The organism is Planococcus sp. BI3 (assembly GCF_056680115.1).
The window spans coordinates 3769610-3884952 of record NZ_CM155266.1 but is presented as its reverse complement, the minus strand read 5'-3'; the positions used below and the strand labels follow the sequence as shown (position 1 = coordinate 3884952).

Genomic DNA, 115343 nt, shown 5'->3' with positions numbered 1-115343 from the left:
CACCATGATGAAAAACTGATGGATATTTTCCGGTTCGGCGACCCTACCATCACGACAGGCGATTTGCGCAATTACCTGAAAACAGACCCCACGTCTATTTTAATCCATGCGCCTTATGAGCGGGTACAAGAAATCCATGACCATCTCTCCTCTGTGCACGCCGAAGTGATTGACCACCGCCGTTGGGGAGCTCCCTGGCATGTTATCGAAATCGTTAAAAGTGGCATGAGCAAAGCTGTCGGGTTGGACCGCGTCTCCAAATCACTCGGAATCTCACGGGAAAACATCATTGCGTTCGGAGATGAAGACAATGATCTTGAGATGATTGATTTTGCGGGAGTCGGCGTAGCGATGGGCAACGCCATCAGCCCTTTGAAATCCATTGCCAATGAAATCACCTTAACTAATAATGACGACGGCATTGCTGAACTGCTGATTGACCGATTGAAACTGTAAATTAAGAAAGGGGATCACTATGAGATTATTCGCTGACAGCGCATCTGACCTGCCAAAAGATTTTTTTGAAAATGAAAACGTCATTTTATTTCCACTTCGTGTTCATATTGGAGATCAGGATTACGAAGACATACGAGGTATTCAATCCATTAAAGTATTTGATGCGATTCGTGCAGGCAACCACCCAAAAACATCCCAGGTTTCACCAGAGGAAATGCTGAGTGCTTTTGAGCAATTGGCTAAAGATGGCGACGAAGGTTACTATATCGCCTTCTCTTCCGAACTTTCCGGCACCTATAGTACAGCGGTGATGGTAGCGGATCAGGTGCGTGAGGAATACCCTGACCTGAAATTGACGATACTGGACTCGAAAGCCGCCTCACTCGGTTATGGCCTGTTGGTGAAAGAAGCGGCTTCATTGCGCACCGCCGGACAGCCACTGGACAAAATCATCGAAAAAACCCGTTTTATGGCCGATCATCTAGAAAGCCTGTTTACCGTTGAAGATTTGGATTATATGGCAAAAGGCGGACGCATCTCCAAAGGCAGCGCCTTTGTAGGTGGATTATTGAACATCAAACCACTTCTTCATGTAGAAGACGGTAAATTGGTGCCGATTGAAAAACTGCGTGGACGCAAGAAAGTCATCAAACGGATGATTGAATTGATGAAAGAACGCGGCACACAATTGGATCAGCAGACAATTGCCATCAGCCATGGCGATGACGAAGAATTTGCTAACGTCCTGAAACAGGAAATCGAGGAGAATTTCCATCCTCAAAAGATTGAAATCCATATGATCGGTTCTGTCATTGCAGCACATACTGGACCAGGAACTTTGGCTTTATTCTTCTTCAATAAGATTAACTAGGAGCTGATGGAACTGTGAGAAAAGTTGTTATTGTAGGTGCCGTAGGCGGCGGCGCAACAGCCGCAGGCCAAATCCGATTCTATGATCCGGATGCACGCATCACTGTATTCGATCGCGATTCAACGATGTCCTATGCGGCATGCGGAACACCATACGTTATTGGCGAGGTGATTGAAGATGAACGTTCAATCATCATGACCGATCCTGAGAGTTTCAAGAAAAAGCGCGATATTGATGTGAAATTACGCCATGAAGTTCTGGAAATCGATAGAGAAGCTAAAACAGTACTGGTTCGGAATCTGGAAAATGGGGAACAATTCAGCGAGCCTTACGATGCCTTGATCCTCGCTCCAGGCGGTTCTGCCATCATCCCGGAAGTCGAAGGCTTGGATACTTCAAAGGTTTTCACTTTGCGTAATTATGAAGATATGCAGCGGATCGATCAATTCATCAAAACCCAGCATCCTAAAAATTGCGTAGTATCAGGAGGTGGGTTTATCGGCCTGGAAATGGCTGAAAACCTAAAAAATATTGGCTTGGACGTTACCTTGGTACATAAATCTGCGGCCATCATGTCTATTTTGGATCTCGACATTTCACTGATCATCGAAAAAGAACTGGCAGTCCAGGGCGTCAAGCTCCTAACGGGAACGGCGATTGAAAAGACCGAAGGCAAAACCATCAATCTGACGAATGGCATCCAATTGGAGGCCGATTTCATTATCATGAGTATCGGATTGAAACCCAATACCGATCTTGCCGTCAAAGCCGGCCTGAGGATTGGGGAAACTGGAGGCATCCGAACCAATGACTTTATGCAGACAAACGACCCGTCGATTTATGCAATCGGGGATGCTTCAGAAAATTTCGATATGGTGACAGGGGATCCAAAAAGAGTCCCTCTTGCCTCTCCAGCCCATCGTCAGGCATTTATCGTTGCACGCCATCTAACCGGCGACAAAATAGCGAAAAAGGGGTTGCTCGGTACTTCTGTATTGAAGATTTTCTCCTTGACTGCCGCGATGACCGGGCTGAATGAACAAGCCATTAAAGACAAAAATCTGCAGTCAGCTACGGTCACCCATACGGGCAACTCGAATGCCGGCTATTATCCGGAGCATTCCAAACTCACCTTAAAGGTCCATTACGATCCCGAGACCCGAAAGATCCTGGGAGCGCAATGCATCGGCGGCAAAGGGGTCGATAAGCGGATCGATGTCATCGTTACTGCCATCTACGGCGGATTGACAGTCGATGATTTGCAGGCACTGGAGCTTTGCTATGCGCCTCCCTATTCTTCACCAAAAGATCCAATCAATTTGATCGGCTACAAGACCATCAGTAAAGGATGACAAATTAAAAACAGGAAGAGAAAAGCGATGTGCTTTTCTCTTCCTGTTTTATTGTCCAAACCATTATACAGTTTTTTCATTTGCTCTTTGTTTTGCTGCGTCGGCTTTGCGCTGCTTGCCTTTGCGCCAAACAACCACTAAGAACAACATGAATACCACATACATAATGGCGAGCGTTGCAAGATAGGCGGAATTGAGTTTCGTTTCTTCGGTCACATGGAAAACTTCTGCAATTTCACGGTCCTGGGTGACACGATACTCTCCATTGTCTTCCTGGCGGATAATATCACTTTCAAAAAGACCACGCAATTCCTGGCCATCTCCAATAATGTCAGCAGACAAATTAATGCTCTTTGTCGAAGAAGAGTTATTGATAGCGATGATCCATGTTTCTTCATCGTTTGAACGCTTATAGACCAACCAGCCGTCTTCATCATGCAATACTTCAAGTTCCCCTGTCCGTAATGCTTCAGATGAATTACGCAAGGACGTCAAGTCTGTAATATGGTCAACCAATTCTTTGTCTACTGCCATATCCAAAATTTGATGCGACTCAGGCAATTCTGTTCCATTCATCGCTGATTCTGACCCATACTGAACGACTGGAATACCAGGCATTGTCAATAACTGTGTCAGCAACAATGTCCAACGGGTTGGGGGAAATCCGTTTACATCCACAATATCTGCTGTAAACCGTGAACCCCATAAAGAGTCTACCTGAATCAGTTTATCTTCACTTTCCTGCATTACAGAAGAGATTTCCGTCAAGTCCTGATCAAAGTTCTTGTAGCCAGCACGAAGGGTTTCCTCTACGCCCGGCAAAACCACAGCATCAAATCCAGGCGTCTCTTCCATTTCCCGGTCGCTTAAGATATAGCTGTCCCCTACCGCTTTCATCGCTTCAGAAAAACCACTGATAAATGAAGGGTCCAACTGATCGGAATTCTGCAGACGGAACCCATCAACCTGATAGGCCTCACTGAATTCTGCAAATGTCGAAATCAATGCTTCCTGAACTTCAGGATTTGCTGTATCCAGTGCGAGGCTGCCGTCTTCATTTTCTGTAAACCATTCCGGATTTTCGGCTGCCCAGACATGGTCTTCACTAACCTGCTGCGTTGGGACATCCACGATCACTTTCATATCCTGATCATGAATTTCAGCTACCAATGCTTGAAACTCTTCTTCGGTTCCAAAATGGCGCTCAAACTCGGTATAATCCACTACCCTTTTCCCATCATATGTAGCCGTTGAAAATACGGGTCCTATTGAAAGAGCCGTAAAGCCCATTTCCTTCACAAATAATAGTTCACTGGCCATGCCATCAAAATCTCCGCCGCTAAAGGCTGCAGGATCCAATGCATTCACTTCGTAGTCATTGTCGATCTTTTTGTTGAAATAGCGGTCAACCAGCACATCATAGATGAGCTCGTCTTTAAGTTCACGCTCGTCTGCAGCAGATGCTGGGGTAACCAGTGTCAGCAACAGTAAACTTGCCATGATGCTTGAAATCCATTTTGCCTTCAATCTAAAATCCTCCTTCAATGAGGTCGTTATTGCGTTCCACCCGGTTAATTTTATCAAACTCAGGCTATCGCCGCCATGTTAAGTTGACGTTTCAGCCTCAACTTGCCGGAGTTTCGTCTAAACTGTGAAAAGCTACAGAAAAGCGGAAGCGCCCGTGTAGCTTTGACAGGCATAAGACAGACCGGCGAAGCGGCGGACTTTGCCGCACAGCCAGAGTGGCTTACATCCCGAAGAGCTGTGAATCAGACTTTCTCAAACCACAAAAAAAGCAGATGCTGGATGCACCTGCCCTGCTTTCATTAAAAGAAATCTAAACCGATCGGCAACATGAATCCAACGAACATCGTTGCAAATAAGAACAATACGAAAAACGCCCAGACCATCGTTACCGGCTTTTGTTTTTTCGAACGGATCAAAACCATTTCCATCATTCCGATTGTCAACACGCCTAGAAGGAATTTAATGCCGTATAACATTGCATCCGCCGAAGAATGTGCGACAAATAACGTTAATCCGGTAATGATGATCAAAATATAGAACAATCTCAGTACCATGTGTAGAATCTTACGGCCTTTGCTGTCACGTTGCATGAATGCTGCAATCAGGAATAGAATAACTGCAATGACCCATGTCGTGATGTGTAAATGGGTAGTATCTGTAAAAATGCTCAAAAGCTCACCTCTTCTAATAAAGTCCTTTCCAGTTTATCACAAGTCGGACGTTGAAAAGAGCTTGGATCTTATGACAAATGTGTGACGAGGGTTCCGATAGACTCAATCGACACTTTGACAGTGTCTCCTGCTTTCAGGAATTTCGGTGGATTGAAGCCTTTGCCGACTCCAGCGGGCGTACCTGTAAGCAGAACATCTCCTGGCTCCAGTGCCACATACTTCGATACTTCCGCTACAAGGTCATCCACACGGCGGATCATATTTTCTGTGTTGCCATTCTGGCGTACTTCATCATTCACTTTTGTCACAATCGATAGATTCTGGGATTGTGGGATTTCATCTTTTGTTACGATATACGGCCCGAGTGGACATGAACCCTCCAGGCTTTTCCCAAGAAAATACTGCTGATGCTTGTCCTGCAGGTCCCGTGCAGTCAGATCGTTGGCGATGGTATAGCCAAAAACATAGTCATAGGCCATCTGCTTTGGTATCTTATGGCCTGCCTTTCCAATGATTACTGCCAGTTCCCCTTCGTAATCATAAGAATCGGTCACATCATTGTGAACAGAAACGGTTTCTCCGTCCGCTGATATACAAGTCGGTGACTTGGTGAAAACCACCAAATCTACTGGGGCTTCTCCACCCATCTCTTTTGCATGATCTGCATAATTCTTTCCGATACAGATAATGTTTTTGGGTGTTCTTGAAATTGGGGCTAACCATTCAATTTCTGAAAAAGAGTGTTTGAATTCTTCAGGGTGATCAGATTGGACTGCGGCTTCCGTCAATTTACGAATTTGTTCAACAAACTCCATGCCTTGTGGAATTCCTTCAATCAATTTTTCAGGAAACGCAGGTAAGACCTCTAATTGCTGTTGAATGGCAATCAGATCCCAAACAGCTTCTTCCTTTTTAACTTTCGGTCCAAATCCTTCTTTTCCTTCATAGCGAAATGATAACAGCTTCATTCGTCAAACACTCCTTTTCTTTGATTGAATTCATTATACACATTCAAGGTTTTGAATTGTTAGTTTTTTCGAAATTATTTCCATATGTCCATTTTCTCCAGACCATTTCAAGTGGTCCCCGAGAGAATTTTTCAAACCACAATTCCGCAAAAATCAGCTGAACCACAAAAATCCCGATGGCGATCAATGTTCCCGTAAGAAGATCCACTTGTCCATAAAGCCCCAAGCCGTAGGAATAAAAGATCAATGTCGCTAAAACGGATTGAGTGATATAGGTTGTCAGCGACATCCGCCCGACTTTGGCTACCGGAGAAAATAGCTTTTGCACAACTGCTTTTTGTGCCAGCAAAGCGATAATCGCTGCATAGCCAATTGCCACAAGCGGCCCTCCAAAAATGTCCTGCAAATAGACAAAAGCATAATTCGGTTCAAACAGCATTGGTCCGGATTTCAGCAGCAGACCGAGCACTAATGGCACAATCGCTAAAAACAGCCACAGTTTACGTTTTTCCTGCGTCCGTTCAATCAGCCTCCACTTTGCTGCAGCCGCTCCAACCATCAGAAACGGCAGGATTGTGGCAATCAAAATAATGTAGTTGAGTAAATTATTGCTATAGGTCCAATCAGACAACCGTTGGCTGAAGATTTCTGCAAAGCTGCCCGATTGGTAAGATTGAATCGAACTTTCAATTTGCATATACCCTACATAAATACTCGGATCAGCTGCAGCCGCTATAAACATGATGCCCAGCAGCATTAGATGCGGAACCGTATAGATGATGGCCGCAAACCCCAGCAACCAACTGGATGGCAGCCTGATCATGCCGATCAGCAGGAAGCCCATGATGGCATAGGTGATCAAAATATCCCCATACCAGATCAAGAAGGCATGAAGGATGCCGAACACCAGCAAAACCACCAGGCGTTTGACGGCTAACGGCATGAAGGGGCGATTTTTTGCTTCTGCACGCATAAATTGCATCGCCAGCCCATAGCCGAACAACATGGCAAATAAGGGGTAGAAGCTGGCCTGGATGAAAAGATCGATAAACCAGTATATCCCTTCATTCAAATTTCCATCGAACCATTTATATGGATCGATGTATGACAGCGGGGAATGGAAAGCCAGCATGTTGATGATTAATATTCCAAAAAGCGAAAATCCTCTCATTAGATCTATCGCTGTTACTCGTTCATTTATAGAGACCGGCTGTAAGTTCAAAATAATCCTCCTAAATAGTCACTTCTTGGCTTGCCGCAAACAAATAAAGCAGCCGTTCCTTGATCGGGATCCTTAAGATCGATTCAACCGCTTCCTGATAGACGGCCAGCTGGACACCATAACGCTCAGCCATTTCTGTATTGACGTCGCTGATATGCGAGAGCCGATCGGTCTTGTAATCCAGCAGAACCCAGCCGTCCTGTTCTTCAAACAGGCAATCGACAATCCCTTGGATAATCTGATGGTCTCCATCGGTATCCGCTTTTGCGTATGTGAAAGGGACTTCCCGTTTTATGTTCTTTGCTGACCGAAGGCGCCTAGCTGTCTCACTGGCGTAAAAACGTTCAATTTCTTCAACTTTCACCGCTGTTCCTTCATCAGGCGAGAGGATTTCCATTCCGACAAGTGTTTCGATAAACTCTTTTATTTCGGTGGAATCCATTGTGCGCTCCAAGGGTATATGCTGCATGACTGCATGAACTGCTGTGCCGATGTCGGCCGCTGACAAGCGTTTGTCCATCATGAAATCCGGACGGTGCAGCAGCATCGTTCTTTCAGGCTTTGCCGCTTGGATGAAGGATTCAGGCTCATCCAAGCGCTGCAGCATCTGCAGCCTTTTCATTTCTGTCACCGATTGCTTGGAGCGCTTGTCAACCGCTTTCTGATGCGGATACTGATAATTGAAGCGCTCATTGACAAGCTCCTGGTAATTTTCATCCACATTCCCCTCTTTCAACAGCTCATCCAAATTCACGACTCCCGGAAGCAATGACTGGGATTCGATGATTTCAATGTGGAAGCGGGAAGAATGATCGAGAAAATTGCCATTGGCATTCAATAGTTCCGCGGCATCCGGATGTCTGGCTATGGCTGGTCCAATCCAATCCAAATAGCCTTTTGCACGGGAACGTATGAAATCCGGCAACCGGACATCATGCGTGCTGACTTTCCATTTTTCAAAGAGCTTATCGATGTCTTTAACAGAAGCCGTCAAATACAGACGCTCTTTTGCGCGTGTCATCGCAACATATAAAACCCGCATCTCTTCCGCTTTCATCTGCAGCTGCTTCATTTCCCTGACAGCCAGGAAAGGCAACGAGGTATATTCGATCCGCGTATCCGGATTGACCGCCTTGACGGCTAATCCATAGTCCTGATCGAACAGATAGGATTTCCGGAAATCCATTTCATTGAAAGAACGGCCTGTTCCAGCAAAAAAGACAACTGGAAACTCAAGCCCTTTGGATTTGTGGACCGTCATGAGGCGAACGACATTTTCCTTTTCGCTAAGGGATTTGGCGGTTCCCAGATCATCGCCGCGCTCGCGCATGCGGTCAATAAAGCGCAAGAAACGGAACAACCCGCGGAAAGAAGTTTTTTCATATTCCAGCGCACGGTCATGCAATGCGCGCAAATTAGCCTGGCGCTGCTTGCCATTGGTCATGGCACCGGCCATCTCATAATAATTGGTGTTCAGATAGACCTGCCAGATCAACTCTGCCAGAGAGCCTCTGCGAGCCTGGTTGCGCCATCCCTCCAACTGCAGAATAAAGCGCTGAAGCTTTTCAGCAGTGGCCGGATCGATTCCTGTACCACCGCGCATAAAGGTTTTGACCGCTTCATAAAAGGATGCCTGGGGTGCCGCTAAGCGGATCTCAGCCAATTCATTTTCTTTCAGCCCGATAAACGGTGCGCGCAAAACAGAAGCCAGTGGAATATCTTGGTACGGATTATCGATGACACGCAATGTATTGAGCATAATCATCACTTCAAGGGCATCAAAATAGCCGCCGGTCAATTCAGCATACAATGGAATCCCAGCCATCTTAAATTCGTCCACAAAGTCTCCTGACCAGGTCATGGAGCGCATCAGGACAACGATATCCCGGTATTCCAACTTTCGCTGCTGCTGAGTCCAGGGATCATTCACCACTATTTCCTGATCCATCATTTCTTTGATTTTCTTTGCGATAAAGCGCGCTTCCCACTGGGATTTCACCAGGTCCTCATCCACCGCTTCCTCTTCCATTTCCGGCTCGTGGATCAACGCCAACTCAATGGGAATCTGTTGTTCGGGATAAGGCGCCTTGGCTTTTAATGCTGCAGCTTCATCGTAGTCGATTTCCCCAACCCGTTCGCCCATAATTTGCGAGAAAATATAATTGGTGCCATCCAATATTTCCTTTCGGCTTCTGAAATTCGCGTTCAGATCAATGCGCAGCCCGGCATCTTCCGCATCATGGCGAAAGCGGGAATATTTCCCTAAGAAAAGCATCGGTTCAGCAAGCCGGAATCGGTAGATCGATTGTTTGACATCGCCCACCATAAACAAATTTCCGTCCTGTTCGTCTCCAGACTTCACCAGTTTCAAAATAGTTTCCTGCAGCAGATTGGTATCCTGATATTCATCCACCAGCACTTCCTTGAACCGATCCTGGTATTCTTTTGCAATGGCGGATGGTTTGCCGTCATCCGATAAAATTTCCAGCGCATAATGCTCCAAATCAGAGAAATCAACCAATGCACGGTCGATTTTAAGGGCTTTGTATTGATCCGCAAAAAGCTGTGTCAGCTCTACTAAGGTCCTCATCAAGGGCGCCATCTCACGCATTTCGTCGAGAAGCCGTTTAGGCGATCGTGTGAAATAAGCATCGAATAGGCCGTTGACGATTTTCTTCACTTCATTGCGCATTGCCTTTGCTTCCTCTGCAACTGCGGGGTCACAGGAATCCTTCTTGATACTGGCCGCTTTTTCGAATTTGAAGGACTTTGAAAAAGCATAAAGGCTGTCCCAGGAAGTTTCCAAAGCGGCAATCACCGCTTGGATCACTTCTGCATCTGTCTTGAAGGTAACTTCCAGCACAGCCGGACCATCCGGCTGTAAAGCCAGTTGCACCCCTTCCTGCGTCAGCTGCAGCGCTTCCTCTAAAGCATGACGTATCGTCAGTTTCAGGTCGCCGATAAACGGAAGTTCATCAATGGTGGCCGATTCCGGTACATCGTATAATGCCGGTACTTGCTGCAGCCAGTGCTCCGGATCAGGGTGCACACGTGAATAATCATAAAGCTTGCTCAGCAGCACCTCCATCGCCTGGTCGCTGCGATCGGAAGTAAAGCTGTCCGCCAACCGGTATACGGCTTCAGCCCCTTCTCCCTCATAAGCTGTTTCAAGAACCGCTTCCAGGACATCATCCCGCAGCAAAGCTGCTTCAGTCTCTCCTGCAATCCGGAATCCCGGATCGATTTCAAGAAGGTAAGCATATTGTTTTACTACCTGCAGACAAAAAGAGTGCAAAGTAGAGATTTGAGCTTTATTGATCAAACGCAATTGCTTTTTCAGGTGGTTGGAATCTGGATTGTCCGCCACGGCTTTTTCCAATGCGTTCGACATGCGGTGCCGCATTTCAGCAGCTGATGCATTGGTGAAAGTAACGACTAAAAGCTCATCTACTGAAATAGGATCTTCTTCAGCCAGCACCTTTTCAATCATCCGATTGATCAGAACGGCTGTTTTTCCTGAACCGGCTGCGGCTGACACGAGCATGTCCTGGCCTTTTGCCCAAATTGCCAGCCATTGTTCATCGGTCCATGTGGCATCAATCGGTTTTTTCGGTATCATCGTCAGCGGTCTCCTTTCTGATCAATTCTACTGCTCTATCCGGCGGCAAAGCCGGCAGTTTGCGGTAAGTCTGTGCCGGGTCCGCCGGGTCGAACTGGCAGACCGAGCGATAGGAACAAAATTGGCAAGGCGTATCTTCTTTTACTTTATAAGGGGTGATGCTCGTATTGCCGTCCAATATGCCATTGCCAGCCTGTTGATGTTTGCTGCGGACAAATTGGCGGATGGCCTGCATATCCTCTTTGACTACTGTTTTGGATTGGGAGGCTGACACCGCACCACTTTTATTGAGCCTCACCGGTATGACGTTGGAATAGCCATCAATCCCATCATCCATGGCTTGAATCACTTCCGGGTCTTCAACAACCAAACCATTCATTTTAAAGGATTTGGCCATCTCTTCTTCCAGCTCTTCTGCTGTCATCAATTTCGTCAGCTTCAGCATAGGATTGTGCATATGGAAATACAGCACGCCTGCCGGTTCCGCTCTTTCTCCGAGCCACCGGTCAGAATGGGTCAACGCCACATCCAGATACGTGAAAGTCTGAAGGGATAGGCCATGGTAGACATTGCTGAGGTCGAGCCCCTGTTTGGACGATTTGTAATCGACGACACGCAAATACGGTTTGCCATGGATTTCAGTCGAATCAATCCGGTCGATGCGTCCACGAACATTCATTTTGCGACCATGCTTCAATGCAATTTCAAGCGGCGGGATCGTTTCTTGGGGACCGAAACCAACTTCCAGGGCAACAGGCACAAAACCTGAAACTTTGGCGTGTTTGCTGAGCATGAATGCTGTCTGTCGGATGATTCCCTCCAATTTATGCTGAATATAGCGATAGCGGTGGGAACTGATCAGGATATGGTTGACGAAATAAGGCGACAATTGCTCAATCGCTTCTTTCGCTAAATTCTGGCATTGTGTCCGTGTCAATGACGACCAAGACACACCAAGCCTCAGGACTTCGTCTGAAATCCATTTGATGGCCGCATGGAAAAGATCCCCCATCGCTGGCGCTGCCAGTTTGTATTGGCTGCGTTCTTCAAGGCGCAGTCCATACGCCACATAATGGGCAAACGGACAGCCATAATAGGTTTCAACCCGCGACACGCTGGAGGAAATTGGCGTGCCGTACAAAGATTCTGCAACGCCTTCCCGCAACGGATCCGCTATATTCGGTTTGATCGGCGCTAAAATCCTTTTGATGACCGAAGACCAGAACGGATCTTCCTCATAATAGTTCAAGACAGCACGCCATTCGGCTGTCAATTTGCCGCCGCGGATCTGTGACGTCAAATAAGCCAGACTTGCCCGCGGATGCGAAATATAAGCCATCGGTGAAACATCCAAAAGCTCTTCAGGATCGATGACCGCCGGAACGGTATCGATTGACAGCATGTCCTTCAACTTCTGGACATAGAGTGAAGGCAGCAATGCTTTCCCTTCTTCATCTGCAATCGGGTATGAAACCGTCAACAGATCCGATGCCGAAGTAAAGGCACGGTAAACCATATATGTCTCATCCATCAGACGCATTTTCGAAGTGGGCGCCAGTTCAAAGCCGATCTGCGCAAACCACTCACGGTCTGTATCCGTCAAAAGCCCTTCTTGCTCGATGCGCTTCGGCAAGACACCGTCATTGGCGCCGATGACAAATACTGACTTGATGTCCATCAAACGCGCCAAATCGATTTTAGATACCGTCACCTGGTCCAGAGAAGGCGGAATCCGAGAAAATTCAAGCGTTTCAAACCCTTCATCGAGAATTTTGACAGCTGTCGCCAGATCGATTTCCTTGTCTCCGAACATCAAGACAAATTGATCCAGAACACCAACCCATTGATTCCAGGCCTGTTCGTGTTCAGTAGCCGCAAGCAACCGGTGCTCGTTTTCTTCCCGTTCTTTCAAATCCTGAATTTTTGTATAAACATCCATCTTCTCTATAAACAGGAACAGCGCCTCCGCCATATCTCTTCCCGTCTTGCTGAGCTTTAGTTGTTCTTTTAACTGCGCTAAAGGTTCTCTGATTAAATCACGGACCGCATGAAGCTCCATTTGGGCCGCAAGTTCTTCATCCGTTTGGATGGTGGTATGGAATTCCAGCCCCCGGTATTTTTTATAGAACCAGCGTTTTTCTTCAAACCAGCGTTCTCCGTAAATGCCATTGGCAATGACAAAGTTCTCCAACACATCACTTCGTTCCCGCCATTTGGTAACGGGTCCTTGCGGAAAAAACAAATCCGTCTTGACCGCACGGAAAACTGATTCATAAGAATAATTGGAGACGGTCGCTTCAAGGACCGAACGGCTGAATTCGATCAACGGGTGATGCAGCATCGATTTTTTCTGGCTGATGAAATAAGGAATTTCGTATTGTGGAAAAATGGTGTTGATCAGTTCATCGTAAATTTCGGGCTGTCTGTACAAAATCGCGATTTCATTATAACGAAGACCGTTTCTGGCCTCGTCTCTGATGCTCCGCGCCACTGCATGCATTTCCGCTCTTCTGTTCGACGCCTCGATCAAAGATACATGGCCTTGGCCCTGTATTTTCGGGGCCGGGGTATCATCAAAATGCTGTTCAATATGTTCCAGTTCCGGATGTGTAAACCTGCGTGGCACTGCAAGATGGACCGGACTGTCAATGTCGACTCCATCTTTTGTAGCCTGTTCACTTAATCGGCGGGCTGTATTGGCAGATTGATAGAATAGCGCCTGCTCATCATTCGGATCTGTCCGGTCGTCCATCGGCAAGGCAATGGTCACTGATTTGGCATGCTTCATTAATTCAAACAGAATTTCATACTCTCGTGCTGTGAACGTCACAAATCCATCGATATAGATGGTCGCTGATTTGACCAGGTCGGAGTAAGGGATTTTCTCGCTTAGCAATGCCAGATGCCCTTCGGAATCCACAAACACTTTGCCCAGCCGGTTTTCAATCTCCGTCAGGATCAACTCCAGATCTTCCGCTTTGTCCAGCAGCGTTTGGGGCGCGCCAAGCTCAGTTAATGAAGAACGGATGGAACTCAATTCTCCACAATCCACACAATAGCGGGCGAATTCCTTCACCAATTGTTCTATTTGGTCGGTGAATCCGCGCTTGCCAGCCGCTCTGCGGAACAATTGGAAGTCATCACGATGTTCTTCCAGCAGGCTGCGGATCAGCATACGGTAACCAAAAGTATCCACTTCTTTCCTGCTGATGCCCCCTACTTCCTGCAGCACGCGCCAGGCAAGCCGTTTAAACGTCACTGCCTGTGCACGGATCATGCCATTCATCCCGTATGCAGCAGAAAGCCGATACTCGGTAGAAAACGACATCTGGTCCGGCACGATAAGGAAAATAGGCTCTCCATCCGCCTGCCGCTTTAATTCATCCACTATTTCTTCTTGGACAAAACGGGTTTTCCCCGCTCCTGCTCTGCCGTATACAATGCGTAAAGACACATGACCACTCCTTCCAATAAGAACATTTGTTCTTATTATACGATATTCCCAAGTTGATAGCCAACTTCAGAGAATCACTTATAGTTTTTGCTTTTTTCGTTCTTCATTTGCCAGACGAAAGTCCGCTTCCACTTTTTTATTTAATCGTTTTTCAAGAATTTTGCCGATCACATACAATAGGACGATCACCAGTATTACGATGGCAGTCCGTATCGGCTGTGTAAAAAGAGCACGCAGGTCATAGCCGACAAACGAAATGGTGAAGACCATGACAAATTTCCCTGCCATCACCGTCAGTAAATAATAATGTCTGCGAATATTCGATAGGCCGGCTACAAGGTTGACCAGGGCAGATGGCGTAAAAGGCAGACACAATAACAGGAACAAGGGACCAAATCCGTTTCGCTCCACCCAATGAATCAGTTTCTGCACTTTTTCATGCCTTGTCATAAAGTTCATGAAACGTGCCCGTCCATATTTGCGGATCAATAGGAACACCGCGTAGGCACCTAAGACTGAACCGCCCCAGGATAAAAGGAACCCAATCCATAATCCGTAAGCTGTTGCATTGGCAAAGACGAAAACAAATAATGGCAAAAACGGTAAAAATGCTTCAATGAATGGCAAAAGAAAGCCGATTAACGGACCAAATGCCCGGTAGGATTGTGTCAATTCAACAATATTCTCCATGGAAAAAAAATCCGACATAAGCTCAGTCCTTTAACGTACAAAATTTTTAAAATGCGGATAAAAAATTAAAAGCTTGTATGATATGCTATTATAATTACTTTACACTCTTTCACTGAGTTTGGAAAAGGAATACCTATACATAAGGAGCGAGAAAAATGGACAGACGCGAATTTTCTGCGGGAATAAAGGCTGGAACCAGTATTGCGATTGGCTATTTCCCGATAGCATTGACCTTTGGCTTATTGGCAAAGACCACTGGACTTTCCCTGCTGGAAGCCACTGCGATGAGCATCTTCGTCTATGCAGGTGCAGCACAGTACATTTCCCTGTCTCTCATCACAGCCGGGGTAGCGCCTGCTGTGATCGTTTTGAATACTTTTATCGTCAACATCCGGCATTTTCTAATGACGGCGGCACTCAACGAAAAGATGCAGCCGGATGACCGTTGGAAAAAAGCGTTGTATGCTTTTGGGATCACGGATGAATCTTTTTCCGTGTTGGCTACGCAAAAAGGCAATAAATTAACAACTGCATTTGCAGTCGGCGTTATTGTCATTGCTTATGGCAGTTGGATCGTTTTCACAGCAATCGGCCATTTGATCGGCGCCAACCTGCCGCATTTCCTCCAAGCCTCTATGTCGATTGCACTTTATGCCATGTTTGTTGGATTGTTGGTGCCTTCGATGCGCGGCAATCGAAAAGTGGTCAGCCTGGCTATCATTGCCGGCTTGGTCAATTCCTTCTTTTATTTTACAGAATGGCTGTCCACAGGGTGGGCTATCATGGTGGCAACCTTAGCTTCCGCCATTTTTATTGAATGGGTTTCACGGAAAGGTGTGAAAACGTAATGGGTTCATGGTATTGGTGGATGATACTCGGCATGGCGGTAGTGACTTATATTCCCCGCGCCATCCCGCTGACTTTTCTGGAGGGCCGGGAACTGCCTGAACCGGTCCAGAATATTTTACGGAATATTCCATATGCTGTTTTGGGGGCTTTGATTTTTCCGGCTATCTTTTTTATTCAGGATAATATCTGGTTCGGAATTATCGGTGCTATTGCAGCATTCGGCATCGCCTTTACAGGTGCGAATGTTATGATAGTCGTCCTTGGATCTATCGCAGTGCTGGCAGTATTCAGTGTGTTCATTTAAAATTATGCAGAAAAAAAAAAGCCGTTACTCATTTTCATGAGCTTCGGCTTTTTTTCTGCGATTGAACATCCTTGTGGAATACCAGAACCCGGCAGTTAGAGAAGCCGCATTAACGACGAACAGCAGCCAAGTTTGAGTGTATCCCGCATAGACGGCTGCTGCAATAAGTGCCACAGTCAGAATCAATGCAACAATGTGGTTGAACGTGACTCTCGTAAACAAAACGACGAGCAATCCCGGTACCAGCAGAGACAAGAAGAATTTCGTTACTATAGATTCCATTTAGTTTGCTCCTTAATTGACCACTAATAATCCCAATCGATGATGATCATGGCGGAAAATAACATGTTGGCGCAAGCGCACTTCCAAGTTATGGTCCAGCACTTCCAGGCGGCAATGGGCGGCATTGACCTGAATCGCTTCATACAGCTCCGATTCGTTTGCAATCGCGATGCCGTTTACTTTGCGGATGACTTCTCCGCGCAATAAGCCCATTTTGTCAGCAGGAGAACCCGGCAAAACATCGACAATCATAACCCCTTGGGACTGCGGTGTTACGGCATAATTGCCGCTGCGTTCCTTCAATGAGAAGTGGATCGTGATGGCTATGCGTCCGATTACTCCGACTGCCAGCGCCGCTGCGGCCAGGGGCTGCCACAATAATGCAGCCAAAGCGACAACGACGATGCTGATTCCTAAAGTGGAAACGGCTTTACCAACCAGAGGATAAAGATAAACCGGCAATGTCCGCTGCGAGCGCCCTAAGAAACCAAAGACGAACGGGAAGAGAATCAGTGAAAAGCTGGTTTCACCAATCGGCAATTGAGGCCAAAAAGGTGCATACGAATCAATCAAAGTGCCTGGCACCACCAATAGAATCGGCAATAGCCATAAGCGCTTCGAGATATAAGCTGCAGCTTTAAGGCCGCGGCCTGATTTATGCAACCGGGGTGAAGCAGCTTCTGCAGCAGCTTTATCGATCATCTTACCTTCTGCAAAGACCAGTGCTCCTGCAATCAGGGCTACTGGAATCAGCCATTGGAAAGCAAACTCCGTTCCTTCAAACCTGAATAACCCGAAATTCAATGACCAATCTTTGGCATCAAATAGCCAACTCAGCAATACAGCTGCTGAAGCCAAATAAACGAATGACCCGGCCCGGTAAAAAGTAGTCGCCATCAGCAGAATGGAAACGATCCCCAAGGCAATCAGCCAACCCATCGGCACAACCAATCCGATTCCTGCAAACAGCACAGAGTAGACGAGGGCATACAGCCAGCCATCTTTTAACAGCCGTTTAAATTCGGTCAATCCATAGACAATCCGAATCCTGAACATTTTCCGTTCTTTTTTTACTCGATAATATCCCAACAGCACTGCGGCAAGCAATGCTATATATAAAACCGGATTTACAAAAAATCTTCCAATCGCTAATATTAAATCCATTATCACTATACTTACACCTTCCTATCACCGGCAATTGACGCTATCTCTCATTGTAACAAAGAAAACCGGCTTTCTGCACTTCTTTTTCAGTTAAACGAATGCGGAACCCAATTGCTCTAAAATATCTTCAATGCCTTCAATTCCTGCAGACAGCCGGACCACTTGGCGTGTAACGCCAATTTTTTCTTTTTCTGCTGCTGAAAGAGCTCGATGCGAAGTCCCATACGGATAAGAGACAGTCGTCTCCACACCTGCCAGCGTCGGCACAATCTTTATCCAGCCGAGTGATGAAAAGAATTTTGAGATATCCATCGTTTCCGGCAGTTCAAAGGATACGATCGCCCCTATTCCTGGATACCAGACACGGGCTTTGCCTTCCAAAAATGCAGCAATCGCTTGCGCATTTTCTGTTTGGGCCTTCATTCGAAGAGCCAAGGTCTTGATGCCGCGAATCGTCAGCCATGCTTCAAAAGGGCTCAGATTCAGGCCTAAATTCACCACGCGTTTTTCTGCAATGCTGATCAATTCTGCATCTCCCACTAAAACGCCTGCTGTGACGTCGCTGTGGCCTCCAAGATACTTTGTTGCACTGTGAGCAACCAAATCTGCACCAAGGGAATAAGGTGTCATTGTGTATGGCGTAGCAAAGGTATTGTCGATCATGACCCGGACACCATAATGTCGTTTCAGCTGGCAAAGAACTTCAATATCTTCCAACCGCAAAAATGGATTGGTGATGGATTCACTGAAAATCAACTTGACTTCAGGAAAATCAATTAAAATTTGCTCGATATCGCCAATATTTGAAAAATCGGCGAAATGAACCTGAATTCCCATCAGGACCAGTTCTTCCTTCAATAAGTGAAATGTTCCGCCATAAACATCTTGAGCGGCCAAAATATGGTCACCAGTTTTTACAACCGCCAGAATTCCGGCTAGAATCGCTGAGGTTCCTGAAGATGCGGAAACCCCTTTCGGAGCCAACTCCAAATCAGCAACAGTTTGGCCGAGGGCATCAGTGTTGGGATTTGCTGTGCGTGAATACAGATACGTGCCATTGCCTTCATAATAGCCTTCAAGCTCTTCCAAAGAAGCAAAAGAAAATGCGGAAGTTTGGTAAAGCGGCATAACTTTCGATTGGATTGTCCGTTCTTTCATTGTTGCTGTGTGGACTGATTTCGTTTCAATTGACGCCATTATTCCATCTCCTATTCCAATTCTGCGATTAGTTGTTCCATCATCGATTCATCCATCGGACCCACCACTTTATTTTGAATGCGCCCTTCTGTATCAATCATGTACGAGGTCGGGATGGAAACTGTCTGATAGGCAGAACCTACATCGCCAGTTTCATCCATCGGAATCAGAAATTCCAATCCGAACTCTTCTACAAACTCTTCAATTTTCTCAAGACCTTTATCCTCAGTCGTTAAATTGACTGCCAAGATCACAACATTTTCATCTTCAGCCTGCTCTTCATAATAGGTTTGCATGTGCGGCATTTCTGCTCTGCAAGGAGGGCACCAGGTAGCCCAGAAATTCAGCAGCACTTTCTTCCCTTTATAATCCGACAGCTTGACCTCTTCACCATCCAGGGTAGTCAACTGAAAATCAGGAGCCTTTTCTCCTTTAGCCAACCCTTCATCTGTTGGCAAAAAATCCACATCACTGCCAAGAGCCATTGTATCGAGCGCTTCAGATTCCGCCATATTGTTCTTAACGGCCCCTATAACGACAAGCGCTATCATAACAGCAAGCACCAATAAGCCGATTATCTTTTTAGGCATCTGTTATTCACTCCATTCAAGTTTCATCATACGATAAATCGGGCAGTTTGTTCCACTAAGTTTATTTGGAAATGTGACAGAATGAAAGGAATGTAAAAAAACAGCCGACATTAGATGCCGGCTGTCCTGAACTTATAATGAAATGTAGCTCGCAGGGTTCACTGCGTTAGTCCGTCCGCCGTTCCAAGGTCCAACATGGATTTCGAAATGCAGGTGATCCCCGAATGATCGTCCGGTATTCCCCATTCCACCTATGTTTTGTCCCTGTGATACCTGTTGTCCAACTGACACGCCAATTGAATTCAGATGTGCATATACAGTTGCATGCGTCTGGCCATTAATCGAATGGGTGATGATGATTACGTTGCCGTAACCCCCCATTGAGCCGGCATAGGATACAAATCCGTTTGCGGCTGCCACAATTGTGGTGCCTTTGCTGTTGGCAATATCTACGCCCTGGTGAAACTCTTGACCAGAACCAATATCGCGCCAGCCGAATTTAGAAGTAAAACGGCCGGCTGTCGGTCGGATAAACCCAGCACTTGCATTAACGGCAACTGCTGGTTCCGGTGCGCTGTACGCTGGAGCCGGGGCTGGGGTGCTTGTTGCAACAGGAGCACTTGGAGCTTCAGACTTGCTGGCTGCTTTTTTTGAAGCTGCTTGGTCTGCTGCCACTTTCTCCGATGCTGCTTGCTCTGCCGCTGCCCGTTCTGAGGCTACACGCTCAGCTGCTGCTTTTTCTGCTGCTGCTTTTTCTGCTGCCGCACGTTCTGCAGCCAGCTTGCGCAAGCGCTCTTCTTCAGCTTTTCTTGCCAATTCTGCAAGCCGCGCTTGTTCATCGGCAATTTTTGTTTGCAATTCCGCACTTACGTCAATCGTTTCTTCGCGCTGCTGGACAAGCGTGGTCTTTTCTTTCGCTAAACGTTCCTGCTCAGCTGTCAGGTCATTTACAAGGCCTGCCTGCTCAGCTTTCTGTCCATCCAATGATTTCTTAAGATTGACAAGTTCTGCACGGCGTTGTTCCTGCTCAGCAAGTTTTGTTTCAACTTGCGCTTTTTGTTCACCCAACAGCTTTTTGTCTTCTGCTTGTTCGTTCATGATTTCACGATCTGCATCAATCAGGGTATTTACTGCCGAAAAACGGTCAATAAAGTCAACAAAACTATTGGCACCCAACAATACGTCTATGTAATCCACAGAGCCGCCGCTCAATTGGATGGCACGTGCACGTTCTTGAAGCAACTCTGTACGTTCAGCGATTTTTCTTTCCAACTCTTCGATGGATTCCTTCAGTTCATCAATTTCAACGATCGTCTGATCGATTTCACCTTGAACTCCATTAATTTTCGACTGGTTTTCCTGCATTTTGTTCTCCAGCTCCTGGATCTTAGCCATGATGCTTTCCAGTGTGGATTGGTTCTGGTTCATCTCAGTGGATTTTTCACTGATTCCAGAGTTTAATTCATTTTCTTTTTGTTCTATTTTCTGCTGCTCTTGCTGCAATTCACTTAATGTATCAGCGTTTGCTGTTGGAATCAACAACGTTAGTGCTAATACAGATGAAACACCAGTCAACAACCATTTCGACTTCGAGTTCAAGTTCAAGTTCGTGATCCCCTTTCGGCTTTACGCTCTTTTTCTATCTCTGTCTTCTCTATTGCATTTTAAACGGCCTGAAGCTATTATAGGACAGCTGCAGGCCGGTTCTTACTCTATATTATACTCGTAAAAATTTCCGGATTGACATGAAACTTCCCCAGATGCCGATAAATACACCCATTAATAGGATCAAGGCACTTACCTGATAGATGAACGGAGTAAACTCCAATAGCTGGAACAGTTCTCCACTCAAGCGGGGCTCTGCAAATTCGGTTACCTTACTGTAAAGCAATGCTACTAGGCCAATCGGAATGAGAGAGCCCAATATTCCAAGCCACATGCCTTCCAAAATAAATGGAATGCGGACGAACCAGTTTGTAGCACCCACTAATTTCATGATTTCGATTTCACGGCGCCTTGCGACAATGGTGATTCGAATGGTATTCGAAATCAGGAACATGGCGGTGAACAACAAGGCCAGGATTAAGATCAGCCCTACGTTTCTTCCGGCGTTCAGGAAGTTAAAGAGCTTCTCAATTTTGCCTTCACCGTATTTGACGTCCTCTATATTCTCGAAAGCCGCAATATCTGTGGCTACTTTCTCGGTTTGCTGTGGCTCAACTGCTTTTACATAAAAAACATCGAACAATGGATTGCTTTGTTCGAATAAGCTTAACTCATCCCCGAAATCAAGGACTAAGTCAGTCAGTTCTTCTTCTTTTGTCGAGAAGTCAGTAGATTCTACACCTGGCATTTCAATAATCCGTGATTCCAGGTTCTGTACCGTCTCTTCTGTAGCATCCAATGAAACAAACACTTTGATTTCAACATCATTTTCGAGATCATCTGCCACTTTATTGAGGTTCATCATGATGAGAACAAATACTCCGACCAACAATAACGTTACTGTTACAGCACTTACAGATGCAAATGTCATCCAGCTGTTGCGGCCGATGCTTTTAAAGCTTTCCTTAAAATGGCGCATCATAGTTCTAGCCTTCATAGCCGTAGTCACCTCCAGCTACATCGCGGACAATTAAGCCGCCTTCTATTGCGATTACACGATGTCTCCGCGTGTTAACGATCTGTTGATTGTGGGTTGCCATAATAACGGTGGTTCCTGCTTTGTTGATGCGCTCAAACAAGTTCATAATGTCCCATGCTGTTTCAGGATCAAGATTTCCTGTTGGCTCATCTGCAATCATCACTTTTGGCATGTTGACGATAGACCGGGCGATGGATACACGTTGCTGTTCTCCACCGGATAATTCTGTCGGAAACATTTTAGCTTTATGTTTCAATCCGACCAAATCCAATACTTCCATGACACGTTTTTTGATGTCAGCGGGCTTTTCTTCAATTACCTCCAGCGCAAATGCTACATTCTCATAGACATTCAACTTTGTCAGCAATTTGAAATCCTGAAACACAACGCCAATCTGTCGGCGCAGCATTGGGACTTTTCGGTTCTTCAATGTCGCTATGTCAATATCATCAACGAACATTTGACCAGAGGATGGCCGTTCTTCACGATACATCATTTTGATGAATGTGGATTTCCCTGCACCACTCGGGCCTACGATATATACGAATTCCCCTTGTTCGATTTCAACGTTGAGACCGTTCAAGGCGACAATTCCATTCGGATACTTTTTGTAGACGTTCTTCATTTGAATCATTTTATTACCCACCTATTAGTAATTGGCTTACGCCAAAATTATTTCCTTGGATTTTTGCAGCAAACTTATTATAACACCTTAAACATATATTTTTATTACATTTCTGTATCATTTGGAATTCAAATTGAATAATCTGAACTATAAGAAAAATTAATTTTGTAGATAGTAATCTATTAATTTAATTCCATATTATTCCGTCCTAATAATAAAAAAGTATTAATTCGCTCTATATTTTATCAAAAAAATAAACCTGCTGTTTAGCAGGTTTATTTCATAGCGGCTAAGTATTCTGCGACTGCAACTGCTTCTTCGCCTTCGATGATGTTAGCTGGCATTGCACCTTGTCCGTTTTCAATGACCGAAAGGATCTCATCTTGTGACAAACGGGATCCTACATCATTTAAAGCCGGGAAGTTGCCCGCACCTTCCAGGTTTTCACCATGGCAGGAAATGCAATTCTGTTGAACGACTTGCTCGGCATCAATTGTTGCCGTTTCTCCGCCACTTTCAGCAGGTGTTTCTTCTGGAGTTTCTTCTGGAGTTTCTTCTGGAGTTTCTGCCGGTTCCGTTGTTTCTTCTCCGCCACATGCACCTAGTATAAGCGTTGCACCGAATAACATCGCCATCAATTGCTTTTTCATTTCGCGACCTCCTCTTATCAAATGTTTCTTCCTATTACAGTATACCAAAGTTATGGGCGTTTAAAACCCTCGCCCAAAACTTCGGAGGCATCTGACACGATAACAAAGGCAGCAGGGTCTATTAATTTCACCAATTGTTTCAATCTGGTAAATTCCGTTTGAGGAATGACCACCATCAACAACGGCTTTTCTGTTCCTGAATAGCCGCCGGTCGCAGTCAATTCCGTTACACCGCGGTCGACTTCCTCATAGATGGCGTCCCGGATTTCCATCTGCTTGTTAGTGATGATATAAACCAGTTTTGATTGGCCGAATCCCACTTGGACCAAGTCGATGGTTTTCGTCGTAACGTACAGGCCGATCAATGCGTAAAGACCTTTTTCAATATCGAAGACCAGTGCTGCAGCCAATACGATAAAGCCATCAATCATTGCGACACTTGTGCCAAGGGTGAAGCCCGTGTACTTGGTAATAATCTGTGCAGCCAGGTCTGTTCCACCGGTGGATGCTTTACCGCGGAAGACAATCCCCAGTCCAAGCCCCACCATGATCCCTCCGAACAAAGCACCAAGTAACGGATCCTCTGTCCAAGGCTCCCATGACTCTGTCAAAAATACGACAAAGGGCAAAAAGACTGTACCGATAGCTGTTTTAATCCCGAAATTCTTTCCTAATAAAATCAATCCTGCAATAAACAACGGAATATTGAAAGCCCATTGAACAAATGCCGGCTTCCATTCAAATAAACCTTTCAGAATGGTGCTGATGCCGCTTACGCCTCCAGAAGCCACTTCGTTCGGCAATAAAAATACGTTGAAGGAAATAGCCACAATCGCCGATCCGATAATAACGCTGGCGTAGTCCAGGAACAAGGTCAGCAATGGATGTGGAGCTTTGCGGATACGTCGATTTTTTTTAGTCATCTGTTTTTCTTCCTCTTCTCTCTACTGTTCAGTTAAACCCTGTCAGAGTATACCAAAGGCGTAGGGCTTTGTGAACTTCATCCGGCTAAAGCAAGCCTGCACCGGGCAGATTAGAAACGGTCCGTTAGCAATATGCTAACGGACCGTTTCTGAAAAGCTGCAGAATAGAAGTCTTATCATTCTCCAACTTTTTCTATTCCATTTTCGAGCGCAATAAGGAATTGATGAATCCATCAATATCGCCATCCATGACAGCGCCTAAATTACCGGTTTCATAGTTGGTCCGGTGGTCTTTGACCATTGAATAGGGATGGAATACATACGAACGGATTTGGCTTCCCCATCCGATTTCTTTTTGTTCTCCGCGAATTTCAAGAAGGCGTGCTTCTTCTTCTTCGATTTTAAGTGCATACAATTTTGCTTTCAGCATTTGCATCGCTTTTTCGCGGTTCTTGATTTGTGAACGTTCCTGTTGGCATGTCACGACAGCACCGGTTGGAAGGTGCGTGATGCGGACAGCGGAATCCGTGGTATTGATATGCTGTCCACCCGCGCCACTTGCCCGGTACGTATCAACTTTCAAATCTTCCGTACGGATATCGATTTCAATTTCACCTGTGAATTCCGGCATCACTTCGCACGAAACAAACGAAGTATGGCGGCGCCCAGAAGAATCGAAAGGCGAAATCCGGACTAAGCGGTGAACGCCTTTTTCAGCTTTCAAATACCCGTAGGCATTATGTCCACGAATCCCAAGCGTGACGGATTTGACTCCGGCTTCGTCGCCTGCCAGGTAATCAAGCGTCTCTACTTTAAAACCACGCTTTTCTGCCCATCGCGTATACATGCGCAACAGCATTGAACACCAATCCTGAGACTCTGTTCCGCCGGCGCCGGGATGCAATTCCAGAATGGCATTGTTTTTATCGTAAGGCCCGCTCAGCAGCATGGTCAGTTCGTAATCTGCCAGCTTCGAGATGAATTGCTTCATTTCCTTGTCGACGTCTTCATGTAAATCATGATCATCTTCTTCTCTAAGAAGTTCCAATGACATCTCCATGCTTTCCTGTGTTTCCATGAAATCGTAATAGGTATTGACGATTTCCTTCAATCCGTTCAGTTCTGAAATGACAATCTGTGCCGATTCCTGGTCATTCCAAAAATCCGGGTCCATCATCATTTCATCTAATTCCTGTATGCGGGATTCTTTGTTCTCTAAGTCAAAGAGACCCCCTAAAGTCCGCCAACTTGCTGGCTGATTTGTCGAGATTGTTACGGATGTCTGCTAATTCCATCATCATATGTTCCTCCTCAAAATAACACCGAAGAGCATGTGCTCTTCGGTATTTTCACACTCTCTTATGAAGCTGTCCCGTGGCAATTCTTGTATTTCTTGCCGCTGCCGCACGGGCAAAGATCGTTACGGCCAACTTCCATATCCTTGCGGACAGGCACCTTTTTCTTTTTCGGAGCCGGTCCGTCTTCTTTCGGATTGACCGCCTGGCCTTTCGCCACTTCTTCGCGCTCAAGATTATTGCGGATTTCAGCTTTCATCGAATACTTCGCGACATCTTCCTCGATTGCTTCAACCATTGCCTCGAACATCGCAAACCCTTCGCTTTGGTACTCACGAAGTGGATCGTTTTGTCCATAAGCACGCAAATGGATTCCTTGGCGCAGCTGATCCATTGCATCAATGTGGTCAATCCATTTTGTATCAATAGAGCGAAGAAGAACCACTTTTTCGAACTCCCGCATGCGATCTGGCGTCATTTCGATTTCTTTTTCATCGTAATGCTTCGTTACAGCTTCTTTAATGAAAGCAATAAGCTCTTCTTGGGATTTCCCTTGAAGATCCGCTTCAGTCACTGTATTCTCTGGAAGAAGATTTGCTGAAATCAATTCAGAAAGTGATTTCAGGTGCCAGTTTTCCGGCTTTTCTTCTATAGTATGCGTAGAGACCATCCGTTCAATTGAACTGTTGATCATGTTTTCAACCAATGTACGCATATTTTCGGTTTCCAGAACTTCCATACGTTCTTTATAGATGATTTCGCGTTGTTGGCGAAGAACATCATCGTATTGAAGCAGGCGTTTCCGAGCATCGAAGTTGTTGCCTTCCACCCGTTTTTGCGCTGATTCTACAGAACGTGTCACCATTTTTGATTGCAATGGCTGTGAATCGTCCATTCCCAATTTGCCCATCATAGCACGCATGGCATCTGATCCGAATCGGCGCATCAAGTCATCTTCAAGAGACAGATAGAATTGTGTGACGCCTGGGTCACCTTGTCGGCCTGAACGTCCACGCAGCTGATTATCAATTCGGCGGGATTCGTGGCGTTCTGTACCGATGACCGCAAGACCCCCTGCTTCAATGACGCCTTCACCAAGTTTAATGTCTGTTCCTCGACCAGCCATGTTGGTGGCAATCGTCACAGAACCTTTTTGGCCGGCATTTAAAATAATTTCCGCTTCATGCGCGTGATTCTTCGCATTTAATACAGAATGTTTGATGCCTTTTTTCGACAAATACTCCGAAATGATTTCTGATGTCTCAATGGCTACAGTACCGACCAGCACCGGCTGGCCTTTGGCATTGCGCTCTGCAATATCGTCTCCTACTGCTTTGTACTTGCCGGCAGTAGTCGAATAAATCAAATCCACATGGTCTTCACGGATGATCGGTTTATTGGTTGGAATCACAATGACATACATATTGTAGATATTGCGGAATTCTTCTTCTTCCGTCTTAGCTGTACCGGTCATACCAGACAATTTATCATACATCCGGAAATAGTTCTGGAAAGTGATGGTCGCCATCGTCATCGATTCATTTTGGATTTCCAGGCCTTCTTTGGCTTCAATTGCCTGATGCAGCCCATCCGAATACCGGCGTCCTTTCATTAAACGGCCCGTAAACTGATCGACAATGACAACTTCCTCATCCTGTACAACATAATCCACATCTTTGTGCATGGTAACATATGCTTTCAATGATTGATTGATCGTGTGGTTCAGACGAACATGGCTGATATCAAAAAGGTTATCGATGCCGAAAGCTTTCTCGACTTTTTCGATCCCTTCTTCTGTCAGAACAACCCCTTTGGTCGTTTCATCGTAGGTATAATCGGTATCTTTTCTCAACAGGCGCGCGAAGGCATTCGACTGCTGATACAATTGAGCTGCTTTGGCTGCCTGTCCTGAAATAATCAAAGGTGTCCGTGCTTCATCGATCAAGATGGAATCGACTTCATCGATTACTGCGTAATTCAATGGACGCTGAACCATATCTTCTTTGTAAAGCACCATATTATCCCGCAGGTAATCAAAGCCCAATTCGTTATTCGTACTATACGTGACGTCAGCCTGATAAGCTGTACGCTTTTCGTCTTTGGTCAAACTGTTTAAATTCAAGCCGACAGACAATCCTAGCCATTCATACAACTGGCCCATTTCCAAGGCATCACGGCTAGCCAAGTATTCGTTGACCGTTACCACATGAACCCCTTTTTTGCTGATGGCATTCAGGTAAACAGACAAGGTCGAAGTCAAAGTCTTACCTTCACCTGTTTTCATTTCTGAAATATTCCCTTCATGAAGGGATACAGCGCCCATAATCTGCACACGGAATGGGTACAGTCCGAGCACTCGTTTCGCTGCCTCCCGAATAGTTGCAAATGCTTCGGGCAGCAAGTCGTTCAGCGACTCACCTTTAGCATGGCGCTCTTTAAATTCTTCTGTCTTCGCCTGTAATGCTTCATCAGACAGTGCTGTAAAATCTGAAGCCAACGCCTCTACACGATCCGCCACTTTTTCCAATCGTTTCAAATCCCGTTTATTCGGATCAAATACCTTATTCAATACTCCTAGCATAATTATACCGCTCCCTGCGTAAGTGTCCGCCGGCATCTGACATACCGGATGATCGCTTTAGCTTTTATAGTGTCCAATTAAACGTTTTGGCTTAATGAACATATCTATCCAAATCTTCATCAGTCAATTCAAAAAAAATCTCACTATTCATTTTAACACTGCGCCCAAAAGCGTGCAAATAATGGCCTCAGCTATTCTATCGGCGCAAGCCTTAAATATGGTCTCTTCTATATTAAAACCATCCGATGCCAATGATGCCTTTAATTTTCGGTAAACGAAAAGCCTCTCGCTTGGAGAGGCTTTTCAGTCTGGCTATGTGATTTTAAAAATCGCATCATTTTTTATTGTGCGGACGTTTCGATTAAGCCGTAGCTTCCATCTTTTCGTTTGTAGACGATGTTTGTTTCATTGGATTCTGCATCTGTAAAGACGAAGAAATTATGTCCAAGCATGTTCATCTGCAATACTGCTTCTTCTTCATCCATCGGTTTCAAATCAAACTGCTTGGTACGGACGATTGTGAAATCCTCGTCGTCTTCTTCGGCTTCGTTTTGGTTGCGTGTATCATTTTCAGCAGTCGCAAATGAAACTCCCATGCCATCACGTTCGCGGAATTTGCGGTTTACTTTTGTTTTATACTTGCGGATTTGACGCTCCAGCTTGCTTACGATCAAATCTATTGCTGCATACATATCGTCATGCCGTTCTTCAGCACGTAATGTTAGGTTTTTCATCGGTATTGTAACTTCCACTTTTGTTTGGCTATGATTATATGATTTTAAGTTGACCATCGCGGTAGCATTCGCACCGTCTGTGAAATAGCGTTCAATCTTCTCGACTTTCTTTTCAATGTGGTCACGTATTGCGGGAGTTACCTCAATATTTTCGCCTCTGATGTTGAATTGCAACATGTTAACTCCTCCTTCTATATGTGCTACTTGTACACTTCTACATCTTCCCTTGTCTTTCCTCCTTAAAACCAAAAAAGTTTTAAGAAGATGAATTACAGGTAAACATTATGACAAGGAGATGAAGATTATGTTTACTGATAAAACCATCGTTATAACTGGTGCCTCCCAAGGCATCGGCAACAGTATCGCAACGCATTTTGCTGCTGAAAACGCACGTGTCATCGGATTGGATATCCAACCCATCGAACTGGAAGGCGTAGAATACCGAAAATGTGATGTCGGCAATTTTGATGAAGTCATGGCAGTATTCAAAAAAATCAATGAAGATTACGGTGCCATTCATGCTTTGATCAACAATGCTGGCATTTCTACCTTCAAGTCCATCTGGGACGTAGATGAACAGGAATGGGATCATGTGCTGGATACCAACCTGAAAAGTGTTTTCATCTGCAGCCGGGAAGCTGCACGCTATATGACAGAGGATATCCGCTCTATCATCAACATGACCTCAACCCGCGCATTCATGTCTGAACCCAATACCGAAACCTATTCGGCATCAAAAGGCGGCATCTACGCTTTGACCCATTCACTCGCAGCCACTTTCAGCGAAAAAGGAATTCGCGTCAACTCGATTGCGCCAGGTTGGATCCATACGGGAGACAAGGGAGAATTGCGCGATGTCGACCACCAACAGCATTGGAGCGGCCGTGTCGGAGAACCAGCCGACATCGCACGGGCCTGCCTGTTCCTAAGCAACCCGCAAAATTCGTTCATCACAGGAGAATGCCTGAACATCGACGGCGGCATGACACGGAAAATGATTTATGAACATTAGAATAGAAAAGCGGAAACGGCCGTTCAGCTCTGACAGGCATAAGACGCTCTGACGAAGCGGCGTCCTTTGCCGCATAGTCAGAGTGGCTTATGACCCGAGGAGCTGGCCGTTGGAGCTGGACACCAAGAAAAGCGGAAGCGCCCGTGTAGATTCGACCGGCATAAGACGCTCCGGCGAAGCGGCATTTCTTCAGCCGCACAGCTGGAGTGGCTTATGACCCTAGAATCTGGGCGCTGCAGCTGGACATCAAGAAAAGCGGAAGCAGCCATGCAGCTCTGCCAAACAATATCTCATGACGAAAAACCGGCCTAGGCCGGTTTTTTTAATTCAATTCTACTTCTTTCAACTCTCTGATTTCACTTAAAATCAGCATTTCCTTAATCGAATTGCGTTCAAAATCAGCACCGTAAATCCAGCCTTCCTCATACTGCTGTTTCCAGACGATCGTCGCATCTGCGGCGATCGTTTCATGATTCAGGACAAATTTCATGTTTACGTTTTTCCCTCCCGGTTTCAACTCTTTTTCGGAAAAGAGTTTTGCTCCTTTGGGGGAAATATCAAGCAATAAACAATATATTTCTGGAGACAACATTTGATCGTTAAGCGGATCCATCAATTGCAGGCATATTTCTGGCGGCGTACCAAAAGTATAGCGAAAACTTTCTGACCGTTTATAAAACATGGCTGTCCCTCCTAATTGTCCTTCTAGTATAAACCAACTGGCTATGCACGGATAAGCGTAAGGATTTTAATTTCTTTTGCGCCCTTCTCTTTCAGGACTTTAGCAGCCAAACGCACTGTACTCCCTGTCGTATATAAATCATCAAACAGCAATATTTTTTCAGGTACAGGCTGTCCATTCCACCAAAAAACGTTTTGCAACGCCATCCTCTCAGCCTTCGATTTTCCGCCCAGACCTACTTCATTTTTCCCAAGGCAATGTGCATAGGGTACTGAAGCTGCGTCAAGCAATAAATCAACTTGAGGGAAAGTACGTTCTTTCAATTTAATGTCATTCATCGGAATGGGAACAATCACCGACTTTTGCTTGCCGATTTCTTCTTTTAGAACAGCTGCAAAAACTTCAGACAATACCACGTCTTTTAAAAATTTATATTGATGCAGGTATTCTTTCATTGCGTGATTGTATCGATAGAGGCTTTTTCCCGAAGCAATCAATCCAGCATACTCAGTGGTTTCCCATTCGCTGCAATTAGCGCATTTCCCCTCTCCGGGCGCACTGCAGATTGGGCATCCTGCTGTAGTCCTTTCAAAGCTGTCACGGCAGCGCAGACAAATCACTTGTTCCAATTCATTAAAGAAAATACTTCGCCAACTTACCTGGGACGGCATGACCCGATCACATAAATAACAATTCATATTCCAGCCCCCTCGTTATAGGAAACTATCAACTTTTTTGCTTTATCCATCTGCCGGACAATGCCGTTGTGAAAAAATACGATTTCTCCATCAGGATAATCTTTTGATCTGCCTGTTCTTCCTGATATTTGAATCAATGCCGCAGCATCGAAGATAGGCTGATCTGCACCGACTACTGCAACTTGTACATCCGGAATCGTGATTCCACGCTCCAGAATCGTCGAAGTCAATACGCCAGGAATTTGCCTTTGACGCAGTTTCAGGACTTTTTCTTTTCTGTCCGGATCTTTGGAATGGACTGCCTCCATCGTTGGATGCTTTTTTTGAAATAAAACAATTGCCTGTTCAATGAGTTCAATCGTTGGCAAAAACACCAAAAAAGGCTCTTTCTTCTCTATTTTTTCATCTACCCAGTCAGCCAACTTTGACGGAATTTTCCCGTTTGCAAAATCCTTTTCATAATTCCATAAGGATCGAAACTTCGGAACAGGCAATGGATAGCCATGAAATCGCTGAAATATTTTTGATACATTGGGAACTTGTTTTAGTAATTTTTCTGAAGGAGTCGCGGATACATAAATGACAGGCGCTTCCTCCTTCTTGGCTTTTATGACAGCTCTTTTTAATGCCGGATCGTATGAATACGGAAACGCATCCGCCTCATCGACAATCATGACATCGAAGGCATCTTTGAATCGGTACAGCTGATGGGTGGTCGCGATGACCAACTGTGCAAAACCGGATTCTTCTGGAGAATTTCCATATAGGCTATGGATGATGGTGTTGGGAAAAACGGTTCGCAATCGTGGAGAAAGCTCCAACACCACATCTGTTCTGGGGGCTGCGATACAAACCCGCTGCCCCTTTTTTAACGCATCAAATATAGGAGGAAACAGCAATTCGGTTTTTCCGGCACCGCAAACAGCATATACAAGATGATCATTTTTTTGTAAGAGGCTTTTTTGAACTTCCAGTGAAGCTTGTTCCTGTAGTGGGGTTAGATTGCCATTCCATTGAAATGAATGGTTTTGAGGAAGATTCGTTGAGGGGAGCGCCCAGGTAATTAATTCCGTACAGGAACTAATGCGACCCATTTTAATGCAATGACGGCAATAATAACAGATTTTGTTGCACGCGGCGCAGAAAAAGGAAATAATTTTTTGCGGGGATTTTTCAAGACATCTGGCGCATTGCCTTCCGTCCAGCATTCCTTGACTGACACTGATGGAGCCTGTGGATATGGCTGTGTCCACGAGTTCTTTCGGAAATGGGGTAAAGTTTCTAAGCCAGATTCTGCCAGTCAAAAATTCTTCTAATTGATCCATTTGCATCCACCTTTCGATAGAGAAAAAGCCCCAGCAGGTTATTTCTTTACCCAACCAAGACCCATCGCTCCTTCTCCTAAATGTGTTCCAATAACCGGTCCAAAATAGGAAATTTCAAAATCCACTTCCGGGCACGCAACTTCCAGTTCCTCTTTCCATTGCTTTGCTTCTTCAGGACGGTTTGCATGAATAATTGTCGCTTGCCACTCTTGGCCATCTTTACTGTCTTCTTTTAACAAATCAACAATTCGATTCATCGCTTTTTTTCGTGTCCGAATTTTTTCAAAAGGGATGATGACTTTTTCCTGAAAATGCAAAATCGGTTTGATTTGTAGCATCCCGCCAACCAAGGCTTGTGCACTGGACAATCTTCCGCCGCGCTGCAGATGCTTCAGATCTTCCACCATGAAATAGGCGCGCAGAGAAGTTTTCATTTTGTTCAATTCAGCCAAAATCATTTGAGCATCAGCTCCATCTTCAGCCATTTCCGCAGCTTTAACCGCGTAAAACCCTTGCAAAGCACAGGTAAGCTCCGTATCAAAAGAATAGACTTTCACGCCATCTACCATTTCTGCCGCCTGCTTCGAACCTGCATAAGTCCCACTGATGCCACTGGACAAATGGATCGAGACAATTTCCTTGTGATCGGCTGAAAGTTTGTCATAAAGAGTAGTGAATTCCCCTAGTGGGGGCTGCGAAGTTTTCGGGAATTCTTCTTTCGCCTTATAGTAAAACTCTTTTTCGGTCAGTTCTGCTTCTTTAAAAGACTGGTTTCCGAATGTCACTTCCAGCGAGATCATATGAATATTCAACGTTTTGTGTGTTTCTTCAGGTAAATAAGATGTACTATCTGTTACAATTGCCGTTTTCAAGTTTAATCAGCCTCCTCTGCTAGTTTACCAAAAAAAGACTTAGAAAAGACATGAATGGAAAGGACATAATAAAAAAAATTTCCCGCATAAAGCGGGAAACCCCTTATTGATTACCGATAAAGTGAACACTTGTGACTTTCCATCCGTCATTCTCTTTTACAAATACGACGACCTGCCGGCCAGATTGTTCAATCGCATCATCCGAGTTCGCGTCCTTCATCTTTACATTGAGTGTCGCAAAAACCTCCGCGCGGTCTTCTTCGTATTTTACAATCGTTTTATCACTTGCTTCATATTGACTGTCGTAAGCTTCAAAAGCTTGTGCTAATGCCGCTTTATCTTCCTCACGATCAAAACCATCCGGATCCTGTGCAATGGTGTTCATATAACGATCAATATCTTCAGAATTGAATGCCGCGATATACTCATCGTAGGCTCCCAATAATTCACTCGCCTGTTCTTCAGGCACTTCCGCTTCTATGACATTTCCTTCATCATCTACTGTAAAGCCTACTTTTTCTTCCTTGTCTTCGTCAATGCCATGGTCGACTGCATTATTTTCATTAGCTGCATTGCCATCTTCTACTGTGTTTTCATTGACTGAAGGTTCTTCGGAATCCGAACAGGCAGCGAGCGCTAAAACAAGTCCTGCCGCAATAATCATTTTTTTCATCATGCATTCCTCCTGCGCTTCATTTTGCCATAGGCGGATAGCGAATACAATGAAGAAACTGTGTCATCTGCCAAAACGGAATTTTTTTCAGTTTTACGGTACACTAGGAGGTACAAATAAAGAGAAACTTCAATCAGTGGAGAGCTTCTTGATCCTCCACTGATTGTTAGTTGATCCAATCGGACTTTTACGGTCAATGGACCTCCCACCTGTATATGTGGGAGGCATACTGCCCGTTAAAGCGGGACAAAGGAGCGATCGCATGGAAAAAAGAGATGCACGACAGATACTGGAACAGAAAATGAAGGAAACGCGCCCTCAGTGGAGCCGTAAACAGCCTGCTCGCCCCAAGAAATACAAGTCGAGTATGCAAAAAGTCGAGAATTACGTAGTCCTGGACTTTGAAACTACCGGCCTGCGTCCAGGAAGCGATAAAATCATCCAAATCGGCGCTGTCAAATACATCAATCATGAACGCGAAGAAACCATGTACCTGATGGTCAATCCGGAATGTTTCATCTCCAGCACCATTACGCGGATTACCGGCATCACTAATCAGGACGTGGAAAATGCACCGGTTATAGAAGAAGTCGCGCATGAACTGATTGCGTTTATCGGCGGATTTCCGATTATTGCGCACAATGCCCCTTTTGATATGGGCTTCTTGTATGCGCTGGAGGAAATTACCCCCATTCCCGAATACACGGTCATCGATACAGTCAAACTGGCGAGAAAAGCTATTACCCAAACACCCAACCACAAATTGACTACATTGACTGCCTTTTTAAAACTGGAGCACGACGCCCACGACGCACTAGGCGATTGCCTGGCAACCGCAGCCATCTACCAATATTGTTACGATCGATTATAAAAAAAGACGGCGGATCTGCTTGTATGCAGATCCGCCGCTTTTTTTACTATCTTACTTCAACCCAGCCGTTTTTAATAGCAGTCACAACTGCCTGTGTCCGGTCATTTACCTGCATTTTTTGCAAGATGCTTGATACGTGGTTCTTAACTGTTTTTTCAGAGATGAACAAAGTCTCTCCGATGACGCGATTGCTTTGGCCATCTGTCAATAATTGAAGAACTTCACTTTCACGTTTTGTCAAAAGATGGTATGGACGGCGAATTTCCGTTTGATGGAAAGAGCCTTTGTTTTCGCGTTCGCTCAAACGACGGAATTCCATCACCAAATTACGGGTGACTTTCGGGTGTAGATAAGACCCGCCTTTTGCTACTACTTTAATCGCTTGAATAATTGCATCGGCATCCATTTCTTTAAGCATATAACCTAAAGCACCGGTTTTCAACGCGTGCGTCACATACGATTCATCATCGTGAATGGACAGCATAATGACTTTTGCATCAGGGAATTTCTCAATCAATTCGCCTGTAGCTTCGACACCATTTTTTTGTGGCATATTGATATCCATCAATACCACATCTGGCTGATTTTCTTCATATAATTTAAGGACTTCGTTGCCGTCTCCGCCTTCAGCAACGACTTCAAACGAACTTTCAAAATCCAGAATTCTTTTTACACCTTCACGAAATAATTGGTGATCATCAATAATAATAATTTTTGTCATTATGTCGTCCTCCTCGAATACCCTATCTTACATACCCTTTTTGAAAGGTATATGAAACATTAAGATTGTGCCGTTCCCAGGTGAGGAATTAATGAAAAAGTCACCTTCGACCAATTCGATTCTTTCTCTCATACCTGCTAATCCAAATGATTGGCTTTTTACAATCCCTTGATCAAAACCAGTTCCATTGTCAGTTACCATGATTTTCACTTGTTCTTGTTGCCATTTCATCTCAACTGTGATTTCAGTCGACTTGCCATGGCGGATTGCATTTGAAATTCCTTCTTGGACAAGACGGAAAATGGCGGTTTCGTACTTGTTAGGCAACCGCACTTCTTTCCCATTTGACTGAAACTCCATTTTGATTCCTTTGTTATACTCTTCAATAGTATCAATGTATTTCTTTAAAGTCGGGACCAGACCAAGATCATCAAGTGCCATTGGCCGTAAATCGTAAATGATTCTTCGTACTTCGGTAAGTGCCTGTCTCACCATATCCTTTAATGAAGTAATTTCCTGGAAAGCCAATTCAGGGCCTTTTTCACGATAGGTTCTCTCAATTAAATCTGAACGAAGCAGGACATTAGCCATCATTTGAGCAGGGCCATCATGAATTTCCCTTGAAAGGCGTTTTCTTTCCTCTTCTTGCGCTTCTATGATGCGAAGGCTATACTCCTGGCTTGACTTATTCTTGCCGATGGCTTCATCTACATTGTCAAAATCTGAAGTCAAATAACTTCTGGCGACATTGATTTGATTGACCAGACTTTCAGCCCGTTCTATCGTCTGAAGTAAAACCTGAAGCTTGCGCTGCAGTTTATCCCGCTTTTGCCGGTACTTTTTTTCTTCGTTGCGATTAAGGGATAATTGTACTTGAAGGTCATTTGCCTGCTCATACACTTGGCGAACCTGACTTTCAGTAAAAGAATTGAAAAATTGAGATACTTCAGCTAAACGCCTCCGAGCCGCACGCGTCTTCTCTTCCAAAATATCTCCGGCATCAATAACACGTGCAATATTCACTCGGACATCTTCCAGCTCATCTTTCATTTTTTCATAACTTTGGCGACTTTCTTCGCTAATGACGAAAATATCTTGTTTTGCCTGTTCCATTTCAGCTAACATTGCATCAAAAATAGAATCAGGGGCTTTTCCACCGATTTTCTTTGCCATTCTAAAACCGCCTTAGCTATACTGACTGTATCCAGGTATATTTCTTGCTTCTTTATACCTTGTCGGTTGTATTAAGTATATCACTATATACGCAAGACCATATTAAATATACGTTACAAATTATCTGATTTCATTTTACAACAGGAGGAGTCAAATTGCGAGAAAATTACACAACTGTAGGCGATTCTGCCAGTGCAGAAATACTTATCCAAAAATCCAGGTTCATCGGACATGCTGCTCGCGCAGAAACCGAACAGCAGGCGATTGAATTTATCAATTCAATCAAACTCCTTCACCGCTCAGCTACACATAATTGTTCCGCATACCTTATCGGAGAACACGACTCTGTTCAGAAAGCGAATGACGATGGAGAACCAAGCGGAACTGCCGGGTTTCCGATGCTGGAAGTTTTAAAGAAACAAGGCTTGAAAGACACGGTAATCGTGGTCACACGCTATTATGGCGGAATTAAGTTAGGCAGCGGCGGATTGATACGAGCTTACGGAAAAGCTGCATCAGCCGCGCTGGCAGCTGCTGGCATTGTCGAAAGAAAGCTCCATCACCTGATGAAAACTTCAATAGATTATACTTGGCTTGGCAAGCTGGAGAATGAAATCCGCCAATCTCCATACCCACTGGATCATCTTGAATATACCGAAGGCGTGGACCTCTACATTCATGTTCCAATTGAAAAAGAAGAAGAGTTTATCGAATGGATAAATGAAATGACAAATGGCCAAGCCGACATCAGCATAGCAGACAGTCAATTCCTTGAATTTAAAGCACCTTAATTCTTTTCATTTACGCATGGTAGAAATCACTGTATAATATCAACATCACAAGGAAAATGAATTTATTGGAATTAAGTTTTTATTCATAAGTGCAGCAATCATTGGGCGCTAATTAAGAAATTGGATGAATTCGAATTAATTACTCAGTAGGCCCATTCTCTATAGAGGAGCAATTAAATATGAACCGGAAAATTTATCGGAAAACCAAGTCAGACCGTAAACGAACCATTATTAAAGTTATCGCCACTTTAGCCGTTTCGGTGCTGATATGCCTCTCTGCCTATGGGATTTACTTGGTCAAAAAAGCGGAATCATCAGTGGATAATGCCTTTGAGCCCGTTGAAAACGACAATGGGCCGGTTGAACCGCTGACTGATAATATCTCCATTCTATTCATCGGGGTGGATGACAGCGAAGAACGGAATCAAAGTGACGACAATGTACGCTCTGATGCACTCGTTCTGGCGACATTGAACAATAAAGACAAATCCATTAAATTGGTGAGCATCCCGCGTGACACGTATACCTACATCCCGGACAGCGGAAAAGAAGATAAAATCACGCACGCCTATGCCTTTAACGGTCCAAGCTCGACTATCGAAAGTGTGGAAGAACTGTTGGATGTACCGGTCAATTATTACCTGCGCATGAATTTTGATGCCTTTATTGACGTCGTCGATGCGCTTGGTGGAATAAAAGTGGAAGTGCCCTATGATATTTCCGAACAAGATGAAAACGATTTACAAGATGCCATCGAATTAAAAGAAGGCATACAGTTTCTTGACGGCAGTGAAGCTCTTGCCCTTGCCAGAACACGCCATTACGATAACGACATCGAACGCGGCAAGCGCCAGCAGATGATTCTGGAATCCATCATGAACCGCGCATTATCGGTTGGATCAATCACCAAATACGGAGACGTCTTCGAAGCCGTGGGAGATAATATGAAAACCAATATGAAATTCCAGGACATGAGGGCATTGTTCGAATACGCCCAAAATGGCAAACCGGATATAGAGACCATTACGCTCGACGGTTATGACGACATGTCCACAGGAATTTATTACTGGAAACTGGAGGAAGAATCCCTGCTGGAAATCCAGGATGTCCTGCAAAGCCATCTGGGATTGAAACCCGATACATCCAATTTAACAATCAACGGAATCGACCAAGATATGGCAGGCGATTCCCTTGAAGACGAAACACCATAGTGAAAACTATGGTGTTTTTTTATATCCGGTCTTTTCTGCTCATAAAAAATTTTCGGCAAATAAAAAAGATTGAACCAAAAGCATTGTGCTCCGAGTTCAATCTTTTCATTTGCCGATCAATCGTACCAGATTTAACAAGGGGCGGTAATTCTTCCCTGCCAATCCCACTACTTCCACGAAAAGTTCTATTGCGACCAGCATGACGCTGATCAGCAAAATTCCTCCCCATAAGGTTGCTTGAGAAAACAAGAGTGCAGCCAGCCCAAACAAAGCTGCGATTCCATAAATGATTAAAACAGTTTGTTTATGGGAAAAGCCTATATTCAATAAACAGTGATGCAAATGGGATTTATCCGCTTCTGATATTGATTTCTTCTCACGCACTCGACGAACAATCGCAAAAAAGGTATCCGAAATCGGCACACCCAGCATAATGATTGGAATAATTAACGCTACGACCGTTACGTTCTTGAAGCCCATCAAGGCCAAAACGGAAATCATAAATCCTAGAAACAAAGCACCCGTGTCACCCATAAAGATTTTTGCGGGGTGAAAATTATAAACCAAAAATCCTGAGGTACTGGCTGCCAATAGAGCTGCCGTTGACATAACAAAGACATCGCCCATGATGAAAGCCATAACTGCTAAGGTCAATAAAGCAACCGTAGAAACACCGGCGGCCAATCCATCAAGACCATCAATCAGATTAATAGCATTCGTTATACCGACTATCCAGAGGATTGTTAATGGAATACTTAAGTAACCAAAATCCAGTACTCCGCCAAACGGAAGATTGATGAAGGAAATTTCGAGTCCGCCACCGACTACCACAATCCCTGCGGCGACCAACTGGCCAAGTAATTTAGCTTTCGCACTAATTTCGTAGATATCATCAAATACACCGGTGATGATGATCAATAAGGCACCTATAATAATAGCCGCTTCAATAGAAATAAATGAAGCTTCAATAGCATTAGATATCGGATCTTGGGGTTTCAATATAAAATATGCGATTAAAAATGAACCAAAAATGGCCAAACCACCTAATCGCGGCATAATCCTCGCATGAACTTTTCGATAGTTCGGACGGTCAACTGCACCTACACGAAAGGCAATGCGTTTGACAATCGGAGTCAGCACAATCGAAGCGATAAATGCCAAAACCATTGTAAGGTATAGCATATCTTTCCTCCTTAAAAACAATGATACATACATATCCATTTGTATTATAGCATGACTAAACAAGAAATAAAGAAAAATCCACCTATACTTAAAAGGCTCTTATGAATTGGACGACGCCCTTGAGATAAAGTTTCAACCAGCGTCTTTTTGTTGAGAAGAGCCTAAATTTTTCCGTTTTTTAAAAAGAAATTAAAACTAGACTTATGCTCTAAGTTTCTTTAATAAGCTCTGTTCTTTTTCCCCAGTTATTCCTGCCTTTAATTGAAAGTCTCCTTGGCCGCTGACCCATTCGAGCGTTTCTTTTGCAGACTGTTTAAGAGGCCGAAAGTTCAACCCCGCACTTTTCGCTTTTTCATTATCCGCCAGAATGAAACCAGCCGGAAAATCTTTTGAATAGGGAATCCAAAACGGCAATTCAAAAGCTTCCAACCCTTCTTCTATTAAATACTGATCATCTGCCCATACGGTTTCACATTCTTTGCCGGATACTCGCTGAGCAAACTCTTCCATAGAAACTGGATCGGCTGCGACATTGAATACTCCTGTCATCTTTTTCTCCAATTGCATGACTGTGAACCGGGCTAAATCTCTGGCATCAATCCACTGGACCTTTCTTTCCTTACTTCCTGGCAGTAAAACAGCGCCTTTATCATTTAATTTCAGTGCCCAGTAAGTAAACCGGTCTGTCGGGTCAAAAGGTCCGATCACGATGCCCGGCCGGATGACCAATGCCCTGTCTCCAATCTTTTCTTCAATCAGCTGTTCACACATTACTTTGAAAGGGCCATAGGTATCACCTGTAACCCGGTCGCCTTCGATGTTCTGTTGAAATACAGAAGAATTTTCTTTGACAGGCCCCGATGTGAAATCATTATATACAGAAATCGTAGAGATGAATGTGTAATGATCAGTTGTGATATTTTCAAGGATTGGCCGTAAATCTGCTGGTGTGTAAGCAGATGTATCCAATACAGCATCCCATTTTTCATCCCTCAGTTTTGCAGCGTCTTTTCTTCTGTCTCCTATAATTCTCTCCTGTTTTGGAAAGAGTGCGGGATTGCTTTTTCCCCGATTGAACAACACCACTTCATGCCCTTTAGCCAAAAGTTCCTCTGCCATATGTCTCCCTACAAAAGATGTGCCGCCGAGTACTAAAACTTTCATTTAACTGCTCCTTTATAAGTAGTTTTAATTACTTTAATAATTTATATATGATATATTGAATAAAATAGATTGAATTTTAACTTTTTAGGAGTGTTACTTAATATGGATAACTCTCTTCAACGCTATTCATTGAAGACGGACTGGACGCCTTGGGATGAAGCTGCTGTATTGAAGATGGATTATCAATCTCGTGCAGAGCTCGCGAAAACTATCAACTGCGAAGGATTGCTTGTTGATTTGTCGATGGACCAACATACTGAAGTAAGATTAAATGTTGCCCAAAACCTTCATACGCCTCTTCAGACATTGAAAAGGTTAAGCGAAGAAGATTTATGTATTACTATTAAAGATACCGCTAAAAAAACCTTGTTAAACCTTCCAGCCGCAAGGAATTGATCTCTTGATGTTTAGCTTCTGCCGCAAAAGGCTATTATAGTAGTAAGCAAAATATGAAGGAGGAATTATTCATGAGCGACAACAAAGGCTTTTCTGATAAATTAAAAGGTGCTGTCAACAAAGGAAAAGGCGAGCTGAAAGATCAAATCGGCAATGCCACCAACGATCCAAACAAACAAAGTGAAGGCAAAATGGATAAAGCCAAAGGGAATATCCAAGACAAGATCGGCGACTTCAAAAACAAAGGAAATAAATAATCCAAAACCCGGTTTCTCTGAACCGGGTTTTTTTCTTGCATTTATAATGTTTTCAAAAGTTAAAGAATTCGTTTATACTGTAGACTCGCGTGTAAATGTTATTTATGAAGGAGCTTGTCATGGAAAAGAAGGCGCTTACAAAAATGGATATTCTCACTTTAGGGCTGATGCTTTTCGCATTGTTCTTGGGCGCAGGAAATCTCATCTTCCCCCCTTATTTAGGGCAACTTGCCGGCGATCAAATAGCTATCGCCATAACTGGATTTTTGTTGACCGGAGTTGGCCTCCCGTTATTGGGCATTCTGGCAATCGCAAAAGCAGGCGGCGACCTTCAGTCCATTGCTGGGCGTGTCCACCCCGTATTCGGCATCGTATTTACATTGATTGTTTATTTGGCTATTGGCCCTTTCTTTGGAATTCCGCGTACCGCCACCGTCGCTTTCGAAATTGGGACAGCGCCTTTTTTGCCAGCAAACTTTGCTGAATCTTTTTGGTCTTTATCCATTTTCACAGTAATTTTCTTCACCATTACGGTTTTGTTTGCGATGAATCCAACAAAATTAGTTGATAGAATCGGTAAATTATTAACGCCATTGCTAATAGGGGTTATTGGATTGCTGGCTATCAAAAGTTTTCTGACGCCAATGGGCCCTATAAATTCGCCTGTTGGAAATTATGATACTGAAGCATTTTTTGAAAGTTTTCTGCAAGGCTACCTTACAATGGATGCCATTGCCGCTTTGGTCTTCGGGATTGTCATTATTCAATCCGTCCGAAGCAAAGGTATTACTGATACAAGAACCATTTTAAAAGTGACCGCTTATGCCGGTTTTATTGCTGCCATTGGTTTGTCTGCCGTTTACTTATCGTTAAGCTACATCGGAGCTACCAGCGTGGAGGCTATCGGCCTTCAAGATAACGGGGGCATCATTATTGCAATGGCTTCTCGTCTCCTGTATGGAGAGCTTGGGGGGGTTATCCTGTCTGTGGCAATTACTTTCGCCTGCTTGACAACCTCCATCGGGCTGGTATCCGCCACTGCCCAATTCTTTTTCAAAATTTTCCCGAAGGTTTCTTACATCACGTATGTTCTGTTTTTGGCGCTCTTTTCCGCAGTAATTGCGAATGTAGGCTTAACCCAATTGATCGCCATCTCTCTCCCTGTATTGTTGGCTATTTATCCTGTGGCGATAGTTCTAGTCATATTGTCATTTTTTGATCGAGTGTTCTACCGAAAACCGTTCGTCTATATGATGGCCCTCTCAGTAACTGCTGTCGTCAGTATTTTTGACGCCCTCCGCTCAGCTGGTATAGCCTTTGAACAGGTCGATGCGATTTTAAGCAACTTGCTGTTTTTTGAACAAGGAATCGGCTGGGTCGTTCCGGCTGTTGCCGGGACTGTCATAGGAATCGCAATTGCGCGATTGGCACACAAAAACAATTAAAGGAGCCTTCCCGCTTATGGGAATGGCTCCTTTGAGTTTAAAATAGTCTCTGCGTTGGCGGAGGTGTATTGTCTCGATTCTTTTTTTCTCTTTCATCATAAGAATCCCGGGATTCCCTGCCCTTATCAGAGTCATCTCTTTGCTCATCATTCAATAGATGCTCTTCTTCTGAATCGCGTCCAAACGGTGCAGGGCCCAAATTCGGATCTACGCCAGGCGAAGATTCATCCTGCCGGCGATTAACTCCAGCTTCACGCAATAGATTATCTTTACCTTCTTTTGTTTGAAGGCCCGGTTCATGATCTAATTCCTTTTCACGAACAGCTCCTTCATCTTTGTTCAATCCAGCTGTCGGATGAATTTCGTCTCCTTTGAGACGGGAGTCTTGAAGACGATCGCTTTTACCGGCGCGGGCATGTTGATCTTCTCTGGAAACTTCTCGTACATATATCTCATCAGAGTTCTCGTGCCTTTCATCGTTGCGGCGAACAGCCTTGTCTCCGGATGTTTGTCCGGAACTTCCCTCCAAATCCATCGGAGCATTCGAATCATCTAAAGAAGAAAAGTGTTCATCTTCCGGTGACGCCGATTCTCCGTCCGTATATAGAAGAACGGCACCTTTTTCGATTTCACGTTCATAATCATCTGCTCTTTCTTTATTCAAATTAAACCGATCCAACTCTTTTCTAACAATGTCTTTTCCGCTTATAAAAGATTTAAAACGATTCGAGAAAGAATTGGCCTGCTCTGCATGAACACCTTCACTTTCAGCAGTTTCCACCATTTTTCTATCATTGGCCAATAAATGAATATCTCCTTGATGATAGCCTTTTGCTTTTAGTGACTGTATCGCTGTTTCCATTTCTGATCTGCTGTAGACAATTTCAAATTCACGATTTCCTGATCTCATTTCGTAAAACCTCCTGTGTACTGTATTACTTTTGTTTACCCTTTCATAGGGACTGCTAAAACCTGCAGAACAGACAATATACTTCCGGAAATTGGCAGCATTGACTTAAACAAAAAAACCTTGCTGAGCGTTCAGCAAGGTTTTACTTATACTTTTTGTTGCTTTGGCTGTGCTTTTCCGCTTCACTGGAACCGCCTCTTGCCTTTTCAACTTCAGGGTCCTTCTGAGTAGTAAATGAATTATGTTTTTCATCCTGAATTATCGTTGGATCCTGCATAAATGTTTCTCCGCGGGCAAAGCGATCTTCCTGCTCATCAAAATTATTATCAACCGAATTGATGAATTGCTTTCTTTCGAAATCGTTCGGATTTTCCTGCGCTATACCTGCTTCATTACTCGAAATTTCATCAAGTATGGTTTTATCATCGTCATCCTTATAAAGTAGAATTCCACCTTTTGCAAGATCAGCTGTGTAGCGTTCTGTTTCTGCCTCTGAAAGATCCAGTGATTTAACCCCTTCCCGGACACCACTATCCCCAGAAATGAATCCTTTGAATTTGTCTGCAAATGTGTCGACTTCTTTTTTATCAACTGCATAGCCATCAAATTGCGTAATGTCTTTTGCCATAATATGAAGATCCTGCTCCTTATAGCCCGCAAGTTTCAACTTTTCAATTTTCTTTAACAAGTCGGTCTCTGAAAAGACCACTGCCAGTATTGTTTTGTCTGAACCCATATGAAAACCTCCGTAAATTTTATGGAATAGTATATCCTTTCTTTACCCATCATTGCAGCATCAATAACCTGTATTACTAATTGGTTAATAAAAAACAGAATTTATAAATATTTGGATCCATTATGTGAACCGCTGCTAATAAAGAACCAGGTTTTATTACAGAACAATTCAATCATTATGAAAAAGCCATTTTTCCTCTAATTAAACAGAAATCAAGATAATATACCTACAAAAATGGCTATATGGCAAATTTTTTAATTCAACATTTACCGTAGTAGGCATATTTTACCTTTTTTATCTTTTTTATAAAATCTAAAATAAAAAAGCAGTTTATTTCGAAAATTGATGCTATCATGAATTAAAAGGCGTTGGCACAAAGTAAAATATGAGATGTGGAGGCGGCAATTATCGTACTTGGCGATCTATTTTCTTCTTACTTTTCGGAAGATCCGACAAAGGCAGAAAACAACTCTCCTACATGGATGACAGAGGTACTGCCCTTGCAAAAGGAAAGGAGAGCAGTAATGGACACGGGAATGCGTTTAAAATACCATCGTTTAAAAAAGAAAATCAGCGTGGAAGATATAGCCGCTGGCATACTGTCTCCCAGAGAACTGAAAAAAATCGAAAACGGCACTAAAGATCCGGCATTGAAAGATCTGGAAGCAGTATGCAAGAAATTGGCTATACCTTTAGCTCCTAAAGATAATCCAATCGGGAAAGTACTCGTAAAGAATTTTAAGAATTCGTTATTGCATCCGCAGAACAAAGCGAAAATAATGGAGCAGTATGCAGACATACAAGATCATCCATTATTACACGCTGATGAAGATGTAGAGCTGGAATACTCTATTCAACAGATTAGATACTTTATCATTACTGGGGATTTGGACAGCGCTGAAGAAAAGATCAAGGAAGTGGAGCGGTTCAGGGAATTTATGAATCAGGAACAGTTTTATCTGTTTCATAAATACAAAGGTAACTACAATTACATCCTGAATGATTTCGAGACAGCCTTGAAAACCTATCTTGTCGCTGAAAAAATAGCACCCCATACCATTTCGGCGTCAGAGCTTGGTGATCTTTATTACTCAATTGGAATTTCCAGCACTAAATGCAGAGAAACAGAAATGGCGTACAAGTATTCTGAGATGGCGCTGAAAATCTATCAACAGGAATTTATCCCCAAGCGCATCGTAGAGTGTCATTTAAACATCGCAATATCCCATCAACAATTCGGCAACTTCAGAATGTCTATGGAGCATTATAAAAATGCTTTGACAATCGGGAATAAATTGGAAATAGATATCCTGCGTTTTACTACGGAGTACAATATAGGGTATGCTTACTTTTTATTTCAGAATTATGAATTTGCAATTACTCATACTGAAAATTCACTAAATTATATTCACCCTGAATACCCTGCCGATATTTTAATAAGTTATTGTGTTTTGATAAAATGCAATTATGAACTTGGAAATCATGAAATAGCCAAGGATTGGTTAAAAAAGGGAATGAATATAGTAGAAAATAAAAAAATAAGTATTCATTCACCAACAAATAAAGCTTTTAAAGAAGCATATATTGAATTCATTTGTTTAGATCACTTAGTTAACGATAATTATGCTGAATTTGAAAACTTTGTTCTTAATAAGTTAACCCCAAGCTTGGAAGCTACAGAGAACTTTTTTGAAATGGGTTATTTTTTAGGACACTTAGGTGATATCTACTATAAACAAGGAAAATACAAAGAATCTGCGGAAATCATGAATAAAGCAAGAAAAGCATACAAAAATATTACTATATTATTCTAGGGAGTGAAATTAATGAAAAAAGGTATGACTATATTATTTTTTTCAGTTCTTGTATTTAGTACTCTAACATTCGGCAACTCTACAGAAACTGAAATTGCTGCACAAGCCCGTGTTCCTGAACCTTGGTCGGTCGGCACCGAAGTTGCTGCACAAGCCCGCGTTCCTGAGCCTTGGTCGGTCCGCACTGAAGTTGCTGCACAAGCCCGCGTTCCTGAGCCTTGGTCGGTCCGCACCGAAGTTGCTGCACAAGCCCGCGTTCCTGAACCTTGGTCGGTCCGCACTGAAGTTGCTGCACAAGCCCGCGTTCCTGAACCTTGGTCGGTCCGCACTGAAGTTGCTGCACAAGCCCGCGTTCCTGAACCTTGGTCTGTAAAAAGCCAACAAGCTTAATACATTAACTCATGATGGGTTGCCGCTTATGTCATAAAGCGGTAGCTTTTTTACTTTCCTGACCTTATGAATGGAGGGGTTTCTATGAATAGGCAAATCACTGGCACCTTACCTGCCGGCTACCAAGTTACACGTTCGTTTGACATGGCTAAGGACAAGCAATTAAACATGGTGATTCAATTCTCTTTCCTATTCATAACCGGTGTTTTGATCGGTTTTGCATTGTGGGTTGGCTTGCCATTGTCAACGGACTTGAACCCTTTTTCGTCATTTTTAGTGACTGTTTTATTGGTTTTGATTTACATGGCCTTGCACGAACTTACTCACGCCCTCTTCATAAAGATCTTTTCGGGCAGTCTTCCTTCCTTTCGGATTCGCTTCCCGTTTCTTTCCGTCGGCAGTGAAGCAGTCTTTAAACGAAGCAATTTTATAGTAATCGCATTAGCTCCTGTATTGTTATGGGGGGCATTGCTCATTATCCTGTTGTTTATCATTCCTGAACGCTCTTTTCTCAGCATTTTTATAGTAGTGATTGTAAACTTTGCTGGGTCAGGAGGCGACTATGTGCAAGCCTATATTGCCTTCAATTCGCCAGCCTATACTTTGTTTCAGGACAATGGCAAAGAAACTACGCTGTTTGTACCAGCAGAAAACGAAAAAGATCCAGGGAGCAACTAATCCCTGGATCTTTTTCTGTATTTAATTGTGTTTTCAACTTTATTGGTTTTGTTTTTTATCCACTAAGCATTCCTCAACAAAACGTTTAAAGAGATTCATGGAAGCGTCGTCCCCTTGAAGGGCGAATTCTTCCGGATGCCATTGAATACCCATCGCAAATTGGTGATTCTTACTTTCCAACGCTTCAACCAGTCCGTCTGCCGCATAAGCTGCTATGGTCAATTGGTCTGAGACGTCTTTAACCCCCTGATGGTGGAAAGAGTTTACATTGAATTTTTTCTCTTTCATGATATCGTACAACAGGCTTTCATCTTCTAAAGTCACAGAATGGGTACGGTGAGTACGCATTGCCATTTGCTTATGCTGATGCAGATCCCCTTCAAACTGAGATTCTAAATCCTGATAGTTGGTGCCGCCTAACGAGATATTGAACATCTGCAATCCGCGGCACATTCCGATGAATGGTTTATCAAGCTCAAGAAACTTTAAAATCAATTCCTTTTCGTATTCATCACTCCCTGGATATACAGCTCCCAGGCGTAAATGTGGCTCTTCACCGTAAAGCGTAGGATTGATATCCCCTCCACCTGTTACAATCAGTCCATCTAAACGCTCACACAACAATGGAATATCCTCTTTATCTACAATCGGGACAATTAATGGTAATCCACCCGCCTGAAGAATTGCTCTGCCATATACAGGATCCAGCGAGTATGTCTGATCTTCTTCTACACGTGCTGTTATGCCGATAACCGGCTTATCTTTAACTGTCATTTAATTTCCTCTTTTCCATTTCATTATAATTGGCCATTATCTTATATACCCGCTGCCGATAAACTAATAAACATTTTGGTTGTATAGCATTATCCTGCAGTTCTATGGCTTATAGTGTTTTCGCTTTGTGTATTCCTCTTGCTGTTATTCAGTCCATATCTTAATATCAATTAAAAAACCCCTTTTGCAAGGGGGGGTTGAATCAGCATCCACCAGTTTTTTCTCCTGGGGAATCAAAGCGGAAACGGCTTAAATCAATTCGGTCTTCCTGGTCCACTTCCACACCTTCAGCCAGCAGCAATCTTCTCTGGTAAGATCGGGATTCTTCATCCAAAAGGGCAATTTTCCCCTGAACGTTGACAACTCGATGCCAGGGCAAGCCATACTTTGCACTCATGCTGTGAAGTATTCTCGTTACTTGCCTGGCTGCACGGGGACTTCCGGCAGTTGCCGCCACTTGGCCATAAGTCATAATTTTGCCAGGGGGAATTTGCTTTATAATCTTCAACGCTTCTTCGGTAAAAGTCTGCATCTGCTTCATCCATTCCAAAAAAATCTAATTTATGCTTTCCGCTTCTGATTCTTTACTTCCGCCAATAATCTGCCGGTCTTATACTCTTCAAGAAGTTCCTGCGCAAACTCATATAATGGCAGCTTTCCTGTATCTGCCGCAAGGCCGCCACTTTCAGCGTGTACACATTTATAATATTCTACCATCCGGCCAATCAATTCTTCAAATCCTTGAAGCGACTGCTCATCTTCATGCTGTAACGGACGTGATAAATCAATGCCTTTCGCTTCATTTAAATAGAGAAATTTCATTTGATCCATAGTATCGACTGCCTGATCAAACAGTTGCTGGTTCTTATCCAATCGATAAAAACTTCTCCAAAAAATAAAAATCTCCTTAGCAACCCCTAGTTTTTTTGCTCCGAGGGAAGCATTTAACCCTTCCACCACACAAATTTCGTACATGATTTTTCTTAATGACTTTTTATATTCCCTTTCTACCACACCTTTATATTGCATGTATCTCATTATTATGCCTCCTCGGAATAAGCTTGATTTTTATGCTCTTTTACTAGCTGGGTCAAATGTTTCTATATCTTCGTATGATATCTTCATCTTCACAAGACACCATATTGTGATAGGTTTGCAAATCATGAATTTTCTGGCCGATAGAGAAAACAGCAGGTTTACAATTGGCAATCCCCTTCTTTATCTGCCTGTCCTTGTTTTGTTCTCCCTGGAAGTCTCCACCTAAATGGAAAAACGCATAATAGTTTTCTTCTCCCCATTCAGCGACTTTCAACAGGAGTGTCCGCATTGTACTTTCGCTTTCCAATTCAGACAAACTGCCCTCAAGATGGTAGTAAATCGTATCACCCATTGCGAGAACATAGCATGCAGAAACCAGTTTGTTTTCTTGATATGCCCCGAATAAATGTAAGTTAGATCCCATGGAACTGATTAATGTTTCAAAATAATCATTGGTGAAAAAATAATAGCTGTCCGCTTCTTCTCGTCTTCTTGCGGCGGAGTAATACAACACCAGAAACTCGAACATATGACGTACCGTGCCAAGTTTTTTAACTACCAGTTCCGAATCTTCTTCATTCAACAACTGCTTTTTTTTCTTGGAAGCGAAATAATCTTTTAATGTGATTGTAAAAGTTTCATACAATGGAGAAAGTTTCAGGTGATCTTTGAAAAGTGGGGCATTTTCTTTCAAAGGATGAAAACGTATATATTCAGCAATAATTTTTTCATTCTGACAATACTCAACAAAAGCTTCTCTAAAATTGGCAGCCAGATTTGTGTGATTTTTGCCCGATTTTAATATAGGGCCTCCATAACCGAATGGAGTCGTAACATCAAAATAAGGGGTGTCTTCATCGTTTATCCGCCTCTTAATGAAAGGATAAGCAACTTCTCCGTCCTCATCCTTATAATAGAAAAGCAAAGCTTCTCCAGGATCCAACTTCAGAGCACTTAAAAAATATTGGCTGGTATAGTAAATATCTGATATTTGTAAAATATCAAGAATCCTTTGCCAACGACTATGCTCTTGTATCGATATTAGCTCGTACATGCTTTCCACCCCTGCTTCACCTAGAAATCACTTAAATACTGTCTGCAATTGATTTTCTTTTTTTCTTGTATTCCTATTTTTTGCATTGGCGGCGGTTTTAACTGCGCTTATACCGATTGCTGTGAAAATGCTGAGAAGAAAACCGGAAACCGCTGCTGTAATCAGAGCCAACACCAAGCCATTTCTGTTGGAATCTCCGCTTCCATCTTGTGGCGATGCCTGCGAAATAATAGTGACATTGTCCGCTTTCAATGAGTTTCTTACTTCATTCTGAAAGGTGAATGCCAATGTATCGGCAATTTCAATTGACTGATGATTGCCTTCAGAAGAAACGGTGACCGTTAAAACCGGTGAATTGCTGGTATAACTTACGCCCACTTGCTCTTGAAGATCGCTGATGGAACTTTTCAATTCCAGATTTTTTCGCACCAACTCCAATACTTCAGGACTTCTGATAAAGGCTGCATATGCCTCCATGGTTTGTGAATCTATCCGCTTGCCTTCTACTGCCTGGTGCTGGGTTGTAGATGCTGATTCTTCAATAAGCAATTGGCTGGATACCTGATACTCAGGATCGGCAACAAAAACAAAAATTAACCATACTGCCACCATCAAAAGAAGGCCGAATCCAATTGCAATGCGGATTTGATTTTTCAATTTCATCAATAAGGGCAATATAATTTTCTTATCATTCACTCGGACTCTCCTCCTTCGTTTGAAAACAGCTGGGATTTTTGCTATTATTTCTAAAAATTCAGATTATTATAGTTCATTTATATCATACATTAATGGTTCAATCCACACTTTTAAGGATTTTTTTAAAATTAATCACTAAAAATATAAGTATTTAGACTATCTACATAAATTACTTTATTTACAAACACTAATTAGTAGGTATTTAAAACTAACAAACCTCTTTTTTTCTACAGGGTCTTAAGACTTAATTTTTTCAGGGCAATTATTCTTACTGACGTATTTGGTATCTGCTGGAAAAATCCTCCTACTTTAATCTCTTTTTATCAATAATTTTTCAAGCCAAACTCCCTTTTTTCCATTAAAAAAAGCATCTCTCATTTTACTGAGAGATGCCTTCCTCGTTAATCTTTCCACAAACCGATGATGCCGTTCCTGCGGTATATAATCTGCTTTGATTCGAGTATCTTTAATACTTTGGTTAAAGTTTGATGGGAAATAGTAATATCTGTTGTAATTTCTTTGATTGTTTTGAAGAGAACACCTTCTGAAGAAGCATTCTTCAGAAAATACTTCATAAACTTTTCACCGATCTCTGCTGTTTTTTCAGTCTCTGACGAAAAATATTCACGGCATTCGTTTAAAATTTTTTCTTCTGAAAAAACCTTTGTGCTATTATGCACTCGATTTTCCATTACCATCATCTAACCACCTCCAAAAATTGTAACCCTCTACAACGTACTTACTCTTTCTATACCCTTTCTTGTTAAAAATATACACACATTTTCAATTAATACTGATAATTCCAACTTTAAATATCTTTTACCATTATAAGGATGCATCAAGGTACATAACACTAAATGTCCAAGTTGTAGCTTAAATTTTCTGCACACAATAAAAAACAGGAAAAGAATAAATTCTTTTCCTGTTTGGTATAGCGACAAAATGCAACCCTATTTTATCTATTCATCGCGTCTTCAATAAAATCCTTTAGCACATGAATACCGGCAACACAATCATTCAGAGACGACCATTCTTTCGGATTATGGCTGATGCCGTCCTTGCTTCTGACAAAGAGCATAGCCACCGGAATAAACCGCCCGAGGTTCATGGCATCGTGGCCCGCTCCACTCGGAATATGAACAGGGTTAATTCCAAATTTCTCCAACGAAGCGGCCAACCGCTCCTGAAGATCTTCGGCAATCGGCACCGGCTGAATGCGTGTGTTCAACTGAATGTTCAACTGAATATCATTTTTCGCCGCAATCTTTTCTGCCTGGTGGATCAATTGATCGATAAGGCGATCTCTCGGTTCTTCGTTTATGTCCCGAATATCGACAAGCATTTTCACTTTTTCAGGAATGACATTCGCTCCATTTGGAAAAACGTCTAACTTTCCGACCGTTGCTACCGCGGTATCACTGACCGCTTTTGGAAATTCAGGAATTGAGTGGATAAATTCCGCTGCTGTCACCAAAGAGTCTTTTCGTCCAACCATAGGGGTGTTCCCAGCATGCCCCGCCTCCCCGACAAACTCCACTTCGAGCCAGGCTGGACCTGCAATGCCATTGACGATCCCTACCGGCTGATCCGCTTTTTCCAACTTTTTTCCTTGTTCAATATGGACTTCCACAAATAATTCCAATTCACCTAAATCCCGTTTAGCCGCTCTGAAAGCATCCAATGTACTTCCGTAGTGAGCCAATACCTGCTCCAGGGTTTCTCCGTTATAGTCCCTGAGTTGCGCCATCTCCTGCTCAGTGATGGCACCTGTCATCGCCTGGCTGCCTGTCAGCCCACTATTGAAGCGGGATCCTTCCTCATCAGAAAAAACGATGACTTCATATGGTTTTTTAGGAATATAGCCGGTTTGTTTCCATGATTCCACAACTTCCAAAGCAGACAAGACTCCTAGAGGGCCGTCAAAGTTCCCGCCATTTGGAACGCTGTCCACATGGGAGCCGGATGCTATCGCCGTTCCCTTAGTTTTGCCTTCCAGCCGCGCCGTGATATTGCCGGCCCCGTCTTCGTTCACCGCTAACCCTGCCTCGGCCATCCATTTTTTCACGAGTGCTTTCGCCGCTTTTTCTTCATCCGAAAATCCTGGCCGTTTTACGCCTCCGACCTGTACAAATCCGATTTGGGACAATTCATAAAGCCTTTTTGCAATCCGCTCTCCATTGATGCCTGAATGGTCGAGCGCAGTATCATAGTCTTTCATTAACTCTTCGTATAAAAGGTTATCATTATTCACTGGTATGATTTCCTCCTTTTTTTTGATTAGGCTTCACAGCATCACTGCTTGGTCAAAAATGACCAGGCATATTGCGCGTAAAGTTCTGCACCTGTCGCCATTGCATCTTCATCAATATTGAATTTGCCGTGATGATGTGCCCATTCGGTATCTTTTTCGGGATTCCCGCTGCCCACCAGTGCAAAACTGCCGGGAACTTCGTCCAAGTAAAACGAAAAATCTTCTCCGCCCATTGTCGGTTTTTCATCGTAAATGGAATCTTCACCGAATGCTTCGCTGGCTACCTGCTGGACCAATTGTGCACTTTCTGTTCCGTTGATGACCGCCTGCGTCCCTCGTATATACTCGACTTCAGCAGAACCTCCATATATGGCAGCAGTGTTGTCAGCATAGACCTGAAGCTGTTTTTCAATATGGTCCCGGGTGGCCGGATCAAAGCATCTTACCGTGCCTTCAATCTCCGCATTTTCAGCAATGATATTAAACCGGGTTCCTACGACCATCTTTCCGACAGTCACAACCGCCGCCTGCTGGGGATCGATGGTACGCGACACGATAGACTGCAAATTCATGACGAATGAAGAAGCGATGATGGCTGCATCGATGCAGGCTTGCGGAATTGCTCCGTGTCCGCCTTGCCCTTTGAAATGCACTTTGAAAATATCTGCCGAAGCAAATGAAGCACCCGGGTTGCAGGCAACTGTATTCGACGGGCTTTGAGACCAGATATGGATGCCAAACACATCATCAACACCAGCCACTGCTCCTTGTTCGACCATTGCTTTCGCACCGGTCGCCACTTCTTCTGCAGGTTGGAAAATAAACCGGACATTTCCTGGAATCTCATCTTTTACACTGGCCAAAGCTTTAGCTGCAGCCAAAAGCATGGATGTATGCGCATCGTGTCCACAGGCATGCATTTTTCCAAGCTCTCTCGATTTGTACGGCAGATCCACGTTCAATTCTTCCACAGACAAAGCGTCCATATCAGCACGCAATGCGACGGTCTTTCCTTTTTTTCCGCCTTTCAGCTCTCCAATGACACCCGTCGGTTCTGTCTTACGCACTTCAATGCCAAGTTCCGTTAAGTAATCATAGACAAATTGGGAGGTGCGAAACTCCTCCCATGATAATTCCGGCTCGCTGTGAAGCTGGCGGCGGATCTCAATCATTTCTTCGTTGTTCTCTTTGATGGCGTTTTTTATGGTTTGGTTAATCACGTTGAATTTCCTCCAATTCTATAGGAAGCCGACAAATATGCCTGCCAATATGACGGAAACGATCGTCACGGTGATGAATCCTGCAACCAGCATCGGCGGCAGCATATGGCTCGTCAGCACTTCACGTTCTTCTTCGTCTTTCGTCAGCGAATTGATGACTTCCACAGTGATGATATAGTCGGCCGGGAAACCGTAGAGGGCTGTCAAGGAAACCGCAAATGCCATTTCCTTGCTGACTTTAAGCAGTTTTCCGATGATGAACGAGAAGATATACATGCCTGCAACACCAATGACGATACAGCCGATAAGCGGGTAGAGGATTTCCAGCATCATGCTCGGAGTGGCATTTTTCAAGCCATCGAATATATAAAGCAGGAGCCCCATGATCGCAAATCCGAATCCGTTCGCTTTTTGCAGCGGGTGGCGCTCAAGGAAACCGATGCTGCGTCCGATGACACCGAATAGCAGACATAGCACAAACGGGCTGATTTCCACGATTGGAGCTGCAAGGACCGATGTCAGATACGCCAGGTAACCGACCAATGCCAGACGGAAAAATTTGAAGAAATCGGTATTGTATTTATCCGGCATGTTGGCAAACATGCGCGGTTCTTTTACGGCTTTTCCTGACTTCCCTTTTTGTTCGCCAGGCAATTGCTTCGCAGTCAATTCATTGTTTCTGTATTTGGCCAAGAGATTTTGGCCTTCTTTTTTCAGCATGATCGAAGTCAGCGGATAGCCTGCAAATCCTTGGACCACATAAATGACAATCGCAAACACAGCCAGAGTCGGGAGTCCTGCAGCAGCTGCGCCTTCTGACATGATCAAGGCTGAAACCAATCCGCCAACCAACGGCGGAATCGCAACCACTACCGTTTCAAAATCGAATAGCAGAATCCCGATACTGAATAATGCAGCAATGATCCCTAAAATTCCAGATATGGCAATTAGGATCGTTTTCCATTGATTTTTTAATTCTTCCAGTGACAAAAGCGTTCCCATGTTGGTAATCAATAAATAAATGAGCATTACTGCTACTGCAGGTGGAATACCTGCGATTGCGACAATCTCAGGAGGAAAGAACGTCCAGTATCCCAGTAGGAACAGAACTCCACTGATAAATATCGAAGGAATCCACGCTTTGGTGCGGGTTGAAACTGCTTCACCAATAAATAATACTAAAATCAAAATCGTCAATGCCAACATTTGAGCCATTTCCTTGCCCTCCTTTTTCCTGATTGCTGATAAACTATCGAAACCAAAGCTTTACAAAGATAATTTTTTTAATGTTGCAATAGTATCACACAATCGGAGGCTAATAAATAGAATAAAACGACTATTTTGAAATAATATTAAATTGAATTCCCATTCATATTTCATGAAAACGATTCCAATGCCTATATATTGCATATCAATCTATCATTCTTGAAAAATGACGATTTTGCGGACAGCTGATCCTGTAACTCCCCTAAACGTTTACTCTTCATCCATTAGAGGTATTTATTAGGAGGAGCAAAATCAAAAGGAGGATTCAGACAAATGAATGGAAGACATTATATTAATGGCGAGTGGATTGATACAGGTGATGGAAAAATAGAAGTGATGAACCCGGCAACAGGAGAAATCGTAGGTTCAGTGCCCAACGGCGGTGAAAAGGAAGCTACAGCAGCAGTCGAGGCCGCTGCCGCCGCTTTTCCCGAATGGTCGAAGACGACAGCTTATCATCGTGCTGAACTTCTGATGAAATGGCATGATCTATTGCTTGAGCACAAAGAAGAGATCGGTGAAATTTTGACAAAGGAAATGGGAAAACCTTTGGCTGAAGCTATCGGTGAAGTGGAATATTCGGCTTCATTCGTCTCCTGGTTTGCCGAAGAAGGCAAACGCGTATATGGCCGCACAATTCCGGCCAGCAAAGAAGGCAAACGGATTCAGGTCAACAAACAGCCCGTCGGCGTTGTCGTATCCATTACACCGTGGAATTTCCCGGCAGCGATGATGGCCAGAAAAATGGCCCCTGCCCTTGCTGCGGGCTGTACATTTGTAGCCAAACCGGCAAAAATGACGCCGTTGACTGCAGTTAAAATGTATGAACTTGCCATTGAGGCCGGATTCCCTAAAGGCGTCATCAACCTGGTGACCGGCAGTGCCAGTAAAATCGGCAAGGTTTTCACCAGCCATCCCGATGTCCGCAAGCTGACGTTTACAGGATCCACTGAAATTGGCAAGGAATTGATGAAACAAGCTTCGGAAACCATGTTGAATCTGTCACTTGAACTCGGAGGCCATGCCCCCATCATCGTTTTGGAGGATGCCGATATGGACCTGGCAATTGAAGGGGTCATGGCATCGAAGTTCCGCAATGCCGGGCAGACCTGTGTCTGCGGAAACCGTATTTACGTCCAGCAAAGCATTGTTGAGGAATTTTCTCAGAAACTTCAGCAGGCTGCAGGCAACCTGAAAGTCGGCAACGGACTGGATGAAGGTGTTCAAATCGGACCATTGGTGGATAAAGACGGCTATGAAAAAGTTGAAAAGCACGTCAGCGACGCCGTGGAAAAAGGAGCCAAAGTATTGGTCGGCGGAGACGGCCATTCAGAAAACAATGCTTATTTCTTTAATCCGACGGTTTTGGTCAATGCCACTTCCGACATGCTGGTCATGAATGAGGAGACGTTTGGCCCTGTCGCACCGATCATGTCCTTTGAAACGGATGAAGAAGCGGTCAAATTGGCAAACGATACGCGTTTTGGCCTGGCAGCCTATTTCTTCACTGAAAGCATGTCCCGCGGCACTTACCTTTCCGAAAACCTGGATTACGGAATTGTCGGCTGGAATGACGGAGCCCCTTCTACAGCGCAGGCTCCTTTCGGCGGAATGAAAGAAAGCGGTGTAGGCCGCGAAGGCGGACAGGAAGGCTTAGAGGCATTTTTGGAAACCAAATATATTTCTATAAAAGTCTAAGGCACGTATTAGTGATTCAAAACGAAAAAGAAGCGATCCGGAATTGTCCGGACCGCTTCTTTTTTTCTTTTATACAACTGTTTCACCTGTTTTAATTCCTTGGGATGAGGGTTTTGTGACAATGCATTCATAAAGCGGGAACTTCTCCGCCAATTGGGCAGCCACTCTTTTTTCCTGGCCTTTTTTTACTGCGATAAATAGAGACGGCCCTGCTCCGCTGATGGCCGAACCAAAAACGCCTAACTCACGGCAATTTTGCTGGATAGCATCAAAATCAGGAAATCTGTCTTTGCGGTACGGTTCATGAAAAACATCTTTTTGCATCATCCGTCCTGCTGTATCCCAGTCTCCTCTTGCTAAAGCGGCTGACATCGCATTTCCGGCAGCACTGCCCCGTGTAGCCGTTTTATGGGATAAGGTTTCGGGCAGCAGGTTACGCGATTCAGCTGTCAGAAATTCAGTAGGAGGAACCAGAATGACCACACCGATTTCCACTTCAGGAACATGGACGATCTCCAGCTCTTCTTCATCGAAATAAGAAATGGTCAGGCCGCCAAGAAGCGATGCGGAAATATTATCGGGATGGCCTTCCATTTCCGTGCCGATTCTCAACTTCTCTTTCATCGGCAATTTTAATCCGATCAACCGATCCGCAATCTCAATGCCTGCAGCAATTGCTGATGCACTGCTGCCAAGCCCTCTGCTTAACGGAATTTCCGTGTCCACCACCAATTTGGCACTTGGCAATGAATGTCCATATTTATCCGCAACTGCCTGTGCAGTGGCAACAATCAGATTGTCGGCGCCGCTCGCAATCTGCTGATAGCCTTGATCTTTGTATTCGACCAGCCATTCAGTAGCCGGTGACACGTGGACGAACATATGAAGGTCCAATGCCAGTCCGATCGAATCAAATCCCGGACCCAGATTGGCTGTGGAAGCAGGAACGGTCACTGAAAATTCTTTCCAGCTCATATCTTCACTCCTTTTTTAAGATCCTCCCAAAAACGTTCCATGTCTTCCGGAACAAGAAGTGCTTTGTGCTGGTTAACCGAAATTGCCGTTTCAGGATCTTTCAGCCCGTTTCCTGTCAGAACTGCAACCACTTTCGACCCTTTTGGCAATAAGCCATTCTCCACCTGTTTTTTGATGCCCGCAATGGATGCGCACGATGCCGGTTCAGCGAATATGCCTTCTGTTGAAGCCAATAGCTTATAGGCTTCCAGAATTTCTTCGTCTGTCGCCGCTAAAATGGTCCCGTTCGATTGGTCTAACGCATCAAGAGCCAACTGCCAGCTTGCCGGGTTGCCGATGCGGATGGCGGTAGCCACCGTTTCTGGATTTTCCACGACTTTATTGTTGACGATGGGTGCTGCTCCAGCTGCTTGTACGCCTAAAAGTGTCGGGCGTTTTTCGCCTGTACGCTCTGCATATTCGGTAAAGCCTTTCCAGGATGCTGAAATGTTACCGGCATTTCCGACTGGCAATGCGAAGATATCCGGCACTTGGCCTAATTGGTCAATCACTTCAAAAGCGATGGTTTTTTGCCCTTCCAGACGGTAGGGGTTGACGGAATTGACAAGTGCGATGCCTGCTTCCTGGCCAACTTCACGCACCATCTGCAACGCTTCATCGAAATTCCCTTTGATTTCAAGAATTTCCGCTCCGTACATTTTGGCTTGTGCCAGTTTTCCAAGGGCGATGCGCCCTTCTGGAATGACGACGATGGTGCGCATACCCGCTCTTGCACCATACGCAGCTGCAGAAGCGGATGTATTGCCGGTTGAAGCACAAATCAATACAGTTTTTCCTTCTTCTTTCGCTTTAGCGACAGCCATCACCATGCCGCGGTCTTTAAATGAACCGGTCGGATTTGCCCCTTCCAGTTTTACATAAAGGTCAATTCCCCATTCTTTCGATAATTTTTCCAAATGCACCAAAGGCGTATTGCCCTCCTGCAAGGTCAGTGAAGGGGTATTTTCTGTAACAGGCAGCCATTCTTTATGTTCTTCAATCAATCCTTGCCATCTCATGCTGTTTCCTCTCCTTCTATGCGGTAATGGCTGATAACGCTCGCCGTTTCTTCAATATCTTTCAATACATCCAAATGCTGTTGCCGTGAAATCCGGTGAGTCAGCAGTACCAATTCAGCTTTGCCATCGTCCGTTGCCGGAGACTGCATGACCGATTGGATGCTGGCGCCGTGCTTGCTGTAGACCGAAGTCATTTTCGACAAGACGCCGACTTCATCATTCACCAACAGACGGTGGCAATATTTTGCAAACCGTTTCGATTCAGGCTTTATCACACGTTCGTGCTGTGCAGCGTGTGCGCGTTTGCCGTTGACGCCAAGCTGCAGGTTGCGGCAGGCAGCAATAATGTCTGAAACCACTGAAGTTGCGGTCGGCAAAGAGCCAGCTCCCGGACCATACAACATCGTTTCACCTACAGCATCACCGTAAATATAGACTGCGTTGAATTCATTGTTCACAGAGGCCAGTGGATGCGAGTTTGCCAGGAAGATCGGTTCTACGGAAACTTCGATTCCGTCATCATCTTTTGTTGAAGAACCGACCATTTTCATGGTATAACCAAACTTATTCGCAAGCTCCAAATCGCCATCACGGATTTCCTTCATGCCTCTGACAAGTACGTCATCAAGATGAACCTCGGTCGAGAATGCCAGTGAAGACAGGATGACCATCTTCCGGGCCGCATCGATTCCATCAACATCCGCTGATGGATCTGCTTCGGCATAGCCCAGTGCAGTCGCTTCGGCCAACGCGTCCTCATAGCTCATATTTTCTTTTTTCATTTTTGTCAGGATAAAGTTTGTCGTGCCATTGACGATCCCCATCAAACTGGAGATTCGGTCTGATGCCAGGCCATCTTCCAAGGTGCGGATGATCGGCACCCCGCCGGCGACACTTGCTTCATAGAAAAGGTCACATTTTTCAGCATCCGCCAATTTCAATAATTCGTGGCCATATTCCGCCATGACGTCCTTGTTGGCGGTAACGACTTGCTTGCCGGCTTTGAGCGCTTTTTCGATGGCTGATTTTGCACCGTCGATGCCGCCCATCACTTCTACAATGATATCGAGAGAAGAATCATTCAAAATTTCTTCTATATCCGTCGTGAAAACACTCGGATCTAAACTGGAAAGCCGGTCTTTTTTTGCATCTCTGACCAGTACTTTCCGGATTGAAACTTGGGCACCTAATTTATGATGCAAATCCTGCTGATGCTGCTGGATGATTTTAGCAACTCCGCTGCCCACCGTTCCAAGGCCTAATAATCCGATTGAAATTTCATTTTTCATTGACGATTCCTCCCATGGTGTGTACACTGTGAAAAAACAGCTGTTTTTGTCATAGGGACATTATAGTATTATATCTTAGTTAAAACAACCCTTTTACAGACTATTAAAAAAGATGGGACTTGATTGGATGAAAGTTAGCAAATTTGGCGGTACTTCAGTAGCTAGTGCACAACAGATAAAAAAAGTGGCCGCAATCGTTAGAGCAGAGCCTTCCCGCAGGATTGTCGTCGTCTCTGCTCCGGGCAAGAGATTCGATGGTGACGTAAAAGTGACCGATTTGCTGATCCAATTGTCGGCAGCAGCACTTCGTGATGAACCGACTGATGCCGCTCTTGCCAAAGTCGTGGGAAGATATTCGGAAATTGCTGATGAATTAGGGCTGGGCAATGACATCAAAAGAGTTATCGAAAGTGACCTCCTGAACCGCCTTCAATCAGATAAAAGTTCTCCCCCTCTTTTTGCGGACTCAATCAAAGCAAGCGGTGAAGACAACTCCGCAAAATTGATTGCTGCCTACCTGACATCCATCGGCCTTGCTGCCGATTACGTCAATCCGTTTGATGCCGGTTTGTTTGTAAATGGATTGCCGGAGCGCGCCCAGGCACTTCCCGAAGCTTACGAACGTTTGGCAGATCTGCAAAATAAAAAAACCATCACCGTCTTCCCCGGATTTTTCGGTTATACAAAAGAAGGCGTGCTGCGGACATTCGAACGCGGGGGATCAGATATTACCGGGTCGATTTTGGCAGCTGCAGTTAAAGCCGAGCTGTATGAAAACTTTACCGATGTTGACTGTGTGTTTGCGGCCAATCCGCGCGTCGTCGACAACCCGGTTGAAATCGAACAGATGACTTACCGTGAAATGCGCGAGCTTTCGTACGCCGGATTTGCTGTGTTGCATGACGAAGCCCTTATGCCTGTCTTTAAAGCGGCTGTTCCTCTATGCATCCGCAATACCAATAATCCAGCAGCACCCGGTACAATGATTGTTGCAGAACGCGACCATTCGCTGCGTCCGGTAACCGGCATCTCAGCAGACAGCGGCTTCTCGACATTGTATGTCAGTAAATACCTGATGAACCGTGAAATCGGTTTTGGACGCAAACTGCTGCAAATACTGGAAGACGAAGAAATCTCCTATGAACATATTCCATCCGGCATCGATAACCTGTCTGTCATTTTGCGCAGCCACCAATTGACTGCTGAAAAAGAGCAGCGCATCGTTGACCGGGTAAAATCGGAGCTGCATGCTGACGATGTCCATATCCGCAGTGATTTCTCGATGATCGTTTTAGTTGGAGAAGGCATGAATAATACAAAAGGCCTTACTGCCCGTGCAGCAAATGCATTTGCCAGAACCGGCGTCAATATCGAAATGATCAACCAGGGATCTTCTGAAGTCAGTCTGGTGTTCGGCATCCTGAAAGAGGATGAACAAAAGATATTGAATGAATTATACAAAGAGTTTTTTGAACCCGCAATGGTCCATTAATCAGCAATCACCCATCTTTGACTCTTGAGCTTACGGGCTCAAGAGTTTTTTATTTGTTTCTATACAATTATCTGAAAATTGTGATATTATGGAATTATTCTGAAAGGGGGAAAATTGATGACTGGTATTATCAAGCCGAATCCAAAGCTGTATGTAATGGATAATGGCACATTAAGCATGGATAAGAACTACATGATTTCAATGCACAACCCGGCAAGTGTACAGAATCCAAATCCACCGAGTGAGATGGTGACGTTTCCGGTCTATACGGTATTGATCGACCATCCCGAGGGCAAGATCCTGTTCGACACGGCCTGCAACCCCAATTCGATGGGGGCAGAAGGCCGCTGGGGAAAAGTGACGCAATCCCTGTTTCCGATTGACATGCCGGAAGAGTGCTATTTGCATCATCGTTTGGAAGAATTGAAGGTTCGTCCGGAAGATATCAAATATGTGGTTGCTTCTCATCTGCATTTGGACCATGCTGGCTGTCTCGAACTGTTCACCAATGCGACCATCATCGTCCACGAAGATGAACTGAACGGGGCCTTGCAGACATATGCCCGGAATATGAAGGAAGGCGCCTATATCTGGGGGGATATTGATGCCTGGATCAAGAACAACCTGCAATGGCAGACCGTCAAACGGACTGAAGATGGCCTGCAGCTTGCCGAAGGCATCAAAATCCTGAATTTCGGAAGCGGCCATGCTTGGGGAATGCTTGGGCTGCAAATTGAACTTCCTGAAACAGGGGGGATCATCCTTGCTTCCGACGCCATTTACACAGCAGAAAGCTATGGCCCTCCAATCAAACCGCCTGGCATTCTGTATGATTCTGTCGGCTATACTTCGGCCGTCGAAAAAATCCGCAGAATTTCAAAAGAGACCAATTCAGATGTCTGGTTCGGCCATGATGCCAATCAGTTCAAGACTTTCCGCAAATCGACGGAAGGCTATTATGAATAACTGGCAAAACACATGATTAGGTTCGATAAATCAATCTTTAACATGCAAAAGCCCTTCGCCAGGCACTGGCAAAGGGCTTTTATCTGTTTTAAGTCCACTTTTCAATAACCGGCCCGTGATCGCCATAGACAGGATCCATTTTCGGCAACGGCGTGTTTTGGATATCCTCCAGCACATACGGACGTTCGCCTGGCTCGCCGGTCTTCAGGTTATAGGCGACCCCGCCAGGATAGGCACCTACTATCTCAAAGTCATTACTGGCCTCCAGCTTTTTATGCCCCGTCCCTGCCGGCAGCAGCACCACATCCCCTGCCGTCACCGCTAAGGCCACGCCTTGTTCGCCGCCAATCTGTAAAGTGGCAGAGCCGCTGCGGACCCCCAACACTTCGTGCGTGTTGCTGTGATAATGATGATACTCGAAAACACTGCCGGTCCAGCTGTTTGTCCAATCGTTGCTGTTGAATACCATTTCAATTTTATTCGGGTCTTCTTGGAAGGCAGCCGGATATACAACCACTTCAAGTGAAGGGTTATTCGGAATTGCTCCATCATCTTCAAATCGATAAAATTGCGGATCTTCCATACCGTTCAGCTCCTTTTCGTTTAAAGAACTTTACCCGGATCTGGATGGATTAATCGCCGATCCCTTGAATCAATCCAGGGTATTGATGAATTTCTCCAATCGATCCATGCCTTCTTCAAGTACAGCCATGCTGTATGCATAGGAAATCCGCACAAAGCCTTCCCCGTATTTCGTAAATGCAGAGCCAGGCACTGCAGCCACGCCCCCTTCTTTCAATAAACGCGCAGCGAATTGGAAAGAAGTCATGCCGAATTTCTCGATGGACGGAAAGATATAAAATGCGCCTTTCGGCAAAACCACGTCAATGCCCATCGCGGTCAAACGGCCATAGACAAAATCCCTGCGCTGAATATATTCTTTATTCATTTCAGCAGGTATATGGCGCTGGTTCTTCACCGCTTCAAGTGCAGCGAATTGGCTGGGCACTGAAGCGCAGATGGCGTTGTACTGGTGGACTTTCAAGACATGCTTCATGTACATTTCCGGACCCAGCACAAAGCCGATTCTCCAGCCGGTCATCGAATGTGATTTCGACAGGCCATGGACCAAAAATGTCCGGTGTTTCAATTTTTCAAAACGGGCAAAAGTGGAATGCTTTTCGCCGTATGAATTTTCACTGTAGATTTCATCCGTGACAATAAAAACCTCATGCTTCTCCAGAACGGCAGCTATCTTCTCAAGCTGGGCAGACTCCAACGTGACGCCTGTCGGATTGGATGGGAAATTCATCAAAACCGCTTTGGTCCGCTCGGTGATCAAGCTTTCCAGACGCTGTGGATCGGGTTGAAATCCTGTATCTGAAGTATCCAGATAAACCACTTTTCCTCCACACAGTTTAATGATGGGCTCATATCCCGGGTAAGCAGGCGCAGGCAGGATGACTTCATCGCCTTCTTCCAGAATCGCGCGGAAAAGTGAATCCAATCCTTCGCTTGCGCCATTGGTGACGATGATTTCTGTTTTGGGATCGAATTCCAGTTCATACGTATCCCGGAAAAAGGAGGCAATTTCCGATCGCAGCTGGAGTGAGCCCGCGTTATGTGTATAAGTGGTTTGATCGTTTCGGATTGCTTCGATACCGGCTTGTTTGACCGCTTCCGGCGTGGGGAAATCCGGCTGTCCGATGGTGAGGTTGATGGCTTCCGGGTAATCGATCAATTGATTTGAAAACTGGCGGATGCCGGAAATTTGAATCGATTCGATCCGGCTGTTGATTGAAATGCTCATGAATGACAACCTTTCTCTACTTATAAATCTTCGTTATTCATAAAGTCCCGGCAGCCATAAAGATAAGGCAGGGATGAAAGTGATGATCAGCAGACAAACGACCATCGAGAACAGGAATGGCAGGACGGCATAGGCGATGCGCTCAAAGCGCACCCCTCCCACGCTCGAAGCCACAAACAGATTGACTCCTAGCGGCGGCGTTACAAATCCGATTGCCAGGTTGGCCACAAGGATAACACCGAAATGAACCGGATCCACCCCCACGGTCACCACGATTGGCAGAAGAATCGGCGTCAGGACGACCAATGCAGAAATGGTATCAATGAACATTCCCACTACCAGCAACAGTAAGTTGATGGCCAGCAGAATCACCAGAGGATTGCTCGACAAAGCCGTCAAATAATCCGAGATTTCACCAGGAATCTGTTCAATGGTCATAAAGTACGCAAATGATACCGATAAGCCGATGATGATCATGGTGGTGGCGTTGATGACAATTGCCTGCCTGAAGCTTTCATACAGCCCTTTCCAGGATAATTCTTTATAAACGAATTTGCCGATAATTATAGCATACACGACTGCCACTACGGCTGCTTCAGTTGGCGAAAAGATGCCGCCATAGATCCCACCGAGGATAATGACCGGGATCAGCAAAGCCCATTTCGCATCCCAGAAAGTTTTCAGGACGTCCTTGAATACAATAGACGTCGCTTCGCCCGGCTCCGGTTTGTAGCCGCGCTTTTTGGAAATCAGGTAGGCTGTAAGAAGAAGGCCACCGCCAATGATGAATCCTGGAATGATGCCTGCCAGGAACATGCTGCCGACTGAAACCCCTCCGATAACGCCATACAGGACAAACGGAATACTCGGTGGAATGATAACGCCGATAGATCCGGCAGAAGCCGCAACGGCTGACGCAAAGCCCCCGTCATAATTGCGCGCAATCATCGCTGGAATCATAAAACCGCCGATTGCCGCTACCGTTGCAGGGCCCGAACCTGAAATCGCAGCAAAAAACATACAGGCGACAATGGTCACCATACCCAAGCCGCCGGTCATCCAGCCGACTAAAGCTGCAGCAAATGCCAGCAATCGCTTCGAAACGCCGCCTTTGCCCATCAGAATTCCAGCCAGCATGAAGAAGGGAATCGCCAGCAATGGAAAGGAATCCAGCGAGGTGAATGCTTTTTGAGTGATAATACTCAGCGGCAGGGTCGTGCCGAAATAGATGGCGGTCAGGGCGGAGACACCCAAGGCGATGGCAATCGGTACGCCAATCAGTAGACAGATGAATAAAGTGCCGAATAACAGAGCGATTGTCATACCGGAAGATCCCCTCCTTTATGCATCTCGTAATCGCCTTTCCAAATTTTGAACAATTGCTGGATCAGCCGGATGCACATCCCAATGCCGCCCAATGGGATCGCCAAGAACGGAATCCACATCGGCAGCTGCATCGCGGGCGTGACCTGGCCATTGGCAATACTGCTCAATACTAGGTCTGTTCCAAAGTAAGCCAGGAATACAGCCATCCCGAACCAAATTGCCAAAGTAACCGTTTCCAGAATTTTCCTCGGCAATCCTTTAAACCGGGTGATAAAGGCTTCAACTCGTATATGCTCCCGCAATTTAACGGCATAGCTCGCCCCTATCCATACCTGAAAAATATGGATATAGCGGGCCATCTCTTCTGTCCAGCTGGGCGCATTGGAAAAAACATAGCGTCCAACGACCTGGCCAAAAATCAATGCTACCATGGCCACTAATGTTAAAACCAAAAATGCTTCTTCCGCCTTCTCAAATTTCTTGATCATTGTCACACTCCCTTTCCTGTAGAGACAATTTATTCATTGGTAGGTTTTTATGTTCTACGGGCTGTAAACCCAGATGAAAATGAAAAATCAAGGAATCTCTTCCTTGATTCTTCAACTGGTCTTTTCACTTATTCTTCATTTGCTGCCAATGCTTGATCGATGACATCTCTGCCGATTTGATCTTCGTATTTCGTATAAACGGATTCAGCCGCTTCACGGAATTGGTTGCGCTGCTCGTCGGTCAAATCGTTGATCTGCATGCCTTCTTCTTCCAACTGGGTAAGGAATTCGCCGTCCTGCTCTTGAGCCAATTCGCGCTGCTCTGCACGGAATTCTTCAGATGCTTCTGTCATCAGTTCCTGCAGATCCTCCGGCAGGCCGTTATAGAAATCATTGTTCACAAGCAACGCAGTAGCTGCGTACACGTGTCCCGTCAATGTCAGGTAATCCTGCACTTCATAGAATTTGTTTGTGTAGTAAAGGGAAATCGGGCAATCCATGGCATCATAAGTGCCTTGTTGAAGGGCAGTGTAAAGTTCTCCAAAGGCAAACGGGGAGGCGTTTGCACCGAAGGCATTGAATGTATCGGTATGCAACGGGCTTTCCAATGTCCGCATTTTGAGCCCTTCCATGTCTTCTGGCGATTCAATCGGCCCTCTGTTATTGGAGACATGGCGGAAACCATTTTCACCAAAGACCAGGCCTTTCATGCCATTGTTTTCAAGATCTGCCATCAGTTCCTGGCCGAGTTCGCCATCCAATGCACGGTAAGCGGCTTCGTTGTTATTGAACAGGAAAGGCAAGTCAAACACCTGGAATTTCTCATTAAATGAAGCCATTGCCGCTACTGCCGGAATCGTCATTTCCACATTCCCGAGTTGAACCGCTTCAATCGCTTCACGGTCCGAACCGTACAATTGGCCATTCGGATACAGTTCCACTATTAAACGGCCATCTGATTCCGCTTCCAACTTTTCTTTAAAAGCCACTGCTGCGACATGCGAAGACTGTTCTTCCGGCACCAGGTGGGCAAGGCGGATCGTATAGGTATCCTCACCCGTTTCTCCGCTTTCTGTCGTCGTTGTTCCACTGTCCGGTCTTCCGCAGGCTGATAAGATAATTAATCCAATAAAAAGTAGTCCGAGTAGTTTTTTCATAGTTCCTCCTGTGAGATGTATTTCAGCAGCCGGTTTTCAATATTGTCCAAATGGATGGCCAGCTGCTGCTTGGCTTTGTCCAGGTTTCCTTCTTCGATTGCCTGAATAATGGAGAGGTGTTCGCCATAAGCTTTTTTAGCACTGTCGGCAGCGGTATCCGATAACAGCAAAAACGCTCTGCTGCCGCCGCTGTTGATGCCTTTAATCATTTCCTTCAAGCGATTATTGGTGTGATTCTGGTACAGGAAAGAATGGAATTCCTGGTCCAGATCCATAAATTCCACAACGTTTTGCGCCTGCACTGCCTGAAATTGGCGTTCAATATTTTTCTTCATTTCTTGCATGATGACAGGCTGTTGATCTGCCTTCGAGAGATTTTCAAGTCCATGGATTTCCAAAAGTCTGCGAAGCTCCATGATTTCTTTAACATCCTGGAAAGTAAAGGCCGCGACTACCGCCGGCTTTGTTTTCCTCATCTCGATAAGCGCATCAACAGCCAGTCTTTTTAAGGCTTCCCTTAAGGGCGTTCGACTGATTCCAAGCTCCAGCGCCAGCTTTTCTTCCGGCAGCTCCTGCCCTGGTTTCAGTTTTCCGGTAATGATCATTTTCTTGATATACTCGTATGCCTGGTCTGCCAGCGTGGCTTGTTTCACTATCTTTTCCATAATTCCTCCCTTCTACATAATTAGTTCACACAGTGTATACTGTATACAGAAAGTATAGAATAGACAGATTCGTTTGTATAGTAAGAATTCTAATTTTCTAATAACTTCATGCATTAATTTTGCTCTGCGATAATTACTTTTCTCTAGAATAAAGAAATGGTACCTACAAAAAAACCAGGAACTGATTCCTGGTTCAAATTCTTCCCTATTCATTTGCCGCTAAGGCGCGGTCAATCAGATCTTTGCCGATCTGGCTTTCATATTTATCATAAACAGATTGTGCAGCCTGGCGAAACTCATCACGTTGTTCTGCAGTTAACTCGTTCACCTGCATGCCTTCCGCTTTCAGCTGCTCCAGAAATTCCACGTCCTGCTGCTGAGCGAGCGCACGCTGTTCATCCCGGAATTCCTCAGAAGCTTCCATAACCAATTCCTGCAGATCCGAAGGCAAGCTGTTATAGAAATCATTGTTCGCCAGGAGGATTGCAGCGGCATAAACATGGCCCGTCAAAGTCAAATAATCCTGGACTTCATAGAATTTATTTGTATAATACAAGGAAATCGGGCATTCCATGGCATCATAAGTTCCCTGCTGCAGGGCCGTATAAAGCTCTCCAAAAGCAAAAGGTGATGCATTGGCGCCAAATGCTTCAAACGTATCTGTATGCAATGGATTTTCTAAAGTGCGCAATTTCAGCCCTTCCATGTCTTGGGGCGATTCGATCGGCTGTTCATTGTTGGAAACGTGGCGGAAGCCGTTTTCGCCGAAGGCCAGGCCCTTTAGATCGCTTTCTTCCAAACTGTCCAACAATTCCTGGCCAAGTTCACCGTCCAATGCGGTGTAAGCTGCTTCATAGTCATTAAACAGAAACGGCAAATCGAAAACCAGAAATTTTTCATTGAATGAAGCAAGTGGCGCCACTGCCGGAATGGTCATTTCCAAGTTGCCCAACTGGACAGCTTCAATCGCTTCGCGGTCCGAGCTGTATAATTGGCCATTCGAATACAGTTCAACAATCAGCCGCCCATCAGACTCCTGTTCCAATTTTTCTTTGAACTTCAAGGATTGGATGTGGGCGGAATGCTCTTCCGGTACCAGATAAGCCATTCGGATAGTGTAAGTTTCTTCCCCTTCGCCTTGCTCAGTTGAAGTGGATTGATCAGTGGGCCGTCCGCAGGCTGTCAGCACAAGCAGCAGAATCAGTGCAAAACCGATGAGTTTTTTCATAGTCCCTCCCTGTTTGATTTTTTTAAATTCTTTACCCGTATTTGAATTCAGGCTAAACCTGCATATTTTCAGCAACTATCTTTTACATAAAGGAGCTCTGTTTACATGACCAATCACTGGATCAGCCAATTGCAAAGCACATTAAAAACAGATCAATATTCAACCAGCGTCAGCGAATTATACCGGCATAGCCATGATGAATCGGAGCACACGCCTGTGGAGCCCGAAATCGTCTGTTTCCCGGAATCAACAGAAGATGTAGTGGCCATTATGCAAATTGCACGTGAAGCAGCGGTACCCATCACCCCATTCGGCATCGGTTCTGGACTGGAAGGCCAAGCCATACCTGTAAAAGAGGGCATTTCGCTTAACTTTGAACGCATGAACCAGGTGGTGAAGTTCTCACCGGAAGATTTATTGGTCACCGTTCAGCCTGGCATCACGCGCCTGCAATTGAACAGCATCATCAACCGGCATGGCCTGCAATTCCCGGTCGATCCCGGTGCAGATGCTTCAATCGGCGGAATGGTCGCCAATAATGCCAGCGGAACGACCGCTGTCCGCTATGGCGTCATGCGCGACCAGATTATGGATTTGGAAGTGGTGCTGGCGGACGGTACGCTGCTCCATACTGGAACAAAAGCGAAGAAATCGTCTTCCGGCTACCATTTGACGGGTTTGTTCACCGGTTCTGAAGGGACGCTTGGCATCATTACGGAAATCACGTTAAAGCTTCATGGGATTCCGGAGCACGTTATCGCTGCCAGCTGTACTTTTGAGACGCCCCATCAATGCGCAGAAGCCGCCCATATGATCCTGCTGAGCGGAATTCCTGTTCAGCGTATGGAATTTGTCGACGCCTATAGCATCGGAAAAGTGAATGCCTATGGAAACTACGGACTGCCCGAAAAGCATTCCCTCTTTTTTGAATTTGCCGGCATGAAGAATGCTGTCGAAGAAGAGGCTGCTCTGGCTCAGGAGCTGCTTCGCGATATGAATGCAGAAAACTGGCGTGTTGCTGCAGATTCAGAAGAACGGGCAATGATCTGGAAAGCCAGACACGAAATGGCTTATGCCTACAGACATCAATCGGGAATGACGATCACTGGAGGCGATGTCTGCGTGCCGATTTCGAAACTTCCGGAACTGATTGATTATGCGCTGGAATTGATTGCAGAAAGCGGGCTGGAAGGCGGCGCTTTGGGGCATATCGGGGATGGCAATTTCCATACGTCCATCGCCTACGATGCCAAGGACCCTGCCCAACGGCTGGCCTCAGAAAAGATCAACGAAAAGCTTGCCTACCGAGCCATTGAACTGGAAGGCACTTGCACAGGTGAACATGGCGTCGGCCTTGGCAAAATGAAATACCAGGATGCTGAACACGGAGCGGCTGTTGCAGTCATGAAAAATATGAAGCGCATGCTGGATCCCGATAACCTGCTGAACCCCGGAAAGATATTCATATAAAAGCCAGCTGAGGATAGAGAGCCTCAGCTGGCTTTTATTTGCATAGTAGAAATTTTAAAATCCGAGCCGTTCTCTGACACTGGCCGTGTAGTTTTGGCTAACCGGCAAAATCGAGCCGTCCCTAAGCGTCAATTGATAATTCGATGCAATATCACGGGAGATCTCTTCTATATAATTAATATTCACGATATAAGAACGATGGATCGGCAAGAAACTGTCCGGCAACTGATGCTTCAAATTTTTCAAGGTATGGATTGAGCAATAGGTTTCATTTTCTGTATAAAACCAGGTTTTCTTCTGGCTGCTTTCGACATGGGAAACCATGTCAACCGGAACCGGCCGCCATGTTTCATCAATCTTCCCTGTCAGAAAACGGATCGGCTGTTTTTGGCGGACCAGGTAATCCGGCGGCAGGATGATTACCAGCACCCCTTCTTTATCGCCAACCTTGATCGGGTAGCCGATGCCATAGTAGGCTGTCCCCAAAATCGACTCCTCGACGAACATCTCGATTCGCTGCCCTTCCTTTTTTGCACGTGCTGCGATGCTGCCAGGCAATACCGGCTGGCCTTCCTGAATCTGCAGATCATATACACCCGCTTTATAGTAGGTGTAGTTTCCCTCCACAGCAATCGCAATCGATGCTTCTTTTGGAATCCAATCCCCAATAATAAACCCCATTTGCTCCAACATACTGTTCTCCATCCCCCGACTCCCCTTCCAAATGTATGTGTTCCACTTTAGAAATCATTGGCGGAAGATTCTCCACCTCAGCTTTATCGCCAAATAACCGCTTTTGTCGCTGAATACTCCTTTTCGTCCTGTTTGCGAGACAGTTAGAATTTTCTGTTATATATTAATATACATCAAAACAAACTGTATTAATACAGTTACTCTAATTTTTTTCTCAGAAAGGGATGATTTTTTTGTTAACTAAATCGAATGTGACTATAAAAGGTGAAGAAGTTCCAGGAATGGAGACTATTTTAACTCCTGAAGCTTTAAATTTTATTGAAAAACTGCATAATAATTTCGATCAGCGCCGAGTCAAACTTCTTGAAAAGCGCCAAACGCGCCAAAAAGAAATTGATTCTGGAAAAAAACTCGATTTCCTGCCTGAAACCAAACACATTCGAAATAACAACTGGACCATCGCCCCTCTTCCGGAAGACATGAAAGACAGACGCGTTGAAATTACGGGTCCGACCAACCGAAAAATGCTGATCAATGCCTTGAATTCAGGAGCCAAGATGTTTATGGCAGATTTGGAAGATGCCACAGCACCGAATTGGTTCAACGTCATTGATGGCCAAGTGAATTTACGCGATGCGGTCCGGCGCCAGATTGATTTTGAAGCTCCGGAAACCGGCAAAAAATATGCCTTGAATGAAAAGACAGCTGTTCTGATGGTTCGTCCCCGCGGATGGCACCTGATGGAAAAAAACATCCATATTAATGGACAACCGATTTCCGGAAGTCTTGTCGACTTCGGATTATACTTTTTCCACAACGCACAGGAATTGATCGACCGTGGCACCGGCCCTTATTTCTACCTTCCGAAATTGGAAAGCCATTTGGAGGCTCGCCTCTGGAACGACGTTTTCGTCTTTGCGCAAAATGAACTGGCAATTCCACAAGGCACGATCCGTGCAACCGTATTGATTGAAACCATTCTGGCAGCATTTGAAATGGATGAAATCCTTTACGAATTGCGTGATCATTCTGCCGGCCTCAATTGTGGACGTTGGGATTATATCTTCAGTGTCATCAAGCGGATGCGCAATCTTCCGGAATACATTTTCCCGGATCGCTCACAAGTGACGATGACCGTTCCGTTCATGCGTGCCTATACACAGCTGTGCATCAAGACCTGCCACAGACGCAACGCACCAGCTCTAGGCGGCATGGCTGCCCAGATTCCGGTCAAAGGAAACGACGAAGCCAACGCTGCCGCGTTCCAAAAAGTCGCGGAAGACAAACGCCGCGAAGCAGTAGACGGCCACGACGGCACTTGGGTTGCACATCCTGGAATGGTCGCAATCGCAATGGAACAGTTTGACGAACATATGCCGACTCCTAATCAGATTGATAAAAAACGTGAAGATGTCCAAGTAACCGCTGCACAATTGGTTGAAGTTCCGACGGGTACGATCACCGAAGAAGGCCTTCGCTCTAATATTTCAGTCGGCATTCAATACATCGCTTCATGGCTGTCCGGCAACGGTGCCGCTCCCATCAATAACCTGATGGAAGACGCCGCAACTGCCGAAATTTCCCGCTCTCAAGTATGGCAATGGATTCGCCATCCAAAAGGAATTTTGGATGACGGCCGAAAAATCGATATTCCGTTATTCCATGAAGTCATTGAAGAAGAAGCCGCCAAGATTCAACAAGCGGTCGGCGAAGAAAGATACTCAACCGGAAATTACGTTGAAGCCCGCGAGTTGTTTACAAACCTTACTTTGCAAAGTGATTTTGCTGAATTCCTGACACTGCCTGGATACGAAATACTAAACTAAACCAAACTAAATTACTGGAGGAGATCATAATGAAAAACACACAAACTTACGAGACTCGTTCAAAAAAAGAATGCCGGGAATGTGGCTGTGAAATCAAAGAGCGACGCGAATCAATCATCTATGAATGCGAACGCTGCATCGGCAATACAGAACAATAGAATAGAGTTGAAGAGAGGATGACCCGTTGTGGGTTGTCCTTTTTTTATTGGGGACTGTGTTGTGAGGCAGTTACAGAATTTTGGCAAGTTAGTTTTTAAAACCAATTGCAATCAGTGGAACTTCCATTTACAGAAGTCAGAGCTTGGCTCGCCATGAAAATCTCCTAAACAGGAGCTGTACAGAAAAAAAGCCCAAGCGAACCCGGGCGGCTGAATTTATTCCTGATTGGATGATTTGAAACGGTAACGGGTATCCTCTTCGAGTTTATTGAAAACCTCGATATAGCGGGTCCCGCCTTGTTCGGGCTCATCGGTCGCTTCGTCTCCATTGAGGATTTCGTCGAGTGGACGTGCCTCAGGTTCAATGATCACTGAATCGTAATCATCCATCAACCCCTGAAGCTCTCCATAGCTTTCAATCCCTTTGTCTTTCTTCACTTCTTCGAATAGCCGGTCCGACTCTTCCTGGGTTAATTCAACATACCCGACTGTGATGCGTTGTTTTTCCATTTTCTAAAACCTCCTGTGGCGTAATCATTCATTTCTGCTTCTATACCCTGCACTGGAAAATGCATAAACCTGCAGCTGCCATTCGCTGGAAGAAGGCTCTAATTTCCGCTATGATGGAAACAGCAAAAAAAAATTGAGAAACCGGAGTTGATCGCCTTGCGTGTAGCCATATTTGATTTTGATGGAACTTTGTATTCGAAAGAAACTTTCCAGCTGATGATGGACCATTTGAAGAACCATCCCGAGCACAGCAAACGCTACCGCCAATTTTACCGGGCCATCATGCCGCCTTATATCGGCCACAAGCTGAAAATCTACCCGGAGCGAAAGATGCGCGAGCGCTCTGTCCAGGCTTATCTGTCTGCGCTGGAGACGTTCACACGACCAGAGCTTGAACAATATTTCGGCGAGATTGCCGACCGAATGCACGGCGATATGAACCCCAATGTCGTCGAGCGCATGAAAAACCATGTTGCCAATAATGATTACGTCATGTTGGTTTCAGGAGCCTTTACCCCGCTGCTCCACGCGGTCACAAAGCAAATGCCGATCAAGACCATTATCGGGACAGACATTCTCTATAAAAACAATATCCTGGATCACCTGACACCCATCTTACATATTCAGGGACCGTTGAAAACGATAAAAATCATGGAAGCACTCGCAGGCCAGGACATCGACTGGGCCAACAGCTATGCCTACGGCGACAGCCATTCGGACTTGCCTGTGCTCGAACTCGTCGGCCATCCGGTAGCCGTGCAGCCTGAACCCCGGCTGCGGACAGTCGCCGCACAGCGCAACTGGGAGATTATTTAGTATTTAAAAAAGCGAATCGCCGATGCGATTCGCTTGAGCTTGTAGACAAAAGGATATATACGTCATTGTCTTTCTACTGGATCCTACGCTCCAGGCGGACGCTTTCCGCGGGCTCGCGCCGAACTAACTCGGACTATCGCCCGAGTGGATTTCGGCACTTCGCTGTTCCCGCAGGAAAGATAATCGCCGAAGGGAGTTCGGCCATTATCTTTGCGACGAAGCAGCGTAGCGATGCAGGAGCATATCTTTGCCCTTCGCCGCCTTACGCTCCGGATCCTTGAGTGAAGGGTTTACTAGATTTGTTGGGACTATTTTTTTCTGGAACAGACTAGCAGGCTTCTTTCTTTAATTGAAGCGACACACACCTAATCGCGCTGGCCACGAAGACTCCTGTGGGACAGCTAAAGCTGAGTCCACGGAAAACGAAGTGGCCGGACCGGTTGAGGATTATAAACTGCTATTCATTTTGGGAAGACATTGTCTACAGTCTGAAGCGAATCGCCAATGCGATTCGCTTTTTTCATTCCTCATCCAAAGCTTCAATACAGATCCGAACGCCTTTCAGCAGATCTTCATGGGACCAGCTTGGAATCCGGCCATGCTGAATCGCAAGTTCATGCGACGCGGGAATGTGGATAAATCCTGACTGCAACGCAGGGTTATTCGTATGGGCGTAATGCAGGCCTTCGTACATGACATTGTTGCATAGATAGGCACCCGCAGTATTGGAAATCGTTGCAGGCAGTCCATTCGCAAGCAGGCTGTCGACCATTTTCCGAACTGGCAGCGTGGACAGGTATGCCGGCTGCCCTTCATCGCGGATCGGTTCATCGACGGGTTTATTGCCTTCGTTATCGGCTGCCCCGTCCTTGACATTGATGGCAATCCGTTCCGGTGTGATTTTATATCGCCCTGCTGCAAGTCCAAGCGAAATCACTGCATCCGGATTTTCCTCATCGATAAACTTAAGCAGCGCCGCTCCTGAAGAATTAAAGTCCACCTGCATAATCTTCCCGACTATCTGGTAATTTCCAATCATCATGCCATTCAGCGCTTCCACTATTTTCATTGTCGGATTGACCGTATAATCCAAAAACGGTTCAAAACCGGTCAACAGCAATTTTTTCATTTCCATCTCCTCCTAACCGCTATTATACTCAAACTTTCTGTTGTTTCCTATCTGGCAACGCCTAAATTATCAGAAAATAATAACTTTTCATCTTCGAGTAAATAACCCTTCTCAAAGTCTTGGCGGTGTGTTAAAATTCATTTTAATGAATAAACATACAAACACTAGGGGGAAACATACATGATTAAGAAAAAGCCATTTATCGCATTATTCGCCTCATCCGCATTATTATTGGGGGCTTGCGGCAGTGACAGTGCGAGTGAAGGAGCTTCAGAAGAAAAAGAAGTATTGAAAATGGGCACATCCGCTGAATTTCCTCCATTTGAATCGCGTAATCCGGAAGGCGAGATTGTCGGATTCGATATTGACTTGGCCAATCATATTGCGGATGAACTCGGCTATGAACTTGAAATTACGGACATGAAATTTGATGGCTTGGTCGGCGCTTTGCAGAATGACCGTGTCGATATGGTCATTGCAGGCATGTCTGCAACTGACTCCCGTAGAGAAAACGTTGATTTTTCCACAGAATACAACCATTCAGGCGAAATGTTCCTGACAGCTAAAGGCTCAGAGCTTACTACACTCGAATCACTGGAAGGCAAATCCGTTGGCGTCCAGCTTGGAACCATCCAGGAAGAAGGCGCGAAAAGCATCATTGCCGATGAAGGCATCAATTTTGAATTGAAAGCGCTGGACGACTCTGGTGCATTGATTCAGGAAATCCTTTCTGGCCGCATCGATGCTGCATACATGGACAAGCAAGTTGCTATCGGCTATATCGAGGCACAGGATCTTGGATCGTTCGATGATCCGACGACCGCTTCACCAGGCATGGCTGTCGCTTTCCCGAAAGACAGTGACCTTGTCGAAGAAGTTAATGGCGTACTTGCCGAAATGGAAGAAAGCGGCGAACTCGATGCGCTGAAGGAAGAATGGCTGACTGACGAAGAGTAAACTTACTTTTAGAAAAGAGTTGTAATATATGAACCTGGATTTCTCACAAATTGTTCCCTACATCCCTTTCATGTTGGAAGGGATATGGGCCACCTTAAAATTCGTCTTTTTCGCCATTATTCTCGGAGCCATTCTCGGAACCGTGCTGGCTCTCTTTAAAATAGGCAGCATCAAACCATTGCGATGGTTCGCCGGCGCCTATACGTCGATTTTCCGTGGAACACCGCTGATCCTGCAATTGATGATCATCTACTATTCCACACCCCAGCTGACCGGATATGATATATCGGCATTTCTGTCCGCCATCTTGGCTTTTGGACTGAATTCATCCGCTTATATTTCAGAAATCATCCGTGCCGGCATCCAGGCAGTCGATAAAGGGCAGATGGAAGCGGCGCAAGCTCTTGGCGTTCCTTACCGGTCCATGATGAAAGACATCATTTTGCCTCAGGCCCTGAAAAACATCCTGCCGGCTTTGATGAATGAATTCATCACCTTAACAAAAGAATCCGCCATCGTCTCGACCATCGGTTATCTCGATCTGATGAGACGCGCACAAGTTGTCGGCTCGGACTTGTTCCGAAACTTCGAACCCCTGTTATTTGTCGGCCTCATTTATTGGTGCATGGTCATGGGCTTGACGATGATCGGCAGAGTTTTCGAACGGAGGCTGAAACAAAGTGATTAAGGTCCAGAACCTGTATAAAAAATTCGGCACCAATGAAGTTCTCAGTGACATTTCCACTGCCGTGGCGAAAGGTGAAGTGGTTTCGATTATCGGCCCTTCCGGTTCAGGCAAGTCGACTTTTCTGCGCTGCTTGAATCTGCTGGAAGTCCCGACTTCCGGCACCATCGAAATTAACGGCAAGAATCTGACGGCTTCTAAAAATAATATCCATAAAATCCGCCAGCAAATCGGCATGGTGTTTCAGCATTTTCATTTATTCCCTCATTTGACGGTACTTGAAAACCTGACCTATGCACCGATGAAAGCAAAAGGCATCAAAAAAGCGGAAGCGGAAATGAAAGCACGTCTCCTGCTGGAACGCGTCGGCTTATCCGAAAAAGAAAAGGATTATCCGAACAGCCTGTCAGGCGGACAGAAACAGCGTGTCGCGATTGCCCGTGCCTTAGCGATGGAGCCGGAACTGATGCTGTTTGATGAACCGACATCGGCACTCGATCCCGAAATGGTCAAAGAAGTACTGGACGTCATGAAAGACTTGGCGAAATCCGGCATGACGATGGTTGTGGTGACGCACGAAATGGGCTTTGCCCGTGAAGTCGCAGACCGTGTCCTGTTCCTCGACCACGGCGTACTGGTCGAAGAAGGCCAGCCAATCGAGTTTTTCAGCAATCCGAAAACCGAACGCGCCAAAGATTTCCTCGATAAAGTATTGTAGCAGGTGTCCTACCGGATGCCTGTTTTTTTGTGGCTAGGCATTTCCCCGCTCTTGCGTTTGTTCATTTGATGCTCAAATATGCACAGGCAGTTCCCCATCTTGACATGTTATAATCAAACTTGGCAACCATGCAGAAAACAGAGGTGGAAAATGTGTTTAGAAAAATTATTATTTTAGCTGGCGTCTTATTTTTCATGTCGCTGATCGTCTTTACAGCCGTCATGTTTTTAAAAAATGAAGTTGATCTTTATTCAGAAAATAATGTGTCTCTAACCGTTGAAAAACCGACTTTCATTACGCTCAGCGAACCTGAAGTCAGCGAAAGCGGTTCAGATCTTAAACAGGTATATAATATGACATTGCTTGGACTGGACGTCGGAACCTATACATTGGTCGACCGGTCGCTCGAAAACGGTACGTCCATCATTTTCGAAGAAATCAAAAATACCGGCTGGATTCCTTATACGTTTTCGATGAATGTCAACAATCTGGAAGACGCCGACTACAAGTCCTGGAATCCAGAACCGACTGTCAGACTCGACGAGGCAGTATACGGCCCAGACCCTACCACCAATCCTTATGGAGTCTTCGCAACCGAAAACAGCGAAATCCTGGTCGGCAATGTTTATGTATCCCGCAACCTGCAGCTTGGCAACGGTGAATGGGTACGGGAACTGCGCCATGAGATTTCGGAATTCACCTTGGAAGAAGGGGTGCTGTCGAAAAACCTGTGGCTGCCGCCTAAACATTCAAGCCAGACCTGGCTGATGGCCGCACAGGATCCTTTGTTCGAAACAGAAGAAGCTGAAGACGAGTGGATCCAATTTTCACTTGAAAACCGCCTGTCCCAGTTAAACTGGCTGACACCTGATGGGCCGTACGTCAAGCTCGAATTGACGGATGATCCGCGAACAGAGCTTGCTTATGGCTCCATCGATAAACGGACGGCAGACCTGACTTCGCTGGAATGGAATGAAACCTCGCCTTCCCTGTTCTTTGAATCTATGATTCTAAATGCAGAAATCAATCAGCAATGATAAGCAAAAAAACGGAGCTGTCCCATAAATCCCTAAAATAAAACCGCTGGAGAAAAATCAATGATTTTCTCCAGCGGTTTTTGCTTTGTATGCAGTTTTCTCAGAAAGCAGCTTGTGGGCCAAGGCTTTTTTGGGATTTTATTTGAAAAGAAGATTTTTTTTATTCCAGTAATAGAGCTTACGGTCCAAGTTGGGCAGAATAAAAAATACGGTCCAAACTCGGCACAATACTGTCTGCGCGCTAAAATGCTTCCAGAATGTCGGAGTGGCCGTCTTTAAAACTGCCTTGATGGGACATTTTTGTGCCCACTAAAAATTTCAAAGCAATCCACAGTGAACCGATTCCAGCAACCTGCCGGAATTCCCGATTGCTGATGGTCTTTTTCTTATGGATTTCTTCGAAATAGACCAGTAAAATCCTAAGCTACTTCCCTTTCTATTTAACAGAATAATCTGTATACTGTAAGTGAGATAGGACTCCGCCTTCATTGTCATATGGCTGCTGATTATGAAACAAGGAGGTTGTTCATAATGGAACGCAAAGTACTCGATCCACGAGAAGCTGAACGTCGTTTAGATGACGATTTCAATGCGGTTCTGAATATGATTGGCGAAGGTTCACCTGATTATGCAGCCTATGAAGAAGACGAGATTCCAAAAGAGCGGCAGCGTGAAGAAGACAAGGCGAAAGACCTTCACTGACGCCGGATGATCACCTCTCCTTATTGGGGAGGTGATTTTTTATGCAACAAAACCCCGTTCACAGAACGGGGTTTTTGCTTAGTCCATCATTTCTGCCACGTAATCATACGACCGCAGGCGATCTTCCTGATGGAAGATCGGCGAGTTGACGATGACTTCGTTGGCTCTCGTTTTTTGGATGAAGTTTTTCAGTTTTTGTTTGACGACATCAGGTGTGCCGACAATCATAGATTCAGAATCCAACTTGTCACGGAAAATCGCAATTTCACGATCCGTCCAAACCTCCTCGAGAACATCAATCGGTGCCTGGAAGGTCGTCGGCTCTCCTCTCATCAACGAAAACATCTGCTGCTGAGAAGAAGTCGCAAGCCATTCAGCGCGCTCCTGTGTTTCTGCCACAATGATATTGACGCCCAGCATCGCGTAAGGCGCTGCCAAAGCCGGAGACGGTTTGAAGTTCTGATGATACAATTGAAGCGCCTGCATCATGTAATCCGGCGCAAAATGGCTGGCGAAAGAAAATGGCAGACCTTTGAGTGCCGCAAGCTGAGCACTGAATCCACTTGATCCTAATAGCCAAAGCGGAATCTTCAGGTTGGTGCCGGGATAAGCCCGTACACGCCCGACCGGATTTTCCGAGAAGTAATTTTCCAGCTCTGCCACCTGCTGCGGGAAATCATCTCCACTGCTCTGCAAGTTTCGTCGCAGCGCATGGGCGGTTGCCTGATCACTGCCTGGTGCACGGCCTAATCCTAAATCAATGCGTCCCGGATAAATGGTTTCGAGCGTACCAAATTGTTCAGCGATAACAAGCGGTGAATGGTTCGGCAGCATGATGCCGCCAGAACCTACACGAATGGACTCTGTCGCGCCTGCAATGTGGCCGATAAGAACCGATGTCGCCGAGCTGCCGATGCCCGGCATATTATGATGCTCAGCCAACCAGTAACGGTTGAACCCTAACTTCTCTACATGCTGTGCCAACTCCACGCTATTCTTAAAGGCCTGTGCGGTTTCTGAACCTTCATTAATTGGTGCCAAATCTAGCACAGCCAATGGTATATTTTCGAATTTCTTAATTGCCATGTCTACTTCCACTCCTATCCTTTCCATTGTAGCGATGTTTCATAAAAACTTCCTTTTTTCTGCTCATCAAAGAAAAGCGGAAGCGCCTGTTCAGCTCTGAAAGGCATAAGGCAGAACAGCAGAGTGGCGTTTTTTGCCACGCCGCTGGGTTGACTTATGATCCGAAGAGCTAGGCGCTGGAGCTGGACAATAAGAAAAGCGCAAGCGATCGTCTTAGACCCGACAGCCAACGGGACTTATGATCCCGAGGGTCTGATCGCTGGAGCTGGACAACACGAAAAGCGCAAGCGCCTGTTCAGCTCTGAAAGGCATAAGGCAGAACAGCAGAGTGGCGTTTTTTGCCGCGCCGCTGGGTTGACTTATGACCCGAAGAGCTAGGCGCTGGAGCCTAGACAAAGAAAAGCGCAAATGCCCATCACTGATGCACAAATACAAATTCATCAATACGCCTTATGTTTTCTTTCTATTTCAACTATTTAAAATTCACCCCTTGCTTTCCTCTGTTAAATGATTTAAGATTAGAAACATCGAAACAGAAACAAGATTAACTTAGAACCTAAACTTAATAAGATATTTCTTATCTAGAGAGACGGAGGGATTTGGCCCTGTGAAGTCTCAGCAACCAGTCTGACGACACGGTGCTAATTCCAATAGGCTGCGCCTAACAGATGAGAAGAATGCGTTTCTAGTCAGGGGCTTTCTTCTTTATTGAAGAAAAGCCCCTGTTTTATTGTTGAGAGGATGAGTGGAATGACAAAACATAGCTTGGAAACTTTATTGGTTCAAATAGGCAATCGCAGCGACGCTGCTACAGGAGCGGTAAACCCGCCCATCTACTTATCAACGGCCTATGAGCATCAGGGACTTGGGCAATCGACCGGCTACGATTACACCCGAACAAAAAACCCGACACGTTCCGTCCTTGAAGAAGGCTTTGCAGAACTGGAAGGTGCAGATGCCGCATTTGCCTGCAGCTCTGGAATGGCTGCCATCCAACTGGTTTTGTCGCTGTTCCGTCCAGGCGACGAAATATTGGTGCCGGAAGATATTTATGGCGGAACCTATCGCCTGCTGGACCATTTCGCATCCGCCTATAATATCCACCCCAAATATGCCGAATTCAAAGATGTACAGGATACAGAAGAAAAAATAACATTGAATACACGGGCGCTCTTTATTGAAACGCCGACCAATCCGCTCATGCAGGAAATTGATCTTATCGCTTATGCGGCATTAGCAAAAAAGCATAACCTTTTATTGATTGTCGATAATACATTCTTGACGCCGTTCTTCCAGCAGCCAATCGAACTGGGAGCAGATATCGTTATCCACAGCGCCACTAAATACATCGGCGGACACAACGATGTGCTTGCCGGACTGGTTGCCGCAAAAGGTGAAAGCATCTGTGAAAGGCTGTCATTCTTCCATAACTCGGTGGGTGCCGTATTGTCACCTTTCGACTCCTGGTTATTGGTACGTGGATTAAAAACCCTGCCGCTTCGCATGCGGCAGCATGAAGCGAATGCAAAAGCCATCGCAGAATTCCTGTTGCAGCAATCAGAGATTTCGGACGTTTTGTATCCAGGAAAAGGCGGCATGTTGTCGTTCCGTCTGCAAGAAGAGGAATGGGTCGGGCCTTTCCTGGAAAATATCGAGCTCATCACCTTTGCCGAGAGCTTAGGCGGAGTCGAAAGCTTCATCACTTACCCTGCCACCCAGACCCACGCAGATATTCCCTTTGAAGAACGCACCAAACGCGGCGTCTGCAACCGGCTATTGCGATTCTCGGTCGGTGTTGAACTCGCTGAAGATTTAATCGCTGATTTGACACAAGCATTTTCGAAATTGAAGAAGGAGGTTGTTGAATATGACTGATCGCATAGAAACCAAGTTTATTCACTCTACCGGAGTTGATCCATTGACGGGGGCTGTCAACGTACCCATTTACTTATCCTCAACATTCCACCAGAAAAGCCTGGATTCATTCGGGCCCTTTGAATACAGCCGCTCTGGAAATCCAACGCGCCTGGCATTAGAGGAAACCATCGCTAATTTGGAAGGCGGCAAACGTGGATTCGCCTTTTCATCAGGGATGGCCGCCATCTCTTCCGCTTTCATGCTCTTGTCTTCAGGCGACCATGTTTTGGTGTCAGAAGATGTCTACGGAGGAACTTACCGTTTCATCACAGAGGTTTTGGATAAATTCAATATCGAATACACTTTCGTCAATATGACCGACTTGAATGAAATGGCCAATGCAATCCAGCCGAATACAAAAGTGGTCTACTTGGAAACACCTTCGAATCCGACAATGAACATTACAGATATCGAGATTGCAGCAAAACTGGCGAAAGCCAATGGCTGTCTGACTTTCGTCGACAATACATTCATGACGCCGCTTTACCAGAACCCTTTGGCGCTCGGCGCGGACATCGTCCTTCACAGCGCGACGAAATTCCTGTCGGGACATAGCGATGTTGTGGCAGGTCTTGCCGTCACAAAAGACGACGAGCTTGGAAACCGCCTCGGCTTTATTCAAAACACATTCGGTTCGGTATTGGGCGCACAGGACTCCTACCTATTGATCCAGGGCATCAAAACTTTAGGCGCCCGTCTCGGCCAGTCATCCGAATCGGCCCGTACCATCGCTGAATATCTGCACAATCACCCATTGATCGAAGAAGTATACTATCCAGGATTTTCATTCCACCCTGGCAACCCGATCCACGAACGCCAGGCCAAAAGCGCAGGCGCCGTCCTGTCTTTCCGTCTAAAGGATAAAAAGTCAGCCCGTGTCTTTGTGGAGCATCTGCGGATTCCGGTATTTGCGGTCAGCCTAGGCGCTGTCGAGTCGATCTTGTCGTATCCAGCCACCATGTCCCATGGCTCTATGCCTGTAGAGGAACGTGAGAAACGCGGCATCACGGATGGCTTGCTGCGTTATTCCGTCGGCCTTGAGCATCCCGATGACCTGGTGCAGGATCTTACACAGGCGCTGGCCCAGGTGGCCCGCCGCAACGGCTTGAGCATCGCCAACTAGATCAAAATCCTTAGAGAGAAAGAAGGAAAAATCATATGACAACGACTCAAACGATTACAGCACCATTCAAGGCAGATCACGTTGGAAGCCTGCTGCGGCCGGCTTCCTTACATAAAGCAAGAGCAGATTACAAAGCCGGGACGCTTTCAGCAGAACAATTGCGGGAAATCGAAACGAAGGAAATCAAACATATCGTCGAGAAGCAGATTGAAGTTGGCTTAAAAGCCGTCACAGACGGTGAGTTCAGGCGTTCATGGTGGCATTTGGATTTCATGGAGCATATCAATGGCTTCGAAGGTTATGTGCCGGAATCCGGTTATCAATTTGCCGGCGAGGAAACTGAGCGCTATGATGTCCGGAATATCGGTAAAATCTCGTTTAATGACGATCATCCCTTTATCCAGGATTTCCTTGAACTGAAGGAAATCGTTGATGGCAGAGCAGTTCCGAAGTTAACGATTCCAAGTCCCAACCAATTTTTCAACGCCGGCATCCGCGACAATTCGATTTACCCGGATATTGAAGAATATGCACAAGCCATCATCCAAGTGTATCGGGATGCGTTTCAGGTGTTCTATCAGGCAGGCGTCCGTTACCTGCAGATCGACGACGTTTATATCGCCGGCCTTTCTTCGCCGGAGATTCCATTCAGCGAAGGCGATCACGACCGCGACTATTTGATTGATTTGGCATTGCGCGTAACCAATGGGGCGCTTGAAGGAAAGCCAGCTGATCTGACAGTAACGACCCACCTATGCCGTGGAAACTACAAGTCGAAATGGGCTTTTGAAGGCAGCTACGCCTTGATCGCACCGACGATGTTCGCAAAAGAAAAAGTGGACGGCTTCTTCCTTGAATACGACGACGACCGTTCCGGCTCATTCAAACCGCTTGAACACATTCCCGCGGGCGGCGCAAAAGTCGTCCTGGGCGTCTTCACCTCGAAGAACGGAGAACTGGAAGACAAAGAGTCCATCAAAGCACGCGTTGCAGAAGCTGCAGAATTTGTGCCGCTTGAGCAAATATGCATCAGCCCGCAATGCGGCTTTGCTTCCACACATCATGGCAATGAACTGACAGAACAGCAGCAATGGGATAAATTAAAGTACATTGTTGAAGTTTCTGAAGAAATTTTCGGATAAGTATTGATGAAAAGGCCTTTGCCCGAGTTGGCAAAGGCCTTTTTTCTGTCCTCTTATACATACGCTGAGTATTTATGGTCGATCAAATGAATTTGCAGTCGTTCAAAAAAATTTGCAGTCGTTCAGCCAGATTTACAGTCGTTCAAATTTTTTTGTAGTCGTTCGCCATGATTTGCAGTCGTTCACCCAAAATTCACGCAAAAAAAACCTTCTGCCGGAAATAAACGAATGCGTTCCTTCTATTAGAATAGAAATCGATTTTCTTCAACTTACGCCAATGGGTTGCTGGCAAACTTCCATGGGGATCGCCGAAAATCAATTGCCTTCTCCGCTTGCTCGCACTCCTTTCCCACCCCAAATAATTTTCACGAAGAATAGGCATATAAGACTAATACGTGTCATGTTACCAAACATAAATACAAAATTCTTAGTATAGTTCACCAAATACGATTGACATTCTCAATTAGGTCTTTATAATTTAAGTTGAGAATGATTTTCATTTAACTTCTCAACTACATACTTAAGGGAGAGACATCTATGAACAAACTTTTTTTTCTTGTTTTAGCTTTTTTACTTCTTGTTTTAACGGCATGCGGAAACAGCGATACGACTGAACCGGCGACAACTGATGCACCGGAAGAAGCAGCGGAAAGCACTGAAGTTAATTTATATACCGCCAGACATTATGATGTAGACGATGAATTATATAAGAAATTTGAAGAAGAAACCGGCATAAAAGTAAATCTCATCAAGGGAGAAGCCGATGAACTGCTTGAGCGCATCAAACGTGAAGGAGATGGCACTGAAGCGGATTTATTCCTGACTGCAGATGCTGGTCGCCTATTCCGTGCAAAAGACGATGGCTTACTCCAGGCTGTGTCAAGTGACCTTCTGGACGAACAGATTCCGGAAAACTTCCGTGACACGGATCAGATGTGGTACGGCTTAACAAAACGTGCACGCGTGATTGTCTACAATGAAAGCACAGTGAAGCCTGAAGACCTCTCAACATACGAAGCATTGACAGAAGATGCTTGGAAGGGCCGCGTGTTGATCCGTGGCTCAGAAAATGTCTACAACCAATCTTTACTGGCTTCATTCATCGAATTAGACGGTGAAGAACAGGCAAAAGAATGGGCTGCAGGACTGGTAGCGAACTTCGCCCGCGATCCTGAAGGCGGAGACCGTGACCAAGCCAAAGCAATTGCTGCAGGAGTCGGCGATGTCGCCATTATGAACAGCTACTATTTTGGCCAAATGCTGAACTCTGAAGATCCAGCTGAAGTGGAAGTCGCAGAAGGCCTCGGCTTATTCTTCCCGAATCAAGAAACGACTGGAACCCACGTCAATGTCAGTGGTGCAGGAGTCGTCAAAGCTTCCCAAAATAAAGAAAATGCCATAAAACTGCTTGAATTCCTATCTGCTCCAGAAGCTCAGGAAACGTTTGCAGAAGCCAATTATGAGTACCCGGTAAATCCACAAGTTGAGCCTTCTGAACTGCTGAAATCGTGGGGCGAGTTCAAGGAGCAGGACATCCCCTTATCTGTTCTTGGAGAAAACAATGCAAAATCGATTTTAATCTTTAACGAAGTCGGCTGGAAATAATCGTTATACTGTCCCCTTGCTGTGTGTGTTTTGCAGCAAGGGATTTCTTGCGATTAGAAGGGTGTAGAGGAACATGCAAAGAAGATTAGCAAATGTAAATGTTTGGACGGTTGCAGCGATCGCCATTATCGCTGCCCTGTTTTTACCGAACTTAACGATTGTAACGGGTCTGTTCACCCCCTCCAATGAAAACTGGGAGCATATGAAGGAATTTGTTCTGTGGTCCTTCGTCAAAAATTCCGCTATTTTGGTTGTTGCGACTGCCGTATCGACGATTGCTATCGGCCTGAGCCTGGCTTGGCTGATTGCTCAATACCAGTTTCCTTTCCGTCGATTTTTGAAGTGGGCATTGATCTTGCCACTTTCCATTCCACCTTTTATCGGTGCTTATACATACCATGGCATCGTCAATTATACCGGCGTGATTCAGACAACGCTTCGTGAGCAATTTGGTATGGCGTTGAATCCGGCCCACTTCGACATCATGAACTTGCCAGGTGCAATTTTCATCTACACGGTTTTCCTTTATCCTTATGTCTACACTATCTCTCAAGTTTTTCTGTCGCAGCAATCCGCTTCATTGATTGAGAGCACTCGGTTGCTCGGAAAAGGGCCATGGCGAACGTTTTTCCAGATCGTTGTTCCGATTTCCCGGATTTCCATCATTGCAGGCGCCAGTTTAGTTGTCCTTGAAGTGCTGAATGATTATGGAGTGGTGAAATACTACGGCATTCAGACCTTTACAACGGCAATCTTTCAAACTTGGTTCGGCTTGGGAGACATCGACTCTTCCATTAAGCTTGCCGCTTCCTTGATGGGTTTTGTCATTGTGATCCTGCTCCTTGAAAAAATACTGAGAGGCAGACGCCAGTATAGTTATTCCTCCACGAAAGTCCGGCCCCTCCCGCTTATCCTATTGACAGGCTGGAAGGCATTTGCAGCGGCGGCCTATGGTTTTGCCATATTGAGTTTAGGATTTTTCATCCCTATTGCCCAGCTGATCGATTGGACGATTTTGACTTTTGGAACCATTCCACTGGATGAGTTCCTGGCTTATATAAGAAACTCAATCTTTGTGGCAGGATTCAGTGCGGCAGCCATTATCATTTTGGCATTGATTGTCGGCAATTTCGCCCGCCTTGTTCAGGGACGATTGGCTAAATTGCTGCCCAAACTGACAGTTCTCGGCTACTCTATTCCCGGAGCTGTCATTGCAGTGGCTGTCGTAACTGCCTTTGTCGCATTGGATGAGTTCCTGGCGCCGCTTTACCGGATGGCCGGCATGAATACGACACTCGTCCTCAGTGTCAGTATCCTGTTGCTTATCACCGCTTATATCATCCGGTTTTTCGCCATCGGCTTCAGTTCAATCGAGACTGGCTATGATAAAATCGGCACTGATTTCCAGGATGCTTCCCGCCTTCTTGGTGCCGGGCTGACGAGAACCTTTTTCAAAGTAGACATGCCCATGATGAAAGGGGCCATCATCAGCGGGTTCATCCTAGTTTTCGTCGATGTTCTGAAAGAAATTCCGCTGACCTTGATTTTAAGGCCATTTAATTTTGATACACTTTCTACAAAAGCTTTTCAATATGCAAGTGATGAAAAAATCATGGAAGCTTCCCAGGCTTCTTTATTGATTGTTGGCATCAGTGCTTTAGCCATCATCATCTTTTATAAGTTTCTGGAAAAGGAGATGGATTGACATGTTTGTATCGATTGAAAACTTAAGTTTTTCTTACCCAAATACAAAAGCTGCTGCACTTGATAATTTCTCTTTGCAGATTGAAAAAGGAGAAGTGATTTCAATTCTCGGAAGGAGCGGAAGCGGAAAAAGCACCGTGTTGCGTTTGTTGGCGGGGCTTGAAAAGCCGGCTGGCGGAAAAATTGCGATTCAGGATCAGGTTCTGGTTGATGACCGGAATTTTATTCAGCCTGAAAAGCGCGGCATTGGCATGGTGTTTCAGGACTATGCACTGTTCCCCCACTTGACGGTTGCTGACAATATCTTGTTCGGGCTTTTCCGCCTGAAACGAGCGGCAAAGCAGAAGCGCCTCCAGGAAGTCTTGGAACTCGTGGAACTGGAAGGCTTTGCAAAACGCTATCCCCACCAATTGAGCGGCGGCCAGCAGCAGCGTGTGGCGATCGCCAGAGCCCTTGCTCCAAACCCTCACCTTCTCTTACTCGACGAACCGTTCAGTAATCTCGATGCGGAGCTGCAGGAGAAAATACGCAAAGAGTTGCGGGATATTCTAAAGAAAGCAAACATCACTTCCATCTTTGTAACGCACGATGAAAAGGATGCGCATATCCTGGCAGATCGGATAGTCAAAATTAAAAATGGCCAAACAGACTTTATCGGTCGTCCATGTGATTTGCTTGATGTCTACCGGAAGGAAAAAGAACAGCTTCCAACAGTAACAGAAGAAAAAGAACTATTGTATACATGAAAACAGCCAACATCCGCTCTTGAACAAGAGTTGTGTTGGCTGTTTTTTATGTTTTTCGGGTGAAATGTTCTACTTTTGAAGCATCTATGGCGGTGCAGAACAATTTGTGGTCGTTCAGACGGATTTGCAGTCGTTCAGAACAATTTACAGTCGTTCAGACGGATTTGCAGTCGCTCAGAACAATTTACAGTCGTTCAGACGGATTTGCAGTCGCTCAGAACAATTTGCAGTCGTTCAGATGGATTTGCAGTCGTTCAAACCAATTTGCAGTCGTTCAGCCGAAATCCACCACAAAAAACCCATCCGCCTAAAAAGCAGCGAATGGGTTTCTTCTATATAATATGGTTCACTTTTCTCCGGCTGCCGATAAGCTTGCCGTCTTTTGCTTTAGATCATCCGTTTCAATTGTTTTACGGGCAACACCAGTCTCTATTGCTGCTTTGGCAACTGCCGCCGCAACAGTTGAAGCAACACGCAAATCAAATGGTTTCGGGATGATGTAATCCTCATGCAGCTCATCTGTCTCCAATAAGCCTGCAATGGCTTCGACAGCAGCGATTTTCATTGCGTCGTTGATATCTGTAGCCAGCACATCCAAAGCGCCTCTAAAGAGTCCTGGGAAAGCCAATACATTGTTGACCTGGTTTGGGAAATCGGAACGTCCTGTGCCCACTACACGCGCGCCGGCTCTCTTCGCCAAATGCGGGAGGATTTCAGGATTTGGATTGGCCATTGCAAAGATGATGGCATCGCTGTTCATGGTGCGCACCATTTCTTCAGTCAATGCGCCTTCTGCTGAAACACCGATAAAGACATCCGCTCCATGGATGACATCTGCCAATAAGCCTTCCTTGCGCTCGTAATTGCTCATTTCAGCCACTTCTTCTTTAAATGGATTCATGCCGTTTTTGCGCCCCTTGTAGATGGCACCTTTCGTATCACACATGATCAGGTGGCCAAAGCCGAATTTGCTCAACAGTTTGACGATGGCAATCCCTGCAGCTCCTGCACCATTCACGACAATTTTGGTTTCCTGAACATCTTTGCCGACCAATTTCAACGCATTGATCAATCCAGCCAATGTGACGATGGCTGTACCATGCTGATCATCATGAAATACGGGGATGCCCATTTCCTTTTTCAGACGTTCTTCCACAATAAAACATGTCGGGGCTGAAATATCCTCGAGATTGACGCCACCAAAGCCAGGTTCGAGCAACTTTACCGTCTGGATGATGGTTTCTGCATCTGTTGTATCCAAGCAGATTGGAAAGGCATCCACTCCAGCAAATTCTTTGAACAATATGGCTTTTCCTTCCATGACCGGCAATGCGGCAAGCGGCCCGATGTTGCCAAGTCCCAGAACAGCTGTACCGTCTGTGACGACTGCCACCATATTGCTCTTCATGGTATAATCATGAACTTTTGACGGGTCTGCAGCGATTTCTCTGCAAGGTTCAGCAACTCCCGGAGAATAAGCGAGGCTCAGGTCTCTTTCGTTTTCTACTGCCACTTTCGATCGAATCTCCAACTTCCCTTGATGCGTCCGATGCAATTGCAACGAGTCATTTTTCAGCTTAGACATTTGCCTCATCTCCCTTTAGTTCATAATTGTTCATTATAAAGGGTATTCAGAGAATTGAAAGAGTTTTCCGTCAATTCTGGAACTTTTCAGACTTTAGGCGGATAGAGCAATAAAGCGATAAATTCTTTTGAATAATATTCCTAATCAACAGTAAGCGTTAATACCTCTATTCCACGGGATAGCTTGGGAGAATTAACCCTATATCAGAAAAACAATTACAGATTCTCATAAAAACTTCTTTTTTCGCCCTGAATTCCTTTAAATCCCATAAAAATACCTCCCAAAAAATGGCAGACGTTTTTCTCTATTCCGTTTCAAGCTCTTCCAAAACGGATGTTACAACAAATTCCTCTTGTCCTTCTTCCTGCATTCGGAACTCACGCTTGACTTCACCGTAGCCTTCGGCAAAATAGGTTCTGACAATCGAGCCATCAGTTCCTTCACTCTCGAGAACAATCACTTGCTCAAAATTCTCAAAAGGAGTTTCAACTGCTGCATCTGTTTCGACAACCGTCCATTCCCCGATAATTGCCCCGGATTCCAATGGGAGGGCCAGGTAAGTCCGGATTGGCTCTAGCATTTCCAGTTCTTCCGCTGTTGCGGTGTAGTCTTCATAGAACTCGCCCTGCTCCAATACCAGCTCAATTGCGTCTTCCCGTAATCGGTAGACTTTCAACATGACGGTTCCGCCATTATCTTCATACACAGCCACATGATCATCTTCCAGGTAATCTGTCCGAAGCGTAAAACTCGCATATTCATTGCCTTCGCCAAGAAAAGAAGCTGTCGAACCGTCTGGCATAAAATAAGCGTACGGATCCAGAGTCACTGCTTCCTCTTCAGAAGCAGGCTGAGTCACGGCTTCTTCTGCCTGTTCTGGATCATCCGCAGTTAAATTGGTATCAGATCCTGGTGGAATTTGTACTTCTGGCTCTTCAGTGCCGCAAGCTCCCAGCAACCATAACAATGCCAAACTGTATACCATTAGTCTGGTCATACAAATCCTCCCCTTTTAAAGATACGGCGTAATGGATCCTTCTGTTATACAGCAACCAAAGTGACGGTCTTTCTGGCTTCTTTATAAATGAAACGAATCATCATAAAGTGGCTTCATATGCAAATCATACTCTTTTTTCACTTCTTCAATATCATAAATGTTACCGGGATGTTCAGGACTCCCCATTTGCTCCACCTGTTCATGGACCAAATCAGCAAAATACTTTCCACAGGCGACATCATTCGGATACTTCGCTTTGACTTTAGCCACCAGCTCTTCGTTGAGTATTTGATTGAATGCGAGATACATTGCAGCATTGACGATCGTCAACGATTTCTTCGTGGCATAAGATACCACATAATAATTCCCATAACGGTCCTTCAGCAAATCCCTCTTCGCCACAATCTCCATAACTTCGGCCTCCTTTAGTTCTATACTGTTCCATACCCTTCTGCCTCTCCAAAAAAACAGTCCAAAAAAATAGACTGAAGCACAGCAAAAAAGTTTCTTACGCAAAATAAAACCCATCTGCAGGAGGCAGACAGGTTCGAAAATCCAGTCGCAACAGCGGGAGTGGATCAATTGATTCCTCGCATCAAGTCATAATCGCCAAAGTTGGATTTTCTCCGGTTTCTTTTGTCGATCAAGAGCCCCTTTCACATCGAAGACGATTCCCTGTTGCTCCAGCAATAAGCCCTCAAATTGCTTCCAGCCGCCTTCTTTGTATGGCTTATGTGGTACGGCCAGGATAACTGCATGTGCCGGCTTTAATTGCTGAGCGCTTAACAGAACCGATTCGTAGTAGCGTTCTGCATCCTCTACGGAAGCATACGGATCTGCCAGTTGCACTTCAATGCCATATTCCCTCAGTTCTTTTACGATATCGATCACTTTGGAGTTGCGCAGGTCCGGGACATCCTCTTTAGAGGAAAGGCCCAATACCGTGACACGCCCTCCAGCTGGTCCGATATTATCCTGGATCATTTTTTTGATCAATGACTGTGCGATAAATCGTCCCATCCCATCATTGATATTGCGTCCCGATAATATCACTTCAGAGCTATGGCCGACTGCCTTTGCTTTGTTCGCCATATAAAATGAAGCCAAATCGATTCCATGTCCTCCAACCAAATCCGGAAACGCCTTTACGAAATCGCGTTTGCTTCCCGCTGTTTCCAACACTTCCTGAGTATCGATTTTTAAGCGTTCGCAAATCAGCGCTAATTCGTTCATCAGCGCTATATTGACATCACGCTGGATATTCTCCATCAACTTTGCCGTTTCAGCAACACGGATGGACGGCGCTTTATAAATTCCGCCTGTCACGACACTTCCATAGACAAGCGCCAGAAAGTCCGTCACTTCCGCATTTTGTCCTGCCACCACTTTTTTCATTTTTGCAAAGCTGTTTTTCTTGTCTCCTGGAAGAATCCTGGAAGGAGAATAACCCACAAAAAATTCTTTTCCGCTCTCGAAGCCTGAGTATTTCTCCAATATCGGAATGCAGATTTCTTCGGTCATCCCGGGTGCCAGCGTCGATTCAAAGACTACTACCGCTCCTTTTTTCACGTATCCGCCCACGCACCTGCAGGCTTCCTTTAAAGCAGAAAGATCAGGCAGCTTGTCTTTATCCATAGATGCAGGGACGGAGATGATGATGAACCCCGCATCTTTTAACTCCGCTGGATCAGCCGTAAAAAGGATCGTCGACTTCTTAAACTCCTCATGGCTTACTTCATTCGTCTTATCCAAGCCGATCGTCAAAGCCTGGATTCTCTCTGTACTTGTGTCGTAGCCAATGACCGGATATTTTTGGTTGAAGGCAACTGCGACGGGCAATCCGACGTATCCCAGACCGACTACTGCTATTTTCAACTTTTGCAACATGGCTCTAAATATCCCCCTTTTTCCGCTTTCGACACTCGCCTTATTCGGTTGTTGAACAGCCTGACTTCCCTTCAAAAACCCATTAAAGCAGGTTTTCTTTTTCCATCAGGGATGTGATTAAAATGGCCTGGCCCTTTGAATCCAATGCCAGCTTCCAGGAAATCACGTCATCGGCTTTATTGTTGATGTGCAAGTTAATGGCAAAAGACTTGAGCCGATCGAAATGAGGAATTCTGCTGCCCGCAAAAACGAAACGTGTTTGCGGATGCTTGTCGATTTTCACTAAGGTAGTGGAGTCATAGGCATAGGATTTTAAATTCCCCTGATGATCCAATCCGCATGAAATCCCTCCGATTTCATCCGCAAATCCATTGATGCTTTCAACAGTTCCGATTTCCAAACTGCCCGACAGCAATGAAATCGTATTGTTTTCACAATACGTCACCAGATGAATGGTGTTCAACGCATACGGATAGATTTTGTTCAGAAAAGGATGCTGCACAATCATGTCATCATTTTGAAATGGCAGTTTTCTTCTGAACCCATTCATTTCTTCTCCAAAATAAAACTCGCTGTGATATTTTTCTGCTCCCATTTTCTCCAACCCTTTCCGGCTTTATTGCTTAATGATCGAGATAACCAATTCCCGTGCCTTTTCTTCCGAGGCTGTTTTCAACTGTTTTAAGATGCGTGCCAGCTCTATTTGGCTGAGTCCCGCTTGTTTTTGAAGGTCAGACATGCTGGCTTTTTCTTTTTGCCGCAACAAACTGCCGCTGTCTGGTGCTGTCTTCATCCTGCCAGCTTGAAGAATGTTTTGTGCAGCCTGCGCGACTGGTGTACGCTCTTCAAAGGATCGATACAATTTTTGGGGCGAATGCAGAGCTGCCATGTTTGCAGGCAAACGGATAATCGTGAACTGAGTCTGACTTGTCAATGAGATGCTTTCAACAATCATTTCCGCCAATCGTTTGGCAGCTTCTGTGAGATTGCGGGGTTTTGCTGCCTGCTCTGAGGAAACCAAAACAACAGTATGGATGCGAGAGCGGTTTGCCGCTTCTGCAATATTATTTGTTCCAAAAACATTAGCATACAGTTCGCCAACTGCTCCATCTTCCGTAAAATCAATTTGCTGATGCCCGGCTGTATGGTAGATGATATCAGGCTTATAGAGCCGTACTGTTTCGAAAAGACGCTTCTTATCCTGCGTATTTATGACAATCGGAATGATTTCTGTATGCTTTTCCATTAGTTTCTGCAACTTATCCTCAACCAAATAGAGGGATTGCGGTCCATGTCCGAGCAGCAAAATTCGAGCGGGTTGAAATTGAATCAGCTGACGGCTGATTTCTGAACCGATCAATCCGCCTGCGCCGGTCACCATGACGGTTTTTCCTGTTAAATGCGGAGCTGTCAGCAAGACTGCATCCTCTAATTTTTCTTCGATATTCTCAAATCCATCCATTACGAACGTACGGAAATGGCGAAAGAGTATAAGAAAAGGCATTAGAGAATGATGAAGAATTTCGTGTAATCGCTGTTTATCCATCTTCATCCCTTTTCTCCCTTTCCCATCAGATCCACCCGATTAATCAGAATAATTATGGTAATAGTAATTTTCTTTATTCAGCGGGTAATTATTCAAAACGACACCCAAAATAAATGCCTTTGCTGTTGCTAAGGAATCGCGCGCTTTTTCAACACTTACCTTTTCCGATTTGCCGGTATTGACCACCAGTACAGTACCGTCGCATTTGTTCGCAAGAATCTTGGAGTCCGTTACCGATAGGATTGGCGGTGAGTCAAAAAGGATATAATCATACAATTCCCGCATCTCTTCCAGCAATTCGTCCAACGCCGCCGACTCCAGCAATTCCGCCGGATTTGGCGGAATCTGTCCGCTCATCAGCAGATCTAAATTGGGGATGCCGCTCGATTTCACCGAATGCTTGAGCTTGCCTCTTCTTAATAATAAATTGGAAAGCCCGGTATTATTCCCTAATTGGAAAGTCCGGTACAAAGTCGGCCGCCGCATATCCGCATCAATCAATAGCACCTTTTTTCCTGTTTCTGCAAATACAATAGCCATATTAGCAGCAGTCGTAGACTTTCCTTCTTCCTTTGAAGCGGATGTGAACAGGATAACTTTCGAATCCAATCCAGGGGTCGAGAAGTTGATATTGGTCCGAATGGTGCGGTATTGTTCAGCCGCAATCGATTGTGGGTTAGTACGAGCCACCAATTTTCGCGGCATTAATCTCTTTGTCTTTTTCATTGTCCGCATGTACATCCTTCTCCAATCTGCCAGTTAAATTTAATGGTTTTTCCATTTTCAAATTATTGTCTACTGGACTGACAATCCCTAGAATCTGGAGTCCCGCCATTTCTTCGATATCCTCTTCTGTACGGACTGTCGTATTCAATTGCTCCAGGATTAACGTGATGGCCACCCCAAAAACCAAACCGATAATGGTTCCTATCGCCATGTTAAAAACAGGATCAGGACGAATCGGCTTGGCATTCGGGTTTGCTTCCGCTGCAGCCAGTACACTGACATTGTCCACCTTCATCATTTGCTTGATTTCCTTTTGGAAAATCTTAGCTGTTGTATTGGCGATCAGCACTGCCTGCTCCATCGAAGAATCTTCGACGGACAAAGTGACCACCTGTGAACTTTCAATATTGTTGACCGCAATCCGTTCCGTCAGCGAGGAAATCGATTCGTTCAGTTCCAATTCCTCAATGACATTGGATAAAATTGCCGGGCTTTTGATGATGACGTTATACGTTCCGATCAATTGAAGATTGGTGTCAATATCGAGGCTGTCGAAATTCTGGCTGCCTGCAGTATTTTGGTTGATCAGGATTTGAGTGGTTGCCTGGTAAACCGGTTTCATGATGGTATAGCTTGCGACAGCACTAAAGACAATGAAAGCCAAAGTAACCAGGATGATTAATGCCTTTCTTTTTTTCATCGCTTTCAGGAACTTATTCAAGTTAAATGTGCTCTCCATGATTAGATCCTCCTAATGTTTATCCTATTGTGTTTCCTATCTTAGGACGATAAGGTTAAATATACGTTAAGTAATCTCAAAATTCAAACAAAATAGAATTCTTTTTCATTTTAGTGTGAATCAACATAAAAAAGCATCCGGCCTATGCAAGCCGAATGCTTTTCACTCCAATATGAATTTGTAGCCAAACCCCCGTACTGTCTGTATAAAGCTTGGATTGGCCGGATCCCGTTCGATCTTTCTCCGTAAATTGCTGATATGCACTTTGACTGTCTGGATATCCCCTTCAGAATAATAGCCCCACACCTGATCGTATAACTGTTCAGCTGTCCAGACACGGTTTGGCGTCTGCGCCAGCAGCAGCAATAATTGAAATTCCTTATGGTAAAGCTTCACCGGTTTTCCCGCAATATACAGTTCCCGCGCATCTACGTGAATGTGCAGATCTTTGTATTTGATGATGGTCAGCTCCTCTTCCCTGGCGCTCTTCCAACCGTTTCTCCGAAGAATGGCGCGGATGCGGGCCTCCAATTCATTAAAATCGAAAGGCTTGGTGATATAATCATCCCCACCCGCTTCGAGACCCTGAATTTTATACACCAGCTCTTTCCGATAGCTGACGAACAAAATCGGCAAGGTGGTCTTCAAGCGAATTTTCTCACACACTTCCAACCCATTCATGCCCGGCATCTCGACATCCAGCAAGATCAGATCCGGCTTTTCCTTTTCCAGCAATTCGAGCGCTTGAAAACCGTCTGCAGCCTGCAGCACCCCATAGCCTTTTTTCAGTAGAAATAAACGCATCAATTCTCGGATGCCTTCATCATCTTCTACGATCAATACAGTCGCAGTATCCATCTCTCTTCCTCCCTTCTGTTACTGGAAAATCAGCGGCAATACAATGATAAAGACGCTTCCTTTTCCTTTAGTGCTGTCGGCCCAAATCTGTCCTTTATGCGCCAAAACGATTTCTTTGGCAATCGCCAGTCCAAGGCCGCTTCCTTTATAGCCGGCGGAATTGTCGATTTTGTAGAAACGATCGAATATATGGGGCAAAGCCTCTTTTTCAATGCCACAGCCATTGTCGGCAATCCGAACCACCAATTCTCCATCTGCCTCTTCTTCATTCAGCAATGCGTCCCCATTGTTTTTAGCCAGAATTTCAGCAGACAGCGTGATCCTGCCTCCCTCTGAAGCAGTGTGCTTGACAGCATTCCAGAGAATATTGGAGATGACCTGATCAAGGCGATCCAAATCAATAGCCAGGAGCGCCTGATGGATATCATCGGGATTGTCCGTTCCGAGGAATTCGAACCTCCGGCCACTCTGCTTCACATCAGATGCCATGGATTCCACCAGCCGTTCCAGCCATCCCTGCAGATTCCGTTCCTCAAAGCGCAAGGTCATATTTCCCGACTTGTATTTGGTCAACTCCACAAGGTCTTCCGTGAGCCGCTCCAGAAGCAGCAGCTTTTTATGGATCATATCCAAATACCGTGGATTGTTTTCTTCAATCAAACTTTCTTTTACTGCCTGGATATAACTGTGGATCAGCGTTATCGGTGTCCCCAGCTCGTGCGAAATCGCTGACAGCATTTCATTTCGGGACTTCTCGATTTCTTGGATTTCATCGTTGACTGTCAACAGATTCATATTGGTGATTTCAAGCGCCATGGTCCGTTCATTGACATTGCGTTCAAGAAAATAGTTCAAGTTGGTGATTTCCTGTGTCAGGCTCCTCATATTCGCCAGCGTTTCGACGCGCAATAAAAACTCTTCTTTGTCGCAGGGCTTCAGCAAATAATCATTTGCGCCCGCTGTAAAGGCTTCCTTTTTTTCACGCATTCCGTCGGCGTGCGACAGCAGGAGAATCGGCAGTTCCGTTAAAGTAAAGTCCAAACGGATACGCCGGCATAATTCATCTCCTGTCATATCCATTAAATGCCCATCCATGACAATCAAATCCACAGGTTTGTCCGCCAGCAGCTGCAACGCCGCTTTTCCACTCTCAACGCCAAATGCCTGATAGCCCGCTGACAGCAATTGACGCAGCAGAACGAGGCGGTTGATTTCTTCCGATTCGATGACCAGGATATGAAGATTTCTTTTTACCGAACGCTCTTTCAGCATGGAATCAGCCCATTGTGAAGCGGTCAGTTCCTTAATGCCCCATTCAAAGCCATCCGGAAATTGTGAGGTCAATTCCTCATTCTGAACCGGCAAAGTGAAACTGAATGTCGACCCGGTTCCCATACGCGACCGGGCTTTCAGTGAGCCACCTTGGAGTTCAACCAGATTTTTGGCGATTTTCAATCCCATTCCCTGATTTCCAGGAAGCTTTTCCTGTGGGTCGGCAACTTCAAATAAGGAGGGAATTTGTTCTTCCTCGATGCCTGTCCCCGTATCCTTCACAGAAATTTCCAGTTGGTCTTCCAACAACCGGGCAGAAATGATAATTTCTCCTTGATGAGTATGTTTGATGGAATTGTCAATCAGGTTATATAAAATTTGTTGGACACGTTCTGGATCAGCCATCGCTTTCGGCAAGCCAGCGGGAACTGTATGATAAAGCTTGACTGGCTTTGACTGTAAAAGCGGGCGGCACAACGATAAAACTGTGTTGCAAAGCTCATCAACCGCAATCGCCTCCACGTGGAGCTGCATATGCGGCCGCTTTATTTTTGTAGAGTCCATAAGAGCATTGACTAAATGTGCCATATTTTTTCCACTCACCACCAACTCGTTCAATTGGCCGGCCATTAAAGGCGACATTTTTCCCACAGCGGACTCTTGGAGTGATTCCGCAATGCCGATCATGCCGTAAAGAGGCGTGCGCAAGCCATTGGAAGTGAACGCCAGTAACTCGTCTTTACGTTTATTTGCATTTTTCAACGCTTCAATTTCCATCAATTGGCGTTCATTCGCTTGACGATCCTGATGTACATGCTTTTCAAGAGCTGTTTTTTCTTTTGCCAGCAGCGCCTTTGCGGTATAAAGAAGGCTGAGTGCCCCAAATAGATAAAGCACGGATTGCAAAAACTTTACATAAGGCAAAATAGCCGTGGCCGTCAGAAATGTAATGATCAATGCTACTATTGATAAAAGCAGGCTAAAGGCATAAGGAGCTGCATAGGAAACGCCTTTGCTCCAAGCGCATAGAGAAACGCCGAAAGATAATATGAGTGACAGAAATACAGCTAGGGACAAAGGTAAATTTGCAATGGGATGAGTAAAGAAGGAAAGCACGATTGACAGCACTATAAGGACAGCTGAAGCTTTAACGAGACCATGCCAGGACCATTGCAAAGCAGACGGCAAAAGATTCCTGGTGATGAATAAAGTCATGATGCCAGCTGCTCCAAAGAATACCCATACGGTTTGTCCGTTCAGCAACCAGCCGAGTTCCGGCCATATATAAACTAAGCTTAAACCGGTCCACAGCGAAGAAACGGTAAAGATCGAAAGGCCCAATACTAAGAGATAAAGGAAGTTTTTCTCGCGGTAATTGAAAAACCATTTGATGCAGCCTACTGAAAACAGCAGGATCAACCCGCCGAGTAAGCCAATGATGGCATTTGTCTGCCGACTCTGCGCTTCAAAGGCTTTATGCTCCCAAATCGTTAAAGGGAGGTGCATTGCTCCTTGCGATTCGATTCTCATAAAAAATGTGCTTTCTGTCTTTTCCATTGGGAGCAGTGTAAAAACCAAATGGTGGTGGGGATAAGCCCCTACTGAATCTGAAACGGCAGTTCCCAGTTTAACAGCGTTAAATCTCCCTGAAGGATCCGGAGAATACAGAATCGCTTCGTCTACAGAAGGGTTAGCCAGTTCCAAAAGCCACTCCTGACCTTCAGATTGATCTTCAACAGTAAAGCTTAACCAATAAACAGCAGTGGATATGCCGCCGTTCGGGATCCCTTTTTCATTTGAAACAAACTTCCAATTTTGTGGGGGCTGCAGCAACTCATCTATCTCAAATGTCCCTTCTGTATCCTTGAGAATCTGCAGGTCACCAGTAAGCGGCACTTTCTCAACTTCCATATTTAAAATTACATTTCCGGCGCCGCCAGTTTCTGCAGGCGTTTTTTCAATTCCAAGAAAAAAGAAAAAAATCCAAAAAACGCAACAAATTCTAATAAAGATAGAAAGTTTTTGATCGGATTTTTTCATTTTCCCACCCCAATTAATCGAATAATCAGTAAAATAAAAAATCTGATTAAAGCATTTTTATGTTTTTGAAAAATCAGTTGATATAGAGCCTTTTCGGTAGAGCATGAAGGAATAAAGGTATATATGTTTACTTTAATTTACAATTTATGTATTTTTAATAGGATGTATGATTTAATAAAATCATAACATTTTTCATAGTAAAAGAAAACTTATTTTATATCTGAAAATTCAATCACTACCAATTACCTACTCATTTTACCATTTTTATTAAAAAGACTAAAACTCTTCCACCAAAAAACCACTTAGCTTGTGTCAGCTAAGTGGTTTTTTGGTGGAATGATTCATTGTTTCTCGATTTACTCTTTAACACTTTCAATTGTCTGAACAGCCAGCAGCTCTTTAAGATAACGATCAATCTGGCTATGATAGTCCTCCCCTTCGCCGCCAAATAAACCAAAGTGGCCGGCAATGCTGGAAATCACCTTTAATTCGCTGTTAGGAATCAATTGCTGTTCCCTTTCACAATCACTTGGCGGAAAGAACATGTCACTATCAATCGGCATTACAAAAGTCTTCGCTTTGATCCTGCCCAAGGCTGCTGCCAAATCGCCATCTGCATGGCGGCTGACATCTCCGCGCTGCCATTTCCAGCCCATTGCCAATAATGCATTGGGATCCATCATCTGAAAGAACGGTTCCAAAAATCCTGCCATCAGTTCATCCACCGTTTCCACACCAAACAAGTTCCATTTTTCCTGATTGAAAAATTCAGTGGAAAATCCCATTACTGCCCAAATATCCGCATGGCGTTTCAGGCCATCTGCCACTTCCATATTGGATTGGTATTCTCCGCCATTCCATCCGGGATCTGACGTAATGGCATCCATCAAGGTTTGTGTGAAAATAAAATCATGAATGGTGTTCTTGGCTGTACCGGCAATTGGCGCCGCACGCTTGACCATTTCCGGGTAGCGCACCGCCCATTCGTAAGTCTGCTGAGCGCCCATCGACCCACCCGCCACTAATGCCAGTTCCGTGAGCCCAAAATGTTCAGTTATGAATTGATGTTGTGCGCGGACATCGTCACCGATCCGTACCTGCGGAAAATTGCTCATCCCAATGGACGGCAGACTGTTATGGGGTGAACTCGACAAGCCATTGCCCAGCTGATTGACAACAATGATGAAATACAGATTCGGATCCAGCGCTCTGCCTTCACCTATGTAGCCCTCGTAATCCTTGCTGGTTCCGGAAAACCAGGTCGGCAGTAAAATCGCATTGGTTTTTTCCGCGTTAAGCTGCCCGTGTGCAGCATAGGCCAACTTGCATTCTGGAATTACGCCGCCTTCCTCCAATCTGAAATCTCCCAATTCATACAGTTGAAACGGACCATGATTTTCCTGTGAATAAAATGCATTCTCAATCATCACTGTCGCCTCCTTCAAAATATGAAACTTTCAGTATGGAAAACGGAATAAAGATTTGTCTGACCCTTTTCCCACCTATTTCCATTGTAACGCAACGTTGACACAAAAACGAAAGATTTCAGAATAATTAAAATAAAAAAGACATGAGCTCTCTCTGCTCATGTCGGACTCACTTGAAAGGAATTTTTCTCCTGTTGCTTGGCTTTGTACATGGCCATATCAGCACGTTTCATCATAACCGAAACCGAAACCTTTTCAGCTGGCGCGAGTGCAATGCCCATACTGATGGAAATTTCCAGCGACAGTTCCTGCACTTTAATCGGCTCTTTCATCACCCGGTAAATATGGCCGGCGACTTCCGCCACTTGTTCTTTGCTGTCGGTGTCTGCCAGCAGGATGACGAACTCATCTCCACCCAGGCGCGCAGCCATATTCTCTCCGAAAATGCAGCCACTCAGCCGGAAACCGAATTCCTGGATGACGGCATCTCCGATTTCATGTCCCCATTGATCATTGATTTCCTTGAAATCATCGATATCAAGGATGAGAACCGCCAAACTTTTTCCGCATCGATCATTCAGCTCCAGCTGAGACGTCGCATACTCCTGGAAATACCGACGGTTCGGAAGCTCTGTTAAAGAATCAAAATAGGCGAAATGCTTGAGCTGGCTCTCGTACTCTTTTTGGATGGAGATATCCCTCGCCACCATCACCATATGGTTAAACTGCTCGTCTTCATCGAAAACGGGGGTGCCATTGATTTCTGACCAAATCCATCCTTTTTCTTTATGGAGGAGCCGCAGCTGCACAATGTACGCGGATCTGTTTTCTGCCGCGCCTTCAAAAGCTTGATAAATAGAATCGACATCTTCCGGATAAACATTGAAAAATGGCTCTTGGCCAACGGCATCCTCTGCTTTAAAACCAAAGATATTTTCAATTGAAGGAGAGACGTACAAATACTTTTTATCGCGGTCCATCAAGATAATGACATCATGGACATTTTCAGCAATGATCCGGAAATTCTCTTCTCCTTCCTGATAAAGGCTGGCGACTCTGTCCAGTTCTGTCATGTCTTTGGCGATCATGTAAAATCCCGTTTTTTTATTTTCCGGATTTATTGGAATGAATTTGACCAGACAGGCTATAGATGCGCCAGATTTCAAAGTAAAATTCAGGCGGTGATCTTTAATTTCACCAGCAATCGCCGCTTGGAAATGTTCGCCGGCTTGTCCTTTATTCTTCATTACAACAAAATCGATGAAACTTTTCCCTGCCAGCTCTCTCATGAAAAATCCACTGAGTTTCTGCCCGGTAGCATTTCCGCCTGTAATAGAGCCTTTGGAGTCCAAGGTAAATATGGCAGCCGCGTTGCTGTCGAATAAGGGCCGATAACGTGCGCTGCTTTCCTCCAAGCGCTGACGGATTCCTTCACTTTCCAATAACGCCGTTTTTTCTTCAGTGATATCTTTTGCAAAACACATAATATGAGTACATTTACCTGCATCATCCCAAAAAGGAGTCAATAGGTTTTTCAAATAGAACAGCTGATTTGTGGGAGAAAAAAATGAAGTCTCATAACTTAATCTCGTATTTCTCTGGAATGCTTCTCCGTATTTTCTGTTCAGCAGCTCTGCTGTTTTAGTGGAATGAACTTCATTAAATGTCTTCCCGATTGAAGCAGAATTAAGGTGGGTCCTCTCCATAGCAGCAATGTTAAGAAACTCATAAGCAAAAGAACAATCTTCATTAACTTTCACAATAAACACCATCTCATTAATGCCTTCCATTAATACGCGCGCAAAAGATAATGAATTTTCTTGGTTAATTATGGCTGTTCCTCCTCTTCACTTGCAGATGATTCGGTTCTGAGAAAACTCTTTTAATAGTGTAGCAGAAAATACTTCCAATTGGAACTTTCTACCTACCAATAATTCGGAATTTTCCATGTCCAAGGTTTCCGGTACATCAATAGGCTGGATAGCCCGCTGACTTTCTAACCACAAAAAATATACTGCCCCTCCCAAATAATGGTGTCTCTTTCTGTTCACTCACTCATTTGTTGTATATAATAAAACCAAAAAGGGGAAAACGTATGTGTCTAATCAATCTTCAATTTCGCAACCATCCAACATATAAATTAATTGTTGCGGCCAATCGGGACGAATTCTATGGCCGACCTGCTGCGCCTGCTCATTTCTGGGAAGACGAACCTCATATTTTGGCTGGCCGTGACTTGACCGGAATGGGTACCTGGTTGGGCGTTACGAAGCAGGGCCGGATTGCAGCTTTAACAAACTTTCGGGATCCCACTAATCTCGAAGCTGGCCGATTGTCCAGAGGGGCAGTCGTCAAAGACTTTTTAGCCGGTACAGCTTCTCCAACGGATTATTTACAGTCGATCGACCCAAATCATTATGCCGGATTCAATATTATTATGGGAGATGCCAAAAAACTGGTGTACTACAACAATATCCAGAACGAATCGTATGACATCCCACCCGGCACCCATGGACTGAGCAACCATTTCCTGAATACGCCCTGGCCAAAGGTGACCAAAGGAAAAGAAAAGCTCGCTTCCTATATGGCACAGACCGACAAGCCGGACATGGAAAAGCTCTTCATGATACTGGCGGACGCTGAACATGCACCGGACACCCACCTCCCGGATACTGGGGTCGGGTTGGAGCTGGAGCGCATGCTTTCTCCCATGTTCATCAAAACACCGGATTATGGGACACGTTCTGCAACCGTTGTCCTGATTGCCCACGACGGTACCCTTAGCTTTGCCGAAAGAAATTACGAAAGGGGCCAATTCAAAAAAGACAGTTTTTTCGAGTTCAAAATCGAACAGGAAAATACCGCCGAATGACAGAGCAAACAGCGAAAAGCCCGACACTCCCTTTAAAGGATTGCCGGGCTTTCCGTTGTTGATCAAAGTGATCGATGTCTAGATGCTTCAGGTACGAAGTTATTCCACAGCTTTGTTCATTAAGTTTCGAACCCCTTCAGTAGATCGGCTACTGCAGTCCGTACAACGGCAATCCATCTGTTTTCACCTGAATACGCCAAACCTCATTTTTCGAGGATTCAGTTACATATAAGTAGCCGTCCTGGAATGTCAGATTGGTCGTGAAAGTTCCAGCCCCTTCAGGCAGACGGATGGCCCCATAGCCAAACCCACTTGCATCTTGAACAATAATTTCACCCGCCTGGAAATGGGCTACATACAAATTCCCTTCTTCATCGACTGCCAAGCCATCAGGCCCGATGCCCCCTTCATAGTAACCAAAGACAAATGGGGTTTCGGGGGAAGGCGGTGCATTCTTTGCCGGGACAGAAAGAACGCTGTTTTTCGCAAATTCCGAAATATACACACGCTGTCCATCCGCAGAAATTGCGACTCCATTCGGATAGGCGATTTTCTCTGCAAACAGTTCCGGCTCCGTGCTGCCTGCCGGGAGATAAAAGACGCGGCCGACTGGATTGGTCGCACTCGAGCCCATCGGTTCCGTGAAATACAAGCCGCCATCTTCATCGAATACCAAGTCGTTCAGTCCATTCAACGGCTTGCCTTCATACGTGCTGACAACGATTTCACTGTCTCCTGTTGCCGGATTATACGCATGGATCACCCCGGTGATATCCGTTATGAAAAGACGGCCGTCTTTATGAAACTTTGCCCCTACCGGACCCGGATATTCTTTAACATGCTCGACCTCGCCCTCTGCGACTGTCAGGAGTTCTCCCGACATCGGGCTGACCATCCAAATATTTCCTTCACGATCGAAGTTGATGCCTTCCATAAAACCTTCATCCCCAGCAACGACTTTTTCCCATTTAGCCTTGGAAGGAATAATTTCTGAAATATCATGCCTTTCCGCTTTCGGCGCAGACTTTGCTTCATTTGTTGATTTTGCTACTGCGTATGTTGCTGCCACCAGCAGGAACACCACTAATAATGCGATTATTGCCCCTCTTTTTTTCATCTCCGGCTGCCTCCTTTTTTAAGTTCATATTTCACAAAGCACTTAATACAGGCGATTCAGCAGAGCAATTACATGGAGAAACCCATCTAACTCGAGCTGAATTTGCCGGAATAAGAAACTGCTAACACAGAATATACAGGCGAAGTCTGTTTAAAACAACCAGAATAACTGGCAGAGAACGCTAATTATTCAGTAACTATTCATCTATTTTAATAAGATTTTATTTGTTAAACTAAAGGTTTGCGGGACAGTTCAACACCCTAAAAAGACAGACCACTTATTCAAAGCCGTCTGTCTTTTTATATTTGTGGAAAATGGAGCATACGTGTATCATTTTAAAAACAAAGAACCGCCATATTTAAAAGGAGTGTTTCAGTTGGCGCCATCAAAAGAGACAGCTAAAGAATTTGCAGAGATTACAGATTTAGAAAAGCTCGAAGAAACCTATCAGGTAGATAAGGTGATCAAAACCACTTCCCTCTATACGATAAAGCTGATTTCAGGAAAAGAAACGCCTGATTTTTGCCGGGAAGTCTTGCTTCTTGAACACTTTCCTGCCCAGGAAGCAAAGGCTTACCTTTGGGTAAACAAGGTCAATTCCACTGCCACGCAGATGGAAGTCATGAGAACCATCAACACGGCGTTGGATAATCATTTTAAGTATGACAGCAAAAAAAACTGATTTGATTGGATGCTAAAGACAATTCCCTGGTTGGTGTCTGCGCCTCCCTTATCTTACACAACTAAAGTGAACGCAAAAATGATCCCAATCAGCAATGGGATCATTTTTTTCTGGCACTTCAATAAATAGTCGGGAAATTTCACAGCAGCTGCTTATTCAAACGAAACCCGCATACTCTCAAAAAGGCGTTTGTATTCCGGATACCAATGTTCCCACTCCAATGTCCGCTCAATTCCTTTTTTATCGATAAGAGCTTCAAGGACATCCAGGCATACATGCCAACCCGCCACATCTTTCGGCGTATGGTCGGTCAGTGTCCGGATCGTTTCCACCAGCTGGAGCCGAGTCCCGCCTTCTTCAGGCGTGAGTTCAAACAGGACATGGTCTTCGCCCCACTCAAACCCTAACCGTTTTTCTTCTTCGTAATCTGTGATTGCCATTTTTTCAAAATTGCCATGGCCCATATCAAATGTCATATAGCCGTCTTTGCCTGGTTTCTCCATCTGCAATCCTGCAAACCATCGATGGATCTTTTGATTGTCCGTCAACATCTGCCAAACCTGTTCTGGTTCGTGTGCCAGTTTCCGGTCAAATTTCGCTTTATATCCTTGTTGAGTTCGAGTAACTTCTGCCGTCATACGAATTCCTCCTCATTGGATTATTACTATACTTATACCCAAACTGGAGAAATGCAATCTGTTCGATACGAGGTATAATAAGAGCAAGGAGCTGAAACAATATGAGATTAGGCTATGCCTGCATGAACACGGAATTGAAAACTATATTTAGAACCTTGCGTGTAGCGACTGCGGAAGCAGAAGGCACGGGAAAAATAAAAGAATTGACGATGAAGAATTTCGAAACCACACTCGAAATCATCCATTGGAATCTGGAAAACGATATCTATTTCTACCGGGCCTCCAGCTCGATCGTTCCGCTATCGACCCATCCGATAAACGACTGGATCTGGTGGGAAGATCCCGACGTACTAGCCATCACAGATGAAATCCGTTCTCTCGTTGAAACACATGAGATGAGGGTGTCAGTCCATCCCGGCCAATACACGGTACTCAATTCCCCCAAACCGGAAGTGGTCCGGAAATCGATTGAGGACCTTGAATATCATGACAAGCTGATTCAATTGCTCGGCGGCTCGGATATTATCCTTCATACCGGCGGAGCCTACGGAGATAAAGAAGCAGCCAAACAGCGCTTTGCGGAAGCCTACCTTGCCCTGTCGCCAAGCATACGACAGCGGCTGCGGCTGGAAAATGACGATAAGACCTTTACCGTCAAAGACGTTCTGGACGTTCACAACATCTGCAGCGTCCCTGTCTGCTTTGACATCCACCACCACAATTGCAATAACGATGGCACACCGGTGGATTATGCTGAAATTTTGAAAACCTGGGATGGCTATGGCACACCAAAAATCCACATCAGTACAGGCAAAGAAGGATTTACAGATCTTCGCCACCATGGATTGGTTTCCGAAACGGACTTTAACGAGTTGCTGCTCCTGCTGGGGGATACGGATGCGGACATCATGTTCGAAGCCAAACTGAAAGAGCAGTCGGTACTTCCTTTTGTCCGCCAATTAATGCAAAAATAAAAAGACATTGGCCAAAACAACCATCCGCAAACGGGAATTCAGGGAGTTTAGTGGAATGAGTTCTCCATCGCTGGCTTCAAGACTGTCAATGGACACGAAGATGGTTCCATCGAGGCAGTTTCAAGGACCGCCATTCCCACATTCCGGAAGCATTTTCGCTCACGGACAGTATTGTGCCGAGTTTGGACCGTATTTCACCCAACTTGGACGGTAAGCTCTATTAATGAAATAAAACCATTCTTCTTTTCAAATAAAATCCATAAGAAGGCCTTATCCCACGACAGCAGCTGGCATCCGCAAGCTCTTTTCAGGGAAAACCTTCATACAAAGCAAAAACCGCTGGAGAAAAATCAATCCTTTTTCTCCAGCGGTTTTATGTTGAGGACTTATGGGACAGCCCCTTTTATTTAGTGTCGGAAGAGGCAAGGTTGGGGAATTCCAAAGTGAATTCCGTGCCTTTTCCTTTTTCTGAATCGACCAGAATCTGGCCATTCATTTGGCTGACAATGCTGTAGGTGACCATCATGCCCAGTCCGGTACCTTTGATTTTATTTGAAAAATAAGGTTCCCCTAAACGAAGCACTTCTTCTTTGGTCATCCCTACCCCTTCATCGGTCACTTCCACCCAGACTTTAGCGGGAGATGCTTTCACTGAAATCGACAGCGCCCCTCCATCCGGCATCGCTTCTATGCCGTTCCGGATGATATTGACCAATGCCTGCTGGAACTTGTGGCGGTCGATCAGGATCTCGACAGTTTCATCCATTTCGCCAAAATCCACTTGGACATCCCTCCCAGTCGCATACGGGGCCATGATCTTGAGCACATGTCGAACTTCCGGGGCAACAACAGTCCGCTCAAGCTGCCCATAAGTCGGCTTGGCATAGACCAGATAATCATCGATCAAGTCTTCTGCGGCATTGATTTCCCTTAAAATCAGGTCGTGGAACTCCACTTGCTTGTCACGGCTGTATTCGTATTCTTTCATCAATTGAATGAACCCTTTGATGCTCTGTAGGGGATTTCGCAATTCATGCGATACCGCTGCGGCAAAATGGCTGACTGTCTCCATCTTTTCATGCTTCAACAGCGAGTTGTGCATATACTCCTGCCTTTGCATATGCTCAATCAGCAAAGCCGTCAAAACGATGATTGTCCCCTGGTTGATCATCAGCATCACCCAAATTCCGATGATATCGTGGAGCGGGTCACCGAAGAAGAAGGCTCCTGCATACATATTAAATAACAGGGAAGCAATCGAAATGCAGAACACCAAAGCGATTTTCCCCAGCCGGTTGATGCGCATATACAAAGGGCGCAGGAACGGCACGCCTGCAGCAATGACAAATTGGTTCAGAATGGCGATATACATTCCGTCCCCGCCGATGAAAAACCGGCCCACAGAAGATACGAGAAAAAGCATGGCTGAAACGATTGGGCCTCCGTATAGCGCTCCGACAATCATGGGAACCTGACGCAGATCGAAAATATATTGGTCTGTCAAAAATTGATAAGGGAACAGCATACATAAAATAATTGAAATCGAAAAAAGAATGGTCATTGTCACGCGATGGCTGACAAAAAAGTTTCGTTGGCCGGCTGTCGCCAACATCTGATAGACGATGATTGGAAATATGATGAAAAAGATATTATTGATCATGCCTGTCATCATTGCTTCCATATATGCTCCTCATTTCTTTCCGCTGCGTCATTCATTATACAATTCGAATTTATGCACTACCACCTTTTTCTGTTTTGTCTTCTCTGCAGCTGGCCTTTCGTTACCGCTTGAACGGGTGGTGTGTTGTGTCTTTCAGCTTCTTCAACAGCCGCTCACGCCTTTTCTTCATTCCCGCAAGTGAAATGTCTTCAGTAACCGCCAACTCTGAAAGGCTCCGGCCATTAACATAGAGTGCTTCCAAGAGCCATTTTTCATGCTTATTCAATTTATTCACTTCCAGCCATTCAGGCAGGCCATCTGCCATTTCTTCTCTGTTTTCCTCTTCCTGGCCATTGGCAACGCGGCTGACTTGGTCATTCCTTTTGGTTTCACGTTTTAATTCGTCGAGCATCGCTCCCTGGATGCTGCGATAGGCGAAAGGGGTGAAATTCCCTTTTCCGTCTTCGAAACGCTGCCATGCCTGCCATAGCGCAATATTTCCAATTTGGCGGAAGGTATCGTAATCACGGTAAATATGAAGTTTGCGGATGATTGCAGAAATCATCGGCGCATAGGTTACTGCCACTTCTTCAAAATCATTCATTGTCTTATCCTTCTGAACGTTCGTTGATTCCCGGGTAGGTCCAGAATAAGACAAGAAATCAGTCGCAGCCATTTCTCACTTATGCCATTTGTCTCTATCATTACAGCTTTCCATCGCAATAAACGGTCTGTTTGACCTATATAATTGTCAAAAGAGTATCTATTTTCAGAAAAATAGATTGCTTCACTTTCCTGCGAATGGTAGAATTTTCATGTGTTGAGAAAGGGGAGCTCGTAACAGTGAAGAAGAATGATGAGAACTTAATTGACCGATCGGTGTTGTTTGTTGAAAGCTATTTTGAAACGGAGCGAAAGTCCAAAATCGTAACGAAGGACGGCGTTTTTTATTCCCGTGATTCGGTTCTGACATTGATCGATAAAGCGTGTATGATGTTTGCATCTACATACGAAGGCCGAGTAAAAGCCACAAGGCATAATCTCAAGCAACATAAAAAAACAACACTTCTCATCTCGGAAGACGGGCTGGCAGCCTATCCCACCAAGTCTCCCGGCAAACCTGACTGCGTCTGGATCTTCAATCACCAGTACCGGCTGGAAGCCATCGCTCCAAACAGGACACGCATTCTGTTCGATGAGTTCAATGTCTCGACAGAAGTTAATGTCTCCATTGGCATCCTGCAAAAGCAGCGAAGCCGCATGTATGAAATGATGTACTTTTATTCAGATGTCCGTGAACGAAATAAATCCTGAGAACCTAACGAAAGACACATCTCTCTGAACTGGCATGAATGCCAGTTCAGAGAGATGTGTCTTTTTATGGCTGTCTTTGCTTTTCTTTTGTCCAGACTCCGACAGCCAGCCCCTCGAGTCGCTTCAGCCTTACCAACAATGGCAAAAAACCGCCATTACCCGTAAGGCTTCCAGCGCTTGTCGCGGCTAAGCGGCTGTCTTCGCTTTTCCTTTTGTCCAGACTCCAGCGCCCAGCTCTTTGGGTCATAAGCCAATCCGACTATGCGGCAAAGGACGCCGCTTCGCCGGTCTGTCTTATGCCCGGCAGAGCTATACGGGCGCTTCCGTTTTTCTTTTAAGCTGCATAATCTCGCACGAGCAGGAATGCGATTTCAATGCCCCACTTGTTCAAATCAGGTTCTGTTTCCGGGTCGGTTACATAAAACTCAAAACGGCCGTTCCAAATCTCGTCTTCCCCTTCCCATCGCTTATCGATGTCGAGTCCTTCCTGTAGAGCCCATTGTTCAAGTGCATCAAGGGATTTCCCCAAATTGTCGGGATGCCCTTTGTGTAAAGCAGCTAAATAGGAACCGCCTGGTATATAGCTCGCAACTACACGCTGGTCCCCTGTCACCATCCGTTTGACGGGTACCCCAACTTCCATCTTATACTTGCCTTCTGAATCCCCCATACACCAATAACGGAAAAATGGAGCTCCTGCCGGTTTAATGCCGTTCGCCTTTAACCAGTCAAACAATTCACCCACAAGCCCATTGATTTCGTCCCATTCCGATAGACTTGCCAGGATAGGGATTCCGATATAAGGCTGCTCTGTGCGCTCTTCAACAAATGGTTCACTAATATACTTTTGTACCATCCAACCATCTCCTCTGCAAACTACTCAAGCATAATACTAATTAGTATTCTATACCCAGCACGCTATTCCTTTAAATCATCTCTGAAAATTCCGGGAACCCTCAGTCCCGAGCGGCTCCATCTTCCATCTATATAAGTTGAACTAATGTTTTAACGCCTCCGCTATGGATATTCCACAAACCAGCTCCGCTTTCGGGCCCGCAGGATGCGGGTCATACAGCTGGCGCGACAGGACGTCGCGGTGCCGGCTGCCAAGGGCTTGCGCCGAACTAACTCGAGCTAAACGCCCGAGTGGATTTCTTGTATGTCGTTGCACTGCTCTCTTGGGAGTCTTCGCTGGTTTGCTCCATATCCTGTTGATCAGTTATTCGAAGACGATTAGAAGAAAGAGCGCAAGGCGGTGAAGGGCAGAGAGGTGCTCCTACATCGCTGCGCTAGCTTCGTCCGCGGAAAGCATCCGCCTGGAGCACTTTCTTCGTTTTTCCACACTTATTAAGTCAATAAAGTAAATTCATTAGTTCAAATTATATAGTCTTTTTGCCTTGTTAAATCAAAAACCAGCCATGAAATTGTCACAAAATCCGGAGCTCTTCAAATTGACTTTGCCCAAGTAAAACTATAATCTGTAACAAGTGACTGACCGGTCACTATACGTGACCAATTGGTTTAGGAGGGCTCTAATGGACAAAAGAACTGAAATAATGAAGCAGGCTGTGCACTTGTTTTCTTCGAAAGGCTTTCATCAAACATCTGTACAGGAAGTAGCGCAAGCCGTCGGTATTTCCAAAGGTGCCTTCTATAAGCATTTCGATTCGAAAGAAAATATGTTCATCGAAATTTTAAAGCAGTATCATGATGAAATCTCGACGGAAATCGCTAATTTTCAGCAGGCTCCCGGTTCCGACTCCAAGGATGTCTTCAAGAAGAAACTTGCGATTGAGATTGAACGGACCCTCTCCAATCAAGAGTTTTTCATGATGGTATTCAAAGATTTTCCGCTCAGCGACAGCGAGAAGTTGAGTTCGTTGTTTGCGGAGTTGCGGCAGTCGACCATCACGCTGCACAAAACCATCCTATTGGATACTTATGGAACGGACATCGAGCCATTTCTGCCCGATTTGGTGACGGTGCTCGAAGGCTTGATGCAGCAGTATATCATTACGCTGGTAATTGAAAAAAAACATGTACAGATTTCAAAACTCGTCAATTTCATTACATCTACTATTGATGCTGTTGTCGAAAATTTAGAAACGATGGAACCTGTATTGACCGAGGCGCGTTCTCCGGCCGCGACGATGGAGGAAAGCTTCCAGCAAGTTGCTGAAAAAATAAAAGCCTCTGAAACAGATCCTGAAAAGCTGCTGGCTTCACTTGATCTGCTGAAAGAGCAAGTCGGCAAAAAAGAGCCGCAGGATTTCCTGATTGAAGCTTTGCTGGTCTACCTGAAGCAACACCCTTCCATTAAGAACGAAGTAATTTATCTGGAGAATTTTATTTAACCTAAAGGAGCCAAAAACTTGAAGAAAATCATTGATTTTTCCCTAAACAATAAATTTGCGATATGGATTTTGACCATTATGATCGTCGTAGCCGGTCTTTATGCCGGACTGACGATGAAACAGGAATCCATTCCAAGCATCACTTTGCCTGCTGTGACTGTCGTCACTACATACCCGGGTGCTGCACCTGACGAGATTATGGAAGAAGTCACCATTCCAATGGAACAGCGCATCCAAAATATGAATGGCGTCGAGCTGATGACATCCACCTCGATGGCAAATGCCTCCACTATTCAAGTCCAATACGACTTTGATGTTGATATGGACGAAGCGACCCGCGAATTGGAAGATGCCTTAGCGCAGATTCCGATTCCAGAAGCTGCCAATGAACCACAGGTTTCGCGCCTCAGTTTGGATGCCTTTCCTGTTCTGACATTGAGCATCAGTGATTCTGGAAGCTCACTTGAAGAATTGACAGCCAGTGTCGAAGAAAACGTGCTGCCAGCCCTTG

At 45.1% G+C, this 115343-nt stretch carries 109 protein-coding genes and 1 riboswitch (2 of these 110 running past the window's edge); of the genes, 39 read left to right on the top strand and 70 right to left on the bottom strand.

Annotation, left to right across the window (positions count from 1 at the left end; all coding sequences use genetic code 11):
• The 3 genes in view from AC1MEO_RS19080 to AC1MEO_RS19070 are tightly spaced (at most 19 nt apart) and all read left to right on the top strand, a layout consistent with a single transcriptional unit that may run on beyond the window.
• Positions 1 to 456 carry the 3' portion of a Cof-type HAD-IIB family hydrolase gene (locus AC1MEO_RS19080; protein WP_480333471.1) on the top strand. It extends 351 nt beyond the left edge of the window, so the window shows 456 of its 807 coding nt (coding positions 352–807); its start codon lies beyond the left edge, outside the window; its stop codon occupies positions 454 to 456.
• A gap of 19 nt (positions 457 to 475) precedes the next feature.
• Complete coding sequence (locus AC1MEO_RS19075; RefSeq protein WP_480333469.1) at positions 476 to 1327, top strand: DegV family protein; 852 nt, start codon at positions 476 to 478, stop codon at positions 1325 to 1327.
• Between the two features lie 14 nt (positions 1328 to 1341).
• Entirely contained in the window at positions 1342 to 2679 is a 1338-nt protein-coding gene (locus AC1MEO_RS19070) for a CoA-disulfide reductase (protein WP_480333467.1), read from the top strand.
• A gap of 63 nt (positions 2680 to 2742) precedes the next feature.
• On the opposite strand, the gene AC1MEO_RS19065 is transcribed toward AC1MEO_RS19070, so the two are convergent.
• From AC1MEO_RS19065 to AC1MEO_RS19035, 7 genes are all read right to left on the bottom strand, one after another.
• Entirely contained in the window at positions 2743 to 4206 is a 1464-nt protein-coding gene (locus AC1MEO_RS19065; protein WP_480333465.1) for an alpha-amylase family glycosyl hydrolase, read from the bottom strand.
• A gap of 299 nt (positions 4207 to 4505) precedes the next feature.
• Positions 4506 to 4877, bottom strand: coding sequence for a YisL family protein (locus tag AC1MEO_RS19060; protein ID WP_480333463.1), 372 nt, complete (start codon positions 4875 to 4877; stop codon positions 4506 to 4508).
• A gap of 68 nt (positions 4878 to 4945) precedes the next feature.
• A complete protein-coding gene (locus AC1MEO_RS19055; RefSeq protein WP_480333461.1) occupies positions 4946 to 5845 on the bottom strand; it encodes a fumarylacetoacetate hydrolase family protein in 900 nt (299 codons plus the stop codon).
• A 43-nt stretch (positions 5846 to 5888) separates the two neighbouring features.
• On the bottom strand, positions 5889 to 7067 hold the full coding sequence (locus AC1MEO_RS19050; protein WP_480333459.1) for a DUF418 domain-containing protein: 1179 nt from the start codon (positions 7065 to 7067) through the stop codon (positions 5889 to 5891).
• 10 nt (positions 7068 to 7077) lie between these two features.
• Positions 7078 to 10686 carry a helicase-exonuclease AddAB subunit AddA gene (addA, locus tag AC1MEO_RS19045; protein ID WP_480333457.1) on the bottom strand — a complete coding sequence of 1203 codons (3609 nt, stop codon included), beginning with the start codon at positions 10684 to 10686 and terminating at the stop codon, positions 7078 to 7080.
• Positions 10664 to 14140: a helicase-exonuclease AddAB subunit AddB gene (addB, locus tag AC1MEO_RS19040; RefSeq protein ID WP_480333455.1), complete on the bottom strand. Its 3477-nt coding sequence runs from the start codon at positions 14138 to 14140 to the stop codon at positions 10664 to 10666. Before addB ends, addA begins: the two co-directional genes overlap by 23 nt.
• 78 nt (positions 14141 to 14218) lie before the next feature.
• Entirely contained in the window at positions 14219 to 14830 is a 612-nt protein-coding gene (locus tag AC1MEO_RS19035; protein WP_480333453.1) for a TVP38/TMEM64 family protein, read from the bottom strand.
• 155 nt (positions 14831 to 14985) lie between these two features.
• Here AC1MEO_RS19035 and AC1MEO_RS19030 point away from each other — a divergent pair, with 155 nt between their 5' ends.
• Positions 14986 to 15678, top strand: coding sequence for an AzlC family ABC transporter permease (locus tag AC1MEO_RS19030; protein WP_480333451.1), 693 nt, complete (start codon positions 14986 to 14988; stop codon positions 15676 to 15678).
• Positions 15678 to 15983: an AzlD domain-containing protein gene (locus AC1MEO_RS19025; RefSeq protein ID WP_480333449.1), complete on the top strand. Its 306-nt coding sequence runs from the start codon at positions 15678 to 15680 to the stop codon at positions 15981 to 15983. The genes AC1MEO_RS19030 and AC1MEO_RS19025 overlap by 1 nt, the downstream gene beginning before the upstream one ends.
• Positions 15984 to 16007: 24 nt before the next feature.
• Here the strand turns inward: AC1MEO_RS19025 and AC1MEO_RS19020 are convergent, their stop codons facing one another.
• From AC1MEO_RS19020 to hpf, 12 genes are all read right to left on the bottom strand, one after another.
• Positions 16008 to 16265: a CsbA family protein gene (locus tag AC1MEO_RS19020; protein ID WP_480333447.1), complete on the bottom strand. Its 258-nt coding sequence runs from the start codon at positions 16263 to 16265 to the stop codon at positions 16008 to 16010.
• Positions 16266 to 16277: 12 nt separating this feature from the next.
• Positions 16278 to 17429, bottom strand: a complete 1152-nt coding sequence (locus AC1MEO_RS19015; protein ID WP_480336145.1) for a PDZ domain-containing protein — start codon at positions 17427 to 17429, stop codon at positions 16278 to 16280.
• A gap of 90 nt (positions 17430 to 17519) precedes the next feature.
• Positions 17520 to 18626 carry a trans-sulfuration enzyme family protein gene (locus tag AC1MEO_RS19010; RefSeq protein ID WP_480333445.1) on the bottom strand — a complete coding sequence of 369 codons (1107 nt, stop codon included), beginning with the start codon at positions 18624 to 18626 and terminating at the stop codon, positions 17520 to 17522.
• Between the two features lie 11 nt (positions 18627 to 18637).
• A complete protein-coding gene (locus AC1MEO_RS19005; RefSeq protein ID WP_480333443.1) occupies positions 18638 to 19216 on the bottom strand; it encodes a peroxiredoxin family protein in 579 nt (192 codons plus the stop codon).
• Between the two features lie 132 nt (positions 19217 to 19348).
• Positions 19349 to 20815, bottom strand: a complete 1467-nt coding sequence (locus AC1MEO_RS19000; protein ID WP_480336144.1) for a murein hydrolase activator EnvC family protein — start codon at positions 20813 to 20815, stop codon at positions 19349 to 19351.
• 118 nt (positions 20816 to 20933) lie between these two features.
• A complete protein-coding gene (ftsX, locus tag AC1MEO_RS18995) occupies positions 20934 to 21818 on the bottom strand; it encodes a permease-like cell division protein FtsX (protein ID WP_480333441.1) in 885 nt (294 codons plus the stop codon).
• Entirely contained in the window at positions 21808 to 22494 is a 687-nt protein-coding gene (gene ftsE / locus AC1MEO_RS18990) for a cell division ATP-binding protein FtsE (protein ID WP_480333439.1), read from the bottom strand. Before ftsE ends, ftsX begins: the two co-directional genes overlap by 11 nt.
• Before the next feature lie 266 nt (positions 22495 to 22760).
• Positions 22761 to 23135 (bottom strand): cytochrome c551, encoded by a 375-nt coding sequence (gene cccB / locus AC1MEO_RS18985; RefSeq protein ID WP_480333437.1) that lies wholly within the window; start codon positions 23133 to 23135, stop codon positions 22761 to 22763.
• A 50-nt stretch (positions 23136 to 23185) separates the two neighbouring features.
• The gene (locus tag AC1MEO_RS18980) at positions 23186 to 24058 is read right to left on the bottom strand and encodes a YitT family protein (RefSeq protein WP_480333435.1); all 873 of its coding nucleotides are present in this window, start codon (positions 24056 to 24058) and stop codon (positions 23186 to 23188) included.
• 193 nt (positions 24059 to 24251) lie between these two features.
• Positions 24252 to 25353 (bottom strand): peptide chain release factor 2 gene (gene prfB / locus AC1MEO_RS18975; RefSeq protein WP_480336143.1). Its coding sequence is split into 2 segments (ribosomal slippage): positions 24252 to 25280 and positions 25282 to 25353, totalling 1101 coding nucleotides; the frame shifts between segments, so codons are not numbered across the junction.
• Positions 25354 to 25417: 64 nt separating this feature from the next.
• Positions 25418 to 27934 (bottom strand): preprotein translocase subunit SecA, encoded by a 2517-nt coding sequence (gene secA, locus AC1MEO_RS18970; protein ID WP_480333432.1) that lies wholly within the window; start codon positions 27932 to 27934, stop codon positions 25418 to 25420.
• A gap of 341 nt (positions 27935 to 28275) precedes the next feature.
• Positions 28276 to 28845 (bottom strand): ribosome hibernation-promoting factor, HPF/YfiA family, encoded by a 570-nt coding sequence (gene hpf, locus AC1MEO_RS18965; RefSeq protein ID WP_480333430.1) that lies wholly within the window; start codon positions 28843 to 28845, stop codon positions 28276 to 28278.
• 127 nt (positions 28846 to 28972) lie between these two features.
• Between hpf and AC1MEO_RS18960 the strand changes: the two genes are divergently transcribed.
• Complete coding sequence (locus AC1MEO_RS18960; RefSeq protein WP_480333428.1) at positions 28973 to 29680, top strand: SDR family NAD(P)-dependent oxidoreductase; 708 nt, start codon at positions 28973 to 28975, stop codon at positions 29678 to 29680.
• A 322-nt stretch (positions 29681 to 30002) separates the two neighbouring features.
• On the opposite strand, the gene AC1MEO_RS18955 is transcribed toward AC1MEO_RS18960, so the two are convergent.
• The 5 genes from AC1MEO_RS18955 to AC1MEO_RS18935 all read right to left on the bottom strand — a co-directional run bounded on the left by AC1MEO_RS18955 (position 30003) and on the right by AC1MEO_RS18935 (position 33930).
• Positions 30003 to 30362 (bottom strand): PilZ domain-containing protein, encoded by a 360-nt coding sequence (locus AC1MEO_RS18955; protein WP_480333426.1) that lies wholly within the window; start codon positions 30360 to 30362, stop codon positions 30003 to 30005.
• Positions 30363 to 30403: 41 nt separating this feature from the next.
• Positions 30404 to 31060, bottom strand: coding sequence for a ComF family protein (locus tag AC1MEO_RS18950; RefSeq protein WP_480333424.1), 657 nt, complete (start codon positions 31058 to 31060; stop codon positions 30404 to 30406).
• On the bottom strand, positions 31057 to 32385 hold the full coding sequence (locus tag AC1MEO_RS18945; RefSeq protein WP_480333422.1) for an ATP-dependent helicase ComFA: 1329 nt from the start codon (positions 32383 to 32385) through the stop codon (positions 31057 to 31059). The genes AC1MEO_RS18950 and AC1MEO_RS18945 overlap by 4 nt, the downstream gene beginning before the upstream one ends.
• Before the next feature lie 38 nt (positions 32386 to 32423).
• A complete protein-coding gene (locus tag AC1MEO_RS18940) occupies positions 32424 to 33257 on the bottom strand; it encodes a DegV family protein (protein ID WP_480333420.1) in 834 nt (277 codons plus the stop codon).
• Between the two features lie 103 nt (positions 33258 to 33360).
• Positions 33361 to 33930, bottom strand: coding sequence for a YybH family protein (locus AC1MEO_RS18935; RefSeq protein ID WP_480333418.1), 570 nt, complete (start codon positions 33928 to 33930; stop codon positions 33361 to 33363).
• Positions 33931 to 34192: 262 nt separating this feature from the next.
• Between AC1MEO_RS18935 and AC1MEO_RS18930 the strand changes: the two genes are divergently transcribed.
• A complete protein-coding gene (locus tag AC1MEO_RS18930) occupies positions 34193 to 34801 on the top strand; it encodes a 3'-5' exonuclease (RefSeq protein WP_480333416.1) in 609 nt (202 codons plus the stop codon).
• Between the two features lie 46 nt (positions 34802 to 34847).
• Here the strand turns inward: AC1MEO_RS18930 and AC1MEO_RS18925 are convergent, their stop codons facing one another.
• Both AC1MEO_RS18925 and AC1MEO_RS18920 read right to left on the bottom strand, forming a co-directional pair.
• A complete protein-coding gene (locus AC1MEO_RS18925; protein WP_480333414.1) occupies positions 34848 to 35522 on the bottom strand; it encodes a response regulator in 675 nt (224 codons plus the stop codon).
• 27 nt (positions 35523 to 35549) lie between these two features.
• The gene (locus tag AC1MEO_RS18920) at positions 35550 to 36695 is read right to left on the bottom strand and encodes a sensor histidine kinase (protein ID WP_480333412.1); all 1146 of its coding nucleotides are present in this window, start codon (positions 36693 to 36695) and stop codon (positions 35550 to 35552) included.
• A gap of 155 nt (positions 36696 to 36850) precedes the next feature.
• Here AC1MEO_RS18920 and AC1MEO_RS18915 point away from each other — a divergent pair, with 155 nt between their 5' ends.
• Entirely contained in the window at positions 36851 to 37486 is a 636-nt protein-coding gene (locus tag AC1MEO_RS18915; protein WP_480333410.1) for a YigZ family protein, read from the top strand.
• Between the two features lie 179 nt (positions 37487 to 37665).
• The gene (locus AC1MEO_RS18910; RefSeq protein ID WP_480333408.1) at positions 37666 to 38697 is read left to right on the top strand and encodes an LCP family protein; all 1032 of its coding nucleotides are present in this window, start codon (positions 37666 to 37668) and stop codon (positions 38695 to 38697) included.
• Positions 38698 to 38802: 105 nt separating this feature from the next.
• On the opposite strand, the gene AC1MEO_RS18905 is transcribed toward AC1MEO_RS18910, so the two are convergent.
• Both AC1MEO_RS18905 and AC1MEO_RS18900 read right to left on the bottom strand, forming a co-directional pair.
• A complete protein-coding gene (locus AC1MEO_RS18905) occupies positions 38803 to 39879 on the bottom strand; it encodes a glycosyltransferase family 4 protein (RefSeq protein ID WP_480333406.1) in 1077 nt (358 codons plus the stop codon).
• A 201-nt stretch (positions 39880 to 40080) separates the two neighbouring features.
• The gene (locus AC1MEO_RS18900; protein WP_480333404.1) at positions 40081 to 41043 is read right to left on the bottom strand and encodes an NAD-dependent epimerase/dehydratase family protein; all 963 of its coding nucleotides are present in this window, start codon (positions 41041 to 41043) and stop codon (positions 40081 to 40083) included.
• 102 nt (positions 41044 to 41145) lie between these two features.
• Here AC1MEO_RS18900 and AC1MEO_RS18895 point away from each other — a divergent pair, with 102 nt between their 5' ends.
• The 3 genes from AC1MEO_RS18895 to brnQ all read left to right on the top strand — a co-directional run bounded on the left by AC1MEO_RS18895 (position 41146) and on the right by brnQ (position 43141).
• Positions 41146 to 41439, top strand: a complete 294-nt coding sequence (locus tag AC1MEO_RS18895) for a hypothetical protein (RefSeq protein ID WP_480333402.1) — start codon at positions 41146 to 41148, stop codon at positions 41437 to 41439.
• Between the two features lie 71 nt (positions 41440 to 41510).
• Positions 41511 to 41696, top strand: a complete 186-nt coding sequence (locus AC1MEO_RS18890; RefSeq protein WP_480333400.1) for a CsbD family protein — start codon at positions 41511 to 41513, stop codon at positions 41694 to 41696.
• Between the two features lie 119 nt (positions 41697 to 41815).
• Positions 41816 to 43141: a branched-chain amino acid transport system II carrier protein gene (gene brnQ / locus AC1MEO_RS18885; protein ID WP_480333398.1), complete on the top strand. Its 1326-nt coding sequence runs from the start codon at positions 41816 to 41818 to the stop codon at positions 43139 to 43141.
• A 37-nt stretch (positions 43142 to 43178) separates the two neighbouring features.
• On the opposite strand, the gene AC1MEO_RS18880 is transcribed toward brnQ, so the two are convergent.
• Together AC1MEO_RS18880 and AC1MEO_RS18875 are read right to left on the bottom strand one after the other, a co-directional pair.
• Positions 43179 to 44051 carry a YflT domain-containing protein gene (locus tag AC1MEO_RS18880; protein ID WP_480333396.1) on the bottom strand — a complete coding sequence of 291 codons (873 nt, stop codon included), beginning with the start codon at positions 44049 to 44051 and terminating at the stop codon, positions 43179 to 43181.
• Between the two features lie 142 nt (positions 44052 to 44193).
• Positions 44194 to 44787: a general stress protein gene (locus tag AC1MEO_RS18875; protein ID WP_480333394.1), complete on the bottom strand. Its 594-nt coding sequence runs from the start codon at positions 44785 to 44787 to the stop codon at positions 44194 to 44196.
• 392 nt (positions 44788 to 45179) lie between these two features.
• On the opposite strand from AC1MEO_RS18875, the gene AC1MEO_RS18870 reads away from it, so the two are divergent.
• The 3 genes from AC1MEO_RS18870 (at position 45180) to AC1MEO_RS18860 (ending at position 47669) form a co-directional block, all read left to right on the top strand.
• Complete coding sequence (locus AC1MEO_RS18870; protein WP_480333393.1) at positions 45180 to 46601, top strand: helix-turn-helix domain-containing protein; 1422 nt, start codon at positions 45180 to 45182, stop codon at positions 46599 to 46601.
• A 12-nt stretch (positions 46602 to 46613) separates the two neighbouring features.
• Complete coding sequence (locus AC1MEO_RS18865) at positions 46614 to 46991, top strand: hypothetical protein (protein ID WP_480333391.1); 378 nt, start codon at positions 46614 to 46616, stop codon at positions 46989 to 46991.
• An 84-nt stretch (positions 46992 to 47075) separates the two neighbouring features.
• Complete coding sequence (locus AC1MEO_RS18860) at positions 47076 to 47669, top strand: DUF3267 domain-containing protein (protein WP_480333389.1); 594 nt, start codon at positions 47076 to 47078, stop codon at positions 47667 to 47669.
• A gap of 39 nt (positions 47670 to 47708) precedes the next feature.
• On the opposite strand, the gene AC1MEO_RS18855 is transcribed toward AC1MEO_RS18860, so the two are convergent.
• From AC1MEO_RS18855 to AC1MEO_RS18815, 9 genes are all read right to left on the bottom strand, one after another.
• Complete coding sequence (locus tag AC1MEO_RS18855; protein ID WP_480333387.1) at positions 47709 to 48443, bottom strand: gamma-glutamyl-gamma-aminobutyrate hydrolase family protein; 735 nt, start codon at positions 48441 to 48443, stop codon at positions 47709 to 47711.
• A 202-nt stretch (positions 48444 to 48645) separates the two neighbouring features.
• A complete protein-coding gene (locus tag AC1MEO_RS18850) occupies positions 48646 to 48975 on the bottom strand; it encodes an MGMT family protein (RefSeq protein ID WP_480333385.1) in 330 nt (109 codons plus the stop codon).
• A gap of 29 nt (positions 48976 to 49004) precedes the next feature.
• A complete protein-coding gene (locus AC1MEO_RS18845) occupies positions 49005 to 49481 on the bottom strand; it encodes a hypothetical protein (RefSeq protein ID WP_480333383.1) in 477 nt (158 codons plus the stop codon).
• 52 nt (positions 49482 to 49533) lie between these two features.
• Complete coding sequence (locus AC1MEO_RS18840) at positions 49534 to 50535, bottom strand: GNAT family N-acetyltransferase (RefSeq protein WP_480333381.1); 1002 nt, start codon at positions 50533 to 50535, stop codon at positions 49534 to 49536.
• Positions 50536 to 50562: 27 nt separating this feature from the next.
• The gene (locus AC1MEO_RS18835) at positions 50563 to 51231 is read right to left on the bottom strand and encodes a YveK family protein (RefSeq protein WP_480333379.1); all 669 of its coding nucleotides are present in this window, start codon (positions 51229 to 51231) and stop codon (positions 50563 to 50565) included.
• A 401-nt stretch (positions 51232 to 51632) separates the two neighbouring features.
• Positions 51633 to 51932: a replication/maintenance protein RepL gene (locus AC1MEO_RS18830; protein ID WP_480333377.1), complete on the bottom strand. Its 300-nt coding sequence runs from the start codon at positions 51930 to 51932 to the stop codon at positions 51633 to 51635.
• Positions 51933 to 52186: 254 nt separating this feature from the next.
• Positions 52187 to 53488: an allantoate amidohydrolase gene (locus AC1MEO_RS18825; RefSeq protein ID WP_480336141.1), complete on the bottom strand. Its 1302-nt coding sequence runs from the start codon at positions 53486 to 53488 to the stop codon at positions 52187 to 52189.
• A gap of 35 nt (positions 53489 to 53523) precedes the next feature.
• On the bottom strand, positions 53524 to 54699 hold the full coding sequence (locus tag AC1MEO_RS18820; protein ID WP_480336140.1) for an amidohydrolase: 1176 nt from the start codon (positions 54697 to 54699) through the stop codon (positions 53524 to 53526).
• A 21-nt stretch (positions 54700 to 54720) separates the two neighbouring features.
• On the bottom strand, positions 54721 to 55917 hold the full coding sequence (locus AC1MEO_RS18815) for a hypothetical protein (protein WP_480333375.1): 1197 nt from the start codon (positions 55915 to 55917) through the stop codon (positions 54721 to 54723).
• Positions 55918 to 56241: 324 nt separating this feature from the next.
• Between AC1MEO_RS18815 and AC1MEO_RS18810 the strand changes: the two genes are divergently transcribed.
• A complete protein-coding gene (locus tag AC1MEO_RS18810) occupies positions 56242 to 57666 on the top strand; it encodes an NAD-dependent succinate-semialdehyde dehydrogenase (RefSeq protein WP_480333373.1) in 1425 nt (474 codons plus the stop codon).
• A 69-nt stretch (positions 57667 to 57735) separates the two neighbouring features.
• Here the strand turns inward: AC1MEO_RS18810 and thrB are convergent, their stop codons facing one another.
• Genes thrB through AC1MEO_RS18795 form a run of 3 tightly spaced genes read right to left on the bottom strand, consistent with a single transcriptional unit; the run spans position 57736 to position 60988 of the window.
• A complete protein-coding gene (thrB, locus tag AC1MEO_RS18805; protein WP_480333371.1) occupies positions 57736 to 58641 on the bottom strand; it encodes a homoserine kinase in 906 nt (301 codons plus the stop codon).
• Positions 58638 to 59699: a threonine synthase gene (gene thrC, locus AC1MEO_RS18800; protein ID WP_480333369.1), complete on the bottom strand. Its 1062-nt coding sequence runs from the start codon at positions 59697 to 59699 to the stop codon at positions 58638 to 58640. The genes thrB and thrC overlap by 4 nt, the downstream gene beginning before the upstream one ends.
• Positions 59696 to 60988, bottom strand: coding sequence for a homoserine dehydrogenase (locus AC1MEO_RS18795; protein WP_480333367.1), 1293 nt, complete (start codon positions 60986 to 60988; stop codon positions 59696 to 59698). The genes thrC and AC1MEO_RS18795 overlap by 4 nt, the downstream gene beginning before the upstream one ends.
• Before the next feature lie 127 nt (positions 60989 to 61115).
• Between AC1MEO_RS18795 and AC1MEO_RS18790 the strand changes: the two genes are divergently transcribed.
• On the top strand, positions 61116 to 62480 hold the full coding sequence (locus tag AC1MEO_RS18790; RefSeq protein WP_480333365.1) for an aspartate kinase: 1365 nt from the start codon (positions 61116 to 61118) through the stop codon (positions 62478 to 62480).
• A 117-nt stretch (positions 62481 to 62597) separates the two neighbouring features.
• Positions 62598 to 63446: an AhlS family quorum-quenching N-acyl homoserine lactonase gene (gene ahlS, locus AC1MEO_RS18785; protein ID WP_480333362.1), complete on the top strand. Its 849-nt coding sequence runs from the start codon at positions 62598 to 62600 to the stop codon at positions 63444 to 63446.
• 88 nt (positions 63447 to 63534) lie between these two features.
• Here the strand turns inward: ahlS and AC1MEO_RS18780 are convergent, their stop codons facing one another.
• The 7 genes from AC1MEO_RS18780 to AC1MEO_RS18750 all read right to left on the bottom strand — a co-directional run bounded on the left by AC1MEO_RS18780 (position 63535) and on the right by AC1MEO_RS18750 (position 70120).
• The gene (locus AC1MEO_RS18780) at positions 63535 to 64029 is read right to left on the bottom strand and encodes a cupin domain-containing protein (protein WP_480333360.1); all 495 of its coding nucleotides are present in this window, start codon (positions 64027 to 64029) and stop codon (positions 63535 to 63537) included.
• Positions 64030 to 64098: 69 nt separating this feature from the next.
• Positions 64099 to 65256: an aminotransferase class I/II-fold pyridoxal phosphate-dependent enzyme gene (locus tag AC1MEO_RS18775; RefSeq protein WP_480333358.1), complete on the bottom strand. Its 1158-nt coding sequence runs from the start codon at positions 65254 to 65256 to the stop codon at positions 64099 to 64101.
• 33 nt (positions 65257 to 65289) lie between these two features.
• Positions 65290 to 66579, bottom strand: coding sequence for a TRAP transporter large permease (locus AC1MEO_RS18770; protein ID WP_480333356.1), 1290 nt, complete (start codon positions 66577 to 66579; stop codon positions 65290 to 65292).
• Positions 66576 to 67070, bottom strand: coding sequence for a TRAP transporter small permease (locus tag AC1MEO_RS18765; RefSeq protein ID WP_480333354.1), 495 nt, complete (start codon positions 67068 to 67070; stop codon positions 66576 to 66578). The genes AC1MEO_RS18770 and AC1MEO_RS18765 overlap by 4 nt, the downstream gene beginning before the upstream one ends.
• 128 nt (positions 67071 to 67198) lie before the next feature.
• On the bottom strand, positions 67199 to 68227 hold the full coding sequence (locus AC1MEO_RS18760; protein ID WP_480333352.1) for a TRAP transporter substrate-binding protein: 1029 nt from the start codon (positions 68225 to 68227) through the stop codon (positions 67199 to 67201).
• A complete protein-coding gene (locus tag AC1MEO_RS18755; RefSeq protein WP_480333350.1) occupies positions 68224 to 68892 on the bottom strand; it encodes a GntR family transcriptional regulator in 669 nt (222 codons plus the stop codon). The genes AC1MEO_RS18760 and AC1MEO_RS18755 overlap by 4 nt, the downstream gene beginning before the upstream one ends.
• Positions 68893 to 69097: 205 nt before the next feature.
• Positions 69098 to 70120 carry a TRAP transporter substrate-binding protein gene (locus AC1MEO_RS18750; protein ID WP_480333348.1) on the bottom strand — a complete coding sequence of 341 codons (1023 nt, stop codon included), beginning with the start codon at positions 70118 to 70120 and terminating at the stop codon, positions 69098 to 69100.
• 105 nt (positions 70121 to 70225) lie between these two features.
• On the opposite strand from AC1MEO_RS18750, the gene AC1MEO_RS18745 reads away from it, so the two are divergent.
• Positions 70226 to 71590: an FAD-binding oxidoreductase gene (locus AC1MEO_RS18745; protein ID WP_480333346.1), complete on the top strand. Its 1365-nt coding sequence runs from the start codon at positions 70226 to 70228 to the stop codon at positions 71588 to 71590.
• A gap of 54 nt (positions 71591 to 71644) precedes the next feature.
• On the opposite strand, the gene AC1MEO_RS18740 is transcribed toward AC1MEO_RS18745, so the two are convergent.
• The gene (locus AC1MEO_RS18740) at positions 71645 to 72295 is read right to left on the bottom strand and encodes a LytTR family DNA-binding domain-containing protein (RefSeq protein WP_480333344.1); all 651 of its coding nucleotides are present in this window, start codon (positions 72293 to 72295) and stop codon (positions 71645 to 71647) included.
• A 212-nt stretch (positions 72296 to 72507) separates the two neighbouring features.
• Here AC1MEO_RS18740 and aceB point away from each other — a divergent pair, with 212 nt between their 5' ends.
• Positions 72508 to 74109, top strand: a complete 1602-nt coding sequence (gene aceB, locus AC1MEO_RS18735) for a malate synthase A (RefSeq protein WP_480333342.1) — start codon at positions 72508 to 72510, stop codon at positions 74107 to 74109.
• 29 nt (positions 74110 to 74138) lie between these two features.
• Complete coding sequence (locus AC1MEO_RS18730) at positions 74139 to 74267, top strand: protein YhfH (RefSeq protein ID WP_480333340.1); 129 nt, start codon at positions 74139 to 74141, stop codon at positions 74265 to 74267.
• Positions 74268 to 74483: 216 nt separating this feature from the next.
• Here AC1MEO_RS18730 and AC1MEO_RS18725 read toward each other — a convergent pair whose 3' ends face one another.
• Positions 74484 to 74777, bottom strand: a complete 294-nt coding sequence (locus tag AC1MEO_RS18725; RefSeq protein WP_480333338.1) for a hypothetical protein — start codon at positions 74775 to 74777, stop codon at positions 74484 to 74486.
• Positions 74778 to 74933: 156 nt separating this feature from the next.
• On the opposite strand from AC1MEO_RS18725, the gene AC1MEO_RS18720 reads away from it, so the two are divergent.
• Entirely contained in the window at positions 74934 to 75593 is a 660-nt protein-coding gene (locus AC1MEO_RS18720; RefSeq protein ID WP_480333336.1) for an HAD family hydrolase, read from the top strand.
• Between the two features lie 520 nt (positions 75594 to 76113).
• On the opposite strand, the gene pcp is transcribed toward AC1MEO_RS18720, so the two are convergent.
• Positions 76114 to 76722, bottom strand: coding sequence for a pyroglutamyl-peptidase I (pcp, locus tag AC1MEO_RS18715; protein WP_480333334.1), 609 nt, complete (start codon positions 76720 to 76722; stop codon positions 76114 to 76116).
• A 180-nt stretch (positions 76723 to 76902) separates the two neighbouring features.
• On the opposite strand from pcp, the gene AC1MEO_RS18710 reads away from it, so the two are divergent.
• From AC1MEO_RS18710 to AC1MEO_RS18690, 5 genes are all read left to right on the top strand, one after another.
• Positions 76903 to 77679 (top strand): ABC transporter substrate-binding protein, encoded by a 777-nt coding sequence (locus AC1MEO_RS18710; RefSeq protein WP_480333332.1) that lies wholly within the window; start codon positions 76903 to 76905, stop codon positions 77677 to 77679.
• A gap of 28 nt (positions 77680 to 77707) precedes the next feature.
• Positions 77708 to 78367, top strand: a complete 660-nt coding sequence (locus AC1MEO_RS18705; protein ID WP_480333330.1) for an amino acid ABC transporter permease — start codon at positions 77708 to 77710, stop codon at positions 78365 to 78367.
• Positions 78360 to 79082, top strand: a complete 723-nt coding sequence (locus AC1MEO_RS18700) for an amino acid ABC transporter ATP-binding protein (protein WP_480333328.1) — start codon at positions 78360 to 78362, stop codon at positions 79080 to 79082. The genes AC1MEO_RS18705 and AC1MEO_RS18700 overlap by 8 nt, the downstream gene beginning before the upstream one ends.
• 152 nt (positions 79083 to 79234) lie before the next feature.
• Positions 79235 to 80119, top strand: coding sequence for a hypothetical protein (locus AC1MEO_RS18695; protein ID WP_480333326.1), 885 nt, complete (start codon positions 79235 to 79237; stop codon positions 80117 to 80119).
• A gap of 531 nt (positions 80120 to 80650) precedes the next feature.
• A complete protein-coding gene (locus AC1MEO_RS18690; protein WP_480333324.1) occupies positions 80651 to 80821 on the top strand; it encodes a hypothetical protein in 171 nt (56 codons plus the stop codon).
• 78 nt (positions 80822 to 80899) lie between these two features.
• Here AC1MEO_RS18690 and AC1MEO_RS18685 read toward each other — a convergent pair whose 3' ends face one another.
• Entirely contained in the window at positions 80900 to 81907 is a 1008-nt protein-coding gene (locus AC1MEO_RS18685; RefSeq protein ID WP_480333322.1) for an LLM class flavin-dependent oxidoreductase, read from the bottom strand.
• A gap of 574 nt (positions 81908 to 82481) precedes the next feature.
• Positions 82482 to 82582, top strand: a riboswitch (SAM riboswitch).
• 75 nt (positions 82583 to 82657) lie between these two features.
• On the opposite strand from AC1MEO_RS18685, the gene AC1MEO_RS18680 reads away from it, so the two are divergent.
• From AC1MEO_RS18680 to AC1MEO_RS18655, 6 genes are all read left to right on the top strand, one after another.
• Complete coding sequence (locus tag AC1MEO_RS18680) at positions 82658 to 83782, top strand: methionine biosynthesis PLP-dependent protein (RefSeq protein WP_480333320.1); 1125 nt, start codon at positions 82658 to 82660, stop codon at positions 83780 to 83782.
• Entirely contained in the window at positions 83775 to 84947 is a 1173-nt protein-coding gene (locus tag AC1MEO_RS18675) for an aminotransferase class I/II-fold pyridoxal phosphate-dependent enzyme (protein WP_480333318.1), read from the top strand. Before AC1MEO_RS18680 ends, AC1MEO_RS18675 begins: the two co-directional genes overlap by 8 nt.
• Before the next feature lie 35 nt (positions 84948 to 84982).
• Positions 84983 to 86089 (top strand): 5-methyltetrahydropteroyltriglutamate--homocysteine S-methyltransferase, encoded by a 1107-nt coding sequence (locus AC1MEO_RS18670; protein ID WP_480333316.1) that lies wholly within the window; start codon positions 84983 to 84985, stop codon positions 86087 to 86089.
• Between the two features lie 537 nt (positions 86090 to 86626).
• The gene (locus AC1MEO_RS18665) at positions 86627 to 87694 is read left to right on the top strand and encodes a Fe(3+) ABC transporter substrate-binding protein (RefSeq protein WP_480333314.1); all 1068 of its coding nucleotides are present in this window, start codon (positions 86627 to 86629) and stop codon (positions 87692 to 87694) included.
• A 73-nt stretch (positions 87695 to 87767) separates the two neighbouring features.
• Positions 87768 to 89399, top strand: coding sequence for an ABC transporter permease (locus AC1MEO_RS18660; RefSeq protein WP_480333311.1), 1632 nt, complete (start codon positions 87768 to 87770; stop codon positions 89397 to 89399).
• A gap of 1 nt (position 89400) precedes the next feature.
• Positions 89401 to 90144: an ABC transporter ATP-binding protein gene (locus AC1MEO_RS18655; protein WP_480333309.1), complete on the top strand. Its 744-nt coding sequence runs from the start codon at positions 89401 to 89403 to the stop codon at positions 90142 to 90144.
• A gap of 346 nt (positions 90145 to 90490) precedes the next feature.
• Here the strand turns inward: AC1MEO_RS18655 and ystJ are convergent, their stop codons facing one another.
• The 12 genes from ystJ to AC1MEO_RS18595 all read right to left on the bottom strand — a co-directional run bounded on the left by ystJ (position 90491) and on the right by AC1MEO_RS18595 (position 104705).
• Positions 90491 to 91729, bottom strand: a complete 1239-nt coding sequence (gene ystJ, locus AC1MEO_RS18650) for an NADP-dependent malic enzyme (RefSeq protein WP_480333307.1) — start codon at positions 91727 to 91729, stop codon at positions 90491 to 90493.
• A 304-nt stretch (positions 91730 to 92033) separates the two neighbouring features.
• Positions 92034 to 92726 carry a hypothetical protein gene (locus AC1MEO_RS18645; RefSeq protein ID WP_480333305.1) on the bottom strand — a complete coding sequence of 231 codons (693 nt, stop codon included), beginning with the start codon at positions 92724 to 92726 and terminating at the stop codon, positions 92034 to 92036.
• Positions 92727 to 92807: 81 nt separating this feature from the next.
• A complete protein-coding gene (locus tag AC1MEO_RS18640; protein WP_480333303.1) occupies positions 92808 to 93137 on the bottom strand; it encodes a hypothetical protein in 330 nt (109 codons plus the stop codon).
• Positions 93138 to 93326: 189 nt separating this feature from the next.
• Positions 93327 to 94613: a nucleotide sugar dehydrogenase gene (locus tag AC1MEO_RS18635; RefSeq protein ID WP_480333301.1), complete on the bottom strand. Its 1287-nt coding sequence runs from the start codon at positions 94611 to 94613 to the stop codon at positions 93327 to 93329.
• Between the two features lie 82 nt (positions 94614 to 94695).
• Positions 94696 to 95208, bottom strand: a complete 513-nt coding sequence (locus AC1MEO_RS18630) for a sugar-transfer associated ATP-grasp domain-containing protein (protein ID WP_480333299.1) — start codon at positions 95206 to 95208, stop codon at positions 94696 to 94698.
• 21 nt (positions 95209 to 95229) lie between these two features.
• A complete protein-coding gene (locus AC1MEO_RS18625; protein WP_480333297.1) occupies positions 95230 to 96165 on the bottom strand; it encodes a polysaccharide biosynthesis protein in 936 nt (311 codons plus the stop codon).
• A 33-nt stretch (positions 96166 to 96198) separates the two neighbouring features.
• A complete protein-coding gene (locus AC1MEO_RS18620) occupies positions 96199 to 96894 on the bottom strand; it encodes a CpsD/CapB family tyrosine-protein kinase (RefSeq protein WP_480333295.1) in 696 nt (231 codons plus the stop codon).
• The gene (locus tag AC1MEO_RS18615; RefSeq protein WP_480333293.1) at positions 96836 to 97624 is read right to left on the bottom strand and encodes a YveK family protein; all 789 of its coding nucleotides are present in this window, start codon (positions 97622 to 97624) and stop codon (positions 96836 to 96838) included. The genes AC1MEO_RS18620 and AC1MEO_RS18615 overlap by 59 nt, the downstream gene beginning before the upstream one ends.
• A gap of 162 nt (positions 97625 to 97786) precedes the next feature.
• A complete protein-coding gene (locus tag AC1MEO_RS18610) occupies positions 97787 to 98482 on the bottom strand; it encodes a response regulator (protein WP_480333291.1) in 696 nt (231 codons plus the stop codon).
• 18 nt (positions 98483 to 98500) lie between these two features.
• The gene (locus tag AC1MEO_RS18605) at positions 98501 to 101794 is read right to left on the bottom strand and encodes an ATP-binding protein (RefSeq protein WP_480333289.1); all 3294 of its coding nucleotides are present in this window, start codon (positions 101792 to 101794) and stop codon (positions 98501 to 98503) included.
• A gap of 356 nt (positions 101795 to 102150) precedes the next feature.
• A complete protein-coding gene (locus tag AC1MEO_RS18600) occupies positions 102151 to 103221 on the bottom strand; it encodes an alpha/beta fold hydrolase (RefSeq protein WP_480333287.1) in 1071 nt (356 codons plus the stop codon).
• A gap of 158 nt (positions 103222 to 103379) precedes the next feature.
• The gene (locus AC1MEO_RS18595; protein ID WP_480333285.1) at positions 103380 to 104705 is read right to left on the bottom strand and encodes a sensor domain-containing protein; all 1326 of its coding nucleotides are present in this window, start codon (positions 104703 to 104705) and stop codon (positions 103380 to 103382) included.
• Between the two features lie 611 nt (positions 104706 to 105316).
• Between AC1MEO_RS18595 and AC1MEO_RS18590 the strand changes: the two genes are divergently transcribed.
• Positions 105317 to 106093 (top strand): NRDE family protein, encoded by a 777-nt coding sequence (locus AC1MEO_RS18590; RefSeq protein WP_480333283.1) that lies wholly within the window; start codon positions 105317 to 105319, stop codon positions 106091 to 106093.
• A 148-nt stretch (positions 106094 to 106241) separates the two neighbouring features.
• Here the strand turns inward: AC1MEO_RS18590 and AC1MEO_RS18585 are convergent, their stop codons facing one another.
• Entirely contained in the window at positions 106242 to 107210 is a 969-nt protein-coding gene (locus AC1MEO_RS18585) for an SMP-30/gluconolactonase/LRE family protein (protein ID WP_480333281.1), read from the bottom strand.
• Positions 107211 to 107586: 376 nt separating this feature from the next.
• Between AC1MEO_RS18585 and AC1MEO_RS18580 the strand changes: the two genes are divergently transcribed.
• Positions 107587 to 107892: a hypothetical protein gene (locus AC1MEO_RS18580; RefSeq protein ID WP_480333279.1), complete on the top strand. Its 306-nt coding sequence runs from the start codon at positions 107587 to 107589 to the stop codon at positions 107890 to 107892.
• 152 nt (positions 107893 to 108044) lie between these two features.
• On the opposite strand, the gene AC1MEO_RS18575 is transcribed toward AC1MEO_RS18580, so the two are convergent.
• Positions 108045 to 108530 (bottom strand): SRPBCC family protein, encoded by a 486-nt coding sequence (locus AC1MEO_RS18575; RefSeq protein ID WP_480333277.1) that lies wholly within the window; start codon positions 108528 to 108530, stop codon positions 108045 to 108047.
• A 101-nt stretch (positions 108531 to 108631) separates the two neighbouring features.
• Between AC1MEO_RS18575 and uvsE the strand changes: the two genes are divergently transcribed.
• Positions 108632 to 109504, top strand: a complete 873-nt coding sequence (gene uvsE, locus AC1MEO_RS18570; RefSeq protein WP_480333275.1) for a UV DNA damage repair endonuclease UvsE — start codon at positions 108632 to 108634, stop codon at positions 109502 to 109504.
• Between the two features lie 403 nt (positions 109505 to 109907).
• On the opposite strand, the gene AC1MEO_RS18565 is transcribed toward uvsE, so the two are convergent.
• Together AC1MEO_RS18565 and AC1MEO_RS18560 are read right to left on the bottom strand one after the other, a co-directional pair.
• Positions 109908 to 111185: an ATP-binding protein gene (locus AC1MEO_RS18565; RefSeq protein ID WP_480333273.1), complete on the bottom strand. Its 1278-nt coding sequence runs from the start codon at positions 111183 to 111185 to the stop codon at positions 109908 to 109910.
• A gap of 100 nt (positions 111186 to 111285) precedes the next feature.
• Complete coding sequence (locus tag AC1MEO_RS18560; protein WP_480333271.1) at positions 111286 to 111768, bottom strand: sigma-70 family RNA polymerase sigma factor; 483 nt, start codon at positions 111766 to 111768, stop codon at positions 111286 to 111288.
• Positions 111769 to 112007: 239 nt separating this feature from the next.
• On the opposite strand from AC1MEO_RS18560, the gene AC1MEO_RS18555 reads away from it, so the two are divergent.
• Positions 112008 to 112478 carry a competence protein ComK gene (locus AC1MEO_RS18555; protein ID WP_480333269.1) on the top strand — a complete coding sequence of 157 codons (471 nt, stop codon included), beginning with the start codon at positions 112008 to 112010 and terminating at the stop codon, positions 112476 to 112478.
• Between the two features lie 334 nt (positions 112479 to 112812).
• Here AC1MEO_RS18555 and AC1MEO_RS18550 read toward each other — a convergent pair whose 3' ends face one another.
• Entirely contained in the window at positions 112813 to 113334 is a 522-nt protein-coding gene (locus AC1MEO_RS18550; RefSeq protein WP_480333267.1) for a GyrI-like domain-containing protein, read from the bottom strand.
• Between the two features lie 679 nt (positions 113335 to 114013).
• On the opposite strand from AC1MEO_RS18550, the gene AC1MEO_RS18545 reads away from it, so the two are divergent.
• Positions 114014 to 114832 (top strand): TetR/AcrR family transcriptional regulator, encoded by an 819-nt coding sequence (locus AC1MEO_RS18545; protein ID WP_480333265.1) that lies wholly within the window; start codon positions 114014 to 114016, stop codon positions 114830 to 114832.
• A gap of 18 nt (positions 114833 to 114850) precedes the next feature.
• Positions 114851 to 115343, top strand: partial view of an efflux RND transporter permease subunit gene (locus AC1MEO_RS18540; RefSeq protein WP_480333263.1) — the start only. Its footprint extends 2672 nt past the window's final position; the window shows 493 of its 3165 coding nt (coding positions 1–493); its start codon is at positions 114851 to 114853; its stop codon lies beyond the right edge, outside the window.

Bases quoted from the DNA above. Each gene is read 5' to 3' on its own strand.
- AC1MEO_RS19075 (WP_480333469.1), top strand. From the start codon at position 476: ATGAGATTATTCGCTGACAGCGCATCTGACCTGCCAAAAGATTTTTTT.
- AC1MEO_RS19055 (WP_480333461.1), bottom strand. From the start codon at position 5,845: ATGAAGCTGTTATCATTTCGCTATGAAGGAAAAGAAGGATTTGGACCG.
- addA (WP_480333457.1), bottom strand. From the start codon at position 10,686: ATGATACCGAAAAAACCGATTGATGCCACATGGACCGATGAACAATGG.
- AC1MEO_RS19035 (WP_480333453.1), bottom strand. From the start codon at position 14,830: ATGGAGAATATTGTTGAATTGACACAATCCTACCGGGCATTTGGTCCG.
- AC1MEO_RS19030 (WP_480333451.1), top strand. From the start codon at position 14,986: ATGGACAGACGCGAATTTTCTGCGGGAATAAAGGCTGGAACCAGTATT.
- AC1MEO_RS19025 (WP_480333449.1), top strand. From the start codon at position 15,678: ATGGGTTCATGGTATTGGTGGATGATACTCGGCATGGCGGTAGTGACT.
- AC1MEO_RS19020 (WP_480333447.1), bottom strand. From the start codon at position 16,265: ATGGAATCTATAGTAACGAAATTCTTCTTGTCTCTGCTGGTACCGGGA.
- AC1MEO_RS19015 (WP_480336145.1), bottom strand. From the start codon at position 17,429: ATGGATTTAATATTAGCGATTGGAAGATTTTTTGTAAATCCGGTTTTA.
- AC1MEO_RS19010 (WP_480333445.1), bottom strand. From the start codon at position 18,626: ATGGCGTCAATTGAAACGAAATCAGTCCACACAGCAACAATGAAAGAA.
- AC1MEO_RS19005 (WP_480333443.1), bottom strand. From the start codon at position 19,216: ATGCCTAAAAAGATAATCGGCTTATTGGTGCTTGCTGTTATGATAGCG.
- ftsX (WP_480333441.1), bottom strand. From the start codon at position 21,818: ATGAAGGCTAGAACTATGATGCGCCATTTTAAGGAAAGCTTTAAAAGC.
- ftsE (WP_480333439.1), bottom strand. From the start codon at position 22,494: ATGATTCAAATGAAGAACGTCTACAAAAAGTATCCGAATGGAATTGTC.
- cccB (WP_480333437.1), bottom strand. From the start codon at position 23,135: ATGAAAAAGCAATTGATGGCGATGTTATTCGGTGCAACGCTTATACTA.
- AC1MEO_RS18980 (WP_480333435.1), bottom strand. From the start codon at position 24,058: ATGACTAAAAAAAATCGACGTATCCGCAAAGCTCCACATCCATTGCTG.
- secA (WP_480333432.1), bottom strand. From the start codon at position 27,934: ATGCTAGGAGTATTGAATAAGGTATTTGATCCGAATAAACGGGATTTG.
- hpf (WP_480333430.1), bottom strand. From the start codon at position 28,845: ATGTTGCAATTCAACATCAGAGGCGAAAATATTGAGGTAACTCCCGCA.
- AC1MEO_RS18960 (WP_480333428.1), top strand. From the start codon at position 28,973: ATGTTTACTGATAAAACCATCGTTATAACTGGTGCCTCCCAAGGCATC.
- AC1MEO_RS18955 (WP_480333426.1), bottom strand. From the start codon at position 30,362: ATGTTTTATAAACGGTCAGAAAGTTTTCGCTATACTTTTGGTACGCCG.
- AC1MEO_RS18950 (WP_480333424.1), bottom strand. From the start codon at position 31,060: ATGAATTGTTATTTATGTGATCGGGTCATGCCGTCCCAGGTAAGTTGG.
- AC1MEO_RS18945 (WP_480333422.1), bottom strand. From the start codon at position 32,385: ATGGATCAATTAGAAGAATTTTTGACTGGCAGAATCTGGCTTAGAAAC.
- AC1MEO_RS18935 (WP_480333418.1), bottom strand. From the start codon at position 33,930: ATGAAAAAAATGATTATTGCGGCAGGACTTGTTTTAGCGCTCGCTGCC.
- AC1MEO_RS18930 (WP_480333416.1), top strand. From the start codon at position 34,193: ATGGAAAAAAGAGATGCACGACAGATACTGGAACAGAAAATGAAGGAA.
- AC1MEO_RS18925 (WP_480333414.1), bottom strand. From the start codon at position 35,522: ATGACAAAAATTATTATTATTGATGATCACCAATTATTTCGTGAAGGT.
- AC1MEO_RS18920 (WP_480333412.1), bottom strand. From the start codon at position 36,695: ATGGCAAAGAAAATCGGTGGAAAAGCCCCTGATTCTATTTTTGATGCA.
- AC1MEO_RS18910 (WP_480333408.1), top strand. From the start codon at position 37,666: ATGAACCGGAAAATTTATCGGAAAACCAAGTCAGACCGTAAACGAACC.
- AC1MEO_RS18905 (WP_480333406.1), bottom strand. From the start codon at position 39,879: ATGCTATACCTTACAATGGTTTTGGCATTTATCGCTTCGATTGTGCTG.
- AC1MEO_RS18900 (WP_480333404.1), bottom strand. From the start codon at position 41,043: ATGAAAGTTTTAGTACTCGGCGGCACATCTTTTGTAGGGAGACATATG.
- AC1MEO_RS18895 (WP_480333402.1), top strand. From the start codon at position 41,146: ATGGATAACTCTCTTCAACGCTATTCATTGAAGACGGACTGGACGCCT.
- AC1MEO_RS18890 (WP_480333400.1), top strand. From the start codon at position 41,511: ATGAGCGACAACAAAGGCTTTTCTGATAAATTAAAAGGTGCTGTCAAC.
- brnQ (WP_480333398.1), top strand. From the start codon at position 41,816: ATGGAAAAGAAGGCGCTTACAAAAATGGATATTCTCACTTTAGGGCTG.
- AC1MEO_RS18880 (WP_480333396.1), bottom strand. From the start codon at position 44,051: ATGAGATCAGGAAATCGTGAATTTGAAATTGTCTACAGCAGATCAGAA.
- AC1MEO_RS18875 (WP_480333394.1), bottom strand. From the start codon at position 44,787: ATGGGTTCAGACAAAACAATACTGGCAGTGGTCTTTTCAGAGACCGAC.
- AC1MEO_RS18865 (WP_480333391.1), top strand. From the start codon at position 46,614: ATGAAAAAAGGTATGACTATATTATTTTTTTCAGTTCTTGTATTTAGT.
- AC1MEO_RS18860 (WP_480333389.1), top strand. From the start codon at position 47,076: ATGAATAGGCAAATCACTGGCACCTTACCTGCCGGCTACCAAGTTACA.
- AC1MEO_RS18855 (WP_480333387.1), bottom strand. From the start codon at position 48,443: ATGACAGTTAAAGATAAGCCGGTTATCGGCATAACAGCACGTGTAGAA.
- AC1MEO_RS18850 (WP_480333385.1), bottom strand. From the start codon at position 48,975: ATGCAGACTTTTACCGAAGAAGCGTTGAAGATTATAAAGCAAATTCCC.
- AC1MEO_RS18845 (WP_480333383.1), bottom strand. From the start codon at position 49,481: ATGAGATACATGCAATATAAAGGTGTGGTAGAAAGGGAATATAAAAAG.
- AC1MEO_RS18840 (WP_480333381.1), bottom strand. From the start codon at position 50,535: ATGTACGAGCTAATATCGATACAAGAGCATAGTCGTTGGCAAAGGATT.
- AC1MEO_RS18830 (WP_480333377.1), bottom strand. From the start codon at position 51,932: ATGATGGTAATGGAAAATCGAGTGCATAATAGCACAAAGGTTTTTTCA.
- AC1MEO_RS18815 (WP_480333375.1), bottom strand. From the start codon at position 55,917: ATGGCTCAAATGTTGGCATTGACGATTTTGATTTTAGTATTATTTATT.
- AC1MEO_RS18810 (WP_480333373.1), top strand. From the start codon at position 56,242: ATGAATGGAAGACATTATATTAATGGCGAGTGGATTGATACAGGTGAT.
- thrB (WP_480333371.1), bottom strand. From the start codon at position 58,641: ATGAGCTGGAAAGAATTTTCAGTGACCGTTCCTGCTTCCACAGCCAAT.
- thrC (WP_480333369.1), bottom strand. From the start codon at position 59,699: ATGAGATGGCAAGGATTGATTGAAGAACATAAAGAATGGCTGCCTGTT.
- AC1MEO_RS18795 (WP_480333367.1), bottom strand. From the start codon at position 60,988: ATGAAAAATGAAATTTCAATCGGATTATTAGGCCTTGGAACGGTGGGC.
- AC1MEO_RS18790 (WP_480333365.1), top strand. From the start codon at position 61,116: ATGAAAGTTAGCAAATTTGGCGGTACTTCAGTAGCTAGTGCACAACAG.
- ahlS (WP_480333362.1), top strand. From the start codon at position 62,598: ATGACTGGTATTATCAAGCCGAATCCAAAGCTGTATGTAATGGATAAT.
- AC1MEO_RS18780 (WP_480333360.1), bottom strand. From the start codon at position 64,029: ATGGAAGATCCGCAATTTTATCGATTTGAAGATGATGGAGCAATTCCG.
- AC1MEO_RS18775 (WP_480333358.1), bottom strand. From the start codon at position 65,256: ATGAGCATTTCAATCAACAGCCGGATCGAATCGATTCAAATTTCCGGC.
- AC1MEO_RS18770 (WP_480333356.1), bottom strand. From the start codon at position 66,579: ATGACAATCGCTCTGTTATTCGGCACTTTATTCATCTGTCTACTGATT.
- AC1MEO_RS18765 (WP_480333354.1), bottom strand. From the start codon at position 67,070: ATGATCAAGAAATTTGAGAAGGCGGAAGAAGCATTTTTGGTTTTAACA.
- AC1MEO_RS18760 (WP_480333352.1), bottom strand. From the start codon at position 68,227: ATGAAAAAACTACTCGGACTACTTTTTATTGGATTAATTATCTTATCA.
- AC1MEO_RS18755 (WP_480333350.1), bottom strand. From the start codon at position 68,892: ATGGAAAAGATAGTGAAACAAGCCACGCTGGCAGACCAGGCATACGAG.
- AC1MEO_RS18750 (WP_480333348.1), bottom strand. From the start codon at position 70,120: ATGAAAAAACTCATCGGTTTTGCACTGATTCTGCTGCTTGTGCTGACA.
- AC1MEO_RS18745 (WP_480333346.1), top strand. From the start codon at position 70,226: ATGACCAATCACTGGATCAGCCAATTGCAAAGCACATTAAAAACAGAT.
- AC1MEO_RS18740 (WP_480333344.1), bottom strand. From the start codon at position 72,295: ATGGAGAACAGTATGTTGGAGCAAATGGGGTTTATTATTGGGGATTGG.
- aceB (WP_480333342.1), top strand. From the start codon at position 72,508: ATGATTTTTTTGTTAACTAAATCGAATGTGACTATAAAAGGTGAAGAA.
- AC1MEO_RS18730 (WP_480333340.1), top strand. From the start codon at position 74,139: ATGAAAAACACACAAACTTACGAGACTCGTTCAAAAAAAGAATGCCGG.
- AC1MEO_RS18725 (WP_480333338.1), bottom strand. From the start codon at position 74,777: ATGGAAAAACAACGCATCACAGTCGGGTATGTTGAATTAACCCAGGAA.
- pcp (WP_480333334.1), bottom strand. From the start codon at position 76,722: ATGAAAAAATTGCTGTTGACCGGTTTTGAACCGTTTTTGGATTATACG.
- AC1MEO_RS18710 (WP_480333332.1), top strand. From the start codon at position 76,903: ATGATTAAGAAAAAGCCATTTATCGCATTATTCGCCTCATCCGCATTA.
- AC1MEO_RS18705 (WP_480333330.1), top strand. From the start codon at position 77,708: ATGAACCTGGATTTCTCACAAATTGTTCCCTACATCCCTTTCATGTTG.
- AC1MEO_RS18690 (WP_480333324.1), top strand. From the start codon at position 80,651: ATGGAACGCAAAGTACTCGATCCACGAGAAGCTGAACGTCGTTTAGAT.
- AC1MEO_RS18685 (WP_480333322.1), bottom strand. From the start codon at position 81,907: ATGGCAATTAAGAAATTCGAAAATATACCATTGGCTGTGCTAGATTTG.
- AC1MEO_RS18680 (WP_480333320.1), top strand. From the start codon at position 82,658: ATGACAAAACATAGCTTGGAAACTTTATTGGTTCAAATAGGCAATCGC.
- AC1MEO_RS18675 (WP_480333318.1), top strand. From the start codon at position 83,775: ATGACTGATCGCATAGAAACCAAGTTTATTCACTCTACCGGAGTTGAT.
- AC1MEO_RS18670 (WP_480333316.1), top strand. From the start codon at position 84,983: ATGACAACGACTCAAACGATTACAGCACCATTCAAGGCAGATCACGTT.
- AC1MEO_RS18665 (WP_480333314.1), top strand. From the start codon at position 86,627: ATGAACAAACTTTTTTTTCTTGTTTTAGCTTTTTTACTTCTTGTTTTA.
- AC1MEO_RS18660 (WP_480333311.1), top strand. From the start codon at position 87,768: ATGCAAAGAAGATTAGCAAATGTAAATGTTTGGACGGTTGCAGCGATC.
- AC1MEO_RS18655 (WP_480333309.1), top strand. From the start codon at position 89,401: ATGTTTGTATCGATTGAAAACTTAAGTTTTTCTTACCCAAATACAAAA.
- ystJ (WP_480333307.1), bottom strand. From the start codon at position 91,729: ATGTCTAAGCTGAAAAATGACTCGTTGCAATTGCATCGGACGCATCAA.
- AC1MEO_RS18645 (WP_480333305.1), bottom strand. From the start codon at position 92,726: ATGACCAGACTAATGGTATACAGTTTGGCATTGTTATGGTTGCTGGGA.
- AC1MEO_RS18640 (WP_480333303.1), bottom strand. From the start codon at position 93,137: ATGGAGATTGTGGCGAAGAGGGATTTGCTGAAGGACCGTTATGGGAAT.
- AC1MEO_RS18635 (WP_480333301.1), bottom strand. From the start codon at position 94,613: ATGTTGCAAAAGTTGAAAATAGCAGTAGTCGGTCTGGGATACGTCGGA.
- AC1MEO_RS18630 (WP_480333299.1), bottom strand. From the start codon at position 95,208: ATGGGAGCAGAAAAATATCACAGCGAGTTTTATTTTGGAGAAGAAATG.
- AC1MEO_RS18625 (WP_480333297.1), bottom strand. From the start codon at position 96,165: ATGAAGATGGATAAACAGCGATTACACGAAATTCTTCATCATTCTCTA.
- AC1MEO_RS18620 (WP_480333295.1), bottom strand. From the start codon at position 96,894: ATGCGGACAATGAAAAAGACAAAGAGATTAATGCCGCGAAAATTGGTG.
- AC1MEO_RS18615 (WP_480333293.1), bottom strand. From the start codon at position 97,624: ATGGAGAGCACATTTAACTTGAATAAGTTCCTGAAAGCGATGAAAAAA.
- AC1MEO_RS18610 (WP_480333291.1), bottom strand. From the start codon at position 98,482: ATGGATACTGCGACTGTATTGATCGTAGAAGATGATGAAGGCATCCGA.
- AC1MEO_RS18605 (WP_480333289.1), bottom strand. From the start codon at position 101,794: ATGAAAAAATCCGATCAAAAACTTTCTATCTTTATTAGAATTTGTTGC.
- AC1MEO_RS18600 (WP_480333287.1), bottom strand. From the start codon at position 103,221: ATGATTGAGAATGCATTTTATTCACAGGAAAATCATGGTCCGTTTCAA.
- AC1MEO_RS18595 (WP_480333285.1), bottom strand. From the start codon at position 104,705: ATGTGTTTTGCAAAAGATATCACTGAAGAAAAAACGGCGTTATTGGAA.
- AC1MEO_RS18590 (WP_480333283.1), top strand. From the start codon at position 105,317: ATGTGTCTAATCAATCTTCAATTTCGCAACCATCCAACATATAAATTA.
- AC1MEO_RS18585 (WP_480333281.1), bottom strand. From the start codon at position 107,210: ATGAAAAAAAGAGGGGCAATAATCGCATTATTAGTGGTGTTCCTGCTG.
- AC1MEO_RS18575 (WP_480333277.1), bottom strand. From the start codon at position 108,530: ATGACGGCAGAAGTTACTCGAACTCAACAAGGATATAAAGCGAAATTT.
- uvsE (WP_480333275.1), top strand. From the start codon at position 108,632: ATGAGATTAGGCTATGCCTGCATGAACACGGAATTGAAAACTATATTT.
- AC1MEO_RS18565 (WP_480333273.1), bottom strand. From the start codon at position 111,185: ATGGAAGCAATGATGACAGGCATGATCAATAATATCTTTTTCATCATA.
- AC1MEO_RS18560 (WP_480333271.1), bottom strand. From the start codon at position 111,768: ATGAATGATTTTGAAGAAGTGGCAGTAACCTATGCGCCGATGATTTCT.
- AC1MEO_RS18550 (WP_480333267.1), bottom strand. From the start codon at position 113,334: ATGGTACAAAAGTATATTAGTGAACCATTTGTTGAAGAGCGCACAGAG.
- AC1MEO_RS18545 (WP_480333265.1), top strand. From the start codon at position 114,014: ATGGACAAAAGAACTGAAATAATGAAGCAGGCTGTGCACTTGTTTTCT.